103 protein-coding genes (1 of these 103 only partly in view) are annotated in these 113355 nt (G+C 62.8%); 52 read left to right on the plus strand and 51 right to left on the minus strand.

Annotated elements, in window-relative coordinates; all coding sequences use genetic code 11:
* Positions 1 to 254: 254 nt before the first annotated feature.
* From HAQ05_RS08705 to cysK, 3 genes are all read right to left on the minus strand, one after another.
* The gene (locus HAQ05_RS08705) at positions 255 to 1592 is read right to left on the minus strand and encodes an LLM class flavin-dependent oxidoreductase (RefSeq protein ID WP_190419467.1); all 1338 of its coding nucleotides are present in this window, start codon (positions 1590 to 1592) and stop codon (positions 255 to 257) included.
* Positions 1593 to 1737: 145 nt separating this feature from the next.
* Entirely contained in the window at positions 1738 to 2871 is a 1134-nt protein-coding gene (locus HAQ05_RS08710; RefSeq protein ID WP_190419787.1) for a cysteine desulfurase family protein, read from the minus strand.
* A gap of 59 nt (positions 2872 to 2930) precedes the next feature.
* Complete coding sequence (gene cysK, locus HAQ05_RS08715) at positions 2931 to 3878, minus strand: cysteine synthase A (protein ID WP_190419469.1); 948 nt, start codon at positions 3876 to 3878, stop codon at positions 2931 to 2933.
* A gap of 369 nt (positions 3879 to 4247) precedes the next feature.
* Between cysK and HAQ05_RS08720 the strand changes: the two genes are divergently transcribed.
* Entirely contained in the window at positions 4248 to 5204 is a 957-nt protein-coding gene (locus HAQ05_RS08720; protein WP_190419471.1) for a LysR substrate-binding domain-containing protein, read from the plus strand.
* Between the two features lie 658 nt (positions 5205 to 5862).
* On the opposite strand, the gene HAQ05_RS08725 is transcribed toward HAQ05_RS08720, so the two are convergent.
* Positions 5863 to 6057, minus strand: coding sequence for a hypothetical protein (locus tag HAQ05_RS08725; RefSeq protein ID WP_190419472.1), 195 nt, complete (start codon positions 6055 to 6057; stop codon positions 5863 to 5865).
* On the opposite strand from HAQ05_RS08725, the gene HAQ05_RS08730 reads away from it, so the two are divergent.
* Positions 6056 to 6808 carry an SDR family oxidoreductase gene (locus HAQ05_RS08730; protein ID WP_190419475.1) on the plus strand — a complete coding sequence of 251 codons (753 nt, stop codon included), beginning with the start codon at positions 6056 to 6058 and terminating at the stop codon, positions 6806 to 6808. The two genes, HAQ05_RS08725 and HAQ05_RS08730, sit on opposite strands and share 2 nt — an antisense overlap.
* A 137-nt stretch (positions 6809 to 6945) precedes the next feature.
* On the opposite strand, the gene HAQ05_RS08735 is transcribed toward HAQ05_RS08730, so the two are convergent.
* The 6 genes from HAQ05_RS08735 to HAQ05_RS08760 all read right to left on the minus strand — a co-directional run bounded on the left by HAQ05_RS08735 (position 6946) and on the right by HAQ05_RS08760 (position 13814).
* The gene (locus HAQ05_RS08735) at positions 6946 to 7308 is read right to left on the minus strand and encodes a DUF5064 family protein (protein ID WP_190419477.1); all 363 of its coding nucleotides are present in this window, start codon (positions 7306 to 7308) and stop codon (positions 6946 to 6948) included.
* A 60-nt stretch (positions 7309 to 7368) separates the two neighbouring features.
* A complete protein-coding gene (gene arcC / locus HAQ05_RS08740) occupies positions 7369 to 8298 on the minus strand; it encodes a carbamate kinase (protein WP_190419479.1) in 930 nt (309 codons plus the stop codon).
* Between the two features lie 62 nt (positions 8299 to 8360).
* Complete coding sequence (locus HAQ05_RS08745) at positions 8361 to 9371, minus strand: ornithine carbamoyltransferase (RefSeq protein ID WP_190419481.1); 1011 nt, start codon at positions 9369 to 9371, stop codon at positions 8361 to 8363.
* 68 nt (positions 9372 to 9439) lie between these two features.
* Complete coding sequence (gene arcA, locus HAQ05_RS08750; RefSeq protein ID WP_190419483.1) at positions 9440 to 10696, minus strand: arginine deiminase; 1257 nt, start codon at positions 10694 to 10696, stop codon at positions 9440 to 9442.
* Between the two features lie 34 nt (positions 10697 to 10730).
* Positions 10731 to 12158: an arginine-ornithine antiporter gene (gene arcD, locus HAQ05_RS08755; RefSeq protein ID WP_190419485.1), complete on the minus strand. Its 1428-nt coding sequence runs from the start codon at positions 12156 to 12158 to the stop codon at positions 10731 to 10733.
* A 729-nt stretch (positions 12159 to 12887) separates the two neighbouring features.
* Complete coding sequence (locus tag HAQ05_RS08760; protein WP_190419487.1) at positions 12888 to 13814, minus strand: AraC family transcriptional regulator; 927 nt, start codon at positions 13812 to 13814, stop codon at positions 12888 to 12890.
* Between the two features lie 100 nt (positions 13815 to 13914).
* Between HAQ05_RS08760 and HAQ05_RS08765 the strand changes: the two genes are divergently transcribed.
* The 6 genes from HAQ05_RS08765 (at position 13915) to HAQ05_RS08790 (ending at position 19761) form a co-directional block, all read left to right on the plus strand.
* Complete coding sequence (locus HAQ05_RS08765; RefSeq protein ID WP_190419489.1) at positions 13915 to 14715, plus strand: SDR family NAD(P)-dependent oxidoreductase; 801 nt, start codon at positions 13915 to 13917, stop codon at positions 14713 to 14715.
* Between the two features lie 10 nt (positions 14716 to 14725).
* A complete protein-coding gene (locus HAQ05_RS08770) occupies positions 14726 to 15760 on the plus strand; it encodes an LLM class flavin-dependent oxidoreductase (protein WP_190419491.1) in 1035 nt (344 codons plus the stop codon).
* Complete coding sequence (locus HAQ05_RS08775) at positions 15757 to 16797, plus strand: alcohol dehydrogenase catalytic domain-containing protein (protein ID WP_190419493.1); 1041 nt, start codon at positions 15757 to 15759, stop codon at positions 16795 to 16797. Before HAQ05_RS08770 ends, HAQ05_RS08775 begins: the two co-directional genes overlap by 4 nt.
* A gap of 409 nt (positions 16798 to 17206) precedes the next feature.
* On the plus strand, positions 17207 to 17635 hold the full coding sequence (locus HAQ05_RS08780; protein ID WP_190419495.1) for an organic hydroperoxide resistance protein: 429 nt from the start codon (positions 17207 to 17209) through the stop codon (positions 17633 to 17635).
* Positions 17636 to 17876: 241 nt separating this feature from the next.
* A complete protein-coding gene (locus tag HAQ05_RS08785) occupies positions 17877 to 19022 on the plus strand; it encodes a VIT1/CCC1 transporter family protein (protein WP_202988052.1) in 1146 nt (381 codons plus the stop codon).
* 268 nt (positions 19023 to 19290) lie between these two features.
* Positions 19291 to 19761 carry a MarR family winged helix-turn-helix transcriptional regulator gene (locus HAQ05_RS08790; protein ID WP_190419497.1) on the plus strand — a complete coding sequence of 157 codons (471 nt, stop codon included), beginning with the start codon at positions 19291 to 19293 and terminating at the stop codon, positions 19759 to 19761.
* A 52-nt stretch (positions 19762 to 19813) separates the two neighbouring features.
* Here the strand turns inward: HAQ05_RS08790 and HAQ05_RS08795 are convergent, their stop codons facing one another.
* The 3 genes from HAQ05_RS08795 to HAQ05_RS08805 form a co-directional block, all read right to left on the minus strand.
* Entirely contained in the window at positions 19814 to 20665 is an 852-nt protein-coding gene (locus tag HAQ05_RS08795) for a pirin family protein (protein WP_190419499.1), read from the minus strand.
* A gap of 118 nt (positions 20666 to 20783) precedes the next feature.
* The gene (locus HAQ05_RS08800) at positions 20784 to 21563 is read right to left on the minus strand and encodes an MlaA family lipoprotein (protein ID WP_190419501.1); all 780 of its coding nucleotides are present in this window, start codon (positions 21561 to 21563) and stop codon (positions 20784 to 20786) included.
* Positions 21556 to 22866, minus strand: a complete 1311-nt coding sequence (locus HAQ05_RS08805; RefSeq protein WP_190419503.1) for a type 1 periplasmic-binding domain-containing protein — start codon at positions 22864 to 22866, stop codon at positions 21556 to 21558. The genes HAQ05_RS08800 and HAQ05_RS08805 overlap by 8 nt, the downstream gene beginning before the upstream one ends.
* Before the next feature lie 436 nt (positions 22867 to 23302).
* Between HAQ05_RS08805 and HAQ05_RS08810 the strand changes: the two genes are divergently transcribed.
* The gene (locus tag HAQ05_RS08810; RefSeq protein WP_190419505.1) at positions 23303 to 24175 is read left to right on the plus strand and encodes a glycine betaine ABC transporter substrate-binding protein; all 873 of its coding nucleotides are present in this window, start codon (positions 23303 to 23305) and stop codon (positions 24173 to 24175) included.
* Positions 24176 to 24220: 45 nt separating this feature from the next.
* On the opposite strand, the gene HAQ05_RS08815 is transcribed toward HAQ05_RS08810, so the two are convergent.
* Positions 24221 to 26539, minus strand: a complete 2319-nt coding sequence (locus HAQ05_RS08815; RefSeq protein WP_190419507.1) for a DEAD/DEAH box helicase — start codon at positions 26537 to 26539, stop codon at positions 24221 to 24223.
* 9 nt (positions 26540 to 26548) lie between these two features.
* Positions 26549 to 30004: a transcription-repair coupling factor gene (mfd, locus tag HAQ05_RS08820; RefSeq protein WP_190419509.1), complete on the minus strand. Its 3456-nt coding sequence runs from the start codon at positions 30002 to 30004 to the stop codon at positions 26549 to 26551.
* A 219-nt stretch (positions 30005 to 30223) separates the two neighbouring features.
* Between mfd and HAQ05_RS08825 the strand changes: the two genes are divergently transcribed.
* The 3 genes from HAQ05_RS08825 (at position 30224) to HAQ05_RS08835 (ending at position 33952) form a co-directional block, all read left to right on the plus strand.
* Positions 30224 to 31678: a glyceraldehyde-3-phosphate dehydrogenase gene (locus tag HAQ05_RS08825; protein ID WP_190419511.1), complete on the plus strand. Its 1455-nt coding sequence runs from the start codon at positions 30224 to 30226 to the stop codon at positions 31676 to 31678.
* A 307-nt stretch (positions 31679 to 31985) separates the two neighbouring features.
* Positions 31986 to 32297, plus strand: a complete 312-nt coding sequence (locus HAQ05_RS08830) for a DUF485 domain-containing protein (protein ID WP_190419513.1) — start codon at positions 31986 to 31988, stop codon at positions 32295 to 32297.
* Complete coding sequence (locus tag HAQ05_RS08835) at positions 32294 to 33952, plus strand: cation acetate symporter (protein WP_190419515.1); 1659 nt, start codon at positions 32294 to 32296, stop codon at positions 33950 to 33952. Before HAQ05_RS08830 ends, HAQ05_RS08835 begins: the two co-directional genes overlap by 4 nt.
* Positions 33953 to 34008: 56 nt before the next feature.
* Here the strand turns inward: HAQ05_RS08835 and HAQ05_RS08840 are convergent, their stop codons facing one another.
* A complete protein-coding gene (locus HAQ05_RS08840) occupies positions 34009 to 34161 on the minus strand; it encodes a DUF3309 family protein (RefSeq protein ID WP_190419517.1) in 153 nt (50 codons plus the stop codon).
* 157 nt (positions 34162 to 34318) lie between these two features.
* Between HAQ05_RS08840 and HAQ05_RS08845 the strand changes: the two genes are divergently transcribed.
* Both HAQ05_RS08845 and HAQ05_RS28605 read left to right on the plus strand, forming a co-directional pair.
* Positions 34319 to 34651 (plus strand): YnfA family protein, encoded by a 333-nt coding sequence (locus HAQ05_RS08845; protein ID WP_190419519.1) that lies wholly within the window; start codon positions 34319 to 34321, stop codon positions 34649 to 34651.
* Positions 34652 to 34805: 154 nt separating this feature from the next.
* Positions 34806 to 35060: a carbon storage regulator gene (locus HAQ05_RS28605; RefSeq protein WP_190419521.1), complete on the plus strand. Its 255-nt coding sequence runs from the start codon at positions 34806 to 34808 to the stop codon at positions 35058 to 35060.
* On the opposite strand, the gene HAQ05_RS08855 is transcribed toward HAQ05_RS28605, so the two are convergent.
* The 4 genes from HAQ05_RS08855 to HAQ05_RS08870 are packed head-to-tail and all read right to left on the minus strand — an operon-like array spanning position 34978 to position 39989.
* Positions 34978 to 35211, minus strand: a complete 234-nt coding sequence (locus HAQ05_RS08855; protein ID WP_190419523.1) for a YheU family protein — start codon at positions 35209 to 35211, stop codon at positions 34978 to 34980. The two genes, HAQ05_RS28605 and HAQ05_RS08855, sit on opposite strands and share 83 nt — an antisense overlap.
* Positions 35212 to 35257: 46 nt before the next feature.
* A complete protein-coding gene (locus HAQ05_RS08860; protein WP_190419525.1) occupies positions 35258 to 36436 on the minus strand; it encodes an osmoprotectant NAGGN system M42 family peptidase in 1179 nt (392 codons plus the stop codon).
* Positions 36437 to 36463: 27 nt separating this feature from the next.
* The gene (gene ngg, locus HAQ05_RS08865) at positions 36464 to 38212 is read right to left on the minus strand and encodes an N-acetylglutaminylglutamine synthetase (protein ID WP_190419526.1); all 1749 of its coding nucleotides are present in this window, start codon (positions 38210 to 38212) and stop codon (positions 36464 to 36466) included.
* 4 nt (positions 38213 to 38216) lie between these two features.
* Entirely contained in the window at positions 38217 to 39989 is a 1773-nt protein-coding gene (locus HAQ05_RS08870; RefSeq protein WP_190419528.1) for an N-acetylglutaminylglutamine amidotransferase, read from the minus strand.
* Between the two features lie 307 nt (positions 39990 to 40296).
* On the opposite strand from HAQ05_RS08870, the gene HAQ05_RS08875 reads away from it, so the two are divergent.
* A complete protein-coding gene (locus HAQ05_RS08875; RefSeq protein WP_190419530.1) occupies positions 40297 to 40992 on the plus strand; it encodes a helix-turn-helix transcriptional regulator in 696 nt (231 codons plus the stop codon).
* On the opposite strand, the gene mnmC is transcribed toward HAQ05_RS08875, so the two are convergent.
* The gene (mnmC, locus tag HAQ05_RS08880) at positions 40987 to 42912 is read right to left on the minus strand and encodes a bifunctional tRNA (5-methylaminomethyl-2-thiouridine)(34)-methyltransferase MnmC2/FAD-dependent 5-carboxymethylaminomethyl-2-thiouridine(34) oxidoreductase MnmC1 (protein ID WP_190419532.1); all 1926 of its coding nucleotides are present in this window, start codon (positions 42910 to 42912) and stop codon (positions 40987 to 40989) included. The genes HAQ05_RS08875 and mnmC overlap by 6 nt on opposite strands.
* Positions 42913 to 42997: 85 nt before the next feature.
* On the opposite strand from mnmC, the gene pap reads away from it, so the two are divergent.
* Positions 42998 to 44488, plus strand: coding sequence for a polyphosphate:AMP phosphotransferase (gene pap, locus HAQ05_RS08885; RefSeq protein ID WP_190419534.1), 1491 nt, complete (start codon positions 42998 to 43000; stop codon positions 44486 to 44488).
* A gap of 32 nt (positions 44489 to 44520) precedes the next feature.
* Positions 44521 to 45492, plus strand: a complete 972-nt coding sequence (locus HAQ05_RS08890) for an MBL fold metallo-hydrolase (protein ID WP_190419536.1) — start codon at positions 44521 to 44523, stop codon at positions 45490 to 45492.
* 170 nt (positions 45493 to 45662) lie between these two features.
* Here the strand turns inward: HAQ05_RS08890 and HAQ05_RS08895 are convergent, their stop codons facing one another.
* Positions 45663 to 45863 (minus strand): DUF6316 family protein, encoded by a 201-nt coding sequence (locus tag HAQ05_RS08895; protein ID WP_190419538.1) that lies wholly within the window; start codon positions 45861 to 45863, stop codon positions 45663 to 45665.
* 222 nt (positions 45864 to 46085) lie between these two features.
* The gene (locus HAQ05_RS08900; protein ID WP_190419540.1) at positions 46086 to 47480 is read right to left on the minus strand and encodes a class II fumarate hydratase; all 1395 of its coding nucleotides are present in this window, start codon (positions 47478 to 47480) and stop codon (positions 46086 to 46088) included.
* A 178-nt stretch (positions 47481 to 47658) separates the two neighbouring features.
* Between HAQ05_RS08900 and HAQ05_RS08905 the strand changes: the two genes are divergently transcribed.
* Together HAQ05_RS08905 and HAQ05_RS08910 are read left to right on the plus strand one after the other, a co-directional pair.
* Positions 47659 to 48189 carry a DUF2059 domain-containing protein gene (locus HAQ05_RS08905; RefSeq protein ID WP_190419542.1) on the plus strand — a complete coding sequence of 177 codons (531 nt, stop codon included), beginning with the start codon at positions 47659 to 47661 and terminating at the stop codon, positions 48187 to 48189.
* Positions 48190 to 48201: 12 nt separating this feature from the next.
* Entirely contained in the window at positions 48202 to 48498 is a 297-nt protein-coding gene (locus HAQ05_RS08910; RefSeq protein WP_190419544.1) for a BolA family protein, read from the plus strand.
* 9 nt (positions 48499 to 48507) lie between these two features.
* Here the strand turns inward: HAQ05_RS08910 and HAQ05_RS08915 are convergent, their stop codons facing one another.
* Complete coding sequence (locus HAQ05_RS08915) at positions 48508 to 48714, minus strand: hypothetical protein (protein WP_190419546.1); 207 nt, start codon at positions 48712 to 48714, stop codon at positions 48508 to 48510.
* Between HAQ05_RS08915 and trhO the strand changes: the two genes are divergently transcribed.
* The 4 genes from trhO to HAQ05_RS08935 all read left to right on the plus strand — a co-directional run bounded on the left by trhO (position 48713) and on the right by HAQ05_RS08935 (position 53963).
* On the plus strand, positions 48713 to 49648 hold the full coding sequence (trhO, locus tag HAQ05_RS08920) for an oxygen-dependent tRNA uridine(34) hydroxylase TrhO (protein WP_190419548.1): 936 nt from the start codon (positions 48713 to 48715) through the stop codon (positions 49646 to 49648). The two genes, HAQ05_RS08915 and trhO, sit on opposite strands and share 2 nt — an antisense overlap.
* A 33-nt stretch (positions 49649 to 49681) precedes the next feature.
* Positions 49682 to 50284: a DsbA family protein gene (locus HAQ05_RS08925; protein WP_420825761.1), complete on the plus strand. Its 603-nt coding sequence runs from the start codon at positions 49682 to 49684 to the stop codon at positions 50282 to 50284.
* A gap of 148 nt (positions 50285 to 50432) precedes the next feature.
* Complete coding sequence (locus HAQ05_RS08930; protein WP_190419550.1) at positions 50433 to 52910, plus strand: EAL domain-containing protein; 2478 nt, start codon at positions 50433 to 50435, stop codon at positions 52908 to 52910.
* Between the two features lie 249 nt (positions 52911 to 53159).
* Positions 53160 to 53963 carry an iron-containing redox enzyme family protein gene (locus HAQ05_RS08935; protein WP_190419552.1) on the plus strand — a complete coding sequence of 268 codons (804 nt, stop codon included), beginning with the start codon at positions 53160 to 53162 and terminating at the stop codon, positions 53961 to 53963.
* A 2-nt stretch (positions 53964 to 53965) separates the two neighbouring features.
* Here HAQ05_RS08935 and HAQ05_RS08940 read toward each other — a convergent pair whose 3' ends face one another.
* The 4 genes from HAQ05_RS08940 to HAQ05_RS08955 are packed head-to-tail and all read right to left on the minus strand — an operon-like array spanning position 53966 to position 57459.
* Positions 53966 to 54697: a YciK family oxidoreductase gene (locus tag HAQ05_RS08940; protein WP_190419554.1), complete on the minus strand. Its 732-nt coding sequence runs from the start codon at positions 54695 to 54697 to the stop codon at positions 53966 to 53968.
* A gap of 2 nt (positions 54698 to 54699) precedes the next feature.
* Positions 54700 to 55371, minus strand: a complete 672-nt coding sequence (mupP, locus tag HAQ05_RS08945) for an N-acetylmuramic acid 6-phosphate phosphatase MupP (RefSeq protein ID WP_190419556.1) — start codon at positions 55369 to 55371, stop codon at positions 54700 to 54702.
* A 2-nt stretch (positions 55372 to 55373) separates the two neighbouring features.
* Entirely contained in the window at positions 55374 to 56072 is a 699-nt protein-coding gene (ubiG, locus tag HAQ05_RS08950) for a bifunctional 2-polyprenyl-6-hydroxyphenol methylase/3-demethylubiquinol 3-O-methyltransferase UbiG (protein ID WP_190419558.1), read from the minus strand.
* A gap of 58 nt (positions 56073 to 56130) precedes the next feature.
* Complete coding sequence (locus tag HAQ05_RS08955; RefSeq protein WP_190419560.1) at positions 56131 to 57459, minus strand: TRZ/ATZ family hydrolase; 1329 nt, start codon at positions 57457 to 57459, stop codon at positions 56131 to 56133.
* Positions 57460 to 57569: 110 nt separating this feature from the next.
* Between HAQ05_RS08955 and mtnA the strand changes: the two genes are divergently transcribed.
* The gene (gene mtnA / locus HAQ05_RS08960; RefSeq protein ID WP_190419562.1) at positions 57570 to 58646 is read left to right on the plus strand and encodes an S-methyl-5-thioribose-1-phosphate isomerase; all 1077 of its coding nucleotides are present in this window, start codon (positions 57570 to 57572) and stop codon (positions 58644 to 58646) included.
* 12 nt (positions 58647 to 58658) lie between these two features.
* Here the strand turns inward: mtnA and HAQ05_RS08965 are convergent, their stop codons facing one another.
* From HAQ05_RS08965 to HAQ05_RS08985, 5 genes are all read right to left on the minus strand, one after another.
* The gene (locus HAQ05_RS08965) at positions 58659 to 59360 is read right to left on the minus strand and encodes an ABC transporter ATP-binding protein (protein WP_190419564.1); all 702 of its coding nucleotides are present in this window, start codon (positions 59358 to 59360) and stop codon (positions 58659 to 58661) included.
* Complete coding sequence (gene livG, locus HAQ05_RS08970; protein WP_190419566.1) at positions 59360 to 60130, minus strand: high-affinity branched-chain amino acid ABC transporter ATP-binding protein LivG; 771 nt, start codon at positions 60128 to 60130, stop codon at positions 59360 to 59362. The genes HAQ05_RS08965 and livG overlap by 1 nt, the downstream gene beginning before the upstream one ends.
* Complete coding sequence (locus HAQ05_RS08975) at positions 60127 to 61380, minus strand: high-affinity branched-chain amino acid ABC transporter permease LivM (protein ID WP_190419568.1); 1254 nt, start codon at positions 61378 to 61380, stop codon at positions 60127 to 60129. The genes livG and HAQ05_RS08975 overlap by 4 nt, the downstream gene beginning before the upstream one ends.
* Entirely contained in the window at positions 61377 to 62300 is a 924-nt protein-coding gene (gene livH / locus HAQ05_RS08980) for a high-affinity branched-chain amino acid ABC transporter permease LivH (protein ID WP_190419570.1), read from the minus strand. The genes HAQ05_RS08975 and livH overlap by 4 nt, the downstream gene beginning before the upstream one ends.
* A 184-nt stretch (positions 62301 to 62484) precedes the next feature.
* On the minus strand, positions 62485 to 63603 hold the full coding sequence (locus tag HAQ05_RS08985) for a branched-chain amino acid ABC transporter substrate-binding protein (RefSeq protein ID WP_190419572.1): 1119 nt from the start codon (positions 63601 to 63603) through the stop codon (positions 62485 to 62487).
* Positions 63604 to 63943: 340 nt separating this feature from the next.
* On the opposite strand from HAQ05_RS08985, the gene HAQ05_RS08990 reads away from it, so the two are divergent.
* Positions 63944 to 64243: a DUF2288 domain-containing protein gene (locus tag HAQ05_RS08990; RefSeq protein ID WP_190419574.1), complete on the plus strand. Its 300-nt coding sequence runs from the start codon at positions 63944 to 63946 to the stop codon at positions 64241 to 64243.
* Here the strand turns inward: HAQ05_RS08990 and HAQ05_RS08995 are convergent.
* The 3 genes from HAQ05_RS08995 to HAQ05_RS09005 form a co-directional block, all read right to left on the minus strand.
* Positions 64171 to 65673, minus strand: coding sequence for a GGDEF domain-containing protein (locus tag HAQ05_RS08995; RefSeq protein WP_190419582.1), 1503 nt, complete (start codon positions 65671 to 65673; stop codon positions 64171 to 64173). The genes HAQ05_RS08990 and HAQ05_RS08995 overlap by 73 nt on opposite strands.
* A 113-nt stretch (positions 65674 to 65786) precedes the next feature.
* Entirely contained in the window at positions 65787 to 66512 is a 726-nt protein-coding gene (pcsA, locus tag HAQ05_RS09000; RefSeq protein ID WP_190419584.1) for a phosphatidylcholine synthase, read from the minus strand.
* A gap of 149 nt (positions 66513 to 66661) precedes the next feature.
* On the minus strand, positions 66662 to 67393 hold the full coding sequence (locus HAQ05_RS09005; protein WP_190419586.1) for an aspartate/glutamate racemase family protein: 732 nt from the start codon (positions 67391 to 67393) through the stop codon (positions 66662 to 66664).
* 106 nt (positions 67394 to 67499) lie between these two features.
* On the opposite strand from HAQ05_RS09005, the gene HAQ05_RS09010 reads away from it, so the two are divergent.
* Positions 67500 to 68435: a LysR substrate-binding domain-containing protein gene (locus tag HAQ05_RS09010; protein ID WP_190419588.1), complete on the plus strand. Its 936-nt coding sequence runs from the start codon at positions 67500 to 67502 to the stop codon at positions 68433 to 68435.
* Between the two features lie 4 nt (positions 68436 to 68439).
* Here the strand turns inward: HAQ05_RS09010 and HAQ05_RS09015 are convergent, their stop codons facing one another.
* From HAQ05_RS09015 to HAQ05_RS09035, 5 genes are all read right to left on the minus strand, one after another.
* A complete protein-coding gene (locus HAQ05_RS09015) occupies positions 68440 to 69675 on the minus strand; it encodes an aspartate aminotransferase family protein (protein WP_190419590.1) in 1236 nt (411 codons plus the stop codon).
* A 25-nt stretch (positions 69676 to 69700) separates the two neighbouring features.
* The gene (locus tag HAQ05_RS09020) at positions 69701 to 70987 is read right to left on the minus strand and encodes a TRAP transporter large permease (RefSeq protein WP_190419592.1); all 1287 of its coding nucleotides are present in this window, start codon (positions 70985 to 70987) and stop codon (positions 69701 to 69703) included.
* Complete coding sequence (locus HAQ05_RS09025; protein ID WP_190419594.1) at positions 70984 to 71481, minus strand: TRAP transporter small permease; 498 nt, start codon at positions 71479 to 71481, stop codon at positions 70984 to 70986. Before HAQ05_RS09025 ends, HAQ05_RS09020 begins: the two co-directional genes overlap by 4 nt.
* A 3-nt stretch (positions 71482 to 71484) precedes the next feature.
* Positions 71485 to 72486, minus strand: a complete 1002-nt coding sequence (locus HAQ05_RS09030) for a TRAP transporter substrate-binding protein (protein WP_190419595.1) — start codon at positions 72484 to 72486, stop codon at positions 71485 to 71487.
* Positions 72487 to 72612: 126 nt separating this feature from the next.
* Entirely contained in the window at positions 72613 to 73512 is a 900-nt protein-coding gene (locus HAQ05_RS09035) for an AEC family transporter (RefSeq protein WP_190419793.1), read from the minus strand.
* A 312-nt stretch (positions 73513 to 73824) separates the two neighbouring features.
* Between HAQ05_RS09035 and HAQ05_RS09040 the strand changes: the two genes are divergently transcribed.
* The 10 genes from HAQ05_RS09040 to HAQ05_RS09085 all read left to right on the plus strand — a co-directional run bounded on the left by HAQ05_RS09040 (position 73825) and on the right by HAQ05_RS09085 (position 85075).
* Positions 73825 to 74571 (plus strand): class II aldolase/adducin family protein, encoded by a 747-nt coding sequence (locus HAQ05_RS09040; protein ID WP_190419597.1) that lies wholly within the window; start codon positions 73825 to 73827, stop codon positions 74569 to 74571.
* A gap of 291 nt (positions 74572 to 74862) precedes the next feature.
* Positions 74863 to 75534: a polysaccharide lyase family 7 protein gene (locus HAQ05_RS09045; RefSeq protein WP_190419604.1), complete on the plus strand. Its 672-nt coding sequence runs from the start codon at positions 74863 to 74865 to the stop codon at positions 75532 to 75534.
* Between the two features lie 58 nt (positions 75535 to 75592).
* Positions 75593 to 76522, plus strand: a complete 930-nt coding sequence (locus HAQ05_RS09050) for a LysR family transcriptional regulator (protein ID WP_190419606.1) — start codon at positions 75593 to 75595, stop codon at positions 76520 to 76522.
* A 135-nt stretch (positions 76523 to 76657) separates the two neighbouring features.
* Positions 76658 to 77578 carry an N-carbamoyl-D-amino-acid hydrolase gene (locus HAQ05_RS09055; RefSeq protein ID WP_190419608.1) on the plus strand — a complete coding sequence of 307 codons (921 nt, stop codon included), beginning with the start codon at positions 76658 to 76660 and terminating at the stop codon, positions 77576 to 77578.
* Between the two features lie 28 nt (positions 77579 to 77606).
* Positions 77607 to 78461, plus strand: coding sequence for a D-amino-acid transaminase (locus HAQ05_RS09060; RefSeq protein ID WP_190419610.1), 855 nt, complete (start codon positions 77607 to 77609; stop codon positions 78459 to 78461).
* Between the two features lie 113 nt (positions 78462 to 78574).
* Positions 78575 to 80167, plus strand: coding sequence for an ABC transporter substrate-binding protein (locus HAQ05_RS09065; RefSeq protein ID WP_190419612.1), 1593 nt, complete (start codon positions 78575 to 78577; stop codon positions 80165 to 80167).
* Between the two features lie 9 nt (positions 80168 to 80176).
* Positions 80177 to 81118, plus strand: a complete 942-nt coding sequence (locus HAQ05_RS09070; RefSeq protein WP_190419614.1) for an ABC transporter permease — start codon at positions 80177 to 80179, stop codon at positions 81116 to 81118.
* A 9-nt stretch (positions 81119 to 81127) separates the two neighbouring features.
* A complete protein-coding gene (locus tag HAQ05_RS09075) occupies positions 81128 to 81994 on the plus strand; it encodes an ABC transporter permease (RefSeq protein WP_190419616.1) in 867 nt (288 codons plus the stop codon).
* 3 nt (positions 81995 to 81997) lie between these two features.
* Positions 81998 to 83626 carry an ABC transporter ATP-binding protein gene (locus HAQ05_RS09080; protein WP_190419618.1) on the plus strand — a complete coding sequence of 543 codons (1629 nt, stop codon included), beginning with the start codon at positions 81998 to 82000 and terminating at the stop codon, positions 83624 to 83626.
* 3 nt (positions 83627 to 83629) lie between these two features.
* Positions 83630 to 85075 (plus strand): N-acyl-D-amino-acid deacylase family protein, encoded by a 1446-nt coding sequence (locus HAQ05_RS09085; RefSeq protein WP_190419620.1) that lies wholly within the window; start codon positions 83630 to 83632, stop codon positions 85073 to 85075.
* On the opposite strand, the gene HAQ05_RS09090 is transcribed toward HAQ05_RS09085, so the two are convergent.
* Positions 85072 to 85422 (minus strand): RidA family protein, encoded by a 351-nt coding sequence (locus HAQ05_RS09090; RefSeq protein ID WP_190419622.1) that lies wholly within the window; start codon positions 85420 to 85422, stop codon positions 85072 to 85074. The genes HAQ05_RS09085 and HAQ05_RS09090 overlap by 4 nt on opposite strands.
* Before the next feature lie 120 nt (positions 85423 to 85542).
* Here HAQ05_RS09090 and HAQ05_RS09095 point away from each other — a divergent pair, with 120 nt between their 5' ends.
* Positions 85543 to 86793: a D-amino acid dehydrogenase gene (locus HAQ05_RS09095; protein WP_190419623.1), complete on the plus strand. Its 1251-nt coding sequence runs from the start codon at positions 85543 to 85545 to the stop codon at positions 86791 to 86793.
* Here the strand turns inward: HAQ05_RS09095 and HAQ05_RS09100 are convergent.
* Positions 86790 to 87446, minus strand: coding sequence for an HAD family hydrolase (locus tag HAQ05_RS09100; protein ID WP_190419795.1), 657 nt, complete (start codon positions 87444 to 87446; stop codon positions 86790 to 86792). The two genes, HAQ05_RS09095 and HAQ05_RS09100, sit on opposite strands and share 4 nt — an antisense overlap.
* A gap of 133 nt (positions 87447 to 87579) precedes the next feature.
* Between HAQ05_RS09100 and HAQ05_RS09105 the strand changes: the two genes are divergently transcribed.
* From HAQ05_RS09105 to HAQ05_RS09135, 7 genes are all read left to right on the plus strand, one after another.
* Positions 87580 to 89217: a VRR-NUC domain-containing protein gene (locus HAQ05_RS09105; RefSeq protein ID WP_338050161.1), complete on the plus strand. Its 1638-nt coding sequence runs from the start codon at positions 87580 to 87582 to the stop codon at positions 89215 to 89217.
* Positions 89214 to 91538: an ATP-dependent DNA helicase gene (locus tag HAQ05_RS09110; protein WP_190419627.1), complete on the plus strand. Its 2325-nt coding sequence runs from the start codon at positions 89214 to 89216 to the stop codon at positions 91536 to 91538. Before HAQ05_RS09105 ends, HAQ05_RS09110 begins: the two co-directional genes overlap by 4 nt.
* 78 nt (positions 91539 to 91616) lie before the next feature.
* Complete coding sequence (gene pgm, locus HAQ05_RS09115) at positions 91617 to 93257, plus strand: phosphoglucomutase (alpha-D-glucose-1,6-bisphosphate-dependent) (RefSeq protein WP_190419629.1); 1641 nt, start codon at positions 91617 to 91619, stop codon at positions 93255 to 93257.
* Positions 93258 to 93328: 71 nt separating this feature from the next.
* The gene (locus HAQ05_RS09120; RefSeq protein ID WP_190419631.1) at positions 93329 to 95668 is read left to right on the plus strand and encodes a UvrD-helicase domain-containing protein; all 2340 of its coding nucleotides are present in this window, start codon (positions 93329 to 93331) and stop codon (positions 95666 to 95668) included.
* Between the two features lie 229 nt (positions 95669 to 95897).
* Positions 95898 to 96587: an alpha/beta hydrolase gene (locus tag HAQ05_RS09125; protein WP_338050174.1), complete on the plus strand. Its 690-nt coding sequence runs from the start codon at positions 95898 to 95900 to the stop codon at positions 96585 to 96587.
* Positions 96588 to 96672: 85 nt separating this feature from the next.
* Positions 96673 to 97347 carry a heavy metal response regulator transcription factor gene (locus tag HAQ05_RS09130; RefSeq protein WP_190419635.1) on the plus strand — a complete coding sequence of 225 codons (675 nt, stop codon included), beginning with the start codon at positions 96673 to 96675 and terminating at the stop codon, positions 97345 to 97347.
* Entirely contained in the window at positions 97344 to 98741 is a 1398-nt protein-coding gene (locus HAQ05_RS09135) for a heavy metal sensor histidine kinase (RefSeq protein ID WP_190419637.1), read from the plus strand. Before HAQ05_RS09130 ends, HAQ05_RS09135 begins: the two co-directional genes overlap by 4 nt.
* A 12-nt stretch (positions 98742 to 98753) precedes the next feature.
* Here HAQ05_RS09135 and HAQ05_RS09140 read toward each other — a convergent pair whose 3' ends face one another.
* From HAQ05_RS09140 to HAQ05_RS09150, 3 genes are all read right to left on the minus strand, one after another.
* A complete protein-coding gene (locus HAQ05_RS09140) occupies positions 98754 to 99056 on the minus strand; it encodes a DUF1652 domain-containing protein (protein WP_190419639.1) in 303 nt (100 codons plus the stop codon).
* 280 nt (positions 99057 to 99336) lie between these two features.
* Positions 99337 to 99501, minus strand: a complete 165-nt coding sequence (locus HAQ05_RS09145; protein WP_190419805.1) for a hypothetical protein — start codon at positions 99499 to 99501, stop codon at positions 99337 to 99339.
* 20 nt (positions 99502 to 99521) lie between these two features.
* Complete coding sequence (locus HAQ05_RS09150) at positions 99522 to 99827, minus strand: DUF1883 domain-containing protein (RefSeq protein WP_190419640.1); 306 nt, start codon at positions 99825 to 99827, stop codon at positions 99522 to 99524.
* 124 nt (positions 99828 to 99951) lie between these two features.
* Between HAQ05_RS09150 and HAQ05_RS09155 the strand changes: the two genes are divergently transcribed.
* The 3 genes from HAQ05_RS09155 to gorA all read left to right on the plus strand — a co-directional run bounded on the left by HAQ05_RS09155 (position 99952) and on the right by gorA (position 102735).
* Positions 99952 to 100305, plus strand: coding sequence for a hypothetical protein (locus HAQ05_RS09155; RefSeq protein ID WP_190419642.1), 354 nt, complete (start codon positions 99952 to 99954; stop codon positions 100303 to 100305).
* 163 nt (positions 100306 to 100468) lie between these two features.
* Positions 100469 to 101305, plus strand: a complete 837-nt coding sequence (gene galU / locus HAQ05_RS09160; protein WP_190419644.1) for a UTP--glucose-1-phosphate uridylyltransferase GalU — start codon at positions 100469 to 100471, stop codon at positions 101303 to 101305.
* A 71-nt stretch (positions 101306 to 101376) separates the two neighbouring features.
* Positions 101377 to 102735 (plus strand): glutathione-disulfide reductase, encoded by a 1359-nt coding sequence (gene gorA / locus HAQ05_RS09165; RefSeq protein ID WP_190419646.1) that lies wholly within the window; start codon positions 101377 to 101379, stop codon positions 102733 to 102735.
* Here the strand turns inward: gorA and HAQ05_RS09170 are convergent.
* Positions 102722 to 103378: a response regulator gene (locus HAQ05_RS09170; protein WP_190419647.1), complete on the minus strand. Its 657-nt coding sequence runs from the start codon at positions 103376 to 103378 to the stop codon at positions 102722 to 102724. The two genes, gorA and HAQ05_RS09170, sit on opposite strands and share 14 nt — an antisense overlap.
* Positions 103308 to 103658, minus strand: coding sequence for a helix-turn-helix domain-containing protein (locus HAQ05_RS09175; protein ID WP_190419649.1), 351 nt, complete (start codon positions 103656 to 103658; stop codon positions 103308 to 103310). The genes HAQ05_RS09170 and HAQ05_RS09175 overlap by 71 nt, the downstream gene beginning before the upstream one ends.
* 374 nt (positions 103659 to 104032) lie before the next feature.
* Here HAQ05_RS09175 and ahpC point away from each other — a divergent pair, with 374 nt between their 5' ends.
* The 3 genes from ahpC to cptA all read left to right on the plus strand — a co-directional run bounded on the left by ahpC (position 104033) and on the right by cptA (position 108566).
* Positions 104033 to 104596, plus strand: a complete 564-nt coding sequence (ahpC, locus tag HAQ05_RS09180) for an alkyl hydroperoxide reductase subunit C (protein WP_190419651.1) — start codon at positions 104033 to 104035, stop codon at positions 104594 to 104596.
* A 113-nt stretch (positions 104597 to 104709) separates the two neighbouring features.
* Positions 104710 to 106272, plus strand: a complete 1563-nt coding sequence (gene ahpF, locus HAQ05_RS09185) for an alkyl hydroperoxide reductase subunit F (protein WP_190419653.1) — start codon at positions 104710 to 104712, stop codon at positions 106270 to 106272.
* 569 nt (positions 106273 to 106841) lie between these two features.
* Positions 106842 to 108566, plus strand: a complete 1725-nt coding sequence (gene cptA, locus HAQ05_RS09190) for a phosphoethanolamine transferase CptA (protein ID WP_190419655.1) — start codon at positions 106842 to 106844, stop codon at positions 108564 to 108566.
* A 174-nt stretch (positions 108567 to 108740) separates the two neighbouring features.
* Here cptA and acnB read toward each other — a convergent pair whose 3' ends face one another.
* Complete coding sequence (gene acnB / locus HAQ05_RS09195; RefSeq protein ID WP_190419656.1) at positions 108741 to 111341, minus strand: bifunctional aconitate hydratase 2/2-methylisocitrate dehydratase; 2601 nt, start codon at positions 111339 to 111341, stop codon at positions 108741 to 108743.
* 409 nt (positions 111342 to 111750) lie between these two features.
* Between acnB and HAQ05_RS09200 the strand changes: the two genes are divergently transcribed.
* The gene (locus HAQ05_RS09200) at positions 111751 to 112218 is read left to right on the plus strand and encodes a DUF1289 domain-containing protein (RefSeq protein ID WP_190419658.1); all 468 of its coding nucleotides are present in this window, start codon (positions 111751 to 111753) and stop codon (positions 112216 to 112218) included.
* A gap of 1 nt (position 112219) precedes the next feature.
* On the opposite strand, the gene HAQ05_RS09205 is transcribed toward HAQ05_RS09200, so the two are convergent.
* Complete coding sequence (locus HAQ05_RS09205; protein WP_190419660.1) at positions 112220 to 112573, minus strand: hypothetical protein; 354 nt, start codon at positions 112571 to 112573, stop codon at positions 112220 to 112222.
* 55 nt (positions 112574 to 112628) lie between these two features.
* On the minus strand, positions 112629 to 112805 hold the full coding sequence (locus HAQ05_RS09210) for a hypothetical protein (RefSeq protein WP_338050166.1): 177 nt from the start codon (positions 112803 to 112805) through the stop codon (positions 112629 to 112631).
* A gap of 202 nt (positions 112806 to 113007) precedes the next feature.
* On the opposite strand from HAQ05_RS09210, the gene HAQ05_RS09215 reads away from it, so the two are divergent.
* A protein-coding gene (locus HAQ05_RS09215) for a glutathione-independent formaldehyde dehydrogenase (RefSeq protein ID WP_190419662.1) crosses the window boundary here: on the plus strand, positions 113008 to 113355 show its start. It continues 792 nt past the right edge of the window; the window shows 348 of its 1140 coding nt (coding positions 1-348); its start codon is at positions 113008 to 113010; its stop codon lies beyond the right edge, outside the window.

Below are 113355 nucleotides of genomic sequence, written 5' to 3' on the forward strand. Positions count from 1 at the left end.
GGCGGGTGGGTGGCGCACGCATACTGCTGTTACTCCTGAATTGTTATAGGCTGGCCTCCATCTCGTGATAGTCGGGTGGCGCGTCGTTGAGTGACGCGGCCATGAATATAAGGCAGCGCGGTGCGCCTACGAACTGAGATTAACTGCAATACAAAGCCGCCAAGCGTCTAAGCGATGGCATTGCAATCGGGTGTGTTTTCGGCGCGCAGGTGGGCGTGGTTGGCGGGCTTCTGCAGCGCCCGAGCCTGAGCACATCAATGGTGTTCGGAACTGCAGTGGCAATTCACCGGGAAGCCCAAGCCTAGGTTGCCGCGTAACGTGTCGGCCTCGTATTCGCGGCGTACCAGCCCGCGGTCCTGAAGAATCGGCACCACCTGATCGACGAATTCGCGCAGCCCTAAGGGCTGCAGGTAGCTGTGCAAGATGTAGCCATCGACGACCTGGTCCTCGAACAATGCTTGCAAACGATCAGCCACCTGCTCGGCGGTGCCCACGAACTGCAACCCCGGGCTGGCGGCACGCAGCGCCAGTTGGCGCAAGGTCAACTGCTGTTCGCGGGCGATGCGCAAGTAGTGCTCGGCAGTGGATTTGAAGCTGTCTTTGCCTATATCGCCCAGTTCGGGCAACGGTTCGTCCAGGGCAAACTGGGAGAAGTCAAAGAAGCTGAAATAGCGACTCAGGTACTTCACGGCAATATCGATATCCAGTAATTCACTGACTTCCCGGTGCTTGCGCAGTGCGTCTTCTTCGGTGGCACCGACCACCGGCGTGATCGACGGGAAAATCAGGATATCGCCCGCCGAGCGGCCATGGGCGACGGCGCGGCGTTTGATGTCCTGGTAGTACGCTTTGGCCTGTACCGGGTCCTCGACGCTGCCAGAGAACACCGCATCGGCTTGGCGCGCGGCCAGTTCACGGCCTGCTTCCGAGGCGCCAGCCTGGAATAGAACGGGGCGCCCCTGAGGGGAGCGCTCGATGTTCAATGGGCCTTGCACCGAGAAAAACTCGCCCTTGTGGTTCAGCGTGTGCATTTTATTCAGGTCGGCGTAGTGGCCGCTTTGCTTGTCGCGTACGAATGCATCGTCCTCCCACGAGTCCCACAGCCCTTTGACTACCTGTATGTATTCGTCAGCGATGCGGTAGCGCAAAGCGTGGTCGTACAGTTTTTCACCGCCATGGTTGCGCGCGTGGCCCTCCAACGCACCGGTTACAGCATTCCAGGCGGCGCGGCCGCCACTGATCAGATCGAGCGATGCTAGCTGGCGGGCGGTGGTGAAAGGCTCGCTGAAGGAGGTCGTCATCGTCGCCGCCAGGCCCAGTCGCGAGGTAGCCGCTGCCACTGCGGCCAACGCAGTGATGGGCTCTAGCCGGCTAAGAAAGTAAGGCGTGGAGTCCTTAGTGATAAAGGTCGAATCGGCGATGAAGCCGAAGTCGAACTTGCCGGCTTCGGCGATCTGCGCAGCTTCGATAAACGTGGCAATGCTCGAGGCACTGTTGGGGGCGCTGGCAGGGTGGCGCCAGGCCTGGACATGCGCCCCCAGGCCGGAAAGAAAAGCCGCCAGGCGCATCTGGCGTTTGTCGGAACGTGCCATGTCGGTTACCTCATGCGTAACGCCGTTCAGAACAAGCCCCCGCGAACGGTGAACAGGCACTGGCGTTCGCGGTCGTGGTTTTTACAGGTGCATTCAGGCGCATTCAGGTGTAGCAGGCCATAGCCATCCAGCGGCCGCCGGTGATTCAGGGTACTGGCGCCCGCAGCGCCTGCTCGATCAACTGTGCCGCCCGGTCCACTTCATCTTCGGTGGTGAAGCGGCCCAAGCTCAGGCGAACGGTGCGCAGCGCTTCAGTCCGCCGCAAACCAAGCGCCAATAGCACGTGGGAGGGTTCGTTGCTGGCCGAATTGCACGCCGAAGTCGAAGACAGCGCGAGCTCATCGCTGAGGGAGAAATTCCGGCCGGCCGTGAGGCTCAGGGTGTGCGGCACATGCTCGGCTCGCTCACCATTGACCCGAATCGGCAGGCCTTCGAGGTTTTGCAATAGCCTCGTGCGCAGGGCCAGGATGCGCGCGTGCTCTTCGACCCGCAGTTGGCCGGCAAGGGAAAAAGCATGGCCCATGCCGACGATTTGGTGGGTTGCTAGGGTGCCGGAGCGCCAGCCTTGTTCATGGCCGCCGCCGTGGATTTGCGCGCGCAAACGGGGCTGCGCACGTGGGCCCACATACAGCGCGCCAATGCCTTTAGGGCCGTATGTTTTATGGGCGCTGAAGGACATCAGATCAACCGCTAACCGGGCCAGATCGATACTCACCTTTCCCGTCGCTTGTGCGGCATCTACATGAAACAGTGCGCCATGTTCCTGGACGATCTGGCCGATGGCGGCGATATCGGTCAGCGTACCCAGCTCGTTATTCGCTAGCATCAGTGACACCAGGAAGGTGCCCGGGCGCAATGAATCCTGTACCGCTTGCGCGGTGATCACGCCGTCACGGTCGGGCGCCAGATAGGTCACGGCAATACCTTGTTCTTGCAACTGCGCCAATGTATCGAGCACCGCCTTATGTTCCAGCGTGCTGCTGACGATATGGCCTTTCCCCAATTGGCACGCCTGGGCGGCCCCCTTCAAGGCGAGGTTGTTCGACTCGGTGGCGCCGGACGTCCAGATGATCTGCGTAGGTTGTGCGTTGACGAGGTCGGCAACCTGGCGCCGTGCTTGCTCGACACGGTTGCGCGCAGCTTGGCCAAATAGGTGGGAGCTGGAGGCTGGGTTACCGAACGTACCCTCGACCCCCAGGCACTCGACCATGGTGGCTATCACCCGGACGTCGACAGGGGTCGTGGCGGCGTAATCGAAATACAACGGCCGTTTTCCCAGGGCATCGGGCGCGCCTACCGGGGTAGGTGGGCACCAGGGAAGCGTAGACATAGCCAACCCTACACCTCGTCGAACAAAGCGGTGGAAAGGTAACGCTCGGCGAAACTGGGGATAACGACCACGATCATCTTGCCGCGGTTTTCCGGCCGTTTCGCGAGGGCCAGCGCAGCCGCCAGGGCCGCCCCGGAACTGATGCCAACCGGCACGCCTTCGACCCTTGCCACCTTTCGCGCCGTATCAAGGGCGTCGTCATCACTGATCGTGAGTATTTCGTCAATCACGTTCAGGTTGAGAATTTTTGACAGAAAGCCCGAGCCTATACCTTGGATCTTGTGCGGCCCGGCTTGGCCGCCCGACAACACGGCGCTGCCAGCGGGCTCCACGCCAACGATCTGTACGGATGGCTTATAGCTTTTGAGCACTTCGCCAACCCCGGTAATGGTGCCACCGGTGCCAATACCGGATACCACGATATCGACCTTGCCGGCGGTGTCCTGCCAGATTTCCTCGGCAGTGGTGGTTCGATGGATCTGTGGGTTGGCAGCATTCTCAAATTGTTGCAGCACGATCGAACCCGGAATGTCCCGGTTCAGCGCTTCAGCCCGTGCGATGGCACCGCCCATGCCTTTTTCAGGGGGCGTCAATTCCAGTGTGGCGCCCAGGAAGCGAAGCATCTTGCGCCGTTCTTCGGACATGCTGGCGGGCATGCACAAAATCAGTTGATAGCCCTTGGCGGCGGCAATGAACGCCAGTGCGATACCGGTGTTGCCAGAGGTCGGCTCTATGATCACCGAGCCAGGAATCAGCCGCCCGGCACGCTCGGCGTCTTCGATCAGGGCAATGCCCAAACGGTCCTTCACCGACGCCAGCGGGTTGAAGAACTCCAGTTTCCCCAGCAGTTGTGCTTCGGCGCCTGCGTGGGCTGCAAGTTTATTCAAGCGTACAAGCGGCGTGGCCCCGATGGTGTCGATGATGCTGTCGTAAATCCTGCCCCTAGGCACCGGCATACAAATCTCGCAAGTCAAGTAATGGATCCGCGTGCGGTGGCGCACGACGAGCTGCAGAAATTACCGTGGGCAGGCGCGGGAGGAGAAACGAAAAAATCAGCTTAGCTAAGACGCCGCGCGAGATTGCCCGGGTTTAAACGCCCGGGATAAATGCGTCAAAAGAAACTCGCTATAGGGGCGTCTCAGCTGAATCGCTCAGGGTGAGCGCTGTTTACAAGTCGTTGGGGCGGCGGCGAAGACAGCCAACATATTTATGCTATTAGGTAATAGCAAAATAACTATTTATAGCTTCCAGTGTGGTTGACGGAACTCTACTATTCGGGCGCGTTAGGCACTCCACCGCCAGGCACTCACCGAAGGTCTCCAGGAATGAATTTTCAACAGCTGAGAACCGTACGCGAAGCTATCCGCAAGGGATTCAACCTCACGGATGCGGCTAATGTGCTGTGTACGTCTCAGTCTGGGGTTTCACGGCAGATCCGGGAGCTGGAGGAAGAGCTCGGCGTTGAAATTTTCGAGCGGTATGGCAAGCGGTTGATCGGCCTGACCCCTCCGGGGCGTGACATCGCACAGATCATCGACAGGCTGTTGGTCGAACAGGAAAACCTGCGTGGCGCGGCGAGCGATCACTTTGGCTTGATTACCGGGCAGCTGGATATCGCCACCACCCATGCGGTAGCCCGGTATTTACTTCCACCGGTGCTGGCGGCGTTCAGTGCGCAGTATCCGCAGGTCAAGTTAGGCTTGCATCAGGCATCGCCGGCGCAGGTCGCGCAGATGGTGCGTGACGGCGTGGCCGACCTGGGGTTTGTCAACGAGCACCTGTATAGGCAATCGCCTTCAGACCTGGTCTTGTTTAAAGCCTTCTCCTGGTCACATTGCCTCATCGTGCCGGTAGGGCACCCGCTGTTGAAAGAACCGCAGTTAACGCTCGCACAAGTCGCCGCTTATCCCATCATCACCTACGACGAGTGCATGACGGGGCGGGCCCAGATTAACCAGGCGTTCTATGAGCATGGCCTTACGCCCAATGTGGTATTGACTGCATTGGATTCCGACATCATAAAGGCCTACGTTGAAGTAGGGCTGGGTATCGGCATTATCGCAGAAATGGCTTACAGCCCCGATCGTGATCAGGCCATCGCCTGTTTGAATCAAACGCGTCTGACGCTGCCCAACACCGCTTACCTGGCGTTGCGGCGCGGGGCCTTTATGCGGGGTTATGCGCTGTCGCTGATTCACAGCATTCTGCCTGATATTCCTGTGGCCAAACTCAAAAGAGCCATAGAGGTAGGGAACCACCACGCCGACCTGCAAGCGGTGTAATCACGCTGAACGTGAGGGTGAGCAATTCCATAAGCCTTCGTGATAAGAAGTCAGTATATGGATAGAAAATCCGCGGCGTAGGGGTGGATGCCTCTCTACGCCGCGCTTCCATGGTCGTGAATGTGCCGGCATACCCTCATGTCCAAACCGCCGAGGCGTCGTAACCGGCTGTGCTCTGCTCGGGCCTGGGCATTGTAAGTGACTGGTTGCTGTAAAGGCCGGCCACTCGCCAACTAACGACACTGCACCAGGTTCCCACCATGCAAGTAGCCATTTTCCTGTTCGACGGCGTGACCGCCCTGGATGCCGTCGGCTCCTATGAAGCACTCTTCCGGCTGCCACAGGTGCAGGTCAGTTTTTGTGCACTTACCATTTGGCGGAACCTATTCTGCAGAGCGGGTAACACGCAACGGTAAGTTGATCACGTCCGCAGGGGTGTCCGCGGGTACCGAGTTGGGGCTCAAACTCTGCGGGCTCATTGCCGGCGAGGCGCTTGGCGCTGCTGTCGAGTTGAGCATGGAATATGCGCCCTCGCCCCCCTTCGGTGGTGTCGGCCCCGACGCCGCCTCCACCGAAATTAAACGATTGATCGAGACGAATTTACGGTAACAGAGGCCTTTAAAGCGCTTCATTGAAAAACGATAACCCTGCCTGATGTTTACCACGCGGTTGAAGACTCAAAAACCTTTGCTTTGCGCCGAGGCAAGTCGAGGACGAGTTTGCGGCCGCCGCGCTTGGGGATATAGTGAATAACATCCACCAGTCGAAACTCGCGGCCGTAAATGAGCACCGCCACGTCGCGCCCGGTGCTGGGGTTGAGGGTTGAAATCGCATACCAGGAGGTCGCTGCCATGGCTGTAAGCAAGGCCATTCTTATCACGGGGGGTAGCCGGGGCATCGGCCGAGCAGCCGCGCGCTTGTGTGGCGCAAAAGGTTGGGCGGTGGTTATCAACTATGTTGGCAACGATGACGCGGCCGAATCGACCGCCGCCGATGTCAGGGCGCTTGGCGGTCAAGCCCTGTGTGTCAAAGGCGATGTGGCCAACGAAACGGACGTATTGCATCTGTTCGACGAGGCAGAATCACACTTCGGCAGGCTGGATGGCGTTGTTGTCAACGCCGGCGTGGTAGCGCCATCGATGACGTTGGCCGAGATGAGCGCCGAGCGGCTCAAGCGTCTGTTCGACGTTAATGTGTTCGGCGCCTACCTGTGTGCACGCGAAGGTGCCCGCCGGCTCGCTCGGCCGGGCACCGGGGCAGGCGGGTCGATCGTGCTCTTGTCGTCGGCCGCGGCACGCTTAGGCTCACCGTTCGAATATGTGGATTATGCCGGTTCCAAAGGTGCCCTCGATACGCTGGCCATTGGGCTATCCAAAGAGCTCGGGCCACGGGGCATCCGTGTCAACGCGGTCAGGCCTGGCCTGATCGACACCGATATACATGGCAGTGGCGGCCAGCCTGACCGTGCGGCCCGCCTTGGCTCCGCCACCCCGCTGGGGCGTGCCGGGCGCCCGGAAGAGGTGGCTGAAATGATCGTGTGGCTGCTCAGCGACGCGGCGTCTTACACCACGGGCGCCCTTATTGATGTAGCTGGCGGCCGTTGATTTGTTCCGCTGCCTGCCAATCAGCTCCATCCTGAAAACGCCGCGCCCGGCAGGCGCGCGCCGGAAGCACCACTGGCAAACCCCGCAAAGCTTCCAGCGACCGCCTGGGGCAGCCCGGCGTCGCTGAGTAGAATCGCTTATTGCAAATGCTCAGGTTTTACCGGGTCTCCCGGCTTCACATTCAACTGGTGGCGCACGTCCTCGAACATTTCGTCGTAATGTTTGTGCACGGAGGCGTCCAACACCGCCGTCTTCGGCATACCGTATTTCTGAGCGATGGCCATGGCGTATCGGGCGAAGTCGAACGCTTGGTCCTTGGGCAGAAAGAATGCCTCCTTGAGCACCTTGCCCTGTACCGAGCCGTGCAGCGTGAACAACATGCCACGCCCTTCGGTGGGGTCTTGGCTGACCTCATAATCGATCCACAGGTCGTAACTGAAATCGGCCGCGTTCAGTGCGTGGCGTTCGATATGCAAGTGGCCGGGTTCAAACGTGGCCATAGGGGTTACTCCTTCCAAGGCATTGGAGAAGGGTGGGCGCAAGGCCCGCCCCCGGTGCATTTATAAGTAGGTGATGCCGGGCTTTGCCGTGCTGATGCGAGTACCGGCAGTGCCTTGGACAATCGCTTGGATGTCTGACAGCGAACCGATCACCGCGGTTTTGCCGGTGTGCCGGGCAAACTCGCAAGCGGCTTCGACCTTGGGGCCCATGGACCCGATAGCAAAGCCGAGATTTTCCATTTCGTCCGGGTGGGCCTGGCGGATGGCTTGTTGTGTCGGTGTACCGAAGCCGATAAACGCTGCAGGCACGTCGGTGGCGATCACCAGCAAATCGGCGGCCAGTTGCTCGGCCAGCAAGGCGGAGCATAGGTCCTTGTCGATCACCGCCTCCACACCCCTGAGCGTGCCATCCTCGCCATATATTGTCGGGATCCCACCACCACCGGCGCAGATCACAATGCAATTTTTTTCCAGCAGCCACTGGATCGGGCGAATTTCAAAGATACGCTTGGGTTTGGGGCTGGCGACGACCCGGCGGAACCGATCGCCATCGGGGGCAATGGCCCAGCCCTTTTCTGCGGCGAGTTTTTCCGCGTCGGCCTTGGCGTACACCGGGCCGATGGGCTTGGTGGGGTTCAAAAAGGCCGGGTCGTTGGCATCGACTTCGACCTGGGTCAGCAGGGTGGCGAGCGGCACGTCGGCGGGCAGCAGGTTGCCCAGTTCTTGTTCGATGATGTAGCCGATCATGCCTTCGGTTTCGGCACCGAGCACGTCCAGCGGGTAGGGGCTGACAGCGCTGTAGGCCGCCGCTTGCAGCGACAGCAAGCCAACTTGCGGACCATTACCATGGGCCACCACCAGTTCATTGCCCGGTGCGATGCGGGCGATTTGTTCGGCGGCGGTGCGGATATTGGCCCGTTGGTTGTCTGCGCTCATGGGTTGGCCACGGCGCAGCAGAGCGTTGCCGCCCAATGCAACGACGATACGCATAAAGGCGTCCTTTTGCGTTCACAGTGGCCTTCCCACCGATGGGTGGGATCGGCCTGTAGGGTTTAGATATCCGCCAACGTCGACACCAGAATGGCCTTGATAGTGTGCATGCGGTTTTCCGCCTGCTCAAAGGCAATGTTGGCCGGCGATTCGAACACCTCTTCGGTCACTTCCACACCATTGGCCAAGTTCGGGTAGCGGGTGGCGATGTCCTTACCGACCTTGGTTTCGCTGTTATGGAAGGCCGGCAAACAGTGCATGAACTTCACCCGCGGGTTGCCCGCGGCTTTCAGCATCTCGGTATTGACCTGGTACGGCAGCAGCAACTCGATGCGTTCGTCCCACGCGTCCATCGGCTCACCCATCGACACCCACACGTCGGTGTGGATGAAGTCCACGCCCTTGACGGCTTCCTGCGGGTTATCGGTGAGGGTGATGCGCGCGCCGCTTTCTTCGGCAAAGCCCTGGCATTGCTTGACGAAGTCTTCGTGGGGCCACAGAGCCTTCGGCGCGCCGATACGCACATCCATGCCCAGCTTGGCGCCGATCATCAGCAGCGAATTGCCCATGTTGTAGCGCGCGTCACCCAGGTAGGCGTAGCTGATCTCATGCAGCGGCTTGTCGCTGTGTTCGCGCATGGTCAGGGTGTCGGCGATCATTTGCGTCGGGTGGAATTCAGCGGTGAGGCCGTTGAACACCGGCACACCGGCGAACTTGGCCAATTCTTCGACGATCTCCTGTTCGAAACCCCGGTATTCGATGGCATCGAACATCCGCCCCAGCACGCGGGCAGTGTCTTTCATGCTTTCCTTGTGGCCGATCTGCGAAGACACCGGGTCGATATAGGTCACGTGGGCGCCTTGGTCATGGGCCGCCACCTCGAACGCACAACGGGTGCGGGTCGAGGTTTTTTCGAAGATCAACGCGATATTCTTGCCCTTCAGGTGGGCCCGCTCTGTGCCCGTGTATTTGGCGCGTTTGAGGTCGCGCGACAGGTCCAGCAGGTAGTGCAATTCGCGGGTGGTGTGGTGCATCAGCGAAAGCAAGCTGCGGTTGCGCATGTTGAACGCCATGGTGGGTCTCCTTCCGTATAGGTAGGCCCTTGGCCGAGCCTGTGTAGCACCCGGCCAAGGCCTGAATGTCAGTAGTCGATGGGGTCGCGAATGATCGGGCAGGTCATGCAGTGGCCGCCGCCACGGCCACGGCCCAACTCGCCGGAACTGATGGTGATCACTTCCACGCCGGCCTTGCGCAGCAGGGTGTTGGTGTAGGTGTTGCGGTCGTAACCGATCACCACGCCAGGCTCTACCGCCACCACGTTGTTGCCGTCATCCCACTGCTCACGTTCGGCGGCGAAGCTGTTGCCACCGGTTTCCACCACGCGCAGGGCTTTAAGGTTCAGCGCGGCGGCCACGGTGTCGAGGAAACTGGTTTTTTCCCTTTGGATATCGATGCCCCCCAGCTTGCTTTCATCAGGGCGCAGGCTGAAGGGCACGATCTGGCTGACCACTTCCGGGAAGATGGTCACCAGGTCGCGATCGCAGAAGCTGAACACGGTGTCCAAGTGCATCGACGCGCGGGATTTGGGTAGGCCGGCGACGATCACCCGCTCCACGGCGTTGTGCTTGAACAGGTTCAGCGCCAGTTGGCCGATGGCCTGATGGGATGAGCGCTCGCCCATGCCGATCAGCACCACGCCGTTGCCGATGGGCATCACGTCGCCGCCTTCGAGGGTGGCGCTGCCGTGCTCCTGGTCCGGGTCGCCGTACCACACTTGGAAGTCGGCATGGCTGAACTCGGGGTGGTACTTATAGATAGCGCTGGCCAACAAGGTTTCCTGGCGCCGCGCCGGCCAATACATCGGGTTGAGCGTCACGCCGCCGTAGATCCAGCAGGTGGTGTCGCGGGTGAACTGCGTGTTGGGCAGCGGTGGCAGGATAAAGCTCGAGTGGCCGAGGAAGCCGCGGTACATTTCGAGGGTTTTGCCACCGAAGCTGGTGGGCAGGTCGTCGGCCGACACCCCACCGATCAGAAACTCAGCCACCTTGCGCGGTTCCAGGCTGCGCAGCCATGCGCCGACTTCATTGACCAAGCCGACACCGACACTGTTGGCGGTGATCTTGCGCTCCAGGATCCAGTCCAGCGCGTCGGGGATGGCGACGATATCGGTCAGCAGGTTGTGCATTTCCAGCACATCGATATCCCGCTCGCGCATCTTGTTCACGAAGTCGAAATGGTCGCGCTTGGCTTGGTCGACCCAGAGCACGTCGTCGAACAGCAGTTCGTCGCAGTTGTTGGGGGTCAGCCGCTGGTGGGCCAAACCCGGGGAGCAGACCAACACTTTGCGCAGTTTGCCGGCTTCGGAATGTACACCGTACTTTACTTTTTCCGTGGTCATTACTGTTCCTCCGTAAGCAATAACAGTGAGGGCGTTATAGGGTCAGAAAACCATCGTAGAGCCCATACGCCGCCACTAAGGCGCCAATGACCACCACGGCGAAAACCAGCTTCTCGACAGCGGTGAAGATCGGCTTGCCCAGCTCTTGCTTAGCCTTGGCGAACAGGATCGCGCCAGGGGCGTAGAGCAGGGCGGATAACAGCAGGTATTTGGTGCCGCCGGCGTACAGCAGCCAGACCGCATAGACCAGCGCGACCGCGCCGATAAACAGGTCTTTCTTGCGTTCGGCCAGGGCGTTTTCGTAGGTTTCGCCGCGCACGGCCAACAGCACCGCATACGCCGCCGACCATAGGTACGGCACCAGGATCATCGAGGTGGCGAGGTAGATCAGCGACAGGTATGTGCTGGCGGAAAACAACGTGATGACCAGGAACACCTGGACCATGGCGTTGGTCAGCCACAGGGCGTTGGCCGGTACATGGTTGGCGTTTTCCTTGCGCAAGAATGCCGGCATGGTGTGGTCCTTGGCCGCGGCGAACAGGATTTCGGCACACAGCAGCACCCATGACAACAACGCCCCCAACAGCGAGATGATCAAGCCGACGCTGATCAGCACCGCGCCCCAATGCCCAACCACATGCTCCAGAACGGCGGCCATGGATGGATTCTGCAGCTTGGCCAATTCCGGCTGGGTCATGATTCCGAGAGACAGCACATTGACCAGCATCAAAAACAGCAGCACGGTGATAAAACCGATCACGGTGGCCTTGCCAACGTCTGTGCGTTTTTCTGCCCGTGCCGAAAAAATGCTGGCGCCTTCGATGCCGATGAAGACCCAGACGGTGACCAGCATCATGTTGCGCACCTGGTTCATGACACTGCCGAGGCTCGGGTTCTGCGTGCCCCAGATATCGGTGGTGAAAATGTCCAGTTTGAACGCAAAGAGCGCGATCAGCACGAACAGCACCAGCGGCACCACTTTGGCGACGGTGGTCACCAGGTTGATGAACGCCGCTTCTTTGATCCCCCGCAGCACCAGCCAATGCACCGCCCACAGCAGCACCGAGGCACCGATCACCGCCGCCAGGGTGTTCCCTTCACCGAAGATCGGAAAGAAGTAACCGAGGGTGCTGAACAACAGCACGAAGTATCCGACATTGCCCAGCCAGGCACTGATCCAGTAACCCCAGGCGGACGAAAAGCCCATGTAGTCGCCGAAACCAGCCCGGGCGTAAACGTAGACGCCGCCGTCCAAGTTCGGCTTGCGATTGGCCAGGGTTTGAAAAACGAAGGCTAAGGTCAACATGCCCACGGCGGTAATCACCCAACCGATCAGCACAGCGCCCACATCGGCACTCGCGGCCATGTTCTGCGGAATGGAGAAGATCCCGCCACCGATCATCGAGCCCACGACAAGGGCAACTAAAGCACCCAATCGAAGTTTAACGGGGGATTCAGGCATTGCGGGGCTCCATCCAGGAGAAGAGACGCCGAAGCCTACAGTTGTGTGCGAAACAAACTGTTGACCGGGATCACTTCGTTGGCACATTTAATTTTAATTAACGGCCTGTAACCATAGGTCGGCCCCCGATAAAATGCCAACATAAAAGCACGCCTAAATTAATATGTCGTTGTAAAACAATAAGCTACGATAGCTAATTGCCCCCTCGGAGTTAGGTGCCGACATCCTGTGCTCACGCTTGGGTATACGCTGGAATAGTGGCAACGGGGTGCGAGGTAGTAGGGGGTACTGCCGAGCAGGCTATGTGCGTGTTATGGCGTTCTGTGCTGAAATATGAACAGGTTTAGAAGTTATAATAACCGCTGTCTCCGTCATTCGTAGTATTCCGCACGGGGTGCCCGGAATGCTATTATCGCGCGCATCCCCCTGCGCGTGAATTAAGTCGTGCGTTAAGCCTTGTAAAAGTATGGGTGCAGAAGGCATGTGTTAAGGCATTCGCCTTGCGATATAGGCTGCGCGCCCTATTGCCAGGCCTTGTATGTCGCCGTCTGTTTGCTATTTGAAAGCCCCGCTGAGCACCTCGCGCCCCTCAGCGGGTTATCGGGCTTTTGCCGTCTCCGTACTTGCCCGCTGGGCATTCGCTGTCCCTTACCCAGGAGGCCACGATGAGTAAGGGGCAGCGCTGGTCGAAGACGGGCGGCGGCGCTCGCCGCGGCATTCAGCGCCCTTTCATTGCCAGGCCGATTCCCTGAATTGCCGGGGAGAGCACCCCACGGTTCGACGGAATGCGGTACTGAAGGCGCTGTCGGAGAGGTAACCGACCCACTGCGCGATATCGGCGATAGAGCGTTTGCTGTTGATCAGGGTGTCCTTGGCCAGGGCGATGCGCCAATTGACCAGATACGTGCCCGGCGCCACGCCCACCCGTTCGCAAAACCGTTGCACGAACGCCGAGCGAGACATGCCCACATGCCTGGCGAGGGTGGCGAGGGTCCAGTGCCTGGCCACATCGGCGTGCATGGCCTGTAGCGCCGCGGCGACCTTCGGGTCCGACAGGCCGCTTAGCCAGCCGGTTTGCTGCCGGTCCAGCGCCTGCAGTGGCCGGCGCAATACCTCTACCAGCATGATCTGCAGCAGCCGGCTCATAACCAGTTCGTGGCCGGGGAGCGACGAACCGGCTTCCTCGGCGATGAGGCTGAGCAGGCGGCTCAGGCGCCCAGCTTCTTCGTCGCTGCAGCGGATGTGAACCTGTGGCGGCAACAGCGTTTCGGTCAGGCCGGTGTGTTCGGGGGCCACTTGAAAATAGCCACCGACCATCCGCGTCGTCTCGCCGTCGTCGGCCCCTTGCCAGCGTACATAGCCTTCGCCGTCGGTCAGCGCCGAACGCGTGGCCGGTTTAAGCAATTGCAGGGCAACCTCGGGGCTGCTGGCCAGTAGGTAATTCGGCATCCGGGTCAGCAGCAGGTAGTCCCCGGGCCGCATCAGCAGCGGCTCTCCGGTTTCGGGAACGTACCAGCACTTGCCCGCGGCGACCAGGCTGAAGCGCGGCGCTGCCCGTTGGGGAACGACCATGCCCCAATGGCCCCGGGCTTCGAAAGTCTTCCATATCAACGCCTGGGGGCGCATCAGCCGGACGATGTCGGTGAGCAAGTCCATTGGACGATCCGTAAAGTAATATGGGTTATTGATTATGGATCATACCGAACCCGGCGCGTACCCTGGACCTCTGTTCGATTCGGCAACGGAGCGGTAGGCAATGAGCAGCCTTGAAGACAGGATCGTGATCGTGACCGGCGCCGCCCAAGGCTTGGGCCAAGCTATCGCGGTCGAAGCGGCGAAGCAGGGCGCGGCGTGGGTGACGCTGGCCGACCTACAGGCCGACAAAGGCGAGGCCGCAGCGGAGCAGGTCCGCCGCGCCGGGGCGCGCGCCCAGTTCATCCAAACCGACCTGCGCAGCGCCGACGCGATCCGCCACATGGTCGAAGCAACCGCGCAGCAGGCCGGCGGTATCGACGTATTGGTCAACAACGCCGGTGTTACTGACGACGGTGTTAGCCAGGGGGCGCCGTCGGTAGAGGAGCTGACCGAAGAGGCCTGGGATGCGGTCATGGACATCAACCTGAAGGCGGTCTGGCGCGCGACCAAGTTCGCCGCGCCCTACCTGCGCCAATCCAAACGCAGCCCGGCCATCGTCAATGGCGCCTCGGTCGCCAGCTTCGTCGGCTATCCTGGGCTGCCAGCCTATGCCGCGAGCAAGGGCGGCGTAGCGCAACTGACCAAGGCTATCGCCATCGACCTGGGGCCGGCCGGCATCCGTTGTAACGCCTATGCTCCCGGCGCGATCGAGACGCCGATGCTCCAGCACAGCGTGGCGTCGGCCAGCGACCGCGCGGCGGCAGAGAAACGCCTGTGGGGACCGCATTTGATCCAGCGCCTGGGGCAACCTGAAGAGGTTGCCAAGCTGGTCTGTTTTCTCGCCTCGGACGCGGCGTCGTTTTCCACCGGCGCGGTGTTCCTGGTCGACGGTGGTACCCTGGCCTGGCGCGGCGTGCAATGAGGTAACCACAATGGCATTGACAACTCCCATCAGCGTTCTGGATTTGGTGCACGTCACCGAAGGCGCGACGCTGGACGATGCACTGAAGGCCTCCATGGAATTGGCGCAGTTGGCCGATAGCCTCGGGTTTCACCGGCTGTGGTACGCCGAGCATCACAACACGCCAGAACTGGGGTCCAGCGCCACGGCGATCCTGATCGCCCGCGCGGCAGAGCTGACCCAGCGTATCCGCGTCGGCGCCGGTGGCATCATGCTGCCCAACCACGCCCCGCTGCACGTGGCCGAGGCGTTCGGTACGCTTGCGCGGTTCTTCCCCGGGCGGGTCGACCTCGGCCTGGGGCGGGCGCCGGGGACCGACTCGGTGACCGCGCGCGTACTCGGCCGCTCCGGTGATGACCCCGGCAGCTTCAGCCGCAATGTGCGCGACCTGGCAGGCTGGTTCAGTGACTCCGGCGTGGCCGACAGCCAGCCGATTCGCGGTGGTATCGCGACGGCCACCCATGTGCCCATGTGGATACTCGGGTCCAGTGTTGAAGGTGCGCGGGTGGCGGCACAACTGGGCCTGCCGTTCGTGGTCGCGTCACATTTCGCGCCGGACGACCTGCCGCGGGTGCTGCAGGTGTATCGGGGCCAGTTCGATGCCTCGGCACCGACGGCCCAGGTGTCGCGGCCGTACGTGATGGCTGGGATCAACGTGATGATCGCGCCTACCGATGCCGAGGCCGAACGGTTGTGGACCACCGCGCAACAAATGATTTATGACGTGAGGTCTGGCCATCGGCGCAAGCTGCAACCGCCCGTGGCCCCCGAACTGATGCCGGCCCATGTGCGCGCTTTCGCCGACGCGACCTTTCGGGTCAGAGCTGTCGGCAGCCCCGCCACGGCCTGCCAGGCGTTGCGGGAGTTCGTGCAGTTCACCGGCGCCGACGAATTGATCGCGATGACCTACGCTTACGACCCAGCCGACCGCCAGCGTTCGTTGCGCCTATTGGCCGAGGCCTGGTTTTCCCACCCCCTTGACTGCTCGCAAAAGGTTCCTACATGAAAGCCATTCAATTGGTGCGGCCCACGGTCGTCGAACTGCGTGACCTGCCACAACCCAAGCCGGCGGCTGGGGAAGTGCTGCTCAAGGTGACCGCGGCTGGGCTGTGCCATACCGACATCAGCATCCAGCATGAAGAAACCTCGCTGTTCCCGGCGGGTTTGGTGCTTGGCCATGAGATTGCCGGCATCGTCGACAGCGTGGGCGAGGGGGTGACCGGCTGGGCGCCGGGCGATGCCGCCATTGTCCACCCCTGCTGGTCGTGCGGGGCCTGTCCCGAATGCGTCGCCGGCCGGCAAAATGCCTGCCGCCGTACTACCGGGCGGCTGGCCTCGCCCCCCACACCGGGCGTTAGCGTGAACGGCGGGATGGCCGAATACGTTGCGGTGCCGGCGCGCACCTTGATTGCGGCCGACGGGCTAGACCCTGCCGTGGCCGCGGTCCTGCCGGACGCGGCGTTGGTGCCTTACCACTCGATCCATGCCACCCGCGACCTGCTGGTGCCCGGCAGTACCCTAGTGATCATCGGCCTCGGTGGGCTCGGCAACTTGGGCGTGCAGATCGCCCGGGCCCTGACCGCCGCGCGTATCGTCGCCATCGACGGCAAGCCGGCGGCGCTGCAGGCGGTGGAGGGCTCGGTGGACCTGGCGCTGCCGGCCGACGCCGCGGACCTTGAACAACGCATTCTCGATTTCACCGGCGGCCAGGGCGCCCAGGTGGTGCTGGACTTCGTCGGCATCGATGCCACGCTGCGCCTGGCGGCTGGGGTGGTCGCGCGCTACGGGGCGATCAGGGTGCCTGGCCTGGGCGAGGGTACGTTGCCGTTCGAGGCGCGCCACGCCGCGCAGTATCTGCCTTGGGGTGCTTCGATCACCCGGCCCTACAGCGGCACCTACCAAGACCTGGTAGAGCTGGTGGCATTGGCCCGGCAGCAGCGGATCAAGCCGATCGTGCGCCGCTACCCGTTCGAGGACGCCATGCAGGCGTTCGAAGACCTCGCCGCCGGCAAGATCGTTGGCCGCGCGGTGCTGCAGATGTAGGCCGCATTCGGCAGGTGTCGGTGGCGCCTCAGATATTAGCCGCACCGTTTTGAGGCTGGCTTGCGTTTGCCTGGCTGCGTTGCCCCTGCCCTCCATAATCCTGCTGGGAGGAGCCACTGCGCCTTTCCCGACAATAAAATGCAGGCGCCAATGCTTGTGCGAACCTCTCAGGCACTACACTAGGCGCCACCGATCGCGGCGTCGGCCACCTTATGCCCCACCAGCGGTGGCCCGTATCGCCGCCTTTCTCGGAGTACCTCGGCTCGAGCACACTGGGCAACATTCGCTGAATTAAATTGCAAACAATATAATTGTGTAAAATAATAATCCCAAACTATCACACAGCCCTGCCTTGCGCCGGCTTCGGGCCGCCATTTGGGCGGGCACCTCCACCCTGGGAGCAATCACCATGAGTAAGCCTCTTTACACCACCAAAGTCACCGCCATCGGCGGCCGTGCCGGCCATGTGCGCAGCGATGATGACCTGCTCGACCTTTCACTGGCGCTGCCCGCGGGCCTGGGCGGCAAGGGCGGCGCGACGAACCCGGAACAGTTGTTTGCCGCCGGCTACGCTGCCTGCTTTGAGAACGCGGTGCTGCATGTCGCCCGCGGCAAGAAGGTCGAAATCGCCGACAATGACGTTGAAGTGGTTGCAACGGTGTCCTTGTTGCCCGACGGCAACGGGGGCTTCAAGCTCGCGGTAGGGCTGGACGTGGCGGTCGCCAACCTGGACTCAGCGACCGCCGAGGCGATCGTTGAGGCCGCGCACGCAGTGTGCCCGTATTCGAACGCGGTGCGAGGGAATGTCGAGGTTGCGATCGCAGTCAGTACTCGCTAACACCCCACTGGGCCGCTTCGGGCCCCCGCGCCTGTAGCCCGGTCTATCAGCCGGTGTTCGAGGGTGTGCCGGGCAGTGAAGTACTGTGTGGCCATCCACATGGCCACACGCTCGGCCGAAGGCCATGGCATGATGGTTGCTCCGTTCTCGGCCACCCGTGCGGCGCTTGATAAGAAGCCCCGTGCAGAGCCTCGCACCCGCCGGGGAGGGTGGATGGAAAAGCAGTTTCCAGGAGCGACTCATGACCCAGATACAAGGCGACCCGCCGGCCGCCAGCAATGACATCCCCAGTATGCGCGCCTATCTACGTGGTGAGGTTGATGCAGCCTGCATTTACCGCGCGTTGGCGCATTCCGAGGGCGATCGCAACGTCAGCGAGGTGTTCCGTCGGCTCGCTACGGTAGAGGCCCGCCACGCCGAATTCTGGCGCGCGCGCCTGGAGCGGGCGGGCGCCCCGCTCAAGGTCAGGCCTGGCCTACGCGCCCGGTTTCTGGCCTGGGTGGCACGGCGTTTTGGCGCGGCTGCGGTGCTGCCTTACCTGGCACGAATCGAGGTCGCCGAGAGCCACGGCTACGATGGTGAGCCGGATGCCGTCGCTGCAGGCATGCCAAAAGACGAATATGGCCATGCGCGCATCGTCCAGGCGGCAGCCATGGAGGCTGGCGGGTTGCCCGGCGGTACGCTCAGCATGATCGAGGGCCGCCGCCGGCACGGCGGCGGTAACGCCCTGCGCGCCGCCGTGTTGGGCGCCAACGATGGCCTCGTCTCCAACCTGAGCCTGGTGCTGGGTATAGTGGGGGCGGCAGCGGGCGAGCGCACCATTGTGTTGACCGGCCTCGCCGGGCTGATCGCCGGTGCCTGTTCAATGGCCATGGGCGAGTGGCTGTCGGTCAGCAGCGCACGGGAGATGGCGCTGCGCCAGATCGAAACCGTCGCCACCGCCATTGAACAAGTGCCGGATATCGAGCGGCAGGACCTGATGGTGATCTGCCGCTGGAAGGGCCTGGACGATGCGGCCTCGCAGCGTTTCGTCAACAAGCTGTTCACCGTACCTGAGGATGCGCTGGAGTCGGTCGCCCGTGAGGAACTCGGCATCGACCCCAGTGAACCGGGCGGGTCGCCATGGGTCGCGGCGGCGGCTTCCTTTGGGCTGTTCGCCTTCGGTGCGCTGTTCCCAGTGGTGCCTTTCCTGTTCTTGGGTGGGCCCGCTGCGTTCGCCACCAGCGTGGTGCTGAGCGGCTTGGCGTTGCTCGGCATCGGCGCGGCCACCAGCCTGTTCACCGGCCGCCCGGTCGCCCTATCGGCGCTGCGCCAGCTCGGTATTGGCGCGGCTGCCGCCGCACTCACCTACGGCCTGGGGCACGTGGTAGGGGCGAGCCTTGGCTGAGGCGCCGGCGCTGGATATGGCCCGGTGTGTCGCTTTTCGGGTGCGCCTCAAGTGCCCGTGAGTGATAAAACGCAAGAGCCCGCGGGCGATAAAACAAATTGGCAAAAATAAAATTCACCGCGGTATCATTCGCCCACACTGCTTTGCGTGGCCGAAAACGCCTGTGCCGCAGCAATTGTTCACCATTGGCGCCAGCCTTCTAAAGGGCCCGGGCTGCGCCGGAGGGTTCTGCCCCGTGGCCGAGTGTCCGCAATGCCAACCGCACTAAATGAGTAAAGGCAAGCCAGCCCGGGGGCGCGTGCCGGAAGACCCGCTGCGCCTCGACCGGCAAGTGTGTTTCCCGCTTTATGCCGCCTCGAACCTGCTGAACCGGATGTACCGGCCGGTGCTGGACGCGATCGGGCTGACCTATCCACAGTACCTGGTGATGCTGGCGCTTTGGGAGGACTCCCCGCAGAGCGTCGGTGTATTGGGCGGCAAGTTGTATCTGGACAGCGGCACCCTCACACCACTGCTCAAACGCATGGAAAGCGCTGGGCTGATCAGCCGCCAGCGCGATGCCCAAGACGAACGCCGTGTGCTGGTCGAGCTCACGGCCGCCGGCCGGGCGCTGCGCGAGGCGGCGCAGCGCGTGCCGGAAACCCTCGCCGCCGGTTTGGACCTTAGCCCCGACGCCATCGACCTGCTCAGAGGCACGGTGCAGGACCTGGTCCGGCTGTTGGCGGCACGCAACGCCTGACCTTTTTCAGCCCCAGAACCCTCGTAGCGAAGCGCCCAGCGCAGCGGGGCGGCTACCTCACCAGTTGGCCACGGCGTAAATCGCTCAGGGCCTGCTCGATCTCTTCGTGGCTGTTCATCACGAAGGGCCCATATTGCACGATGGGCTCGTTCAACGGCCGGCCCGCGATCAACAATAGTTTGCCGCCGCTGGCGCTGCTTAAATTCACCTCACCGTGCTCACCCAGGCGCAACAGGCGCCCCGCGCCCACTGGCTGCGGGTGGCCGTCGAGGGTTACGCTGCCGTCGTACACGTACAGCAGCACCCGGTGCCCGTCGGGTATCTTCGGCGCCACGGCGGTACCCGCCGGCAGGTGCAGGTCGAAGTAGTGCGGCTCGGTCCCCGGGCGTTGCACGGCGCCAAGCTGGTCCACACCGCCCGCCTGAAACCGACCGGCGATCACGATCACCTCGATGCCGTTTTCCAAGCGCACGCGCGGTAGCTGCGCCGGCGGGATATCGCGGTAGCTTGCCGGCCCCAACTTGGCGCTGGCCGGCAAGTTCAGCCATAGCTGAAAACCGCGCATGGTGCCTTCTTCTTGTTCCGGCATTTCGCTGTGCACCACCCCGCCTGCCGCGGTCATCCATTGCACACCACCGCTGGCCAGCAGGCCCACGTTACCCATGTGGTCCTCATGGCGCATGCGCCCTTCGAGCATGTAGGTCACGGTTTCGAACCCACGGTGGGGGTGGGGCGGGAAGCCCGCGATGTAGTCGTCGGGGTTTTCCGAGCCGAACTCGTCCAGCATCAGGAATGGGTCGAAACGCTCCGGGCCCGGGCCGCCGAACACTCGGGTCAGGCGCACGCCAGCGCCGTCGGAAGCCGCTTGGCCAAGGTGTTCGTCAAGAACAATTCGCAACGTCATGAAACAGGCTCCGATCAGGTCACGGTATCGGCGCCATGCTAAGCCGGAATGAGGCAGGGATGGGTCAGTTTTTTGCCCGGGACCGATCAAGGCATTGGATAGGTCCCGGGCATGCAGGTTATTCCGCGATCTGCAGTTTGCGCGACTCGGTGTACACGTAGCGTACTTTTTCGTATTCGAACGGCGAGTTGAGCTGGCCATAGCGGAAGCTTGTGGTATAGCGCTTATCGATGCCGCGCAACACAATGATTTCCGGGTGCCGGCCGCTTTCTTGCGACACATTGAGGAAGTTGATTTGTGCTTCGCCGCCATAGTCGGTCAACAGGCCGGTGGTATCGCGCAAGTTCGATGGGCCGAAGATCGGCAGCACGATGTAGGGGCCGTTGGGTACGCCGTAATAGCCCAGGGTTTGGCCGAAGTCTTCGTTCTGCTTGGGCAAGCCGAGCTTGGTGGCCGGGTCCCACAGCCCGGCAATCCCCAATGTGGTGTTAACCACCAAGCGCCCACCGACTTGCAGCGAACGCTTGCCCTTGAGCTGTAAGGCCGCGTTCAGCAAATTGGTCACATCGCCCAGGTTGCTGAAGAAGTTACTCACACCGCTGCGCACGAAGCGCGGGGTGATGAACTGGTACCCTTGCACCACCGGCAGAAACACCCATTCGTCGAAGCGATAATTGAAGTGGTATACGCGCCGGTTCCACGACTCCAGCGGGTCGTACACTTCGAGGGCGCTTAGGGTAGAGCGCTCGAACTCGCGTTGGTCCAGCCCAGGGTTGAAGTTCAACTGCTTAAGCGGTTCCTTGAACCCATCTGGGTCCGTGGCCGTGCTGGGCGGCTGTGCTGCATGGGCTACGCCTGTGAACGACAAGGCGGCCAGGAGAAGGTATTTCTTAGCCACGGAACCACTCCAGCATGGCGTCGGCGTTGACGCGGTAATTGAGGTTGCCGCAATGGCCGCCGAAGGGGTAGACGGTCAGGCGGTCGCCGAAGGTCTTGCGTAGAAAATTCAGGTCGCCGGGGCCCAGGATCACATCATCGGCGTTGTGCATCACGGCGATCTTGCTGTTGCTGTGCAAGTAATCCTTCAGCGCATAAAGGCTGACCTGGTCGATCAATTGCAGCACGCTGCCGCCGTCGGTGCGGGCGCGCCACATGGGTATCACTTGCTCGGTCATGTAGCAGTCGAAGTCGCATTGCAGCGCCCGGCGCATGAACGGCGTGAGGCTGGTACCTTCGCGGATCGGGTATTTCACCGGGGTGATCAGGCCGCGGCGGTTGATCAGGTCGGAGGTGAACGCAATGTCGGCGGCCGAAAAGCGGAACGATACACCGATCAGCATGGCCAACTGCTCGTTCGACAGATGTTGCTTGGACTCTTGAAAGTCATACAACAAGGCGTCGTTGAGGTCGATGTAGCCCTTTTGCTGGAAGTAGCGCGTCAACTTGCTCAATACCAGCTCATAAAACGTGGTGGAGCTGTCGATGCCCTTGACGCGGGTTTGCACCAGCTTGTCGAGGTTGTTGATGGAGGTATAGAGGTTTACCGGTGGGTTGAGCAGCAGCACCTTCTTGAAGTTGAAACTGCGGCGGGTTTCATCGAGCTTGCTGACGAAGGCCGCATCCAGCGCACCGAGGCTGTAACCGGAAAGGTAGAAATCGGTGATCGGCAGCTTGGGATGCTGTGCGCGCACCGCCTGCATAACCCGGTACAGGTCTTCGGCGTCGTCGCTGGTGATGCCAGGGGTGGCAAAGCGCGAAGCGGCGCTGATGAAATCGAAGCTGGTGGGCGAAGACAACTGCACCACGTGGTAGCCGGCTTGCCAGAACAGTTTTTTCAGGAATTCATTGATAGCGCTGTTATAGGCCGCGCCGGTACCGGCAATGAGAAAGATCAGCGGGGCAGCGTGGTCCTGTTTGGCCAAGCGATAACGCAGCTTTTTCACCGCCCAAAAGTTGTCTGGCAGGATGAGCTCACGTTCCGGGCGGATATTGAGTGTGTAGTCGGCCTGGTCGATATCTTCGTCCAGTGGCAGTTTTGGCCGCAGGTCTGGCGGGGTCGTGGCGATGGTTGCCTCGAACGGGTTGGTCAGGGGGAAACCGTAACCGGCCGCGTCGATGTCCCTGGCCTGCGCCGGGCTGAGCGTAAGCGCACTCATCAATAGCCCGCCGAGCAGGGCGGCCAAGCGCAAAGGTCGAAGCATGATGAAGATATTCCTGAGGCTAATGCAGCTGACTAGACAACACCCCTGGTGGCGAGTTGCCAACCCGCGCCATTTAATATTTTTGCGGGTGGGTTTACTGCACAAACGATACACCGAATAGCCAAGCGGCATGTAGAGGCAGGTGCGGCTTTTATTGTCGTGGCGCCGCCCTGGTGCTTGGGCCGAAACGGTGCGCCGCGCATTGCGATGGCGTTTTTCGGCCCCGACGTTGTGCAGGCCGGCGCCCCGCCTTGCGGCGCGCTCAACAGCTACGGTACGGGTGTCGTTAGCGGCTGCCTAGAGGTCGCAAAGGGATCAGGCCGCCGCTGGCGCCCAGCCGATGATCGCAACGGCAGTATCACTGGCAACCACACAACCAATAAAACATCACTTCACGCTCGACCTGGTCGAGCCCAGCCTTTTCGGGGAGTCATGCATGAAATACGGACGTATTCTAGGCGCGGGCGCCGCCCTGGTGGTGGCCATGAGCGCCACCTTCGCCCAGGCCAAGGAACAGTTGCAGATCGGCTATGTAGACGGCTGGTCGGACAGCGTGGCCACCACCTTCGTCGCGGCTGAAATCATCAAGCAAAAGCTTGGCTATGACGTCAAGCCCACCGCGCTGGCCGCCGGCATCATGTGGCAGGCGGTCGCCGCCCGCAAGCTCGACGCCATGCTCTCGGCGTGGCTGCCAAACACCCACGGAAAGTACTGGGAAGAGTACGGTAACGATGTGGTGGACTATGGCGCCAATTTCAACGATGCCAAGATCGGCTTGATCGTGCCTGATTACGTCAAGGCCAAGAGCATCGAAGACCTCAAGGATGACAAAAGCTTCGACGGCAAGATCTTCGGCATCGACGCCGGTGCTGGTGTGATGCTCAAAACCGACCAGGCGATCAAGGACTACGGCCTGAGCGGCTACACGCTGGTCGCCAGCTCTGGCGCCGGCATGACCGTCGCATTGGCCCATGCTATCAAGGCCAATAAATCTATCGCGGTGACCGGCTGGGTACCGCATTGGATATTCGGCACTTATAACGGCGAAGACAAAAAGCCGAGCTTGCGCTTTCTGGACGACCCCAAGGGCGTGTACGGCGGTGCCGAGCACGTCGACAGCATCGGCAGCAAAGACTTGGAAGGCAAGGCCCCCGAGGTGGTGGCGTTCCTGAAGAAGTTTCAGTGGAAAGACAAAGCCGAGATCGGCGGCGTAATGGTTGCCATCCAACAGGGCAAGACGCCTGAAGCCGCCGCCAAGGATTGGGTGGCCGCGAACCCCGCCCGTGTGGCGGAGTGGACCGGCCAATAAGACCTTGCCCCGCGCTGCAAGCCCAGTGGCTTTGAGCTTGCAGCTTTAGCTCAGCGGGCTAACCCCTGGTAACGGTTCGAACAACGCTTCGATGTCTTCCGGCTGCCAGCGCCAATCTCCGGCGCGGCCGCCACCCAGCACACCGGCGGCGAGCGCGGATTTTTCCTTTTGCAATTGGGCTATTTTTTCTTCCACCGTGCCACGGGTGATCAGCTTGTACACGAACACCGGTTTGTTCTGGCCAATGCGGTAGGCGCGGTCGGTGGCTTGCTGTTCGGCGGCCGGGTTCCACCACGGGTCATAGTGGATCACCGTGTCGGCGGCGGTCAGGTTCAGCCCCACGCCGCCGGCCTTCAGGCTGATTAAAAAAATCCGCTTGCGGCCTTCCTGGAAGGCCGTGACCGGTGCACGGCGGTCGCGGGTCGCGCCGGTGAGCAGGGCGTAATCGATGCCGCGCGCGGTCAGTTCGGCTTCGATCAACGACAGCATTGAGGTGAACTGTGAAAACAATAGAATTCGCCGGTCCTCGCTGGCCAGGCGCTCGATCATCTCCATGAGGCTGTCGAGCTTGCCCGAGGAGCTGCCCCGCGCCGGTGTTTCGCCGGCCAGGCGTAGGTCGCAGCACACCTGGCGCAGCTTGAGCAGCGCTTCGAGGATGATGATCTGGCTGCGCGCAATGCCGCTGCGCTGGATCTGTTCCCGCACTTTGCGGTCCATGGCCAGGCGCACCGTTTCATAGAGGTCGCGTTGGGCATTATTGAGTTCTACCCATTGGATGATCTCGGTCTTGGCCGGGAGCTCGGTGGCGACCTGCTCCTTGGTGCGCCGCAGCAAAAACGGCTTGATACGCCGGTTCAAGTGGGCCAGGCGCTGTTCATCGTCGTGGCGTTCGATCGGAACCCGGTACTGGGCGGCGAAGGTTTTGGCATCGCCCAGCCAGCCAGGCATCAGGAAGTGAAACAGCGACCACAGCTCGCCCAGGTGGTTTTCCAGGGGTGTGCCCGTCAGGCACAGCCGTTGCCGCGCCTTGAACCGGCGTGCCGCCTGCGCGGCCTTGCTGCCAGGGCTCTTGATATATTGCGCCTCGTCGAGGATCAGTACATGCAGCTTGAGCCCGGCGATTTGCTCGATGTCTTTGGGCAACAGGGCGTAGGTGGTCAGCAGCAGGTCGTAATGGCCCAGGCGATCGAAGTACTTCTTCCGGCCACTGCCTTGCAGCGCCAACACCCGCAGCGACGGTGCGAAACGCGCGGCTTCGTCGAGCCAGTTAGGTACCAGGCTGGTAGGCATCACCACCATCGCGGGGTGGTCGAGGCGCCCGGCCTGTTGTTCGCACAGCACATGTGCCAGGGCCTGCAGGGTTTTGCCCAGGCCCATGTCGTCGGCCAGCACGCCACCGACTTCCAGCTCGCGCAGGGTCTGCATCCAGTTCAGCCCCTCCAACTGGTAGCCACGCAGCGTGGCGCGCAGCGCACCCGGTTGTGCTACTTCGTGGCGCGGGCAGCCACGTAGGCGCTCGGCGAAACGGCGCAGGCGTTCGCCCCCTTGCCACTGCAGCGGCAGGCCGCCGAGCGCTTGCAACTGGCTGGCATCCGGCGTGGCCAGGCGCACCCGCTGTTCGCTGCCCTTGAGGGTGTACACATCGCCCAGCGCCGCCAGCACCGGCTTGAGCCGGCCATAGGGCAGGGCCACCTGCTTGGCCCGGCCATTCGCGTTGGCCGGCAGCGGCACCAGCAGCTGCTCGTCGTCGCGGCGCCGCGCCAGGTGCTGGGGGCGAAGCCATTCGGGGTGCTGGCGCAGTACGTTAAGCAATATCGGCAGCAGGCTCAGGCGCTGGCCGCCCACCACGATGCCCACTTCCAAGTCGAACCAATCGCGCGCCGGGCTTTCGTCCACCACGGCGTACCAGTCTTGCACCGGCTCCAGGTCAAAGGCGAAGTTCTCGGCGTATTCGATCTGCCAGCCCTGCGCCCGCAGCGCCGGGGCGTCGCTTTGCATGAAGCGCAGCCAGGCGCTTTCGCCGGCCAGTTCGAACAGTTCGCCGGCGCTTTCTGGCAGGGCCTTGCTTTGCCGGGTGGCCACCTTGAAGCCCAGGCCCAGCAGTTGCTCGCGCAACTGCCGTTCGCGGCTGGCCTGGCGTGCCACACGTTGGCGCTGGCCATGCTCGTCCTGCACCATCGGCCCCGGCTGGGTGGCGTGCACGAAATGCCCGCCGTAGCCGAACGCCAGGGCCGCGCGGTGCTGCACCTGGCGCTGCATGCGCCCATTACGCGGTTCGAAGGCGCTGAACTCGACGCTGCCCAGCCACAACCGTGGCTGCGGCACATTGGGTGGGGCGAGGGCCAGCAGGCTGTCATTCACCATGGCGCGGCCTCAAGCGGCTTTCGCTTCCAGGCGCTCGAGCAGCGCCTCGAGCGTATTGAAGCGCTCTTCGGCGCGCTCCATCGGCACGCTGAACTTGAACAGGGTAGCCCCTTCGAATTTATAGCGGTTCGGCTGGCCTTGGATCAGCTTGATCAGCACCAGTGGGTCCACCGGCGTTTGCGAGCCGAATTCCAAGCGCCCGCCCTGGGGGCCGGCATCGATCTTGACGATGCCCAGTTGTTCAGCCTTCAGCTTGAGCAAGGTCAGGCGGATCAGGTGCTTGGTCGGCTCTGGCAACAGGCCAAAGCGGTCGATCATTTCTACTTGCAGGTCTTTTAGCGCCTCTTCGTCGCGGGCCGAGGCGATGCGCTTGTAGAGAATCAGCCGGGCATGCACGTCGGGCAGGTAATCGTCGGGAATCAGTGCCGGCACCCGCAGGTTGATGTCCGGGCCACCGCCCAGCGGCTGTTCCAGGTTAGGCTGCTCGCCTTTTTGGATGGCCTTGACCGCCTGTTCGAGCATTTCCATGTAGAGGGTGAACCCTACCGCCTGAATCTGCCCGCTCTGGCCCTCACCCAACAGTTCGCCGGCACCGCGGATCTCCAAATCGTTGGTGGCCAGCACGAAACCCGCCCCCAGGTCTTGGGTATTGGCGATGGCTTCCAGGCGTTTTTCCGCATCCGCGGTAATGGCCTGGCGTGGCGGGGTGAGCAGGTACGCATAGGCCTGGTGGTGGCTGCGCCCTACGCGGCCGCGCAGTTGGTGCAATTGTGCCAGGCCGAATTTGTCGGCGCGCTCGATGATGATGGTGTTGGCGCTGGGCACGTCGATGCCGGTTTCGATAATGGTCGAGGCCACCAACACGTTGAAGCGCTTGTGGTAGAAATCGCTCATCACCTGTTCCAGGTCGCGTTCGCGCATCTGCCCGTGGCCGATGCCGATGCGTGCCTCCGGCACCAGCTGCGCAAGGTCTGCGGCGCATTTATCGATGGTTTTCACATCGTTGTGTAAAAAGTACACCTGCCCGCCGCGCAGCAGCTCGCGCAGCAGGGCTTCCTTGATGGTGCTGTTGTTCTGCTCCATCACGAAGGTGCGCACCGACAGCCGCCGGGCGGGCGGCGTGGCGATGATGGACAGGTCGCGCATGCCGGCCATCGCCATGTTCAGTGTGCGCGGGATGGGCGTGGCGGTCAGGGTGAGGATATCCACCTCGCTGCGCAGGGCCTTGAGCTGTTCTTTCTGGCGCACGCCGAAGCGGTGTTCTTCGTCGATGATGGCCAAGCCCAGGTCGTTGAACTTCACATCGCCCGACAGCAGTTTGTGGGTGCCGATCACGATGTCGATCTTGCCTTCGGCCAACTCCGCTACCGCCGCGTCGACCTCTTTGGCCGATTTGAAGCGGCTCATCACTTCTACCCGCACCGGCCAGTCGGCGAACCGGTCGCGAAAGCTGTTGTAATGCTGCTGGGCGAGCAGGGTGGTGGGCACCAGCACGGCCACTTGGCGGCCGCTGTGTACGGCGATGAAGGCGGCACGCATCGCCACCTCGGTTTTGCCGAAGCCCACATCACCGCATATCAACCGGTCCATCGGCTTGGGCGCGAGCATGTCGGCGCGTACCGCTTCGATAGCCGTTTGCTGGTCGGGGGTTTCCTCGAAGGCAAAGCCTGCGCTGAACGTTGCATAGTCCAGCGCCGGGTCGGTGAACGCATGGCCCTTGCGCGCCCCGCGGCGGGCATAGATGTCGAGCAACTCGGCGGCCACATCGCGCACCTGTTCGGCGGCTTTGCGTTTGGCCTTCTGCCAGGCTTCGGAGCCGAGCCGGTGCAGCGGCGCCAGGGCGTCGTCGGCACCGGTGTAACGGGCAATCAGATGCAGGTTGGCCACCGGCACATAGAGCTTGGCGTGCTCGGCGTACTCCAAGGTCAGGAACTCGGCCACTTGATGGTCGATTTCCAGGGTGGCCAGGCCCAGGTAGCGGCCCACGCCATGGTCGATGTGTACCACCGGGGCGCCTTCGCGCAATTCGGTAAGGTTCTTGATCACCGCGTCGTTGGCGCCGTCGTTGCGCTTGTCGCGGCGGCGGCGCTGCATGACCCGCTGGCCGAACAACGGGCTCTCGGCCACCAGCGCCAATGCAGGCTCGGTCAGGCACAAGCCTTCTTCGAGGGGGGCTATGGTGATGGCCAGGCGCGCGTCGCTCGCGACGAACGCCTCCCAACCCTCGACCACTTGGGGGCGCAGTTTCAAGCGTTCGAGCAGTTCGAGCAGTACCTCGCGGCGCCCGGCGGTTTCGGCGGTAAATAGCACCCGGCCGGGGAACTGGTCGAGGAAGCCGGCCAATGCCCCCAGCGGCTGTGCGGCCTTGGCCTCGATGGCCAGGTTCGGCAGCGGTTCGCTGGGGAAGCTCACTTGGGCCGGGCCCGGCTCACGGCTGACCACCACCCGTGGCCAAGCCTTGAGCCGGGCAAAGCAGTCTTCGACCGGCAAAAACAGCTCGGCCGGCGGCAGCAATGGGCGCAATGGGTCGATACGGCGTTCTTCGAAACGCCCGCGCACATCGCTCCAGAATTGCTCCGCGGCCGCCTCGATACCGGGCAGGGAGAACACCTGGGTATTGGCCGGCAGGTAATCGAACAGCGTGGCGGTGGCGTCGAAGAACAGCGGTAGGTAGTACTCGATGCCGGCAGGGGTGATGCCGCTGTTGAGGTCCTGAAAGATCGGGCTACGGCGGAAATCGACATCGAAACGTTCGCGAAAGCGGGCCTTGAAACGCGTCACTGCGTCTTTTTGCAGCGGGAATTCACGGGCCGGCAACAAGCGCACCGAGTCAACCTTGTCGATAGAGCGTTGGGTTTCCGGGTCGAAGGTGCGCAGGGTTTCGATTTCGTCGTCGAACAGGTCGATGCGGTACGGCAGTCGGCTACCCATGGGGAACAGGTCGATCAGCGCGCCGCGCACGGTGAATTCGCCGTGCTCGTAAACCGTGTCGACATACCGGTAGCCTGCCGCCTCCAGCCGGGTTCTCATAGCGTCTACATCAAGTTTTTGCCCAGCGTCCAACACCAGGCTGCTGCCCAGTAGAAACTGAGTCGGCGCCAGCCGATGTAGGGCAGTGGTGATCGGGACTACCAAAATGCCGTGGGCCAGTTCGGGCAGGCGATAAAGGCTGGCGATGCGTTGTGAGACGATGTCCTGGTGTGGCGAGAACAGGTCGTAGGGCAACGTTTCCCAATCGGGAAAATGCAGCACCGGAAGGTTCGGCGCGAAAAAGCGCAGCTCCTGCTCCAGGCGGTCGGCGCTCTGGCTGTCGGCGGTCAGCAACAGGGTGAAGCGCCCCGCGCCGCTCGCGGCTTCGGCCACGGCCAGCGGCAAGGCCGCGCCATGCAGGCCGGCCCAAGTCTGTTTGCCGTTAGCGGCGGCCGCGGCAGCGGTGGGTAGGGCGGGAAGGTGCAATACGGGCACGGTCGGATAACACTCCTGGCAAGCAAACGGGCGGGAATGAACAATCGACAATCATAACGGCGGGGAGTGCCAGCTGTCAGGCCCCGCATCGCTGCGCTGAACTTGCACCCCGGCGCCGTGGTCTATGGCGCCGTGGTGGCAGCGGTGCGTTGCTATTCAAGGATGGGCGAAGTCATAATGTAGCCCTGTTTTTCATCCCCTACATGTGGAAGGTTCCCCGTGACTCAGAAGCCCGACCAGTGCCTTGGTGAATGGATTGACCGTGAAGCGCTCGCCGAAGCAATGATTCCGATCATTGGTCAGCTCTACCGCAACAATAACGTGGTGAGCTCGATTTATGGCCGTAGCCTGATCAACCGTTCCGTGATTCAAATCCTCAAGGCTCACCGTTATGCTCGCCACCGCCAGGCTGACGAAAACGAGCTCTCGGTGCACGAGACGTTTGCGCTGCTCAAGGCCATGAGCGAACTCAAGCTCGGTGCGGCTTCCGTCGACTTGGGCAAGCTGGTGGAAAAATTCAAGGCCGAAGGCAACGGCCGCAACGCCGAACAATTCGTGCGTGATGAATTGGCCGACGTGGTGGGCAAGCAGACCACCACGGTGGGCGTGCGCAAGGGCCAAGACGTGGTGCTCTATGGTTTCGGCCGCATCGGCCGGTTGCTGGCGCGTATCCTGATCGAGAAAACCGGGGGCGGCGACGGCCTGCGCCTGCGCGCGATCGTCGTGCGCCAAGGCTCGAAGGACGACCTGTCCAAGCGCGCCAGCCTGCTGCGCCGCGACTCGGTGCACGGTACCTTCGAAGGCACTATCCTGGCCAATGAAGAAGACAACACACTCAACGTCAACGGTAACCTGATTCAGGTGATCTACGCCAAGAGCCCGGCCGACGTCGATTACACCCAGTACGGCATCGAAAACGCCCTGGTGGTCGACAACACCGGCGTGTGGCGCGACGCCGAGGGCCTGGGCCAGCACCTGGCCTGCCCGGGCGTGGGCCGCGTGGTGCTGACCGCACCGGGCAAGGGCAAGCTCAAGAATATCGTGCACGGCATCAACCACGGCATCATCAATGATGATGACCGCATCATCTCGGCCGCCTCTTGCACCACCAACGCCATCGTGCCGGTACTCAAGGCCGTCAACGACAAGTTCGGCATCACCAACGGCCACGTTGAAACCGTTCACTCGTACACCAACGACCAGAACCTGATCGACAACTTCCACAAGGGCTCACGCCGGGGCCGTAGTGCCGCGCTGAACATGGTGCTGACCGAAACGGGCGCCGCTACCGCCGCGGCCAAGGCCCTTCCGGAACTGGAGGGCAAGCTGACCGGCAACGCCATTCGCGTGCCCACGCCGAACGTGTCGATGGCTATCCTGAACCTCAACCTGGACAAGCCCACCACCCGCGAAGAACTCAACGAGTACCTGCGCGACACCGCCTTGCATTCGGAGCTGTCCAAGCAGATCGACTACGTTGACTCGACCGAAGTGGTGTCCACCGACTTCGTAGGTTCCCGTTATGCCGGCGTGGTCGATGCCCAGGCGACCATCGTCAACGACAACCGTGTGGTGTTGTACGTGTGGTACGACAACGAGTTCGGCTACAGCTGCCAGGTGGTGCGTGTGATGGAAGACATCGCCAAGGTCAACCCGCCAGCCTTCCCACGCTAGGGTGGTGCCCCCAGAAGCTGGCTGCACAGTGTTGACCATTGCTGCCGGGCCGTGTTGCCTTAGCGCGGTGTAACCTTGCTATGGCGCATCACGGCGCCTGGCTCGACAGCAACGTTCACAGATCAACTCTCGGGCTAACGTCTGGAACATCACACTCGCTTTTTGCACATGAACCCGGCCTTGGCGCCGGGTTTTTTGCCTCGTAGTACCGCAAGGTACCTATTCGACTAAGGTCGTCTGTTTTTGCCCACGGGCACGCCTAAAGTGGAGCATGTTCCACCCAAACCGTGCTGCGGAGACAAAAACAATGAACGACAGCATTTACCTGGCCATCCAGGAAAACCCCCGTTTCAAAGAGCTGGTGGCCAAGCGAGAGCGATTCGCCTGGGTCCTATCGGCAATCATGCTCGCCCTCTACTCGGCCTTTATTCTGCTTATCGCCTATGCGCCGCAGGTGCTCGGGGCCAAGCTCAGCCCTGGCACTTCGATCACCTGGGGTATCCCTATAGGCGTGGGGCTGATCCTCAGCGCCTTCGTGCTCACGGCCATCTATGTGCGCCGCGCCAATGGCGAGTTCGACGACCTGAACCAAGCCATCCTCAACGAGGTGCAGCCATGATTCGCCGCCTCGCTGCCGCCACCGCACTGGCGCTGGCTTCAACCTTGGCCCTGGCCGCCGACGCCCTGGCCGGCACCGTGCAGAAGCAACCGTTGAACGTAGCGGCGATCGCTATGTTCGTGGGCTTCGTTTGCTTGACGCTGGCCATTACCTATTGGGCTTCCAAGCGCAACCGCTCCGCCGCCGACTACTACGCCGCTGGCGGGCGTATCACCGGCTTTCAGAACGGCCTGGCGATCGCCGGCGATTACATGTCGGCCGCCTCGTTTCTGGGCATCTCTGCCCTGGTGTTTTCTTCCGGCTACGATGGGCTGATCTACTCCATAGGCTTTTTGGTAGGGTGGCCGATCATTCTGTTCCTGATCGCCGAGCGCTTGCGCAACCTGGGCAAGTATACGTTCGCCGACGTTGCTTCCTATCGCCTCAAGCAAACTGAAATCCGCACATTGTCGGCGTGCGGTTCGCTGGTGGTCGTAGCGTTCTACCTCATTGCCCAAATGGTCGGTGCCGGCAAACTGATCCAGCTATTGTTCGGCCTGGATTACACCGTGGCGATCGTGCTGGTGGGCATTCTGATGTGCTTGTACGTGCTGTTTGGCGGCATGTTGGCCACCACTTGGGTGCAGATCATCAAGGCGGTGTTGCTGCTGGCAGGCGCGACGTTCATGGCGCTGATGGTCATGAAATCGGTGAATTTCGATTTCAACACGCTGTTCGCCGAGGCCATCAAGGTTCACCCCAAAGGTGAAGCGATCATGAGCCCGGGCGGGCTGGTCAACGACCCGATCTCCGCGTTCTCGCTCGGGTTGGCCTTGATGTTCGGCACCGCGGGGCTGCCGCACATCCTGATGCGCTTCTTTACGGTCAGCGACGCCAAGCAGGCGCGCAAGAGCGTGCTCTATGCCACCGGCTTCATCGGCTATTTCTACATCCTCACGTTTATCATCGGCTTTGGCGCCATCTTGCTGGTGAGCACCAACCCGGCGTTCAAGGATGCCACCGGCGCGTTGCTGGGTGGTAACAACATGGCCGCGGTGCATTTGGCCAATGCGGTAGGCGGTAGTGTGTTCCTGGGCTTTATCTCGGCGGTGGCCTTTGCCACCATCCTGGCGGTGGTCGCCGGGCTTACCTTGGCAGGCGCCTCGGCGGTGAGCCATGACCTCTATGCCAGCGTGATTAAAAAAGGCAAGGCCGCCGAGAAAGACGAAATCCGGGTATCGAAGGTGACCACCGTCGCCTTGGGCGTGGTCGCCATCGTGCTTGGCATTCTCTTCGAGAAGCAAAACATCGCGTTCATGGTGGGCCTGGCATTCTCCATCGCGGCCAGTTGTAACTTCCCGGTGCTGCTGCTTTCGATGTACTGGAAGCGCCTGACTACCCGGGGGGCAATGGTCGGTGGTTGGATGGGGCTGGTCACCGCGGTGGTGCTGATGGTGCTCGGCCCGACGATCTGGGTGCAAATCCTCGGGCATGAAAAACCGATCTACCCGTACGAGTACCCGGCATTGTTCTCGATGATCGTGGCGTTCGCTGGTATCTGGTTCTTCTCGATCACCGACAACTCCACCGCCGCCGAAGGTGAGCGGGCATTGTTCTACCCGCAGTTCGTGCGCTCGCAAACCGGCCTGGGCGCCAGCGGCGCGGTTTCGCACTAGGCCTGGCCATGAAAAAACCCGCCTAAGCGGGTTTTTTCATGGCAGAACACGGGCGGCTATATGCGGCCAAGTAGCAACAGTACCAGTAGCACCACCAATACCACGCCGACGATACCTGATGGCCCGTAGCCCCAGCTTCTAGAGTGAGGGAAAACCGGCAAACCACCGATCAGGAGGAGAATCAGAATGATGACCAGGATTGTGACCATGATGGTTTCCTTGCGTGAGCTTGTTGTCGCACGGTGATGCATCGTGCTTATACCAATGGACTTCGCAGCCTCTGAAAAAGTTTGAAATCATTTAACCACGACGCTGGTTTTTCGCTCCCCTCGGTTATGCTGGGTGTTTTCGAAAAGGGCGTAGATCGTGCTCAACTACTTATGGTTCTTTTTCGCGGCTGTTTTCGAAATCGCAGGCTGCTATGGCGTGTACTTATGGCTACGCATGGGCAAGAGCGCCTGGTGGCTGGTGCCGGCACTGATCAGCCTGAGCGCCTTCGCGCTACTGCTCACCCGTGTCGAAGCTGCCTACGCTGGCCGTGCCTACGCCGCCTACGGCGGGCTTTACACCGTGACGGCGCTGGCGTGGTTGGCGCTCGTTGAAAACGTCCGCCCTACGGCCACGGACGCCTGGGGCGCGCTGCTGTGTGTGGTCGGCGCCAGCGTGATTTTATGGGGGCCACGGTTCAATGTGGGTTAAGAGCGTTCAAAAACAGTCGGCTTGTGGGAAAGCTCTGTAAGAAAAAATGTAACTTATTGTAGGCAAAGGAGATTTCTCTTATTGGCCTCTTGCCAGGCTATCCGGGTTCTTTCAGTCTGGTCGCTCTTAGGGAAGCCTTACAGGGAGAAACGCCATGCTGGTTTTGAGCAGGGACGTCGGCGAAGACATCGTGATAGGCGAGGGCGTGATTCGCATCCGCGTGCTGAGCATCGAGGGGGGCCAGGTGCGTTTAGGCATCAGTGCACCGAAAGAGGTGGGTATTCACCGCGACGAAGTCCACCGCCGCATACATGCCGGCCTCGAGCCTACTGATCCGGCAGCCACTCTCGCGGTACGTCATGCCGCGCCATCAACTGGCACTGCTGGCTCTCGGGGTCGAACAGGATAAGCGCCTGGCCCTTGGCCAACGCCTGGCGCACCCGCAGCACCCGCGTTTGCAAGGGTGTTTCGTCACCGTTGTCGGTGCCGTCGCGGGTGACGAAGTCCTCGATCAAGCGGGTGAGGGTGTCGGGTTCGAGTTGGTCATAGGGAATGATCATAGGCGAGCAGTGTACGTGGCCCCTGGCGTATCGGGAATATCGCAGGTTACTTGCCCAGCAGGCTGTCCACCGCCGGCACCCGCGTTTCGCTTTCCATCTGGGTGCCGTGCTCAAGCTGCTTGCTGAAGTTTTTCAGTGAAGCGTTGGCCGGTTGTGCGTCGCTGGCGAACACCGGTGGGCTCAGCAAGTAGGCGCACAGCATTTTCGCCAATGCGGAGAGGCTGTCGATGTGGGTGCGTTCGTAGCCATGGGTCGCATCGCAACCGAAGGCCACCAGCGCGGTACGGATGTCGTGGCCGGCGGTAACGGCCGAATGGGCGTCGCTGAAGTAGTAACGGAACAGGTCGCGGCGCACCGGCAGGTCATGGCTTTGCCCCAACTTCAACAGGTGCCGTGACAAGTGGTAGTCATAAGGGCCGCTGGAGTCTTGCATGGCCACGCTGACGGCATGTTCGCTGGAGTGTTGGCCAGGCGCGACCGGGGCAATGTCGATGCCAACGAATTCGCTGACATCCCAGGGCAGGGCAGACGCTGCGCCGGAGCCGGTTTCTTCCGTGATGGTAAACAGCGGGTGGCAGTCGATCACTGGCTCCTGGCCGCTGGCTACCACCGCCTTGAGCGCTGCCAGCAAGGCGGCCACGCCGGCTTTGTCGTCAAGGTGCCGCGCGCTGATATGGCCGCTCTCGGTGAATTCGGGCAAGGGGTCGAATGCCACGAAGTCGCCTACATTCACCCCCAAGCTTTCGCAATCGGCGCGGGTAGCGCAATAAGCGTCCAGGCGCAATTCCACGTGGTCCCAACTGACCGGCAATTGGTCGACGGCGGTGTTGAACGCGTGCCCGGACGCCATCAGCGGTAATACGCTGCCACGGATCACGCCATTGTCGGTAAACACGCTAACCCGGCTACCCTCGGCAAAGCGGCTGGACCAGCAGCCCACCGGCGTCAGTGTCAGCCGGCCGTTGTCCTGGATACTACGCACCGCGGCGCCGATGGTGTCCAGGTGCACGGCTACCGCGCGGTCAGGGGAGCTCTTGCGCCCCTTGAGGGTGGCGCGCAGTGTGCCGCGGCGCGTCAGCTCGAAGGGTATGCCCAGTTCCTCCAGGCGTTCGGCCACGTAGCGCACGATGGTGTCGGTGAAACCGGTGGGGCTGGGTATGGCCAGCATCTCCAGCAGTACCCTTTGCAGGTAGTGGATATCGGGTTGGGGAAGGGGCTCGCTCATCAAGGCCTCCTGAAACAGCGCCCGCGACTAGCGCGCAGGCTGAATGTGCGGGAACAGCAAATCGATGAATTTCTCCGCCGTCGGCTGTGGTTCGTGATTGGCCAGGCCCACGCGTTCGTTGGCTTCGATGAACACATAGTCGGGCTGGTCGGCTGCTGGCACCAACAGGTCCAGGCCCACCACCGGGATGTCCAGCGCGCGGGCGGCGCGCACGGCGGCGTCGGCCAGTACCGGGTGCAGAATGCCGGTGACGTCTTCGAGGTGGCCACCGGTGTGCAGGTTGGCGGTTTTGCGCACCGCCAGCACTTGGCCGCTTGGCAAGATGCTGTCGTAGTCGTAACCCGCCGCTTGCACCGTGCGCTCGGTTTCCCGGTCCAGTGGGATACGGCTTTCTCCACCGGTGGCGGCCTGGCGCCGGCGGCTGTGCGCTTCGATCAGCTCGGCCACCGTACGTTGGCCGTCACCGATGACCTGGGCCGGGCGGCGGATGGCCGCGGCCACCACTTCGAAGCCGATGACCACGATGCGCAGGTCATCCCCCTCATGGAAACTTTCCAACAGCACCCGGCTGTCGAAATGGCGCGCTTGTTCGATGGCATGCTGTACATCTTCGAGGGTACGCAGGTCGACTGCCACACCTTTGCCTTGCTCACCGTCCAGCGGCTTGACTACCAAGCGTTGATGCTCGTCGAGAAAGTCTTGGTTGTCATCGGCGCTGGCAGCCAACTGCTGCGCGGGCAGGTGCAGGCCCTCGGCGGCCAGCACTTTGTGCGTCAGGCTTTTATCTTGACACAGCATCACGCTGATGGCGCTGGTCAAGTCGCTGAGCGATTCCCGGCAGCGCACCCGCCGGCCGCCATGGCTGAGGCTGAACAGCCCTGCCTCGGCGTCGAGTTCTTGCACGTCGATACCGCGCCGATAGGCTTCGTCGATGATGATGCGTGCATAGGGGTTGAAATCGCCGGTGGGGCCAGGGCCCATGAACAGCTTTTGATTGATGGCGTTCTTGCACTTCACCGCGAAGGTGGGCAGGGTGCGAAAGCCCAGCTTGGCATAGAGGTTTTTCGCCAAGCGATTGTCGTGCATCACCGACAGGTCCATAAAGGCCAGGCCGCGGCTCATGAAGTGCTCGACCAAATGGCGCACCAACACCTCACCCACGCCGGGGCGCGTGCAACGCGGGTCTACAGCCAAGCACCACAAGCTACTGCCATGGTCCGGGTCATCGAAGGCTTTGCGATGGTTCAGCCCCATCACGCTGCCGATGACCGCCCCGGTGTCTTCATCCTGGGCCAGCCAATACACCGGCCCGCCTTGATGGCGGGGCGTAAGCAGGGCAGGGGCGACCGGCAACATGCGCCGCTTGAGGTATAAGCGGTTGATGGCTTCCCAGTCGCCGGCGGTGTGCGCTCGGCGAATGCGAAAACCGCGGAATACCCGCTGCGCTGGGCGGTAATCGGAAAACCAAAGGCGCAGCGTATCGGAAGGGTCGAGGAACAATTGTTGCGGGGCCTGTGCCAGCACCTGCTGCGGCGCCGCGACATACAAAGCGATATCGCGCTCGCCTGGCCGTTCGGCCAACAGCGCTTCGGCCATGGCCTCTGGCGAGGCGTAGGTATGGCCAATCAGCAGCCGGCCCCAGCCGCAGTGAAGCGCCCGTGGGCCGCCAGCACGTGGGTCGCTGCCGTCTTCGGCCCGGCGCGCTTGTAGGCGTTCATATGAGGGCGCTTGGCCGCGCAGCAGGCGTTGGTTCAAGGCATTGGCTTGGGCTTTCATCGGGTCACAGTCCTTGTTCGCTGAGCCACAGGTTCAAGGCTGCCAGTTGCCACAGTTTCGAGCCGCGCAAAGGCGTAAGTTGGCCTTGCGGGTTGCTGAGCAGGCGGTCGAGCATGGCGGCATCGAACAGGCCGCGGTCCTGGCTGCGGTCAAGCAGCAGGTCACGCACCCAGCCCAGCGTGGCACCTTCAAGGTGCTTCAGGCCTGGCACCGGAAAGTAGCCTTTTTTGCGGTCGATGACCTCGCTTGGGATCACCTTGCGCGCCGCTTCTTTAAGCACCTGTTTGCCGCCGTCGGGCAATTTGAAGCGTGCCGGCACCCGTGCCGAGAGTTCCGCCAGCCGATAGTCCAAAAACGGTGTACGCGCCTCCAGGCCCCATGCCATGGTCATGTTGTCGACCCGCTTGACTGGGTCGTCGACCAACATCACCGTGCTGTCCAGGCGCAGGGCTTTGTCTACGGCGGCGTCGGCGCCGGGTTGGGCGAAATGCTGGTGAACGAAGTCGCCGGCGGCATCGTGGTCTACCCGCCATTTGGCCTGCACGGTGGCGGCATAATCGGCATAATCACGGTCGAAAAAGGCGCTGCGGTAGGCGGCGAAGGCATCTTCGGCACCGTCCACTTGCGGGTACCAGTGGTAACCCGCGAACAATTCGTCCGCGCCCTGGCCACTTTGCACCACTTTGCAGTGCTTGCTCACTTCCCGCGACAACAAATAGAACGCGATGCAATCATGGCTGACCATCGGTTCGCTCATCGCGCGAAACGCAGCAGGAAGTTGCTCGATGATCTCGTGCTCCGCCACGCGCAATTGGTGGTGGCGGGTGCCGTAATGGCGTGCGATCAGGTCGGAATATTGAAATTCATCGCCGCGCTCGCCGCCGGCGTCCTGGAAGCCGATGGAAAAGGTCGAGAGGTCCTGCACGCCAGCCTCTCGCAGCAGCCCGACCAATAGGCTGGAGTCCACCCCACCCGACAGCAGCACGCCGACGTCCACGGCCGCGCGCTGGCGGATCGCTACCGCCTCGCGTGTGCTTTGCAGCACCCGTTCTACCCAATCTTGCAGGGTCAAACCGTGTTCATCGGCATGCGGGCCGTAGGGCAGGGTCCACCACGTATGCTGCTCCGTGGTGCCATCGGCATCGATACGCATCCAGGTCGCCGGTGCCAACTTTTGCACGTTGGCCAACAGGGTACGTGGGGCGGGAACTACGGCATGGAAGTTCAGGTAGTGATTAAGGGCGATGGGGTCAAGCACCGGGTCGATATCGCCACCCTTGAGCAGCGCGGGCAAGCTTGAGGCAAAACGCAGATGTTGTGCGTTGCGGCTGAAGTACAACGGCTTCACACCCAGGCGGTCGCGCGCCAGGAACAGGCGCCGGCGGTCGCGTTCCCAGATGGCGAAAGCGAACATGCCATTGAGCTTGGGCAGCAGATGCTCGCCCCAGGCATGGTACCCCTTGAGCAGCACCTCGGTATCGCCAGCGGAATAAAATGAATACCCCAACGCTTCGAGTTCCGCACGCAGTTCGGGATAGTTGTAGATCGCACCATTGAATGCCAGCGTAAGGCCGAGCTGGCCATCGACCATCGGCTGCGCCGAGCTGTCGGAGAGGTCCATGATTTTTAGCCGGCGGTGCCCCAATGCGACGGGGCCTTGGCTATGAAAGCCCCAGGCATCCGGCCCACGCGGGGCCATGTGATGGGTAATACGTTCCACGGCCGCCAAGTTGGCCGGCTGTTGGTTGAAACTGATTTCGCCACTGATTCCGCACATATTTCCTTACCGGTGTTTCCGTTGGGGATGTAAGAAACAGACAGGGTGACGCAGTGATGGTTTTAGACCATTGGGTTATAAAAGATCCGCATCAAAGGGTTGCCCTACAAGCAAAAACCGGCCAGGCCTTTCCGTGACTGCAGAATTGTGGCTACTTGCCATTGCTGCGCTGAATACATAATATAACTCATTGAAATATTGGCTATTTTTCAGAGATCGATAAATGAAAATTTAATTCCGGGCGTCCGATGATCGGGCATTTGCGTTAAGCTCGAACGCGCTTACATTCACACGTGCTGGAGAAAGCATGTCCGCGTCCAAGCAGGCCAGCAGCGCATCATCGAGCCAGCCCAGTGATGAGCCGGCAGCATTTCCCGAACTCGATGCTTTTTGTAATGATATTGGTTTTTCGTACTGGTCTCTTTACCTGAATCATTATAACCCCCCGGGTAATGCCGTATTCCGTAGCAACTTACCGGCACCTTGGCAAGCGTGGACGCAAGCGCACCTTGCGGCCATTTTCGACTCCCTTCGCGCCCCGCGTTTCGAGGTCAATGCGCCTTTCCGCTGGGGTCGCACGTTGTTGGAGCAGGCCTCGCCGATGCCACGCGGGTTGAATGTACCTGCCGGCTTCGAGGGGGTGAGCATCATTTTGCAAGACGCTGGCCGACATCACAGCGTGTTCACGGTAAGGCGCGATAACAGCCCCCTGGACGACCCTGAATTCGCCGCGATGGGGGGCCAGTTGGCATGGATGGCGGGTTTGTTGCACCGGGCTGCGCGCCTGGGGCCAGTCGGCGGCACGCCAAAGCCGAAACTAACTCCACGCCAGGTGGAAGTGATGCGGTTGGTGGTCGTGGGCAAAACGGCGCAAGAAATTTCCAACCTGCTCAACGTTAGCCGGCGCACCGTGCGTTTTCACCAAGAACGGGTGATGATCACCCTCGATACCACGAACATTACCGCCGCCGCCTTCCAGGCGGGTCTGTTGGGGCTGCTATGAGTGCACGCGGCGCTTTTTCAATTGGCGCATCAAGAAGCGGTCTGGATGGCAGGCGTGGGCGACGTCCCTCGGTAAGGGTAGGGGTTCGCCTTCCAGCCAGGCGGCCAGCAGTTCACCGGCCAACGGCGCAGTAACCAGCCCGCGTGAGCCGTGGCCGCTGTTCACATACAGGCCCTCCCGCCAGCGCGGGGCCGCCGAGCCGCCGGGCTGCTCATTCCCATGGGCTTCAGACAGCGGGCCGATCACCGGCAGGTAGTCTGGTGTGGTGCAGCGCAGCGAGGCCCGCCCCGACAATTCAGCCGGCTGCAGGGCCCAGGCTCCGGCCAGTTCGGGGCTGATTTGCGCCAGGCGTGCCAGGTTGCCCGCATGTTCCGCGTTGGTGGGTTGCAGGCCTGTGGCGGTGAAATCGAAACTGGCGCCCAACGTGTGTTCGCCCAGCCTGGGTGGGGCGATATAGCCCTCTGCACAGAGGACCGTGCGCAACGCCCCACTGGGCCGATTGGCCGGCAGATAGGTCACCTGTCCGCGGATGGGCTTGAGCGGCAGGCCGGTGAGGCGCGCGGCATCCTCGGCATTGGCCACTATCACCACCGGTGCCTGCTCCAGGCACCGCTCGCCGTCGAACAACCGCCAAGCGCCTGCATCGCGTTCGAGCGCCGACACTTGGCAGTAAGGGCGAAACTCGATGGCCGGGTGGTCCATCCACCACCGGCATAGCGCGGCGGGGTGAACCCAACCTGCGTCAGGAAAATACAGCCCGCCGCTGGGCACGCCAACACCCGCTTGGATACTGGCCGCATCCTGCGCCAAGGCTTGCACCAAGTCGCTGTCGAACGCCTGGGCCAATGCTGCCTGGCGGTTGCGTTCTTTTTCGTCAAAGGCCAGCTGTAGCACACCGCATGCATCCCACGCCTGGCCCTGGGGTAAATGCTCCAACTGCCGCCGGATGTACCCGAAGCCACTGACGATCAGCCGCGACAGGGCGGTGCCGTGGGCGGATAACTTGAGGTAAAGCACCCCTTGCGGGTTGCCGGAAGCGCCTTGGGCCAGGCCGCCGGCGCGGTCCAGCACGGTGACCCGCCAGCCGCGCGCCGCCAGGCTAGCGGCGCTGGCGCAACCGGCGAGGCCGGCGCCGATCACTACGGCTCGCCGCTCGCCATGTGGGGTGGGTGGGCGGTTAAACCATGGGCCTGACACAGGTTGTGGCGCACCGGTGTACACCCCCCGCATCACCTCGCGTTTGCGCCCGAAGCCGGGCACCCGGAACATGTCGAAACCTTCGGCCATCAGGCCGCGGCGCACCACCCCGGCGGCAGTGAAGGTACCGAGGGTGGCGCCAGGGGCAGACAGCCTGGCCAACTGCGCGAACAAACCGGGGGTCCACATCTCAGGGTTCTTGGCCGGGGCAAAACCGTCCAGAAACCAGGCATCGACCATGGCATCCAGCGCCGCGAGTTGCTCGATTACATCGCCCACCAGCAGCGTGAGGGTTACCCTGCCGGCGGCGAACACCACGCGCTGGAACCCCGGTTGCAGCACAAGGTACTGCCCCAGCAGTTGCTGGCCATATAGCGCCAACTGCGGCCACAGTGCCACAGCCCGGGCCAGGTCGGCCCGGCTCAAGGGGTACTTCTCCACGCTCACGAAGTGCAGCCGCGCATCGGCCGGGGCATGTTGCTCGAACAACTGCCAGGCGCAAAAAAAGTTAAGGCCCGTACCGAAGCCGGTTTCGCCGACCACGAAGCAGGCGCCTGCCGGTAGCGCTCGCCAGCGCTCGCACAAGCGATTTTGGTCGATGAAGTTGTGCAGGGTTTCGGCCAGCCCCGATTCCTTGGAAAAGTACACATCATCGAAGGCCGTGGACACGGGCAAGCCGTGTTCATCCCAATGGATCCGGGCGTGGCGTGGAGTATCGTTCATGTCGCTCTCTGGGGTAGACACGGCAAACGCAACATTTTGCCAGATGTCGGGGTCCAGATGAGCAATGCCTGACAGGGAGCGCCCAATGTTTGAGTCCGCCGAAATCGGTCACGCCGTCGACGATGCCACTTACCGCAAGCAAGTGCCCGCGCTTCGCCAAGCGCTGCTCGATGCCCAGTACGACCTGAGGGAAAAAGCAGCGTTTCCGGTCATCATTTTGATCAACGGCATCGAAGGGGCGGGCAAGGGTGAAACCGTCAAGCTGCTGAACGAATGGATGGACCCGCGGCTGATTGAGGTGCGCACCTTCGACCGCCCCAGCGATGAAGAGTTGGCCCACCCTACCCCCTGGCGCTATTGGCGCAAATTGCCGGCCAAGGGGCGCATGGGGGTGTTCTTTGGCAACTGGTACAGCCAGATGATCCAGAACCGTGTGCACGGCCGTATCAAGGACGCGGTGCTCGACCAGGCCATCAATGACGCCGAGCGCCTGGAACAGATGCTGTGTGACGAAGGCGCGCTGATTTTCAAGTTCTGGTTTCACCTCTCGAAAAAACAAATGAAAAAGCGCCTCAAGGCGCTGAAAGACGACCCCCTGCACCGTTGGCGCCTCAGCCCGCTGGACTGGCAGCAATCCAAAACCTATGACCGTTTCGTGCGCTTCGGTGAGCGCGTGCTGCGCCGTACCAGCCGTGACTATGCGCCCTGGCATGTTATTGAGGGGGTAGATGCCAATTACCGCAGCTTGGCGGTGGGGCGCATTTTGCTCGATGGCCTGCGTGCGGCGCTGGAGCACCCGGCCCATCCGGTGCATCAGGCCATGGCACCGTTGGGTGACAGTATCGACAAGCTCAACCTGCTCGATTCGCTCGACCTGTCGCGCAGCTTGGGCAAGGACGAATACCCGCAACGCCTGATAGAAGAGCAAGCCCGCCTGGCGACGCTGCTGCGCGATAAGCGTATGCGCCGCCATGCGTTGGTGGCGGCGTTCGAAGGCAACGACGCGGCGGGCAAGGGCGGCGCCATTCGCCGCGTAGCCGCGGCGCTGGACCCACGCCAGTACCACATCGTGCCGATTGCTGCGCCCAGCGAAGATGAACGTGCCCAGCCGTATCTATGGCGCTTTTGGCGGCGGATCCCGGCGCGTGGGCAGTTCACGGTATTCGACCGTTCCTGGTACGGCAGGGTGCTGGTGGAGCGGGTCGAGGGCTTATGCAGCCAAAGCGACTGGATGCGTGCCTACGGTGAAATCAACGATTTCGAAGAGCAACTGGTTGATGCCGGAGTGATCGTGGTCAAGTTTTGGTTGGCGATCGACGCCAAGACCCAATTGCAACGGTTCAAAGCACGGGAGAATACCCCGTTCAAACGCTATAAAATCACCGACGATGATTGGCGCAACCGCGAGAAATGGCCGTTGTACCGCGAAGCGGTGGGCGACATGGTCGACCGCACCAGCACCGAAATCGCGCCGTGGACGTTGGTGGAGGCCAACGACAAGCATTGGGCCCGGGTCAAAGTGCTGCGCACCCTAAATGATGCGCTCGAGGCGGCGCTCAAGCGCGACAAGGGGTAGTGTGGTGCAGCGTTGTTTTTTAGGAGTTTGCAGTGGAGCTGCTTTTTCTCGGTACGTCGGCGGGTGTGCCTACGCGGGGGCGCAACGTCTCGGCCACGGCGTTGTTGCCGGCCAACCGCAAGGGTTGGTGCCTGGTGGATTGCGGCGAGGGCACCCAGCATCAAGTGCTGCGCACGCCGCTGTCGTTGCATGACCTGGACGCGGTGTTCATCACCCATGTGCACGGCGACCATTGCTTCGGCCTGCCGGGGCTGTTCAGCAGCGCCGGCATGAGCGGGCGCACCCGGCCGCTGAAGCTGGTCGCGCCGGCTGCGCTGGAACCCTGGTTGGCAATGACCCTGGAGGTCAGCCACAGCACGCTGCCGTTCGAGGTCGAATTCCAGGCGGTGGAAAGCTTTGGCGGCGTGGCGGTTGCCGAGTGGTCGGTGACGACCTTGGCGCTGTCGCACCGTGTGCCGTGCTGGGCCTATGTGTTCACCGAGGCCAAACCCGAGCCGCGCCTGGACGTACAGCGTTTGGCCGCCGAGGGCATACCCCGCGGGGCGTTGTGGGGCCAGCTTGCCCAAGGCCAGACGGTGGTATGGCAAGGCCGCCTGTTACAAGGCAACGACTACCGCCTGGCGGGCCGTATGGCGCAGCGGGTGGTTATCTGTGGCGACAACGACACCCCGGCGTTATTGCGCGAGGCCTGTGGGCAGGCCCAGGTGCTGGTGCATGAGGCAACCTACACTCAATCGGTGTTGGAAGCGGGCAAACAGGGGTATGGCCACAGTAGCGCGCAAGCAGTCGCGCGCATGGCTGAGCAAGCCGGGCTGGCGAACCTGGTACTGACGCACTTCAGCCCCCGTTACCAAGCCGCCGGTGGCTCTGGCGCGTCGATCGACGACATCCGCCAAGAGGCGGCCGCGGCGTACCGCGGGCGCCTTTGGCTGGCCCGTGACTTGGCGCACTACCGGTTGGCCCGCAATGGCCTGCTGGAGGCGGTGGCGCCTCCGCCAGGCTGAGCCCGGTGTGGCGGCGCAGGCGTTCGCATAAGCATTGTTGGGTGCATTTTGCGATTGGGCAAGGCGCCGTGACCCGCCATGGCCAGGCTATAGCGATGGGCTGCAGCGCCGCCCGTGAGCAAAAGCATCGTCGAAAGGGTGCAGCCAGCCCCAGCCTCTGCGGCACCCCATTAGTGGCTATTTAACGGTGCCTGGCGCCTGGCGCGCTGGATGTACACCCGGCTTTCTCGTTCAGCTTCCTCGCGTGAGCCATAGGGCCCTTCGAGGGTGCGCTCTCGAGTGCTGAAAAAGAATTGCCCATTGACGAGCGAGATGCGGTCTGCCCGGAAGTGACTGGCCGATAAGGGGTCGTGTTCACGTTTGCCGAACATAATGCCTCCTGATGAACGGGTTAACAAACGCTAGCGTGGTGCCTCTGAAGTTAGCTGCACCACCTGGACGGTGCCTTTGCCGCCGGGCGGTGGCGCATTTGCGTTTCTCGCCATGGCTGTACTGCGTCGGTCATGGCGCCTGGCCCGGCCTGCAAAATCACACGCCAATGCGTGCACGAACTTCTGCGGCACACACTGGTTTTACGGGGCTGCCCGGTACCTTTAGCCTTGACCACCGGCCTCGAGCATGTTTTCCGGGCGTACCCATTGGTCGAATTCTTCACTAGACAGGTAGCCGAGCGCCAGCGCCGCCTCGCGCAGGGTGCTGCCCTCGGCATAGGCTTTCTTGGCGATTTGCGCAGCTTTGTCGTAACCGATGTGTGGGTTCAGCGCGGTCACCAGCATCAGCCCACGCTCGAGGTGCTCTGCCATGCGTTCGGCATCGGGCTCAAGGCCCGCGATGCAGTGTGCTTGGAAGTTGCGGCAACCATCGGTGAGCAGGCCGATGGACTCGAGCACATTGTGGATGATCACCGGTTTGTACACGTTAAGCTGTAAGTGGCCCTGGCTCGCAGCCAGGCCGATGGTGACGTCATTACCCATTACCTGGCATGCCAGCATCGACAACGCTTCGCATTGGGTCGGGTTGACCTTGCCGGGCATGATCGAGCTGCCTGGCTCGTTAGCGGGCAACTTCACCTCGGCCAGCCCTGCCCGCGGGCCAGAACCTAACAGGCGCAAGTCGTTGGCCAACTTCATCAATGCGACCGCCAGGGTCTTGAGTGCCCCGGCCAGGGTCGTCAGCGGCTCGTGGCCGGCCAATGCCGCAAATTTATTAGGGGCGGTCACGAAGGGTAGGCCGCTCAAGGCCGCCAATTCCGCGGCGATGGCCTCTGCAAAGCCGTGCGGCGCGTTAAGCCCGGTGCCGACGGCCGTGCCACCCTGGGCTAACTCGCACACCGCCGGCAGGGCGGCGCGGATAGCGCGCTGGGCGTAGTCCAACTGGGCCACGTAGGCCGAGAGCTCCTGGCCGAAGGTCACCGGCGTGGCGTCCATCATATGGGTGCGGCCCGTTTTGACCAGCTTGGTGTGGCGCGCGGCAAGCTCGGCAAGGCCTGCGGACAACTCGGCGATGGCCGGCAACAACCGGCCTTGCACGGCCTGGACCGCGGCGATGTGCATGGCGGTCGGGAAACAGTCGTTAGAGCTTTGCGAGCGGTTCACGTGGTCGTTGGGGTGTACCGGGCTTTTGCCCCCGCGGCCCTGGCCCGCCAGTTCGTTGGCCCGCCCAGCGATGACCTCGTTGACGTTCATGTTGCTTTGGGTACCGCTGCCGGTTTGCCACACCACCAGCGGGAACTGGTCGTCATGCTGGCCAGCCAATACTTCATCAGCGGCTTGCTCGATCAGCCGGGCAAGGTCTGCCGGCAGGTCGCCGTTACGGTCGTTGACCCGCGCGGCAGCTTTTTTGATCAGCGCCAGTGCATGCACCACTGGCAGCGGCATGCGCTGTTCGCCGATGGCAAAGTTCACTCGCGAGCGCTGGGTCTGCGCGCCCCAGTAGGCGTCGTCTGGAACTTCGACCTGGCCGAGGCTGTCAGTTTCGATGCGGCTCATGCGGCGTTTACTCCCTGTGAGGCGTTGAACGTATCAGCCTGTATAGGCCCCGCGACACCCGGCTTGGTTCAACCGCGAACATGACAAACACCTTCGCAGGGTTGAGCCGGCCGCGCCATCAGGTGCAGAATGCCCCTCCCTGGGGCCTGCGCTCCCACCTGCTATTTAAGGAAACACGATGACCCGTCTTCGCGCCCTCTGCACCGCAGCCGTTTTGGTATGCGCCAGCGGTTCCGTCTTTGCTGACCAGGCCAGCCACAACGCCAGTGCCGAGGCATTCCTGACGACCGTCCATGCCGATAAGTTGGGCACACCTATCTATATGCAGGTGCAGCAGATGTTTTCCCAGCGCTTCGAACAGGCCAAGGCGCCAGAGTCAAAAAAGGCGACGCTCGAAGGCTATGAGGCCAAGGCCAATGCAGCGCTCGACTCGGCCATCGGTTGGAGCAAGGTCAAGCCAGACCTGATCAAACTCTACACGGACAACTTCACCGAAACTGAGCTCAACGATTTGGTCAAGTTCTACACATCGCCGCTGGGCCAGAAAGTGCTGCAGCAAATGCCGCAAGTCACCCAGCAGTCGGCCATGCTCATGCAGCAAAAGCTCGACCCGGCAGTACCGGTGGTCAACAAGCTGCTCGAAGACATGACCAAAGAAGTGGCCCCAGCGCCTGCCCCGGGTACCAAGCCCGCCCCGGCGAAAAAATAAGAGGCAACCGCCATGACGATGCAGACCCGCCTCGAGCACACGCTGGCGCTGCTGCAGCCGGTACACCTGCAAGTGCTCGACGAGAGCCATATGCATAGCCGCGGCCAGCAGACGCACTACAAGGCGGTGGTGGTCAGTGCGCGTTTCGATGGGCTCTCCAGCGTCAAGCGCCACCAATTGGTGTACGGCACCCTTGGCGAACTGATGGGCGAGTTCCATGCCCTGGCGTTGCATACCTATACCCCAGAGGAGTGGGCACAACTAGGGAACGTACCGGCGTCCCCGGTGTGCGCCGGCGGGCATTCCTGAAGCCACACTTCAGCCGTTCGCTGCCGTGCCGATATAGCCATTGACCTGGCGCAACAAAGCCCACCAGGGTTTTGTTAGAATCGGCGGCGCACTACGCCATGAAGTGGCAAGCCGAACACCGGCTTGCCCTGCGTTAAGCACCCTGGCGCATGCGTTTTTACCTGTACCTTCAAACCGGTCCGCCTTTTGCGAAGGCAACCACTGGAGCATTTGCATGTCTGCATCCATTGTTGTGGCAGCGCTATACAAGTTCGTCACACTCGAAGATTTCATCGCCCTGCGCCAGCCCTTGCTCGACGTAATGGTAGCCAATGGCGTCAAGGGCACCCTGTTGCTGGCTGACGAAGGCATCAACGGTACCGTATCCGGTACCCGCGAGGGCATCGACGCGCTGCTCGCCTGGTTGCGCCGCGACCCGCGCCTGGCCGACGTCGATCACAAGGAAAGCTACTGCGACGAGCAGCCGTTCTACCGCACCAAGGTTAAACTCAAGAAAGAAATCGTGACCCTCGGCGTACCCGGGGTAAACCCTAACCATAAGGTCGGCACCTACGTCGACCCGGTGGATTGGAACGCGTTGATCGATGACCCGGAGGTACTGCTAGTCGACACACGGAACGACTATGAAGTGGCGATCGGCACCTTCGAAGGCGCGGTAGACCCGAAAACCACCACCTTTCGCGAGTTCCCCGACTATGTGAAGGCCAACTTCGACCCCGCCCGGCACAAAAAGGTAGCGATGTTCTGCACCGGTGGCATCCGCTGCGAAAAGGCCTCCAGCTACATGCTGGGAGAAGGTTTTGAAGAGGTGTATCACCTCAAGGGCGGCATTCTCAAGTACCTGGAGCAAGTGCCGCAGGCGCAGTCGAAATGGCGTGGGGACTGCTTCGTCTTCGATAACCGCGTCACCGTGCGCCATGACCTGTCCGAAGGCGAGTATGACCAGTGCCACGCATGCCGCTCGCCGATCAGCGCCGATGATCGCGCCAGCGAGCATTACACCCCGGGAATAAGTTGCCCGCACTGCGCCGGCAAATTGGCCGATAAAACCCGCCAGGCGGCCGTCGAGCGGCAAAAGCAAATCGAACTGGCCAAGGCGCGCAACCGGCCCCATCCTATTGGCTACAACTATCGCAAAGCCGAGGTTTGAGCCGTGCGCCGCCTGCTCTACGTGATGGACCCAATGTGCTCCTGGTGCTGGGGGTTCGCACCGGTGGCGGCGGCGCTGTTCGAGCAGGCGGCCACCGCCGGTGTCGCCGCGCATCTGGTGATGGGCGGCCTGCGCAGCGGTGGTGCGGCATTGGATACCACCACCCGGCAGTACATCCTTGAGCATTGGCGCGCTGTGCAGCAAACCACTGGGCAGCCGTTTCATTTCGAGGGCGCATTGGCCGACGGGTTCGTTTACGACACCGAACCTGCCTGCCGGGCGGTAGTCACTGCCCGTCGGCTCGCGGAAGACCTCGCCTGGCCATTGGCAAGGGGCATCCAGCAGGCGTTCTACGCCCAAGGCCGTGACACCAGCGAAGTCGCCACCCTGGTAGCACTGGCCGAGCAAGTGGGCATCCCCCGTATCGAATTCGCCGAAGCCTTCGACCTGGCTGAACAGGCGCGGGCTACCCAGGCGGACATCACGTGGGCCCGAGACCTGGGGATCGCCGGCTTCCCGACACTATTAGCGCAAAATGGCAGCCAATTGGCCTTGCTCACCAACGGTTATCAACCGCTGGAAGCCTTGGCCCCGTTGCTCGGCGCCTGGCTGCGACATAACACCGAGGCCCGTTGAAAATATTGCTACCGAACTGATTGCGCTCTGCTAGTCTCGACAAAGACTTGCCGGGTTCGGTCGGGCGCGTTGCGCATGTCGCTCATCGCCGGCCGCCCTCCCAGAGTGCGCGGCGTCAGTCGTTCAGCCGCAATGTGCAAGGGACCTCATGAAGCAGCAGACTCGGATGCTCGAAAGCCCAAGGCTCATCGCCATTGCTTGGCCATTTATCGCCGTGGTCCTTCTGTTGGCGTCGCTGGGTACTTTCAGCCTTTACGCGATGTCGGCGATGCGGGGTTACGTTGCCGGTGAAAGCCTTTGGTCCAAGGGCCAGAAAGACGCAATCTACTACCTGAACCTGTACGCAAGCAGCCCCGATGAGCGAATTTTCCAGAAGTATCGGCAAGCCATTGCCGTTCCTCAGGGCGGCCACGACTTGCGCATGGCGCTGGATCAACCCGTCGCGGACACGGCCAAGGCGCGGATAGGGCTGCAGCAGGGCGGTAACCATGCCGACGACTTCAGCGGCATCATCTGGTTTTTCCTGAATTTCCGCCATTTTTCCTATTTTGCCCGCGCGATCGACCTCTGGACCATTGGCGATGGGTACCTGTTCAAGCTCGACGAAGTTGCCCAGGCCATGCACAGCAGCATCCAGGCTGGGCAGGCGGGCCCGGACGATGTAAGGCGCTGGAAGGCGCAGATCCTGGACATCAACGAGCAGGTGACGCCTGCGGCGAAGGCGTTCAGTGATGCGTTGGGCGAGGGCTCGCGTTTCTTGCAGCGCCTGCTGATAGGCATCAACTTGTTTACCGCTTTCGCGCTGATCGCGATTGCGCTGTGGATCACCCGCAAGCTGCTCGCCCAGCGCCACGCCTTCGCCGAAGCGTTGCAGGAAGAAAAAGACCGTGCGCAAGTGACCCTGGCCTCGATTGGCGACGGTGTGATCGCCACCGACGTGGACGGCGCCATTGTTTACATGAACCCGGCCGCCGAACAGTTGACCCATCTGAAAGCTGAGCAGGCGGCGGGCCTACCGCTGGCGGCGCTGTTCAACCTGCTCGACGAGAACGCCGAGCGTGACGCTTCGACGTTGATCGAGCGTATCCGTACCGGCCAGCTCAATGGCGGCCGCGAACACCCGCGGATGATCCAGCGGCTTGATGGCAGCATGGTGTCGGTGGCTTTGGGGGGGGCGCCGATCGTTCACGACAGCCGCATCAGCGGTACGGTGCTGGTGCTGCACGACATGACCCAGGAACGGCAATACATCGCCAACCTCGCCTGGCAAGCCACCCACGATGCGTTGACGGGCCTGGCTAACCGCCGGGAGTTCGAGTTCCGCCTTGAGCAGGCACTCAACGGGCTGAACGACAGCGGTACGCGCCACGCACTGCTGTTTCTCGATCTGGACCAGTTCAAGCTGGTCAACGACACCTGCGGCCATGCCGCCGGTGATGAGCTGCTTCGGCACATCTGCGCCTTGTTGCAGTCGGGCCTTGGTGGTGGCGACACCTTGGCGCGGCTGGGTGGCGATGAGTTTGGCGTATTGCTCGAGCACTGTGCGCCGCAGGTGGCCGAGAGGACCGCCGAGCAGTTGCGCGAAGCGGTGCAGAACTTGCATTTCGTGTGGAAGGGCCGGCCCTTCATGACTACCCTGAGCGTGGGCTTGGTACACCTGCATCAGCCACCCACTACCTTGGAAGAGGCGCTGCGGGTCGCCGACCTGGCTTGCTATATGGCCAAGGAAAAAGGCCGTAACCGCGTGCAGGTGTATCACGAAGACGATACCGAGCTGACCGTGCGCTTCGGTGAAATGGCCTGGGTGCAGCGCTTGCGCCTGGCTCTGGAAGAAGACCGCTTCTGCCTGTACGCCCAGGAAATCGCCAGCATCGGCGGCCTACCCACAGCCAGCGGCCACGCCAGCCATGTGGAGGTCTTGGTGCGGCTACAGGATGAAAGTGGCCGGATCATTCTGCCCAACAGCTTTATCCCCGCGGCCGAGCGCTATGGGCTGATGCCTTCGCTGGATCGCTGGGTTGTACAAAATGTGTTCAAGGTGTTGCGCCAGTGCCTGGACGAAGGCGGTGACCAACCCCTGGCTATGTGTGCGATCAACCTGTCGGGCGCCAGCATTGGCGACGACGAATTTCTTGATTTTATCCGTGAGCAACTGTACCGGTACGACATTCCAGCACAGTTGATTTGTTTCGAAATTACCGAAACCAGCGCCATCGCCAACCTCGCCAGCGCTATTGGCTTCATCAATGAACTCAAAGACCTTGGCTGCCTGTTTTCCCTAGACGATTTCTGCGCGGGAATGTCGTCGTTTGCCTATTTGAAGCATTTGCCAGTGGACTTTCTCAAGATCGACGGCAGTTTCGTCAAAGACATGCTCGACGACCCGATCAACCGCGCGATGGTCGAGGTGATCAACCATATCGGCCACGTGATGGGCAAGCGAACGATCGCTGAGTTCGTAGAATCCCCGTTGATTGAGCAGGCCCTGGTAGAAATCGGCGTCGATTACGCGCAGGGTTATCTGATCGAGCGCCCCTTGCCGTTTACCTGCCAGAGCCTGCGCCGGGCGGACGCACAAGGCAGGGGCGCACGGGTTTCACCTACCTCGCCGCATGTATGCGACTAGAGCGGTAGGTAAGGCGCACTCGCGTGGGGCTTGAGGCGCTGGTACCCCGATTGCCGGGTAAATTATGGCTGGGCAAGGCGCCGTGATGATACGTAGCAGGGCTATGGTGAGCAATGACAACCCAGCTTGGCCGTAAAAAGCACCGTCAACATTGTGCAGCTAACTTCTGAGATACCACACTAGGTTCGGCTGCCGTTCGCGTGGCCTTGACGCGATCGGCTTTACCCACGACGCAAAAGGAAGTTGTTCATGACCGAATTAACCGAAGCTGTGTTCACCCGTACTGGCCCACTGATGGAGGCCACCAGCTACCCCGTGTGGGCCCAGCAGTTGCTACGAGATTGCAGCATCGCCAAACAGCGAGTGGTCAACCATGAGTTCTACCAAAAGTTGCGTGACAACACGTTAACCGCCACGACCATGCGCCAATACCTGGTCGGTGGCTGGCCAGTGGTGGAGCAGTTTGCGTTGTACATGGCCCAGAACCTTACCAAAACCCGTTACGGGCGTAGCCCCGGCGAAGACATGGCGCGGCGCTGGCTGATGCGCAACATCCGCGTCGAACTCAACCATGCCGACTATTGGGTGCATTGGGCCCAGGCCCATGGCGTGACAGTGGAAGACCTGCACGCGCAGAAAGTCCCGCCAGAGCTCACGGCGCTAAGCCATTGGTGTTGGCACAGCAGCGCGTCCGATACCTTGGTGATCGGCATGGCCGCTACCAACTACGCCATCGAAGGTGCCACCGGAGAGTGGGCGCACGTCGTGTGCTCCAGTGACACCTACGCCAATGCCTTCCCCGAGGCGGGGCGCAAACGCGCCATGCGCTGGCTTGCGCTGCATGCCGAGTACGACGATGCGCACCCCTGGGAAGCGTTGGAAATCATCTGCACCCTGGCCGGCCCCAACCCGTCGCGCTCACTGCAGGCCGAGCTGCGCAAGGCTATCTGCAAGAGCTACGACTACATGTACCTGTTCCTGGAGCGCTGCATGGAGCTTGAACGCATGACCCTCGCCGCCCATGCCGATGCTGGCGAAGCGATGCCCGCCTAGGCTTACTGCGCGTTCAACGCCTGGCCGTTTACCGCGGCGCTGTCAGGCCCCATCAAGTAAAGGTACACCGGCATGATATCGGTTGGCGTGGGCACACGCTGGGGGTCTTCGTGCGGGTAGGCCTGGGCACGCATGTCGGTCCGGGTGCCTCCTGGGTTGACACTGTTGGCGCGCAGTCGGGTGCCGGCCAGTTCATCGGCCAGGGTTTGCATCAGGCCTTCGGTGGCGAATTTCGACACCGCATAGGCCCCCCATTGGGCCCGGCCCTTGCGCCCGACGCTGCTGGAGGTGAACACCAGCGAAGCATCGTTGGGCGCCCTACGCAGCAGGGGCAACAGGGCCGCCGTCAGGGCGAAGGTGGCGTTCACGTTCACTTGCATCACCCGCGCGAACTCGGCGGGGGTAATGTGCTCAAGCTCTACCCGCGGGCCGAGTAACGATGCATTGTGCAGCACGCCATCCAAATGCGTGCCTAATTGGCCGGCCAAGGCCTGGTAATCAGCCTCGTGGGCGTGCTCGAGGTCCAGCAGCACGGCCTGTGCCTGGCCATGGCCGGCCGCAGCGATGGCGTCGGCTGTGCGTTGCAGTGCCGCCCCATGGCGCCCCAGCAGCACCACCTGCGCGCCATGGGCAGCGAAGGTTTCCGCCGCCGCCGCGCCAATCCCGCGGCCGGCGCCGGTAACCAGGATGCGCCGGCCGGCGAGCAGTTGCGGGGGGGCTTGGTAGGTGAACATGCTCAGCACCCGCACAGGGCTTGGTCGAGCACCCGGCGCAGTTGCTGCGGTGTGTCGACCACCACGTCGGCACCCCAATGGCCAGGGTTGTCGTAGGGGTGAATGTAGCCGAAGCGCACTGCCGCGGTACGTGTGCCGGCGGCGCGGCCGGCTTCGATGTCACGCAGGTCATCGCCAATGAACAGCACGCTCTGCGGCGGCAGGCCCAACTGTTGGCAGGCCAGCAGAAGCATTTCTGGGTCTGGCTTGCTACGGGTGACATGATCCGGGCACACCAGCACCTTCGACCGCTGTGCCAGGCCTAATTGCTGCATGATCGGCTCGGCAAAGCGCACCGGCTTGTTGGTCACCACCCCCCAGGGCAAATGCGCGTGCTCGATATCAGCCAGCAGTTGCTCCATGCCGTCGAATGGCCGGGTGTGTACGGCGCAGCCGGCCTGGTAGCGCTCCAGGAACTCCAGGCGCAGGGCCTCGAACTCCGCGGCGTCGGGCAACAGCGCAAAGGTGGCGCTGACCATCGCCCGTGCACCGCCGGAGATGACCTCGCGCACCCGCTGTTCATCGACCGGCGGCAGGCCGCGGGCCTCGCGCATGGCCTGGCAAATGGCGATAAAGTCCGGGGCTGTGTCGAGCAGTGTTCCGTCCATGTCGAACAGTACGGCGCGAAGCTTCATGGTCAGGCCTCGCGAACGGTTTGGATCATGTAGTTCACGTCTACATCGCTGGCTAATTTATAGTGCTTGGTCAGCGGATTGTAGGTCAGCCCGATCATATCCTTGACCGCCAGCCCGGCGGCGCGGCTCCAGGCGCCCAGTTCCGAGGGCCGGATGAACTTCTTGAAGTCGTGGGTACCGCGCGGCAGCATTTTAAGCACGTATTCGGCGCCGACGATGGCCAACAGGTAGGCCTTGGGGTTGCGGTTGATGGTCGAGAAGAATACCTGCCCGCCAGGCTTGACTAGCGTGCAGCAGGCGCGGATCACCGAAGACGGGTCTGGCACATGCTCGAGCATTTCCAGGCAGGTGACTACGTCGAACTGGGCGGGCGCTTCCTCGGCCAGGGCCTCGGCGGTAATCTGCCGGTAGTTCACGTCTACCCCGGACTCGAGCCGGTGCAGTTGCGCCACCGCCAGGGGTGCCTCGCCCATGTCGATGCCGGTCACCCTTGCGCCGCGCTGGGCCATCGCCTCGCTGAGAATGCCGCCGCCGCAGCCTACGTCGAGCACGGCTTTTGCAGCCAGGCTCGCGCGCTCGTCGATCCAATTGACCCGCAGCGGGTTGATCTCATGCAGTGGCTTGAATTCGCTTTCGCGGTCCCACCAGCGGTGGGCAAGGGCCTCGAATTTGGCGATTTCCGCCTGGTCGACGTTACTCATGGATCATCCTCAACAATTTGAAAAACGTTTGCGCCCGCGTGTCGCCGCCTCGGCGGCCTCAGGCGACATCGGCAGCGGCGATGCGCTGGCCCCAAGCGCGCGTGCGGGCGATCAAGGCGGTTTCATCCAGGGTGCACAGGCGCCGGTCATCGAGCAATGCGCGGCCCTCGACCCAGACGTGCCGCACGCAGTCGCGGCCGGTGGCGTAGATCAGTTGCGACAGCGGGTCGTACAATGGCTGCTGGGCCAGGCCAGATAAGTCGAAGGCGACCAGGTCGGCGGCCTTGCCCACTTCCAGCGACCCGATGCGGGCCGCCAGCCCCAGCGCGCGGGCGCCATTGAGGGTGGCCATGCGCAGCGCCCGATGGGCGTCCAATGCCGTCGCCGAATGGGCCACCGCTTTGGCCAATAGCGCCGCGGTGCGCGTTTCACCGAGCAGGTCAAGGTCGTTGTTACTGGCCGCGCCGTCGGTGCCGACCGCCACGTTCACACCGGCTTGCCACAAGCGCTCTACCGGGCAAAAGCCGCTGGCGAGCTTCAAATTCGATTCGGGGCAATGCACCACGCTTACGTTGTATTCGACCAGCAAAGCGAGGTCGGCATCGCTGACCTGGGTCATGTGCACGGCCTGGAAGCGTGGGCCAAGCAGGCCTAGCCGGGCCAGGCGCGCCAGCGGCCGCTCCTGGTGTTGGTCGAGTGCCTGTTGCACCTCGAAGGCGGTTTCGTGAACATGCATCTGTACCGGCGCATCGAGCTGGTTGGCCAGTACTTGTACGTTTTGCAGGTTTTCGTCACTGACCGTATAGGGCGCATGCGGGCCGAAGGCGATGCTCAGCCGTGGGTGATGGCGGTAGGCATCGAACAGCTCCACCGCCTGGCTCAGTGCCTGGTCGGGGCCGCTGGCGCCCGGAATCGGGAAGTCGAGAATCGGTGCCGCGACCTGGGCGCGGGCGCCGCTGGCGTGGATACGCTCGCAGGCGGCTGCGGGGTAGAAGTACATGTCGGCGAAACAGGTGATGCCGCCCTTGAGCTGCTCGGCGATGGCCAAGTCCGTGCCATCGGCTACGAAGGCTTCATCGACCCAGCGCTGCTCCGCCGGCCAGATGTGTTGCTCCAGCCAGGTCATCAGTGGCAAGTCGTCTGCCAGCCCGCGCAGCAGTGTCATCGCGGCGTGCCCGTGGGCATTGACCAGCCCGGGGGTGAGCAGGCAATCGGGCAGTTCGCGGGTTTCCCGGGCCGGCGGCGCCTGGTCGCGAGGGCCCAGGTAGGCGATGTGGCCGTCGCGTACCCCCAGTGCGTGGTCCTGCAGCACCACCCCGGCCGGTTCCACTGGCACCAGCCAAGTGGGCAGCAGCAGCAGGTCCAGGGCGGCAGGGGCTACAGGCATAGTGGTGTTCCGTCTACAGTCAATAGGGCAAAGGCGCAGTATACCCGAGCGCTAGACGGGGCGGGGGGGTATAATCGGGCGCTTTTGAAGTACATTTGCGGGAGTGTGGCATGCGCGATCGTTTGTTGGCTGCGGAAAAAGTTAAAGCCATCGATTGGCGCGACAGCGCCCTGTTCCTTCTCGACCAGCGGGTTCTACCCTTCGACGAAACCTGGTTGCGTTATGACAGTGCCCGCGGTGTGGCCGACGCCATTCGTACCATGGTCGTGCGTGGCGCGCCGGCCATCGGCATCGCCGCTGCCTACGCTGTGGTGCTCGGCGCCCGTCAGCGCCTGGCCGCCGGCGGCGATTGGCGCGCGGCGTTGGCCGCGGATATTACCCTGCTGGCCGCGTCCAGGCCCACCGCGGTGAACTTGTTCTGGGCGCTGAACCGCATGCGTGAGCGCCTTGCCCGGGTGGCTGGCGATGACCAGGCGCTGGCGGTGCTCGAGGCCGAAGCGGTGTCGATCCACGAAAGCGACCGCGAGGCCAACCTGACCATGGCGCAACTGGGCGTGGAGCTGATCCGCAAACGCCAAGGCAACCCCCAGGTATTGCTGACCCACTGCAACACCGGTGCGCTGGCCACTGGTGGTTTCGGCACCGCCCTGGGTGTGATCCGCGCGGCTTACCTCGAGGGCTTGGTCGAACAGGTTTATGCCGATGAAACCCGGCCCTGGCTACAGGGCTCACGGCTAACCGCCTGGGAGCTCGCCAACGAGGGCATCCCGGTATCGCTCAACGCCGATTCGGCGGCGGCGCATATCATGCGCACCAAGGGTGTGACCTGGGTGATCGTCGGTGCGGACCGCATTACCGCCAACGGCGATGTCGCCAACAAGATCGGTACGTACCAATTGGCGGTCAACGCCATGCACCACGATGTGCGCTTCATGGTAGTGGCACCCAGCTCGACGATAGACATGAGCTTGGAGAACGGCGAGCAAATACCCATCGAGGAGCGCGCCGGTAGCGAGTTGCTGGAGGTTGCAGGCAAGCGGGTGGGGGCTGATGTGCGGGCGTTCAACCCGGTGTTCGATGTCACGCCGGCCGACCTGATAGACGCCATCGTGACCGAAAAGGGTGTAGTGGAGCGGCCCAATGCGGCCAAGATGGAGCAATTGATGTGCAGGAAGCGGCTTCATTAGCCGCGCCCCCGATTACGCCCCCAAATAGGCCTCCCTTACCTTCGGGTCCGTCAGCAGCGCATGGCCCGTGCCCTGCATCACCACCCGGCCGTTTTCCAGCACATAGGCGCGGTCGGCGATCTTCAGCGCCTGGTTCGCATTTTGCTCTACCAGGAACACTGTGACGCCGTCGCGGCGCAGTTGCTCGATGATGTCGAAGATCTGCTGGATGATGATCGGTGCCAGGCCCAACGAGGGCTCGTCGAGCAGCAACAGCTTGGGTTTGCTCATCAGCGCACGGCCGATGGCAAGCATCTGTTGTTCGCCACCCGACATCGTGCCGCCACGCTGGGTGAAGCGCTCCTTCAACCGGGGAAACAGACCGAGCACCTTGTCCAGTTGCGCTTGGTAGTCGGCCTTGGCGGTGAAGAACCCACCCATGGCAAGGTTCTCCTCCACGGTAAGGCGGGCGAATACGCGCCGGCCTTCGGGGACCACGGCGATGCTTTTGCGCATGATCTGCGAAGGTTGCTGGCCCACCAAGTCTTCACCCAGATAGCGGATACTGCCCGACTGCGCACGCGGCGAGCCGCACAGGGTCATCAACAGGGTAGACTTGCCCGCACCGTTGGCCCCGATCAGGGTCACGATCTCGCCCTGGTTGACCTGCACATTCACCTCATGCAGTGCTTGGATCTTGCCGTAAAACGTACACACGTTTTCAAACTCAAGCATCAGGCTTCCCCCAGGTAGGCTTTGATCACGGCGGGGTTGCCCCGCACCTGTTCCGGGGTGCCATCGGCCAGCGGGGAACCCTGGTTGATCACCACGATATGGTCCGAGATGCTCATGACCAGCTTCATGTCGTGTTCGATCAACAACACGGTGGTGCCGTACTCTTCGCGCAGTACACCGATCAGCGCCTTGAGGTCGTCGGTTTCACGGGGGTTCAGCCCGGCAGCCGGCTCGTCGAGCATCAGGATGCGCGGCCGGGTCATCATGCAACGGGCGATTTCCAGGCGCCGTTGCTGGCCGTAGGCCAGGGTGCCGGCGGGGCGGTTGGCGAAGGCCTTGAGGTCTACCCGTTCCAGCCAATGCTCGGCGTACGCCATGGCCTCACGCTCGCTGCGGCGAAAGCTTGGGGTCTTGAACAAGCCGGCGAAGAAGCCGGTATTCAAGTGCTGGTGCTGGGCGATCAGCAGGTTCTCCACCGCGGTCATGTCCTTGAACAACCGCACGTTCTGGAACGTGCGCACCACACCCTTGCGGGCGATGGTATGGCCTGGCAGGCCCTGGATCGGCTCGCCGGCCAGTAGGATGGTGCCGCCGGTAGGGCGGTAAAAACCGGTCAGGCAGTTGAATACCGTGGTTTTGCCAGCACCGTTGGGGCCGATCATCGACACCACCTGTTTTTCTTTCACGGCCATGCCTACCCCGTTCACCGCCAGCAGGCCGCCAAAGCGCATCGACAGGCCAGAGACTTCTAGCAGGTTATTCTGGCTCATTGGCGCAGCTCCAGGTGGGGCCGCTGCATCGGCAGCAAGCCTTGCGGGCGCCAAACCATCATCAGCACCATCAGGGCGCCGAACATCAACATGCGGTAGTCGCTGAATTCGCGCATCAGCTCGGGTAGCAGAATCATCACGATCGCGGCCAGTACCACGCCTAGCTGCGAGCCCATGCCGCCGAGCACCACGATGGCAAGGATGATCGCCGACTCGATGAAGGTGAACGATTCCGGGGTAATCAGCCCTTGCCGGGCGGCGAAGAAACTGCCGGCGAAACCGGCGAAAGCCGCGCCCAGGGTAAAGGCCGAGAGCTTGATTACGGTGGGGTTCAGCCCCAGCGCGCGGCAGGCGATCTCGTCTTCGCGCAGTGCTTCCCAGGCCCGGCCGATGGGCATGCGCAACAGCCGGTTGATCACGAACAGGGCCACCAATGCCAGCAGCAATGCGATCAGGTACAGGTACACCACCTTGTGGGCCGGGTTGTAGTCCAGGCCGAAGAACTGGTGGAACGTTTGTGCGCCATCGGCGGCACGTCGCTCCAGGCTCAAGCCGAAGAACGTAGGCTTTTCGATGTTGCTGATGCCGTTCGGGCCACCGGTGATGCTGGTCAGGTTACGCAGGAAAATCCGGATGATCTCGCCGAAACCCAGGGTCACGATGGCCAGGTAGTCCCCGCGCAGGCGTAACACCGGAAAGCCCAGCAGCAAGCCAAACAGCGCCGCGAGCAGGCCGGCGATGGGCAGGCATTCCCAGAAGCCCAAGCCCAGGTAGTGCGAGAGCAACGCGTAGCTGTAGGCGCCCACGGCATAGAAGCCGACGTAACCCAGGTCGAGCAGGCCTGCCAGGCCCACCACGATGTTCAGGCCCAGGCCCAGCATCACGTAGATCAGAATCAACGTGGCGGTGTCCACCGCACCGCGGGAGCCGAAGAACGGCCACACGAACGCCAGGGCGACCAGCGCTACCAGCCCCCAACGCTGGGTGCTGGGCAAGGTCAGGTAGTTGCTGACCCGCGGGGGTACCCATGGTTTACCGGAACCCTTGCGCAGCCGCCCGAGCGGCTCGGCGAACAGTACCCGTAGAAACAGCAGTACCGAAGCACCGGCGATCAAGCCCAGGGTGCTGGCACTTGCGCCGTGCACTTGCAGGGTTACGCCGGCGAATGCCAGTTTCAGGCCGAAGATCGGGTAGGCCACCGCCCACACCAGCAGCGCACTGAACAGTGCCTGCCTCACTGGCTTGTTCATACTTTCTCGATCTCCGGGCGGCCTAGAATGCCGGTAGGGCGGAACAACAGCACCAGCACCAACAGGCCGAAGGCGACAACGTCTTTGTACTGGTCACCGAACACATCGGCGCCGAACGCCTCGGCGACGCCGAGCACCAGCCCACCGAGCATAGCCCCGGGGATGCTGCCGATGCCGCCGAGCACGGCGGACGTAAAGGCTTTAAGGCCCACCAAAAAACCCGCATAGGGGTTGATCACCCCGTATTGCATCGACAGCAGTACCGCCGCCACGGCCGCCAGGGCCGCACCGATCACGAAGGTCAGGGCGATCACGCTGTTGGTATCGATACCCAGCAGATTGGCCATTTTCATGTCTTCGGCACAGGCGCGGCACGCGCGGCCCATGCGCGAGCGGGAAATGAACAGCGTAAGCCCAGCCATGGCCAACAAGGTGACCACGAACACCACCACCTGCATGTACGAAACCATCACCTCCTGGTTGCCGCCGGGGCCGAAGCTGAAGTTACCCGGCAACAGGTTGGGGATGGCCCAGTTCCCCGAGCCCTGGGATAACTGAACGGCGTTTTGCAGGAAGATCGACATGCCAATCGCCGAAATCAGCGGGATCAGGCGGTTGCTACCGCGTAATGGCCGGTAGGCCACCCGCTCGATGCTGTAGCCGTAGGCGCTGGTGACGACGATGGCGCAGGCGAAACTGGCGACCATCAACAGCGGCAAACTGTGGATGCCCAACATGGCAAGCCCCGCCAGGACGATGAAGGCGACATAGGAGCCGACCATGTACACCTCGCCGTGGGCGAAGTTGATCATGCCAATGATGCCGTAGACCATCGTGTAGCCGATGGCGATCAGCGCATAGGTGCTGCCAACGGTCAACCCGTTAACCAACTGCTGAAGGTAATGAAAGGTGTCGGGCATTTGCCGTGCTCCTAAAAACCTGAAATGGCCGGCTCACCAGGGCCTGCCCGGTACGATGCCGCAGGTAGCCGCCGCCGGCGAACCGCGGATAACGGATTCTTGATTTTCAGGTGTGAAATCAAACCGCCGTGGGGCATGGCGGTAGGAGCGCTGCGCGCCCGCGATGCCCCCACAGCAGGGCGAATTACTTCGCCTCAGTCTTGGGCTTACCGTAGTGCCATTGGTAGACGACGAATTGGAAGCCTTTCAGGTCGCCCTTGTCATCGTAGGCCAGCTTGCCGATGGGGCTGTCGAAGGTGCCTTGGCGAATCGCCTCGGCGACCTTGGCGGTGTCTTCGCTGCCTGCCGCCTGGATACCGTCGGCAATAACCTGCACAGCCGCGTAGGACGGGAATACGAATGGGCCGCTCGGGTCTTCGTTGGCATCCTTGAAGGCTTGGGTCAGCGCTTGGTTGGCCGGGTCTTGGTCGAACGACTTCGGCAAGGTGACCAGCAAGCCCTCGGCGGCCTCGCCGGCGATTTGCGAGATGGAGTCGTTGCCCACGCCTTCCGGGCCCATGAATTTGGCGTTCAGGCCCTTTTCTTTCGATTGGCGCAGCAGCAGGCCCAGCTCCGGATGGTAGCCGCCGTAGTACACGAAATCGACATTGGCTTGCTTGAGCTTGGCGATCAGCGACGAGAAGTCCTTGTCACCGGCGTTGATGCCTTCGAACACGGCAACGTTCACACCCTTGGCATCGAGGACTTTTTTGACCGAGGTGGCGATGCCTTCACCGTACTGCTGTTTGTCGTGGACCACCGCGACCACCTTCGGCTTGACGTGGTCGACGATCCAGTTACCCGCTACCGGGCCCTGGGCGCTGTCCAGGCCGATGGTGCGGAACACCAGCTTGTAGCCGCGTTGGGTGATCTCAGGGCTGGTGGCCGCCGGGGTGACCATGATGATGCCTTCGTCCTCATACACGTCGGAGGCCGGTTGGGTGGAGCTGGAGCACAGGTGGCCAACCACGAACTTGACGTCGTCCTTGACCACGTTGTTCGCCACGGCCACCGCCTGCTTCGGTTCGCAGGCATCGTCGTACTCGACGGCTTCGAGCTTTTTACCGGCTACCCCGCCTTTGGCATTGAGTTGCTCGATGGCCATTCTCGCGCCGTTGAATTGCATTTCGCCGTACTGGGCGACAGGGCCGGTTTTGGGCCCGGCGATGCCGATCTTGATGGTATCGGCCGCGACCGAATAGCTGGCGGCGCCAACCAAGGCCATGGCGGCGAACAGCTGGGTCATTTTGCTTACATTGTGCATACAGCGCTCCGTTCTTGTGTTGTCTTTTTCATGGCCGTGCGGCGGTAGCCGCGGGGCCGAATACAGGGCCTCACCCACCCTGGTGGGGGTAGCCACCCCACGAAATTACCGCGCAGTGTAGAGTGCGCGTAGCCGCCGTGAAAGCGGGGTGGCGGGGGCCGACCACGGCTGTGTCGCCTAGATGAACGTTAGTTATAGATTGCGGCCAATCCGTGGCATACCCGTCGGCTTCGAGCCAGTGTTTGCAAGGTGTCCGCCCGGCCTTCAGTTTCGCTACTGGGTTTTTCCAAAGGCGGCCAAGCGCTATGATCAGCGCCTTTTAAGTGGCGGGCGAGGCCCCATGACCAGACACACAAGCACCCTCTATGCCAAATTGCTGGGCGAAACCGCGCGGGTAGAATGGCAGGCACTACAACCGTTCTTCGCCCGGGGCGCACTGCTGTGGGTCGCGCCCACGCTGGATTTGGTCGCGGTCGCCGAAGCGGTTGCTCAGGACGAGCGCGCTCAAGTCGCCGCTTGGCTGGCCTCAGGGGAGGTTCAAAGCCTTTGCGCCAGTCAGGCGCAAGGCTACGTTGAAGCCGAGCCTTCGCTATGGGCGGTGGTGGTTTCGCCCTGGGTGTTGGCCCAGGAACGGCCATAGGTCAAAGGGTGCGCTTCATCAAGGGGCAAGGTCGCACAACGCGTGCCGACCACTTGCAGGGTGCTGGGCAACTGGCTGTCGTAGCACACCACACCATTGCGCCCCCGCGCTTTGCACCGATACAGGGCGATATCGGCCCTTTTCAGCAGCTCGCCGGCATTGCTGGCTTGGCCGGGGCTTACGCAAACACCGATGCTGGTGGTCAGGTGTAACACTTCGCCGGCCACCTCGATGGGGTGCGCCACCAGGCGGCGGATGCGTTCGGCCAACGCCAGCGCTTCGGCCTGGGTGTACAGCTCCAACACCACGCAAAACTCATCGCCACCCAGCCGCGCGGCTATATCGCCCGGGTTGCGCGCAGCCACGCCTATGGCGGCGGCCAGTGCTTGCAGCGAAGCATCGCCAGCATCATGGCCATGTTGATCATTGACGGCTTTGAAATGGTCGATGTCCAGGCACATCAATGCCAATTTGCGCTCGGGCGGGCAATGGGCGAGCTTCAGCGCGAGCGCCTGGTTGAAACCGCGGCGGTTGAGCAGGTTGGTTAGCGTGTCGTGGGTGGCGGCGTGTTCGAGCGAGGCGCGCATGGCGTGCAACTCGGCCAATAGGGCATTGACCCGTTGCAGGTCGCGGTCTTTTTGTTGCAGTTTTTTGTCCGACAACGCGGCAATAAGGCTGCACACCAATAGCAGGAGCGTGATGCTCGCCACCGCCGCCGCAAGCTGCCAACTGTTGTTGCTGGCTACGGAGCGCGCGCCACCATCAACCGGGGCAACCAACTGCAGGGCCCACATTCCGGTAAAGTGGGCGGCGATCACCCCGGCGCCTATTACCAAGCTCGCGGCAACCTTGAGCAGGCGATGGTAGGGTCCGCTTTCTTCGCGCAGGCGCCGGCCCAACAGCAGGGCTACGCCGCTGGCGCCGATGGCCAAGGCCACCGACACCGCCATCAGCCCGGTGTGATAGTGCTGCTGGGCATGGGCGTGCATCGCCGCCATGCCGACATAGTGCATGCTGGCAATCGCGCAGCCGATGCCGCTGGCGCACAGCAGGTAACCGCGCAGGCTCAGCTGTGGGCGTGCCAGCGCCAAGACCAATGCTACCCCCGCCGCCGCAGCGATCCCCAACGAGGCCAGGGTGATGCCCAGGTCGTAGTGGGTGCCATGGGCCGGCTGGAACGCCAGCATGCTGATGAAGTGCATGGCCCAGATGGTGCCGGCCAAGCAGGCTGCGCACAGCGCGCTCCATTGCCAGCGCACGCGGCGCAGGCCCGCCTGGTAAATGCGTTCGTTGATGTCGAGCGTCGCAAAGCTGCCGGCGCACGCCACCAGGTAGGCCACCGCCACCAGTGCCGGTTGATGATAGGCGTAGAGTACCTGGTAGCCAGGGGGGGGCACCACCGTGCCGAGATGCAGGCCAAGCCACTCCATAGCGCCCTCACGGCTTTGCCTGAAGAAAGGCTGACTATACAACCAATGCTGGCTTTTTGAATCCAATCCTGACTGACGGCAGAATGCCGCCATTCAGGCTTCTGGAAAACGCTTTACATCCGCCGCGAGCTCACGGCCCGGTGGCGCCACTCCAAGGCGGTGCGCCACACACAGATACCGGCGAAATAGGCCGAGCACGCCAACCACAGCAGCAGCGGCGCCGGTTCCAGGGCGGGGCGGATTACGATCAACCACAAGCTGCACAACAGCCAGCCAAAGGTTACCCCAATGTTGAACGGCATGAAGCGCTTGACCCGGAACGGGTGCAGGAACTTCATCGGGCTCACGGTCAAGATGGCAAGGCCAATCACCGTGACGAAGGTCAGCCATGGGGCTGGGGTAAGGATATACAGGCACAGCGCGACAACGTTCCAAGCCGCGGGGAAGCCCACAAAGTAGTTATCGCTGCTTTTCATGTTCACGTTACAGAAGCAGAACAGCGACGACACCAGGATGACCGTGGTGGTCAGCAGCAGTGTGTGCTCCGGCAGCGGGATGTACTTATAGATGAACAGCGCGGGGATGAACACGTAGGTGAGGTAATCGATAACCAAATCCAGCACGCTGCCATCGAAATGCGGCAATACCTCGCGCACGTTGATGCGCCGGGCCAAGGTACCGTCGACGCCGTCGACGATCAATGCCACGCCCAACCACAGCAGGCACGCTTGAGGTTTGTCTTCGAACAGGGCCAAGGTGGCCAGCAGCGCGGTGAAAACGCCGGTGGCCGTGAAGGCATGGGCGCTCCAAGCGGCGAGGGTGAGACTGTGTCGGTTCAAGGTGGTTCTCCCGCCAAGCTTACGGTGGTGTGCTATCGACCGGGTATTTGAACACAGGGTTCACCGCCCCGTCATCGAAACGGTGACCTTCTTTAACCATAGTGCAAGGTGGTGCACCCCGTGCCTGAATGGTGGTTCCATGCCAGCGCTCAGCCCCGGCCATGCTCGAATGGCCAGCCCTTGATCTGTTTCGCCCGGGGCTTGGCATAGGTGCGAACCTTCGAGGTGCTCAAGCCCAGGCGCACCAGCGATTCGGCCAAGGTGACCGCCGCTGTTACGCCGTCGACCACCGGTACGCCGGCCCGTTCGCGGATCAATGCGTCGAGGCCGGCCATGCCACCGCAGCCCAGGCAGATGACCTCGGCCTTGTCCTCGTGCACGGCAGCTTCGGCCTGCGCCACGATGGCCTCAAGCGCCCGTGAAGGAGAGGCTTCCAGCTCCAGTACCGCCAGCCCGCTGGCCCGCACCGAGGCGCAACGCTGATACAACCCGGCCAAGCGCAGGCGATCTTGGATCAGCGGCACAGTGCGCTCCAGGGTGGTCACCACCGAATAGCTGTGGCCGAGCAGCATGGCCAGGCTGGCCGCGGCATCGGTGATATCCACCACCGGTACATCGAGCAGTTCTTGCAGGCCTTCGCGGCCATGTTCACCGTAGCCGGCCTGGATCACCGCATCGAACGGCTGGTCATAAGCCATCACGCAATCCATCACGCCGATGGCCGCCAGGTAGCTTTCGAAGTTGCCCTCTACCGATTCGGCGCCCAGGCGCGGGGTGAGGCCAACGATCTCGGTACCTGGCGCGGCCACGCTGCGCGCTTGCTCGGCGATGGTATGGGTGATCGATTCGGTGGTGTTGACGTTGACAACCAGAATGCGCATGGAAGGTGCCCTGTTCGTGGGTGGGTCGGTGGCGTCAGCGGCGGCGGATGCGTGGAACGAACCTTGCAACGGCCTTGGCTGTTTTGCGCCTAAGGTAACATCCGCCATGCGCCACCTCGATACCGACGCACTGGCCGCTTTCGTCGCGGTCATCGACCATGGAGGCTTCACTGCCGCCGGCCAGCGGATCGGCAAAACCCAGGCCGCGGTGTCGCTGATGCTGGCACGGCTGGAGGCCCGCCTCGGTTGCAAATTGGTTGACCGCTCACGCCGTGGCGTGGCATTGACGGCGCAGGGTGAGCGGCTGATCGGCTATGCGCGGCGCATCCAGATGCTCGAAGACGAAGCGCTGATGGCCTTGCAATGTACGCAAGAGGCCACTCGCCTGCGCATCGGCATGCCCGACGATTACCTCGAAACCGTCGGCTGCCCGTTGATGCAAGGCTTCGGCGCGCGCTACCCACACTTGCAGTTGGAGGTGATCTGCGACTTTTCGAGCCGGCTCGAACCGGCGCTGGCCGAAGGGGCAATCGACCTTGCGATCATTACCCGTGCCGAGGCCCAGGAAAACGGCGAATACCTGCGTAGCGAAGCACAGTTCTGGTGCGCCGCACCGGGCGCTGCGCCAGAGGCGAACGCCGTGCTGCCCCTGTCGTTATTCGCCGACGTCTGCCGGGCACGCCCACGGATTCTCGAGGCCCTGGACCGCGCCGGCACGCCGTGGCGGGTAGTCAGCGCCTCGTCGCACCTGCCTGGGGTGCTGCACGCGGTGCGCACCGGCGCGGCCATCACCGCCTTGCCGGCCTCGGTGGTCCCGCCGGGTTGGCGCTTGCTGGACAACGACCCGCGCCTGCCGGCATTGCCTACCCTGGACTTGGCCTTGATTCTGCCGGCGGATGCCCGCTTGAACACACGGCGCCTGGCACATTACATTCGCGAGCAGTTCAGTACACTCACCGGTGGGGTGGTGGCCGCGCGGCAATGCCCGGGTACGACACAGGCCGCTCAGCCCCCCGGGGGGACCGAGGGGCGAACGGCATAGTTGGTTAACCTGGCTGTGCCAACGCCGCCGCTGCCTGCCAGTACGCTTGCACCAGGGTATCCAACTCCGCTTGGCCGTGGGCGAAGGTCAGGTAGCTGCGGCCATAGACGAACGGCATGCTCATGACCTTTTGCGCGCGCAGTGCGGCATGTAGGCGCCCGGCCCAGTGCGGGTCGGCCAGTGCCGTGGCCTGGGCATAGTTGGCCGGTGCCTGGCTGCCGGGCCAGAGGCTGAACACCGTGCCATAGCCGCTGCTGCACACCGCCTGGCCGTGATCGGCAAACGCCTGCACGATACGTTCGCGGGTGGTCTCACCGGTGGCGAGCAGGGCGGGGTAATCCTGTTGTTGCAGTTGCGCCAAGGTGGCGATCACCGCCGCGCAGGCCGGCGGCGCGCCGTTGTAAGTGCCGGCGCGGGTGGCCCGGCCGTCGGTGAACACGGCCATCACCTCGGGCTTGCCCAACACCGCCGCCACCGGCATGCCGCTGCCGATGGCTTTGCCCACGGTGGCGATATCCGCCTCGGCACCGAGCATCGTGCCGGCGAGGCCAGCTTGCAGGCGAAAGCCCATCAGCACTTCGTCGAGAATGATCAAGGCGCCGTGGCGGTGGGCCACATCGCTCAAATGCTTAAGGTATCCCGGTGCCGGTGGTACGCAGCCGGCGTTGGCCAGCACGGGTTCCACGATCACCGCGGCCAAGTCCGGGCAATCGCGAAACAGCCGCTCGGCATCGTCGAAGTCGTTGTACCGCAGCAACCACAGGTCGCCCTGCCGCGGTCGTGGGCCGGCCATGGTGGCATCGCCACCGCCGGCGTTGCCAAAAGCCACGGCGTCGAACCAGCCGTCGTAGCCGGCGGCGAACTTGGCCAATTGGCGCCGGCCCGTGGCGGCGCGGGCCACACGGCTGGCCAAGTGCACCGCTTCGCTGCCGGTGTTGACGAACACCACCTGGGAGAGCGGCCCGGTGAAGCGGGCCAACGCGGCGGCAGCTTGTTCTTCCTGGGCATGGGCGAACGACGGCATCGGCCCATTGCCCACCGCCTGGCACACCGCCTCGACCACCTGCGGGTGGGCATGGCCGAGCATCGTTGCGCCAAAGCCCATGGCAGTGTCGAGGTAACGTTCGCCCAGGCTGTCCCACAGCCATGGGCCCTGCGAACGCAACACGCTGAAGCCTTGGCCAGCCACGTCAGGCAAAGCGCGGCCGGCGCTGGAAATGCCACCGATCAAATGTTTCATGGTTATTCCCGATCTTGGAAGTCGCTCAGTAGCCCATCGCCCGTGGCAGCCACTGGGTCAGCGCTGGGCAGAAAATCAGCAGGGCAATGGCCGCCGCAGTGGCGACCCAAAACGGCACCAGGTGCCGCGACACCGAGCCGATGTCGACCCGCCCCACGTTACACACTACGAAGATGTTGGTACCGATGGGCGGGGTGAACAGCCCCCAACCCAGGGTCATGGTGAAGATCAGGCCAATTTGGTAGGGCTCGAAGCCCGCCGCCTTGGCCACCGGTACCAGGATCGGTGCGAGGATGATCATCGCCGGGCCGAGGTCGAGCCAGAAACCCACCACCTTGAGTACCAGGATCACCAGCAAAATGGTCACCAGTGGGCCTGTGTGCAGTTGGGTAATCCAGGACGCGACGGTGTGCGGTACCCGCTCGAAGGTGAGAATCCAGCCGAATGGCATGGCCACGGCCATGATGATCATCACCGAACCGGTAATGGTTACGGCCTCGACGGTCGCTGGCAGCAGGTCACGCCAGCCCAGTTGGCGGTACACCAGGGCGCCCACCGCCAGCGCATACAGCACCGATAACGACGCGGCCTCGGTGGCCGTGGCGATACCGCTGGTGATCGAGCCCAGCACCATCACCGGCATGATCAGTGCTGGCAGCGCCCCGCGCAGGTCGCCCAGCAGCGCGGCCCAGTCCAGCCGGCCTTCGGCCTTTGGGTAGCCGGCGCGGCGGCCCACGATATATGCCGTGAGCATGAACGCTGCGGCCAGCAGCACACCGGGTAGCACGCCGGCCATGAACAACCCGCCGATGGACGTATTGGTCAGCACCCCATACATGATCAAGATCACGCTGGGCGGCACGATAATGCCCAATGTGCCGGCCGCGGCGGTGACCGCCGCGGCGAATGGGCGTGGGTAGCCGCGCGCGTCCATCACCGGGATCATCACCTTGGCCACGGTGCCGGTGTCGGCGGTGGCCGAGCCGGTCAAGCCGCCGTAGACGAACGCGGTGGCCACGTTTACCAAGCCAAGCCCGCCCTGTATCCGGCCGAAGATATGCTCCGCCACGCGCATGATGCGGTGGGTCAAACCGCCACGGTTCATCAACTCGCCAGCCAGCAAGAACAACGGGATCGCCGCCAGGGTGGACGAGTCGGCGCCGCGTAAGGTTTGCTGCGCAAGCCACGCCCAGGGCAAGTGGAGGTCGCCCAGCACCAGTGCGGCTACGGTGCCGCCGGCCATTGCCCATACCACCGGCAGGCCCGCTAACAACAACAGCACAAAGGCCAGGAACAAGATGGCGACGGTCATGCCTGGTCCCCGTGGCCCCGGTAATCGCGCACCAGGCGCACCAGTGCAATGATCGCCAGCATGGCCGCGGCGCTGATCAGCGCCAAGGTCGACAGGCCCGTTGGCCAACGCAGCACCGGCGTCGGTAGCCAGGCCGAACGTGCGAAAAAGCTGCCGCTGCTGTACAGCAGCCAGCTTGCGACCACCAACAGCCCCGCGTTGGCCAAGCTATCGAACCAGCGCCGCGCGCGCGCCGGCAGCCACCGCACCAGCCCTTGAAAACGCACGTTTTCATGGCGCAGTTCGGCGATCACGGCACCGATGAAGGTGACCCAGATGAACGACAACGTGGCAATTTCGAACGACCACTCAAAGCCGTGCAAGTGAAAATAACGCGACAACACTCCCGCCAAGGTAGCCAGCAAGGTGATGCAGAACATCAGGACCCCCATGCCGCCCAGCACCCGCTCAGGCCATGAGCGGGGCGGCGCATCGGGGTGCAGGGTCAATGGCATGGCTTACTGCCCCTGGGCGTTTTTGCGCAGGGTGGCGACGAAATCCGCCCCCCACACCTCGCCGAATTGCGTGTACACCGGGCCGACCATGGCTTGGAACGCAGCGCTGTCGACATCGTTGAACTGCACGCCGTGGGCTTTCATCTGGGTTTGGACCTTGGCGTACACGCTGTCGAGTTGCTCGCGATACCAGGTAGTGGTGTCCGCTGCGGCCTGGTCCAGTACCTTTTGCTCGGCGGCGGGTAGGGCGTCGTATTTGTCTTTGTTGATGAACCAAAAATTTGCCGACCAAATGTAGTTGGCCATCGACACGTACTTGGCCACCTCGTACCACTTCTGGTCGTTGAAGTCGCGCAGCTCCGGTTCCACACCATCCACCACGCCCGACTGCAACGAGGTGTACACCTCGCCGAACGGAATCGACTGGCCCAATGCGCCCAACTGCTTGATGGTGGCAAGGATCACCGGGTTGGGCGGTGTACGGATCTTCAGCCCGGCCAGGTCTGCGGGCTGGGTGATCGGGTGTTTACTGTTGGCGAATTGGCGAAAGCCCGAGTCCAGCGCACCAAGCATCTTGAAACCGTGGGCTTCGCCCGCGCTCAGCAACGTGTGCCCGGCAGGGCTATCGAGGTAGGCGTGCACGGCCTGGGCGTCCTTGAACAAAAAGGGCAACGACAAAGCATTGAGTTTGGGTTCGATGCCATCTACCGCACCGCCCAGGCCGATGTCGATGGCGCCTGCGCCTACCGAATCGACGATGGGTGCTTCGTCGCCCAGTTGCCCGTCGGGATATACCTGCACTTGCAGTTCGCCATGAGTTTGTTTCTCCACCTGTTCGGCGAAGCGGGTCATGGCTTGGTTGACCAGGCTGTCGCTACTGGACGCATGGGCCAAGCGCAAGGTTTCAGCGGCCAGTGCCTGGCTGGCGATGCCGGCGAGGGCGAGGCTGCCCAGGGCGACGCGCAGGTGGCGAGCCAGGCGGGAAAGCACGGGGTGGTGCGGCATGAAGAGGCTCCTGGGCGATCATGGTGGGGCCAGACTATCCTGGGCGGCACGTAACAGCGTCAAGCCAACTGCGCTCAAACAGGATTAACGTTTTTTATACGGCTATGCGGATATTGATGGCGCTCATCAAACCCGTGTGGCCAACCACATCCACAACGGCAGCGTCAGTGCGGCCAGCACCGTCGACAGGCAGATCGCTGAACTGGCTTTCTGGCTGTCTTGCAGGGTGCGCGAGAAGCCCAGGGTGTTTACCCCGCACGGGTTGGCCGCCATCAACACCAGCACATTGGTAGGCAGTGGCCCCAGGGCCAGCCATTTGCACGCCAGCAGCACGATCAGCGGCATGGCAAACAGCTTGGCAAAGGTGATGCCCAGCGCCGTGCGGCTGGGCTTCAGGGCGAAGCCGGCCAGGTTTGCCCCCAGCACGATCAAGGCGCACGGCAGCGCCGCCTGTGCCAACCAGTGGGCCAGGTGGTCCAGCGGCCCCGGCAAGCTCAGTTGCGCCAGGTTGAGCAGTAGCCCACACAGCAGGCCAACGATCGTCGGGTTGGCCAGGCTCTTGACCAGCGTTCGCGGCCGGAACGGCTCGCTGCCCGCCACGGTGCTGTACAGGCTCTGAAAAGTGAACAACAGCAAGCTGTGCACCGCCAGCACGGTGAACAGCAACACCAGCCCATGGGGGCCGAACAGCGTGGCCACCAGTGGCAGGCCGATCAATACGTTGTTACCGAAACACGCGGTAAGGCCGAACGGCGTGGGGTGGCCCACCACCCGGTGGGCGATGACGTTGACACCGGCAAAAATCATCAGCGCCGGAATGAAAAACGCGCCTAGCACCTTCAGGTCAAGGCCACCGCGTAGCGGGGCGTTGGCCATGCCGGTGAACAACACCATGGGCATGAAAATGTTGAAGGCCAAGAACGCCAGGGCTTGGTTGGCCCGTGGGTCGAGTACTTGCCGCCGGCCCAGCACATAGCCCAGGATAATTAGCAGGAAAATCGGCAAGATGGCTACCGGTACGGCCACGGCGAACGGCTCCTGGAAGGTCGAAAAAAGGCCGGCCATTATGGGCCGGGTGGTGGCACTTTGCATGGGTTGCCACTGCGATCTTTTTTCGCCGCCCGCCGCCCCGGCTATCAGCCCATAACCTGGGGTTAAGGCGTGCGCGTGGCCGCCGCCACGCCATAGGCCGTCGCGACACCTCAGCAAGCACGGTTGGGTACAAAGAATTGACTAACCCTGCCGGGGTGGCGAACACTTTGCCCACGCGCCGCCAGAGCGCCTGCCCGGCTTTTCGTTTCTGCTGCCCCATTACACCCCCACCTCAGGAGCCCACGCATGTTCAACATCCCGCCCGCCGAGTGGCAAGCACGTTGTGATTTGGCGGCGCTGTACCGGTTGGTAGCCTATTACCGCATGACCGATCTGATCGACACGCACATTACCCTGCGCGTGCCAGGCAGTGGCCAGCACTTTTTGATCAACCGCTACGGCGTGCCTTTCGAGCACATGCGCGCCAGCGACTTGGTGCTGATCGACTTCGAAGGTAACCCGGTGCCTGGGCCGTTCGGGGTGCAGCGGGTGAATACCGCAGGCTTCGTGATTCATTCGGCCATTCATGCCACGCGGGCCGACATGCACTGCGTGATCCACACTCACACCGCTGCCGGCATGGCCGTGGCCGCGCAGCGCGATGGTTTGCTGCCGCTGACTCAGCACGCGCTGAAGTTCTATGGCCACTTGGCATACCACACCTATGAGGGCATTGCCTTGTCGTTGGATGAGCGTGAACGCTTGGTGGCGGACCTCGGCCCGCACAAGGCGATGATCTTACGCAACCACGGCCTACTCGCCGGCGGCGCCAGCGTGGCCGAAGCCTTCCATGAGATCTACTTTCTCGAGCGCGCCTGCCAAGCCCAAGTGCAGGCCATGGCCGGCGCTGCGGCCTTGGTACAGCCCAGCGAAGCGGTATGCCGGCACACCGCTGAACAATTCCGCGACGACGAGGCCGCGGGCATCATCGACTTGGCCTGGGAGGCCGCGTTGAGCTTGATCGAACCCCAGCGGGCGCAATGGTGTGCATGACCGCTGGTCGGTTAAAGCACCGCCACGGTGAACTTTTTATACCTCCGGCCGGGGTGGTTAGCCAGAAAAACGGCGCCGGGTGCCCATGGCGCTGCCCTATGTGGCGGGGCTTGGGCCAGAGCGCTCGGCTAAAAGGGTCACTGGCAACGTAGTGGCATAAGTGTAGCCCTTGGGGATTTCGACGTTTTTATGGCGCCATTAAATAGTTAAGGTTAAGCTGGCGCATCCGATAACCAGGTTGAACCCGCCGCGAGCACCCCTCGCGCCAACCTTTTTGCCGGAGCCGCCGCCATGATCGCACTCGACACTTGGAACCTGAGCATCCCCGTTGGTACACCTGCTGCTACCGTTTCGACCCAGGCCCTGATGAGCGGCTATGCCGATACCTACTTCAAGTCGGGCAATACGCTGTTTTTCTGGGCCCCGGTCACCGGTGGCAAAACCGCCAATGCCAAATATGCCCGCAGCGAGCTGCGAGAAACCCATGCCGACGGCAGCGTTTACAACTGGCAATATCGCGATGCCGATAACATGTTGCGCGCGGCTGTGGCGGTTAACCAAGTGCCCTCCGCTGGCAAAATCGTGATCGGCCAGATCCACTGCTATGGCAGCACCGAGCCGATGCTCAAGCTTGAGTACCAATACAAGGACGCCAAGCGCCTGGGCAACATCGTGGTGAAGTTTCGCACCACGCCGGATGCCGAGCCCACGGTTATCACCGTGGCGCAGCTAGTGCCGATGAACACGCGCTTCACCTACACCATTCACCTCACGCCCGCTGGCAACCTCACGGTGAACGCTTTCAACTACCAATGGAACGTGAAGGTAGACCCCAGTTGGGCAGCCAAGTCGCTGTACTTCAAGGCTGGCGTCTACACCCAGGACGACACCGGTTACGCCACCGAAGGCGGTGCGGCGACCTTTTACAAGTTGGCAATCGACCACACCGTGAAGGGCGCCTGAGTCACCTGCGCAGGCTTATCGTATAGTGGGCAGCTTTCAGGCCTTGCCGTGAGCGCCCATGCAAACCCTCAACCTGCGCCAGATCGAAGTGTTCCGCGCGGTGATGATCACCGGTTCCATCAATGGGGCGGCGCAGTTGCTGCTGGTGTCGCAACCGGCGGTCAGCCGCATGCTCTCGCACACCGAGTCGCGCATCGGCTTCCAGCTGTTCGAGCGGATCAAAGGCCGCTTGTACCCCTCGCCCGAGGCGCGGCGGCTGTTCCACGACGTGGAGGCGGTGTACCGCAACATCCAACGGGTCAACACCACCTTGCTCGACCTGCAGCAGCAGCGCCGTGGGATATTGCGTCTGGTCAGCAGCCCGAGCCTGGGCCACCAATTAGTGCCCGACGCGCTGGCGGCGTTTCGCCAGGGCCACGAGGGTTTGCGCATCAGCCTTGAATGCCTGCGCCATACGCTGCTACGTGACCGGTTACTCGATCATCAAGCGGACCTCGGCATCTCGCTGTTCCCGGTGGACCACCCGAATTTGCGCGCGGTACCGCTGAGCGACATCCGCGTGCTGCTGGTTTGCCCGGCCGGGCATCCGCTGCTGGGACTGGAGCCGGCTGCGCTGGCCGCGGCCCTGGTTGGCTACCCTGTGGTCGGCTACCCGCCAGGCACGCCCTTCTACGGCATCATGCAACCGGCATTCGAGCGCGCGGGCTTGCCCTATGCGCCGCACCTGGAGGTTGACTCGCCGCACCACGCCTGCGCGCTGGTGCGCAATGGGGTGGGGGTGGCGATGGTCGACGAGATTTCCTACCGCGCCGCCGACACCACCCGCATGGCGGTGCTGCCATTCATGGGTGAGGCGCGCCTGACCGTAAGCCTGGTGCATGTGCGCCACGAGCCGTTGGCGCAGTTGGCGCTGGCGTTCGTAAAGCAACTGCGGCGCACATTACAGGACAATGGCCTGGCGCTGACCGGTGCTGCCCAACCTGTGTGAGCGTTCGCTGTGGTCAAGGGCAGAACGCCCATCCCTTAACCAAAGGTTAACCCCACCCGCTACATTGGCATATGACTTCGCCACGCCGGCTTCCCACAATGGCCCTAGCCCCCCAGCCATTCGCAGGAGCCCGCCATGCGCAACCTTCACGTCGGCGCTGCCCAATTGGGCGCCATCCAAAAAAACGACAGCAGGGCCAGTGTGGTCGCGCGTATGTTGGCCTTGCTTGAGCAGGCCCGCACCCGCGGCTGTGAACTGGTGGTGTTCCCGGAACTGGCGCTGACCACGTTCTTTCCCCGTTGGTACATGCCCGACCCCGCCGAGGTCGACACCTGGTTCGAGCGCGACATGCCCAACGCCGCCACCCAGCCACTGTTCGATTTCAGCCGCGAGCAGGGTATCGCCCTCTCGTTCGGTTACGCGGAGCTGACCCCGGAAGGCCGGCATTTCAATACGTCTATCCTCACCGACCGCCAGGGCAACATCGTGGGCAAATACCGCAAGGTGCACCTGCCCGGCCACGTCGAATACGACACCGAGCGCGACTTCCAACACCTGGAAAAACGCTATTTCGAGCCAGGCGACCTGGGCTTTCCCACCTTCGCCAACGAAGGGGCGATCATGGGCATGTGCATTTGCAACGACCGCCGCTGGCCGGAAACCTATCGGGTGATGGGCTTGCGAGGGGTGGAACTGATCACCCTGGGTTACAACACGCCGTCGATCAATTCCCAGCGCCGCACCGAAGGGCAACAGCAGCGCCTGTTCCATTCGCAGTTGGTGATGCAGGCCGGCGCCTACCAGAACGCCACCTGGGTGGTGGGCGTGGCCAAGGCCGGGGTAGAGGATGGCTTCCCATTGATGGGCGGCAGCGTGATCATCGACCCGAACGGGTTCATATGTGCCCAGGCGGCCGGCGAGGGTGACGAGTTGATCGACCATGTATGCGACATGGACGAATGCAACTTTGGCAAAACCACGATTTTCGACTTCGCCCGGCACCGGCGTATCGAGCATTATGGGCCTATCACCGCGCAAACCGGCGTCGAGCGCTGAGCGGCAACCCACGATCAAGGAGCGCCCCATGCGCACTGTTTACCTGAACGGCGCATACCTGCCCGAGGACCAAGCGAACATTTCGGTGTTCGACCGCGGTTTCATGTTCGCCGACAGCATCTACGAAGTCACCGCCGTGCTCGACGGCAAGCTGGTGGATTACCAACGCCACCGTGGGCGCTTGCGCCGCTCGCTGGCGGCGTTGGGGCTGCCGTTCGGGCTGGACGACGCACAACTGCTACAGGTGCACCGCGACTTGATCCAGCGTAACCAACTGGGCGAGGGCTTGGTATACCTGCAGGTCAGCCGTGGCGCTGCGGACCGCAACTTTTTGTTCCCCGCTGCCGGCACGCCACCGACGGTGGTGCTGTACACCCAGGCCAAAGCGATCATCGACAGCCCCCTGGCCCAGCGTGGCCTGGTGCTGATCAGCCTACCCGACCTGCGCTGGGGGCGCTCTGACATCAAGACCACCCAGTTGCTGTACGCCTGCATGGCCAAGGAGCAGGCCCGCGCCCAAGGCGCCGACGATGCCTGGTTGGTCCGTGATGGCTGCGTGACAGAAGGCAGTTCGAACAACGCCTTTATCGTGACTGCCAACGGCAGTGTGGTCACCCGCCCACTGTCCACTGCCTTGTTGCCCGGCACCACCCGTGATGCGCTGCTGGCGCTGGTGCAGGCCGAGGGCCTGCGCCTGGAAGAGCGTGCGTTCACGGTCGAAGAAGCCTTGGCCGCGAGCGAGGCGTTCATCAGCTCGAGCAGCTCGTTCATCTACCCGGTGGTGCGCCTGGACGGTCAGCCGATCGGCCACGGCACCCCCGGGCCGCTGGCTCAGCGCCTGCGCGCGCTGTACATCGAACACGCCTACGCCAGCCTCGGCTGAGGCCGATACACCCCGGCGCCCGGCCCACAAGAGGCCGGCGCTAGCCTGTCGCGTTAGCGCTTTACCCTTCTGCCGCCGAACCTTGATGAGTCTTTGCCAAAGGAACGACGACCATGAAACCTTCCCGTTCGCTGATCGCCCGCCTGTTATTGCCCTTGGGGTTCGCCGCCGCGCTGCACGCCCCACATGCCCTGGCCGCGGAGAAAACCTTGCACGCGGTGATGTCGTCTTCGTTGCGGGTGTTGGACCCTATCGCGACTACCGCGCAGATTACCCGCAACCACGGGTTCATGATCTACGACACCTTGATCGCCATGGACGAGCATTATCAGCCCGCGCCGCAAATGGCCGACTGGGCGATTTCGCCGGATGGCATGGTCTACACCTTCACCCTGCGCGACGGGCTCATGTGGCATGACGGCAAGCCGGTGACCGCCACCGATTGCGTGGCTTCGCTGCAGCGCTGGGCCCGCTATGACGTAGGCGGTCAGTTGATGATGAAGTCGGTAAAAAGCCTGGTGGCCACCGACGCCAAGACCATTACCCTCACGCTCGCCAAGCCATTCGGCTATGTGCTGCCGTTGTTGGCCAAGCCGTCGTCGGTGGCAGCGTTCATGATGCCCGAGCGGGTGGCCAACACGCCCATGGGGCAGATGATCACCGACTACACAGGCTCCGGCCCGTTCACGTTCGTGGCCGCTGAGTTCGACCCCGGCAACCGCGTGGTGTACGAAAAATTCGCAGGTTATGTGCCGCGCCCGGAACCGGCCAGCGGCACCGCCGGCGGCAAGGTGGTGAAGGTAGACCGGGTGGAGTGGATCAACATGCCCGACCGCATGACCGCGATCAATGCACTGGCCAGCGGCGACATCGACTTCATCGAGCAGTTGCCGATGGACCTGCTGCCGATGGTGCAGGCCGACGGCACCCTCACCAGCGGGGTACTCAGCGACCTGGGCAACATGACCGGCGGGCGCATGAACTTCCTCTACCCACCGTTCAACAACCCCGACATCCGCCGCGCCGCCCTGCTGGCGCTGAACCAACAAGACGTGCTGCAGGCCCTGGTGGGCAACCCCGAATATTACCGGTTGTGCGCTTCGGTGTTCGGCTGTGGCACCCCGCTGGAAAGCCAAACCGGCGGCGAAAACCTGGTCAAGGGCGACCACAGTGCCGAAGCCCGCGCGTTATTGAGCAAGGCCGGGTACGACGGCACCCCGGTGGTGATCTTGCAGGCCACCGACGTGCCCAGCCAGGCGCCACAGCCCGTGGTGGCGGCCGCGGCGCTGCGCAAGGTGGGCTTCACCGTAGACCTGCAGCCGATGGACTGGCAAACGTTGGTGACGCGCCGGGCCAACCAGGGCGAACCCACCAAGGGTGGCTGGAATCTGTTCTTCACCTACTGGAACGTGCAAACCATCTGGAACCCGGTGGTCAACCCCATGCTCGACGGCGGTGGCCAGAAGGGCGCTTGGTTCGGCTGGCCGACCGACGCGCACATGGACGCGCTGCGCAACGAGTTCGTGCAGGCCAGCGGTGATGCCGCGCAAAAGGCGGTGGCCGAGAAAATCCAGCAGTACGCCATGCAGCAAGTGAGTTACATCCCGCTGGGGCAATACCACGACGTATCGGCCTGGAACAGCCACGTCAGCCACCTGCTCAAGGGGCCGTCGACGGTGTTCTGGAACGTGCAGAAGGACGACTGAGGGCGCGCCATGTTTGCCTATTTTGTTCGCCGCGTGCTCGCGGCCATTCCCGTGATGCTGGTGGTGGCGCTGTTCGTGTTCCTGCTGCTGCGCCTCTCGCCCGGCGACCCGGCGGCGATCATCGGCGGCGACATGGCCAGCCCCGAGCAATTGGCGGCCATTCGCCAGAACCTGGGGCTCGACCGGCCTTTGCACGTACAGTTCTTCGTGTGGCTATGGCAGTTGTTGCACGGTGACTTCAGCACCTCGCTGATGGCCCATACCGGTGTGCTGAGCATGATCGGCCAACGCTTGGAGCCCACCTTGAGCCTGGCCCTGGTGGCCACGGCGTTGACCGTGTTGGTCGCCGTGCCGTTGGGGGTACTGGCCGCCTGGAGACGTGGCAGTTGGTTGGACCACACGGTGATGTCGGTGTCGGTGTTGGGTTTTTCCGTTCCGGTGTTCGTCATCGGCTACGGGCTGACCACGTTGTTCGCCCTTCAACTGCATTGGCTGCCGGTGCAAGGCTTCAAGAGCATTTTCGACGGCGTGGGCCCGTTCGCCTATCGCATCGCACTGCCGGCGTTGACCCTGGCTTCTGCGCATATCGCCCTGGTGGCGCGCATGACCCGCGCCAGCCTGCTCGACGTGCTCGGCGAGGATTACATTCGCACCGCCCGCGCCAAGGGTTTGGGCGAGTTGGCAGTGTTGTTCAGGCATGCCCTGCGCAACGCTTGGGTGCCGATCTTGACGGTGATCGGCAGCGGTTTTGCATTGATGATTTCCGGGGTGGTGGTCACCGAGAGCGTGTTCAACATTCCCGGCCTGGGGCGCTTGATCGTCGATGCAGTGCTGGCCCGCGACTACCCGGTGATCCAGGGCATGATCCTGCTCACCAGCGGCGTGTACGTACTCATTAACCTACTGATCGACATGTCGTATGCGATCAGCGACCCGCGCATTCGTTATTGAGGCCTGGCGATGAGCAAACCTGTTTCCCTTGGCCTGCCGGCACCGCGCCGGCGCTGGGCCAAACTACCGCGCCCGCCGCTGGCGGTGGCCTTGGCAGCGTTGGTGCTGCTGGCACTCATTGGCATGGCGGTGTTCGCGCCCTGGTTCACCCACCACGCCCCCCAGGCCCTGGCACCGGCACTGCGCCTGAAAGGCCCTTCGGCGGAATTCTGGCTGGGCACCGACGCCTATGGCCGTGACCTATATTCGCGCATCGTTTACGGCGCGCGGGTGTCGCTGACGGTGGGGCTAGGGGTGGCCGTGTTCAGCGTGGCGATCGGCCTGCCGCTGGGCTTGCTGGCGGGTTATTTTCGAACGCTGGACGCGCTGCTGATGCGCGTGATGGACGGCCTGATGGCGGTGCCGGGGATCCTCCTGGCCATTGCCATCGTCTCGTTGAGCAGCGCGGGCCTGGCCACGGTGATGGTGGCGATCATGCTGCCGGAGATTCCCCAGGTGGTGCGGCTGGTGCGCTCGCGGGTGCTGTCAGCGCGCGAGGAGCCTTATGTGGAAGCGGCCGTGCTGATGGGCACCTCGACCTTCAAGCTGTTGGCCCGGCACCTGATGCCCAACACCTTGGCCCCCTTGATTGTGCAGGGCACCTACATTTGCGCCTCGGCCATCCTCACCGAAGCGATCCTGTCGTTTCTCGGCGCAGGCATCGGCACCGAAACCCCTACCTGGGGCAACATCATCGCCGAGGGCCGGCTGTATTTCCAGCTCAAGCCTGGGCTGGTGCTGTGGGCGGGGCTGGCGTTGTCGCTGTGTATCGTGTCGATCAACCTGCTCGGCGATGCGGCGCGCGATGCCCTCGACCCACGCATGAAGAAGAGATAAACCATGGCCTGTGAACAAGCTCCGCTGTTGCAGGTTGAAAACCTGCGTGTGGCCACCGCCGAAGGCCGGCCAATACTGCACGGCGTGTCGTTTCATATCCAGCCCGGGGAAACCCTATGCCTGGTGGGCGAAAGCGGTTCGGGCAAGTCGGTGGCGTCGCTGGCCACCCTCGGCCTGCTGCCCAAGGGCGCGCTGCAGGTCGAAGGCGGCACCATTACCTTTGCCGGCGAGGCGTTGCTGGGCGCTAGCGCCCGGCGCCTGAAGGCGCTGCGCGGCAACCGCGTGGCGATGATTTTCCAAGAGCCGATGACCGCGCTCAACCCCGTGCTGAGTGTGGGCCGGCAGATCGATGAGGTGCTGTGCTGCCACACCCGCCTGGATGCGGCCGAGCGCCGGGCGAAAACCCTCGATGCGCTGGCCCAGGTGCATTTGCCCGACATCCAGCGCATTTATGGCGCGTACCCGCATCGGCTGTCCGGCGGCCAGCGCCAGCGCATCATGATCGCCATGGCGCTGGTGCTGGAGCCTACCTTGCTGATAGCTGACGAGCCCACCACCGCGCTGGACGTGACCACCCAACAGCAAATTCTCACGCTGATCCGCGAGCTGCAACAGCGCCATGGCACCGCTGTGTTGTTCATCACCCACGACATGGGTGTGGTCGCCGACATCGCCGACCGCGTGTGCGTGATGCACCAAGGCCAGGTGGTGGAGCAGGGCGCTGCCGCCCAGGTGCTCGGCCAGCCGCGCCAAGCCTACACCCGCCAACTGCTGGCAGCGGTGCCGGCCTTGGCGCCGCGGGCCCCGCGCGCGGCCGGCAGTGCCCAGGTGGTGTTGGACGTGGTGGAGTTGTCGATGGTCTACCCCGGCCCGCGCCGGCTGCTGCGGCGTAGCCCCGGCACCTGCGCCGCTGACCAGGTAAGTTTCAACCTCACCCGTGGGCGCACGTTGGGGATCGTCGGCGAAAGCGGCTCGGGCAAGTCGACCGTGGCGCGCTGCTTGATGCGCTTGCTGACCCCCAGCGCCGGTGCGGTGCGGGTCACCGGCAAAGACATTTCGGAGCTCTCGGCGGCGGGCCTTAAGCCCCATCGCAAGCGCATACAGATGATCTTCCAAGACCCGAACCGCTCGCTCAACCCGCGCCGCAGCATCGCCCAGAGCCTGATCGAAGGGCCCATGAACTACGGCATCGATCGGGCCGAGGCATTGACCCGGGCGCAGCGGTTACTGGAACTGGTGGGGCTGCCCGCCGATGCGCTGGGGCGTTACCCGCACCAGTTTTCCGGTGGCCAGCGCCAGCGCATCGCCATTGCCCGTGCCTTGGCCATGGAGCCGGACGTGATCGTGGCCGACGAAGCCGTGTCGGCCTTGGACGTATCGGTGCAGGCCCAAGTGCTTGAACTGCTCGATGGCCTCCAGCAGCGCCTGGGGGTCGCCATCGTGTTTATTACCCACGACCTGCGGGTGGCCGCCCAACTGTGCGACGAGGTGCTGGTGATGCGCCGCGGCCAGGTGGTCGAGTACGGCACCGCGGCCCAGGTGTTGGGCGCGCCGCAGCACACCTATACCCAGCAATTGATGGCCGCGGTGCCCGGCAAGGCCTGGGATTTCAGCGCCGCGGCGAGGAGTTGAAGCATGCTTCTGGATGTGTTGTTCAAACAGGTGCAGGTGGTCGACGGCACCGGCGCCGAACCCTACGTGGCCGACGTGGGCGTGCGCGCTGAGCGCATCGTCGCCATCGGCCAGCTCGACGCGCCGGCGCGGCGGGTGGTCGAGGGCGCCGGCCGGCAACTGATGCCGGGGTTCATCGACGTGCATACCCACGACGATACTCAGGTAATCCGCGCCCCCGAGATGCTCGCCAAAATAGCCCAAGGGGTGACCACGGTGATCGTCGGGAACTGCGGCATCAGCGCCTCGCCCGTGGTGCTGCCCGGCGACCCGCCAGACCCGATGAACTTGTTGGGCACCCGCGAAGCCTTCGCCTACCCCAGCTTCGAGGCGTATGCCGCAGCGGTAAGCCAGGCGCGCCCGGCGGTAAATGTGGCCGCGCTGGTCGGCCACACGGCGCTGCGCGCCAATGTGATGGAGCGCTTCGACCGCGCCGCCAGCGCAGAAGAAATCCAGGCCATGGCCGCGACCCTGAAAGCTGCCCTGGACGCCGGCGCCATTGGCCTGTCGACCGGGCTTGCCTACACCAACGCCAAGCAGGCGCCCACCGCCGAGGTGCAGGCCCTGGTGCAGGTGGTCGGCACCGCCGGCGCGCTGTATACCACCCATATGCGCGATGAGCACGCAGGCTTGCTCGCTTCGCTCGAGGAGTCGTTCAGCACCGCCCGCCACGCCGGGGCAGACCTGGTGATCTCCCACCTTAAATGCGCCGGCGCGGGCAATTGGGGCCGCGCGCCACTGGCCTTGAAAGCGTTGGAGCAGGCGGCGCGCCGGCAACCCTGCAATTGCGACTGCTACCCCTACGCCGCCAGCTCCACCACGCTCGATGCCTGGCGGGTGACCGAAGAAATGGACATCTTCATTACCTGGTCCGACCCGCACCCGCACATGGCGAAAAAAACCTTGCGCCAAATCGCCGACCACTGGGGCGTGGGGCTGCTCGAAGCCACCGAGCGCCTGCGCCCGGCCGGGGCGATTTACCACATGATGAGCGAGGCCGATGTGCGCCAGATCCTGGCCCACCCGCTGTCGATGGTTGGCTCCGACGGCCTGCCCAGCGACCCGAACCCGCACCCGCGGCTGTGGGGCACCTTCCCTCGGGTGTTGGCGCATTATTGCCGCGACCTCGGCTTGTTCGACCTGGCCGAAGCGGTGCGTAAGATGACAGGGCTCTCGGCCGGGCGCTTCCGCCTGCACGATAGGGGCGAAGTACGGGTGGGCGCATTTGCCGACTTGAACCTGATCGACATGGCGCGCCTGCAGGATGTGGCCACCTACCAAGACCCCTGCCAACGCGCGCCGGGCATCGACTTGGTGATGGTCAACGGGGTGGTGGCCTATGAGGGCGGGCAGGTGCAACGGCGCGCCGGGCGGCTGCTCAAGCGCGGCCGCCAGGGCGCCACCGCTTAAATGGCGGCGACCAGCATGATCTCGACGAGCACGTCTGGCGAGGCGAGCTGTGCTTGCACCGTGGCCCGTGCCGGCGCGGCGCTCTCGGGTAACCATTGGCTCCAGGCTTCGTTCATGGCGGCGAAATCCGCCTCGATGTCCTTGAGCCAGATTTGCGCGCTGAGCAGCCGGCTTTTGTTAGTACCCGCCTGTGCCAGCAGCGCGTCGATCTTGGCCAGCACTTGCTCGGTCTGGCCGCGGCAATTTTGCGTGCGGTCGTCTGGCACTTGCCCGGATAGCCAAGCCAGGCCGCCGTGGACCACGGCGCCGGCCAGGCGTGGGTTAGCAGAAATTCGCTGGATATTCATGTTGGCATCCTATCAATGGGTCGGGAAAGGCGAACCCTAACGGGCCTGCGCCGCCGGCGCCAATCATTATTTGCTGGCCGCCCATAACCAAGGGTTAAGCGGCCGCGGGAGGAAAACACAGTGCAAGTGGTTGTGATCGGTGCGGGCGTGGTTGGCCTTGCCAGTGCTTGGGCGCTGGCGCAGCGGGGGGTGCGGGTGACCCTGGTCGATCGCCACCGCGAGGTGGCCATGGAGACCAGCTTCGCCAACGGCGGGCAGCTCAGCTATAGCTACGTGGCGCCGCTGGCAGACCCGGCCGTGCTGCCAAAACTACCGCAATGGCTGTTGCGGGCCGACTCGCCGTTGCGCTTTCGCCCCCGGCTCGACCCGGCGCAATGGCGTTGGTGCCTGGCATTTCTCAAGGCCTGCAACAACGCCACGGTGCGCCGCACCATCAGCGAAATGCTGAGCTTGTCGTATCGCAGCGGCGCGTTGCTCGACGGGTTACTCAGCCGCCACCCGCTGGCGTTCGACCTGGCCCGCACCGGCAAGTTGGTGATCTACCGCGACCCAGCCAGCCTGGAGGGCGCGCGGGCGCTGGTGCAATGGCAACGGCAACTGGGCGCCGAACAACAACTGCTCGATGGCCCGGCGTGCGTGGCGCTGGAACCGGCACTGGGCGGTATCGGCGCGCACATCGCCGGCGGTATTTTCACCCCGCGCGAAGCCACCGGGGATTGCCTGAAGTTTTGCCAGGGCCTGCTCGGCTTGCTGCGCCAGCAGCCGAATGTAACCCTGGCGCTGGGCAACCCGGTGCAGGCCTTGCGGGTGCGCCAAGGGCGGGTGGCGGCGGTTGCCACCGAACAGGGCGAGCTGGCCGCCGATGCGGTGGTGCTGGCCGCGGGTATGCCGAGCGTGGCGCTGGTGGCCGAACACGGCCTGCGCTTGCCCTTGTATGCGCTGCGCGGCTACAGCCTGAGCGTACCGCTGGGCGAGGGCATGCCGCGCCCAGCGCTAAGCGTGACCGACTTCCACCGAAAGGTGGTGTACGCCCCGTTGGGTGCGCAGCTGCGTATCGCCGCCATGGTCGACATGGGGGTAGACCGCGCTGAGGTGGACCCGGCGCGCATCGCCCTGCTCAAGCAGCAGGTAGGCGAAACCTTCCCTCACCTGGACTTGGCCCACGCGCAACAATGGGCCGGCCTGCGCCCAGCCACCGCCGACAGCAAACCGCTCATCGATCGTGCACCGGGTATCGGCAACCTGTGGCTGAACGTAGGGCAGGGCGCCCTGGGCTTTACCTTGGCATTGGGCTGCGGGGATGTACTGGCCGACCTGATGACCGGGCAGGCGCCGGCCATCGACGCGGCGCCGTTTAGCTGGCGGCGTTAACGCCGGGCCTCCAACGCCTGCCACAGATGCGGGTCGTTGAAATCTTCTATCACCAGGTCTGCCCCGGCGGCCAACAGTGCCTCGGGCGCTTGGCTGGTGGCCAGGCCCACGGTGAAGATGCCCGCGCCCTTGGCGGCGCTGAGCCCTGGTACTGAATCCTCGAAAGCCATGGCGTTGGCCGGCACCGAGCCAAGCTTGAGCAAACCGGTTTGGTAGGGCAGCGGGTCGGGTTTGGCCCGTGCGAGATCTTCGGCCACCACCACATGGGCGAACGCTTCGACCAAGCCCAGGGCGCCGAGCATGTGGTCAGCATTGGCGCGTGGCGCGTTGGTCACCACCACCCGGCCAATACCGTGGCCGTTGGCCCAACCGAGCAGGCGCAGCAGGCCGGGGATCGGCTCCAGGGTGGTAGACAATGCGCGAAAGCGCGCCTCCTTGCGGTCGGCGAAGGCTTGGTGCTCGGCCACGCTGCGCTCGGGAAACAGCAACTGGCACATCTGCGCGTTGGCGCGGCCGCTGCATTTTTCCATGAACTCGGCGGCCGTGAAGGGGCGGTTGTCTTCTTCCAACAACAACTGCTGGATGGCCACCAAGTGCAAGGTATCGGTATCGGTCAAGGTGCCGTCGAGGTCGAAGAGCAGGGCGTCGAGCATTACCGTTAATCCAGCCATGGGGCGCGCCAGCGTAGCAGGCCGGCGGCGGCGGCTCAAATGCCCGCCCGTCCTTGAGGGGTTGCCTGGGGGTTTGGCTGTATGTATAAACAGCCCTGTGCCACAGGACGCCCTCGTGAACCCGCTCGATAACCCTTTCTACTACTTGGTGAATTTCCGCTATGTGCTGGCCTGGCTGGGCGAGCGCTATGCCGATGTGCTGGGCACCGATGAGCGCGCTTTCATTGAGTGTTTTACCACCTTGCCGGAGCCTTCCCAGGCGCTGCTGGTGCGCCTGGTGATGCGCAAGGGTTCGCTGTACCGCGCCAGCAAGCTGGCCTACCCGGAAATCGGCGATATCGCCCAAGCTGCTGCGCCCTTGCTGGCGCTAGGCTGGCTGTGCGACAACGGCCCGGTTTCGCTGCAAGAGCTGTTCGGCGTGCTGGGCAAAGCCGAGGTGCAGCGCTGTTTCTGTGCCAGCGGGGTGCGTGCCGGCCAACGCAAGGCCGAGCAACTGGCGCAATTGTTACCCCTGTACCCTGAGGCCCAACCGTTCAAAGCGTGGTGCCCAGGGCTGGATGTGCTGTATCGCGTTACGCTGCGGCCGCTATGCGACCGCTTGCGGCTGATGTTCTTCGGCAACCTCTACCAAGGCTGGTCGCAGTTCGTGCTGGCCGACCTCGGCCTGCAGCGCTTCGAGCAGGTGGCCTTCGAACCGCAGTCGCGGGCCTTGGCCAGCCGGGGTGACGTGGATGCCGCCATCGCCTTGCACCAAGCGCGCGAGGCATTGGAGCAGGGTGCGGCACTGGAGGATTTAACCGCCCGGTTGGCCACGGTCCGTACCGATAACCCGTGGTTGGACCAGCGCCGGGAAAAGCTGATCTACCTGGTCGGCCAGCATTGTGAGCGCCAGGGCTGGTGGGTACAGGCCGAGCAGCATTACCGAACATGCCGCTACCCCGGCGCGCGTTGGCGCTTGTTACGGGTACTGGAGCGCAGTGGCCGGGTGGCGGAGGCCTGGGCATTGTGGCAACACGCCAACGCTGCGCCGGAAAGCCCCGCCGAGGCCCAAGCGCTGCCCAGGGCGCTGCCGCGCCTGCAGCGCGCGCTGGGCCTGCCGCCGCAACGGGCGCGGCGCGCGCCGGGCCCGCAACGGCTCGACCTGTGCCTGCCCCGTGGCGGCAGCGTCGAGGCGGCGGTGTGCCAGGCCCTGGCTGAGGATGGCGCACCGGTGCTGTACCTGGAAAACGCCCTGTTCAATTCGCTGTTCGGCCTGCTGTGCTGGCCGGCGATTTTCGCGGCGCTGCCCGGGGCCTTCTTCCACCCGTTCCAGCACGCGCCGGCCGACCTGCACCAGCCGGGGTTCCACAGCCGCCGCCAGGCCCTGTTCGAGGCGTGCCTGGCCGAGTTGGACGACGGCCAGTACCGCACCAGTATCCGCGAACGCTTTGCCAGCAAATATGGGCTGGCCAGCCCGTTCGTGTTCTGGGGCGCATTGAGCGAGCCGCTGCTCGACCTGGCCTTGGCGTGTATTCCCGCCCAACACCTGAAGCTGTGCTTTGCCCGCCTGCTCGAAGACCCGAAGGCCAACCGCGCCGGGCTGCCAGACTTGGTGCAGTTCTGGCCGGCCGAGGGCCGCTACCGGATGATCGAGGTCAAAGGCCCCGGCGACCGGTTACAAGACAACCAATTGCGTTGGATGGCGTACTTCGCCGAGCACGGCCTGCCGGTGCAGGTGTGCCATGTGACCTGGCAGGCCGGGGCCCTGGCATGAGCTACCGTGTGGCCGTGCGTGCCCTGTGCGAATTCACCGCGCGCCGTGGCGACCTCGACCTGCGCTTCACCCCCTCGCCCAGCGCGCTGGAAGGCATCAACGGCCACCGGCGGGTGGCCAGCGGCCGCGGGCCGGCCTACGAGGCCGAAGTGGCCCTCGAAGGCCACTACCAGGACTTGCACGTGCGCGGGCGCGCCGACGGCTTCGATGCCGCGCGCCAGTGCTTGGAGGAAGTGAAAACCCACCGTGGCGACCTCAGCCGCCAACCGACTAACCATCGGGCGCTGCATTGGGCGCAGGCGCGGGTATACGCCTGGCTGTTGTGCCAGCAGCGCGGGCTCGAACAACTGACCGTGGCGTTGGTGTACCTCGACATAGACACCCAACGCCAAACGCGCTTCGAGGAGCGCCTGCTGGCTGGGGAACTGCACGCGTTCTTTACCGCGCAGTGCGAATGCTTCCTGGGCTGGGCACGCCAGCAGGCCGCGCATTTGCAGGTGCGGCAGGCGGCCTTGGCCGCCCTGGCGTTCCCGCCGGGGCGCTTTCGGCCGGGGCAGCGGGCATTGGCCGAAAGTGTTTACAAGGCCATGATGACCGGGCGCTGCCTGTTGGCCCAGGCGCCCACCGGTATTGGCAAAACCCTGGGCGCGGTGTTCCCCGCCCTCAAGGCCATGGCGCCGCCGGATAACAAGGCGCCGCTCGACAAACTGTTGTTTCTCACCGCCAAAACCCCAGGCCGCGCCCTGGCCTTGCACGCCCTTGGCCAGGTTCGCGCGCAGGCCCCAAGCCTGCGGGTACTGGAACTGATCGCCCGCGACAAAGCCTGTGAATACCCAGGCCAAGCGTGCCACGGTGATAGTTGCCCATTGGCGCAGGGGTTCTACGACCGCCTGCCGGCCGCGCGCCAGGCCGCCGCCGACGCGGCGTGGCTGGGCCAGGCAGCACTGCGCCAGATTGCCCGGGCGCACACGCTGTGCCCCTATTATCTGGCCCAGGAAATGGCGCGCTGGGCCGATGTCATCGTGGCGGACTACAACTATTGGTTCGACCTCGGCGGCTGGCTGTTCGGGCTGGCCCAGGCGCAGGAATGGCGCACCGGGGTGTTGGTGGATGAAGCGCACAACTTGGTGGAACGCGGCCGCGACATGTACAGCGCCGAGCTGGACCAACGCTGCCTGGCGCCGCTGCGCCAGGCACCGCTGCCGGGGCTGGCAGCACCGCTGAAGCGCCTGGGGCACCAATGGAATGCGCTCAACGCCGCGCAAGCCGGGCCCTATCAGGCCGGTGCCGAGCCGCCCGTCGCCTGGCTGGTGGCACTGCAGCGCTGCGTGGCGGCGATCGGCGAGCGCCTGAACGAAGCGCCGCACAGCGTGACCGGCCCGTGGCTGGAGTTCTACTTTCAGGCGCTGCACTGCTTGCGCATTGCCGAGCTGTTCGGTGCCGGGCATGTGTTCGACAGCCACCTGCAGGGCCAGGGGCGCCAGCGCTATTCACGGCTGTGCTTGCGCAACCTGGTGCCGGCCGCGCAGTTGGCGCCGCGTATGGCGGCGGCGCACAGCGCGGTGTTGTTTTCGGCCACACTGAGCCCGCAACGGTACTTCCTCGACCTGCTCGGCATGCCAGCGAACAGCGCGTGGCTGGATGTGCCATCACCCTTTGCCGCCGAGCAGCTCGATGTACGCCTGGCCGGCCATGTGAGCACCCGCTTTCGCCAGCGTGGCGGGTCGTTGGCCGCCTTGGCCCAGGTGCTGGCCGAGCAGTATCGCGCGCGCCCTGGCAATTACCTGGCGTTCTTCAGCAGTTTCGATTACCTGCAACAAGCCCTCGCCGCGCTGGCCGCCCAAGCGCCCGGGATACCGGTGTGGGCACAGGCCCGGCAGATGAACGAGGCCGAGCGCGAAGCGTTCGTTGCACGCTTCGAGGAAGGCGGCCAGGGTATCGGTTTCGCCGTGTTGGGTGGGGCCTTTGGCGAAGGTATCGACCTGCCCGGGGCGCGCTTGATCGGCGCTTTCGTGGCCACTTTGGGCTTGGCGCAATTGAACCCGGTCAATGAGCAGCGCCGTTTGCGCCTGCAACAGTTGTTCGCCGCTGGCTACGACTACGCTTACTTGTACCCGGGCTTGCATAAGGTGGTGCAAGCCGCTGGCCGGGTCATTCGCAGCGAAGCCGACCGCGGCGTGGTGGTGCTGATCGACGACCGTTTCGCCGAGCCACGGGTGCAGGCCCTGTTGCCGCGCTGGTGGCCGGCTGCCCAGCCATGCGCGGTGCTGCCGTTGGCGTTGCCTGGGCAAACGCTGCCGTTACTGTTGCCTGAGCACTGAACGCCGGCCGTCGCCAACCGGTCCAAGCCCCAGTAAACTCAAGGGCTTTCGATAGCCCCTCATCTTTCGAGGTTTTGCATGACGCACCATCCTTTGGCCGGCAGGCCCGCCCCTGCCGAAATGCTGGTCGACATCCCCAAGTTGGTCAGCGCGTACTACACCGGCCGCCCAGACCCTGCGGTGGCCAGCCATCGGGTGGCCTTCGGCACCTCCGGGCACCGTGGCTGCTCGTTCGATAACAGCTTCAACGAGGCGCAGGTGTTGGCCATCAGCCAGGCGATTTGCCTATACCGGCAAACCCAGGGCATCGATGGGCCGTTGTTCCTCGGCCTCGACACCCACGCGCTGTCGACCCCGGCCGGCACCACCGCGCTGGAGGTGTTCGCCGCCAACGGTGTAGAGGTGATGCTGGCCACCGATGACGAGTACACCCCCACGCCGGCGGTGTCCCATGCCATTCTTTGCTACAACCAGGGCCGCAGTGCGCACCTGGCCGATGGTGTGGTCATCACGCCGTCGCACAACCCGCCGCAAAGCGGTGGCTACAAGTACAACCCGCCCAATGGTGGCCCGGCCGACAGCGACGTGACCCAGTGGATCGAAGCCAAGGCCAACGCGCTGCTTGAGGCTGGCCTGAAGGCGGTCAAGCGCATGCCCTATGACCAGGCGCTGAAGGCCGCCACCACCCATCGGCACGATTACCTGAACCGTTACGTCGAAGACTTGGCCAATGTCATCGACCTGGCGGCCATCCGCGACTCGGGCCTGCGCCTGGGCGTGGACCCACTGGGCGGCGCGGGCGTGCGCTACTGGCCGGCCATCGCCGAGCGCTATGGGCTGAACCTGGAGGTGGTCAACCGCCACGTGGACCCTACGTTCCGCTTCATGACCGTAGACTGGGACGGGCAGATCCGCATGGACCCTTCGTCGGCCGATGCCATGCAGGGGCTGTTGGCGCTCAAAGACCGCTTCGACGTGGCTTTTGCCTGTGACCCGGACCACGACCGGCATGGCATCGTCACCCCCCAGGGGGGGCTGCTGTCGCCCAACAACTATTTGGCCGTGATGGTCGATTACCTGTACCAGAACCGCCCGCAATGGCGCGCCACCGCCGCAGTGGGCAAAACCGTGGTCAGCAGTGCCCTGATCGACCGCGTGGCCGCGCGCCTGGGCCGCAAGCTGTTCGAAGTGCCGGTGGGCTTTAAGTACTTCGCCCAGGGCTTGTTCGATGGCAGCCTCGGTTTCGGCGGCGAAGAAAGCGCCGGGGCATCGTTCTTGCGCCAGGATGGTGGCGTATGGACCACCGACAAAGACGGTTTGATCCCCTCGCTGCTAGCGGCCGAGATCACCGCCAAAACCGGCAAAAACCCGTACCTGCGCTACCGCGACCTGGCCGCCGAGTTGGGCGAGCCGTTTGCCACCCGGGTGGACGCCAAGGCGGATGCACAGCAGAAGGCCGCCTTGAGCAAGCTCTCGGCCGAGCAGGTCAGCTCCACGGAGCTGGCGGGCGAGCCGATCGAAGCCGTGCTCAGTCGCGCCCCGGGTAACGATCAGGCCATTGGCGGGCTTAAGGTGGTCACCGCCAATGGTTGGTTCGCCGCACGGCCGTCGGGCACTGAAGCTATCTACAAAATCTACGCCGAAAGCTTTATCGACCCGGCACACTTGCAGCGCCTGGTAGGCGAAGCACAGGCATTGGTAGACAAGGCCATTTCCTGAGCCTGCCTGGGCTGGACCCGGCGCGCCGTTCAGGCGAAGATGCCGGGCCATTCACCCAGGCAGGAGGTTGTGTGCCACGCCGTTCCACCGAGCCAGCCGCCAAAGGCTGGCTGCAGCGCCTGAAAGCCTACGTGGGCGAGCTGCGTGAAATCACCGCCGTGTATAACGGCAAACCGCGGCCGCCGGCAGCGGCGCCCCCGCCGACCAAGCGCCGCAGCAAGGCAAAAAACAACCCCGAACGCGAAGCCGACCGCACCCCCGCGCCCGCCCGCGAAGGGCGCTTGCCGATCAGCGCGGCGATACGCAAGCAGATGAAAGCCGATGCCGCCCGCCTGTTGCCCGCGCATCAACAGCCCAGCGCCGCGCAATGGCGCATGGTCTTCAGTGACGCCCAGGCGACCTGCGTGGCGGCGGGGGCCGGGGCCGGCAAGTCGGCGTCGTTGGTGCTGCGTGTGGTGCTGTTGGTGCAGTACCTGCAAGTGCCGCTGGAGCACATCAGCGTGGTGACCTTCACCCGTGAATCGCGCAAGGACGTGCTCGCCCGCTTGGTCAGCACTCTGGCGCTGTGGGGTCGGCACCTCTCCGAGCGGCAGGCCCGGGAGGTGGTACGCACCTTCCATTCGCGGCTGCTCGGTTGGGCCCAGGGGCTGCCGGGGCAGGGCGCCTTGAAGGCGTTCGAAACCGTCGGCCAGGGTGGCGCCGCAGACCCAGACGAGCCGCCCTTTGCATTGGCGCTGAACCTGCAGCAGCGAGAGCTGTTCAACGGTGCCTACCAAGGGTTGGCGGCGGCGGACCCTCACTTCGCCAGCCTGATCGAGGCTTTGCGCCGCCAAGCGTTACACTTGCCGCGCCTGGGCACGGACCACCCCGACGTGCGCAAGCGCGCTGCCGTAATGGCCCTGGCAGCCAAGCGCGACGAGGCGCTGTGCCAGAGCGTGGAAGCGTTATGGCGGGCCGCCGGGGCATGGCCGTTGGCCGAGGTCGAGGCTAAGCTTGAACCGCTGCCATTGCGCGGGTTGCCGTTTTACTGCCATGGCTACCACCCGCGCTTGCAGGCCTGGGTAATCCTTGGGGTAGACCCGCGCGAAGGCCAAGACGTGCGCCGCGCCCAGGCCGAACTGCCACTGGCGGCCGAAGTCGCGGTCAAGCGCACGCTGTTCCAAGCCTTTTGCGAGCAGCCGGTGATCTGGCTAGGCACTTATGCCGCGGCCAAGGCACTGGGCCAGGCTGCCGAGGCGGGCGTTAGCTGTGGCCCGGGGTTGGAATACTGCCTGCACGGTGAGCGCAAGGCATTGCCACTGCTGGACGCCTTCCACGAGGTAGGCGGGTTCATTGAAAACCTAGGCCTGCCGGTGGCTGGCGCCATCGAGCAGGCCGGGCTGGCCGCTGAGGGGCCAGATGCGCTGTTCTTCCAGGCGTTGGCGCGGTTCTGGCCGGTGCTGCAAGCTCACTTGCAGGCCCAGCAACCGCCTCTGATGACCTATAACCGCCTATTCATGTCGTTCAGCGAGCAGGGGGGGCAGCGCTTGCGGGAGCTTGACACCGCGCAACTTGAGCGCTTTAGCCATGTGCTGGTCGATGAGTTCCAAGACGTGTCGCCGCTGATCGTCAATTGGTTAAAAGCGCTACAGGCCGAGCGCACCCGGCGCACCCTGGCGCCGGGGTCGTTGCTGTGCGTAGGCGACGACTGGCAATCGATCTACGGGTGGCGCGGCAGTAGCCCGCGGTTTTTCCTCGAATTCGAACACGTGTTCAGTGCCGCGGCCCATGCCCGGGTGACCCTGCGTGACAACTATCGCAGCCAGCAGGGGGTTATCGACGCCGCCGAGCACGTGATCAAGGGTACGCGCAGCCTCAAGGGTAAAAAGGGCCGTGCCGTGGGCGGGCGCCCGGTACAACCGGTTCATGTGTTGGAACGCGACGATGCCAGGTTGCTCGAACGGGTGCAGGCGCACCAAGCGCAGGGCCAGAGTATCTTGGTGCTGTACCGCAAGGGCGCCGAACGCGCCGGCTTGGCCAAACTACTCCAAGCGCCATTGGCCGCGGCCAAGCAGGCGGGGCAGGGCGCTGCGATTCGCTTGATGACGTACCACAGCGCCAAGGGCCTTGAAGCCGATGCGGTGTTCCTGCTAGGTGACTGCCAATACCTGGGCAGTTGCGCCTATCGCAATACGCTGTACCGCTTGGCAGGCCTCGCCGAACCCGAAGCGCTGGCACCCTATGACGACGCTCAGGGCGAAGAAGCCCTGCGCCTGGCCTATGTCGCCATCACCCGGGCGCGGCAGCATTGTTATTGGTTCGTCGAGCCCCCAAGCGATGGCACGGCCTTGCGGGCGTCGGCGAAGGTAGCCGGTAGCAAGGGGGTGTTCCTCGACCAGCGCGGCCAGATTTACCGGGAAACGCCGAACTAGTGGGGGGCAGAGGTTGATGGCGCCATTGGCCGCTGTCAGTTTTTCGTAATGCTCGCGTCACCTCCTTGAGGGCGCGCTTTCTTTACCGTGGCCACTCCCAGACTTGTTGGAGTGGTAAACCATGAAGATTCACACAACCCTTGCCATTGCACTTTCGGCCGCCGCCTTGTCTCTTCTCAGCATCCCAGCGGTGCAGGCTCAGGATGCGGCAACGGCCAGTGCCGGGCCAATCAAGAACGTCGTGCTGGTGCACGGCCTCTACGCCGATGCCTCCAGTTGGGCGAAGGTCATCCCGCTGTTGCAAGCCAAGGGCCTGCACGTGACGGCCGTGCAAAACCCGACCACGTCGCTGGATGCCGATGTCGACGCGGTCAAGCGGGCGCTAGCGATGCAGGATGGGCCAACCGTTTTGGTAGCGCACTCCTACGCCGGCATGGTCATCAGCCAGGCAGGTGATGACCCTAAGGTGAAAGGATTGGTGTATGTCGCCGCTCGCGCCCCGGATGCGGGCGAGGATTACCCGGCCCTGACCAAGAAGTTCGCCCCGGCGCCTGCCTCCGGGGGCTTACAATGGTCGGCTGACGGCTATGGCATGCTGTCGGAGCAGGCGTTCCTGCACGACTTTGCGGGGGACCTTCCTCAGCAGGAGGCTGAAGTCTACTTTGCCGTTCAGCAACCCGTCGGCAAGCCCGTCACCACGGCGAAGACCTCGGTAGCGGCGTGGCACGACAAACCGACCTGGTACGCCGTATCGACCGAAGACCGCACTATCAACCCGGACCTCGAACGGTTCATGGCCCAGCGAATGAAGGCGCACACCGTCGAAATCGCCGCCAGCCATGTGTCGCTGCTTTCCCAACCCGAGAAAATCGCCAACCTGATTCTACAAGCTACCCACGCGACGGAGCCGCAGCAATAGCTAACATAGGCGTAACGGTCGAATGGGGTGCCTGGCGTTACGCCCCTATTTTTTGCTGGATTACCGAGGTTTGGGCCTTGCCGCCATGAGAATCCTGATCATAGAAGACGAAGTAAAAAGTGCCGCGTATCTTAGCGCCGGCTTGACCGAAGCGGGATACGTGGTCGACCACGCGGGCAATGGCATCGATGGCTTGCACATGGCCCGGGAATCGCACTACGACCTTATACTGCTCGATGTGATGTTGCCGGAAATGGACGGCTGGACGGTCATGGAAAAACTGGCCAGCCACCCGCGGCCGCCGGTACTGTTCCTCAGCGCCCGCAGCACCTTGGAAGACCGCCTCAAAGGCCTTGGCCTGGGCGCGGACGAATACCTGGTAAAGCCCTTTTCGTTCGCCGAGCTATTGGCGAGGGTGCGCATCATCCTGCGCCGCGGCCATTTGCAGCGCCCCGTCGAAAGGCTGGAAATAGGCGACATGCAGGTGGACGTGCCGAAACGCCGTGTGGTGCGGGCGGGGCAGCGCCTTACGCTGACCAACAAGGAGTTCACGCTGCTGATGTGTTTCATGCAGCGCCGCGACGAAGTGCTGTCGCGCAGCCTGCTGGCCTCGTTGGTCTGGGACATGAATTTCGACAGTGACACCAATGTCGTCGACGTGGCCGTACGGCGATTACGCCAGAAAATAGACGACCCCTTCACGGCCAAACTGATTCATACCGTCCATGGCGTGGGCTATCGGTTCGAGTATGAAGCATGAGCCGCCTATCCCTGACGCTGCGTTTGGCGATACTGCTCGCCTGTTTCGCCTTCGGTGCCATGGCGACGTTAGGCGCCGCGTTATACTTCGGGCTCAAGGCCCAGCTTTCGTTGCGCGATGACGCCGCGCTGGTCACCCGTGTCGACCAGATACGCACGCTGCTTCAAGACAGCGACGCTCGCGAGCTGATCCGTGATAAACCACGCCTGTTCGAAAACATGCTGGGCAATTCCGAGTCCCTGCTGGTGGTGCGGGCGGGCAGCGGTGCGGCGCTGATCACCGTCAACCCCGGCCAGCGCAGTATTCCCGAGGTCCAGCCCATAAGCGCCGATGCAGCGCTGAAATTGGACGATGTCCGGCACGGGCAGGCGGCAGACGGCACACCCTTTATCTACATGGGCGCCAACGTTCGCATAGCGGGTGGCCAGCCGCCCCTACAGGTGATTTCTGGGCGCCTGCTCTCCGAGCGTACACGCATACTTACCGATTACCGAAACAGCATCCTCGCCTTCTGCACCGTGACCTCCGCCCTGATCGCCTTGCTCGCTTTCTTCCTGGCACAACGAAGCATGGCCCCTTTGCGCAGGCTCACGGAGCAAACCGCGGCCATCAGCGTCGGCACGTTGTCCAGCCGCATCGATCAGCACAGGGCACCGGCCGAGCTGAATGCGGCCATCATCCAGTTCAATGCCATGCTGGACCGACTCGAACGCGGGTTCACCCACCTCAAACAGGTCAGCGCGGATATGGCCCACGAGCTGCGCACCCCGATAGGCAATATGTTGGGCCAAATAGAAGTCGGGCTGGGAAAACCCAGAAACATGGACTATTACCAGCACCTCGCCGGGTCCAACTACGAAGAACTTCAGCGCCTGTCGAATATGATCGACAATATGCTGTTCCTGGCACGTACAGAACATGCCGAGGAGGCTATCGAGCGCACCGATGTGGATATTGCCGATGAATTTCGTAGGGTTGGTAGTTATTTCGAGGATGTAACGCAGGAGCGCGGCGTCAGCTTGGCGTGGTCCGGCAGCGGCACGCTGTGCGCCGATGTAACGCTGTTTCGGCGGGCCCTGGCGAACCTTGTTGCCAATGCGGTACGGCATGCGCAGCCAGGCAGCGAAATCCTGATGCTGGCCAGCGATGAGGATGTGCACACTGCCGTGCAAGTGCGTAATGTGGGCGAAACCATCGACCCGTCTCAGATCGGCAAGCTGTTCGATCGCTTTTATCGCGTGGACACCTCCCGGCAACGGTCGTCCGAGAGAAGCGGGTTGGGGCTGTCGATCGTGGCGTCGATCATGCAGATACACGGCGGCCGTTGCCACGTCGCCAGCGCCGAGGGCGTCACCGTGTTCAGTTTGTTGTTCCCACGCCGTCAGGCCGCTTGACCCCAGCCGGTATTACCCGCAAGCGGCCAAGCGCTGGGGGGGCACGAAGGCGTCCAGCTCTGCCTCTACCGCCTCGATGATCAACTCCACGTCGCTGGCATTCATGACTGTGGCGCACGGAATACCGGCGATGGCGATCAGGGTTTGCCCGCTGTCGCGGTCGAACAACCGCGCAACCATACTGCCAGGGGCATCCATGGTCGCTTCCAGGCCGATAGGGTGAAAGTGCCAGCGCATGACTTGGCACGCATTGGGGAAGGTCATCTTGTGCACGCTGCCCTCCTCGCGAAACCGTTGTGGGTAGAGTTTCAACATAGCACCGGGGGCGCGCCCAAGCGGCAGATTTTTCCGATATCTGAGCTAAATGTTAGATCCGTTTGATCTTGATCAGTACGCCTTTGTTGGCCGGCTAGGGCATTGGCGTCATCTGCCGTGGCGTCTCAGGCGTCAGCTGCACACTGTCGGCTGTGCCTTTTGCCGGCGGGCTGGGTTGCAGCGTCTCGCCACGGGCCTGCTATGCCCGCTCATGGTGCCTTGCACGGCGGCAACATTCACGCGTCAATGCTCGTGCGAACCTCCGAAACACCACACTGCACTAGAGGGCCCGGCTGACGCGGATATGCTCGATGGCATCAGCCTCGCTTTCGCCGTGTAATGCCAGCAAGGCGGCCAGGGCTTCTGCTGGGGTGCCGTTTTGCAGTTGTGCGTAATCCCAGCGGCGCTGGCCATTGAGGGTGTAATGGATCACATACTTGGTCACGGCCATAGTCTCGGGCAGGGTCAACTGAACGAAGAAGTGGAACGGCGAACGATCTTGATACTGTGCTTGAAGGCGGTCTTCTTCAACGCTTGGTCACGTGGGCGCGGGCCGGCGGTGTCGACGGTGATGTTCCAGTAGCCAGTACTGGGTACACTGATGCGCGCCGGGAAACGATCGAACGCCCCGCCGTGGTAGGTGTGCCGGCCGCCATTGCGAAAGGCGCGAAAGTTGGCGTCGTTCATCAGGCGGATGTTGCAGCGCTGGGAGCATTCGATCACAACGACGTCATCTTCGCTCAAGTGCTCGCGCTGGTGTACGAATTTCATGGGGGCTCCGTAAAACATGGGGTCTGCCGGCGGGTACCATATCACAGCGGCCATGCGTGCGCCCGCTGAACAAACGGCCAGTGATAGGGTCATAGTGCTTTTATCTTTTGGAGGACCGCTCTCAATGAAGGTTGTATGGCTCGCGTTGTTAGCGCTGACCCTGGGAGGCTGTGCCAGTGTGTCGGACATCGAGCAATCCCACGAAACCATGGACGTGATATCTGGCAAGACGCCCAAGGAGTACTCCGCTTGCTTGGCCCAGCGCCTGGAAGGCAGCCGCGCCCCGCTGATGATCGAGGAATACAAAAGCGGCTATCGGGTGATCGTGCCGCAAAAGCTGTCGTCCAAACCGGACGCGGTGATACTGGTCAGCGACCGCTCCGGGGGTAGCGCGATCAAGGTCCACGAAAGCATGAACAACCTGCCATTGCGCTCGCACACGGTGCGCAATGCTGCCACGGCGTGCATTTCCGGGTGACGGCCCGGTGATGGAACTTAACCACTGCGCGCTACCTCTACTGCAACAGTTCGGCGCTGCTGTGCCCTTTGCACACCGCCACTGTCGCCCCCATTGTAACGGCGGGCTGGCCTGATTAGACTTCGCCGATACGTAGGCCCGCCCTTGAATTAAAGGACACTTCATGATCAAGAAATGCTTGTTCCCGGCAGCCGGTTACGGCACGCGCTTCCTGCCGGCCACCAAAGCCATGCCCAAGGAAATGCTGCCGGTGGTTAACAAGCCGCTGATTCAATACGGCGTCGAAGAGGCGCTGGAAGCCGGTTTGAATGGCATCGCCATCGTCACCGGCCGCGGCAAACGCGCGTTGGAAGACCACTTCGACATCAGCTACGAGTTGGAAACCCAGATCCGCAACACCGACAAGGAAAAATACCTGGTCGGCATTCGCAAGCTGCTCGATAATTGCACCTTTTCCTACACTCGCCAGATCGAAATGAAAGGCCTGGGCCACGCCATTCTCAGTGGTCGCCCGCTGATCGGCGACGAGCCATTTGCCGTGGTATTGGCCGATGACCTGTGTGTGAACCTCGACGGGGACGGTGTGCTGCAGCAAATGGTCAAGCTGTACAACCAGTTTCGCTGTTCGATCGTTGCGATCCAGGAAGTCGACCCGCAAGAAACCAACAAGTACGGCGTGATTGCCGGCGAGATGATCCGCGACGACATCTACCGGGTGAACACCATGGTCGAAAAGCCCAAGCCTGAAGATGCCCCGTCGAACCTGGCCATTATCGGGCGCTACATCCTCACGCCAGACATTTTCAAGTTGATCGAAGACACCGAGCCGGGCAAGGGTGGTGAAATCCAGATCACCGATGCGTTGATGAAACAAGCCAAGGATGGTTGCGTGTTGGCCTACAAATTCAAAGGCCAACGCTTCGATTGTGGTAGCGCTGAAGGCTACATCGACGCCACCAACTTCTGTTTCGAGAATTTCTACCAGAAGGGCCAGCACTGAGCCATCGGCGCAGGCCTTGACGAACGCCGCTATCCTCACCCGATAGCGGCGTTTTCGTATGTGGAGGGTACATGCAATACGATTTTGATCTGTTCGTCATCGGCGCAGGCTCCGGTGGCGTGCGGGCTGCACGCTTCGCGGCGGGCTTCGGTGCGCGCGTGGGCATCGCCGAAAGCCGTTATTTGGGGGGCACTTGCGTAAACGTTGGGTGCGTGCCGAAAAAACTGCTGGTTTACGGCGCCCATTACCGCGAAGACTTCGCGCACGCGGCCAGTTTCGGTTGGCACCTGGACAAGCCGCGTTTCGATTGGCAAGCCCTGATCGCCAATAAGAATGCCGAGATCGAGCGGCTCAATGGTATTTACCGTACGCTGCTGACCAATGCTGGCGTGCGATTGCTCGAAGGCCATGCGAAGATCCTTGGCCCGCACCGGCTGGAAGTGGCCGGGCAAACCTTCAGTGCCGAGCGACTGCTCATTGCCACCGGCGGCTGGCCGCAAATGCCCGACATCCCTGGCAAGGAACACGCGATCAGTTCCAACGAGGCGTTTTTCCTTGAGCAATTGCCCAAGCGGGTCATCGTCGTGGGGGGCGGCTACATCGCCGTCGAATTCGCCGGTATCTTCCATGGCTTGGGCGCACAAACGTCGTTGGTGTACCGGCGCGATCTGTTCCTGCGCGGTTTCGATGGCAGCGTGCGCACCCACCTGCGCGATGAGTTGAGCAAAAAGGGTATGGACCTTCAGTTCAACACCAACATCGCGCGTATCGACCGCCAGGCTGATGGCACCCTTAATGTCACCTTCGAGGGCGGCCGCACCCAGGCCACCGATTGCGTGTTCTATGCCACCGGCCGGCGGCCGTACCTGGACAACCTGGGCCTGGAAAACACCGCCGTCACCCTGGACGAGCGCGGCTTTATCGAAGTGGACGACCAATACCAAACCCGTGAGCCGTCGATCCTGGCCCTGGGGGACGTGATCGGCAAGGTGCAACTCACCCCCGTGGCCACCGCGCAGGGCATGGCCGTGGCGCGCCGCCTGTTCAAGCCTGAAGAATACCGCCCGGTGGATTACGCACACATTCCTACGGCCGTGTTCAGCCAGCCGTCCATTGGCACCGTGGGCCTTACCGAAGAGCAGGCGCGGGAGCAGGGCCATGCCATCAACGTATTCGAAACCACGTTCCGGCCCATGAAGCTTACCCTCACCAGCGATCAGGAGCGCGTCCTGATGAAGCTGGTGGTAGACCGTACTACCGACCGGGTGCTAGGTTGCCATATGGTCGGCCCGGAAGCTGGCGAGATCGTGCAAGGGCTGGCGGTCGCGCTCAAGGCCGGGGCCACCAAGCATGTGTTCGATGAAACCATCGGCGTGCACCCCACGTCCGCCGAAGAGTTCGTGACGTTGCGCAGCGTCACCCGGCAATGAGTTCGCGCGGCGGGTGGTGGTAAATCAGTGCGTCTGGGCGCAACCCAAGCTTCTCGAAGGCGTTGCGCCGTTGCACGATCACCGATTTTTCGCTGCGGCCCAGGCGCTGGGCGATCTGCCGTACCGGCAGGCCGTGGCGGGCGAGGTCCATCACCTGTTTTTCACGCTCAGTTAACACAGTGGTGCCTTCCTGCGCCCACGCCGCTTTATGCAGGTAACGCTGTGCCAGTACGTTTTGCACATCCGAGCATAGGTAGCGGCGCCCAGCAGCCACGCGCAGGGCGGCCAAGCGCAGGGCTTCGGGCGTTGCCTGCTTACTGATCACCCCAGCGACGCCGGTGGCCAACACCGCCCCAAGGGTGCATGCCTCGCGCAGCGCTGTGAGGACCAAGATGGGCAATTGGCTGAACTGCTGGCGTAACCGGGCCAGCATGGGCACACCGTCGGGTTGTTGCCCTCCCGGCATGGAAAAATCCGTGATCAGCAGGTCGAAGCGCTGCCGGCCCAACGTGTGGAACAGGGCGTCTGTGCCGTTCACACAGGCCCTGACACGTAGCCGCTCGCGGCTTGCCTCATTCAAAGCTTGAGTTATTCCGGCCAACGTCACCCGGTGGTCGTCGGCCAGTAAAATGTAAATCGTCATGGTCGATGTGCTCGTGGTCCTTGGCCAGGTGGAAAGGTGGCTCGATCAGCACCAGGCCCTCGCTGGCCATGATGGCGACAATGTAAGTGGTCGAGGCAATGCCGAACTTCGCATGCAGGTTGTTGATGTGAAAATTCACGGTAGAGGTCGCGCAGTGAAGCAGCATCGCGATTTCACTGGCGGTTTTGCCGTGGCAGCACCAGAACAATACCTGGCGTTCGCGTGTAGTCAGATCCTCGAAAATTGCACAAGCATGGAACGACTCGCCGTGCTGTCCCATTTCATACCTCCTTGTTGTTGTGAGCGTATGTCATGGTTATAAAGCCTCGCCTTGCCTGCGTAACCTGTAAGATATGACAGGCGTGCCGAGCTTAACCCGCCACGCCGCGCTGACGTATCGGAATCAGCTGCGATAAACGTCAGAAAAATCAACTGGTCATGGCGCAGGGGCGGCGAGCCTTGCGGGGTTGGCGGCGGTGAAAATGTTCATTCGTCGCCGAATGGTTGCCTCGCTTTGACATTGACCGGGTGTGGATGATAGGCAAAAGCAATAGCGCGCATACGCATTGCCAATGAGCGTTAAGCGGCGCCAGTAGTTAGCATACTTTCCATCGCGACACAGTTCGCACCTCAAACCACCAAGGAGCCTTACCGATGCCTCTGATCAATAGCCAAGTCAAGCCGTTCAAAGCAACCGCTTTCCATAATGGCAAGTTCATTGACGTGACCGAAGCAGACCTGAAGGGCAAATGGTCTGTGGTGTTTTTCTACCCCGCCGACTTCACCTTCGTGTGCCCCACCGAGCTGGGCGACCTGGCCGACCGTTACGAAGAGTTCCAGGCCCTGGGCGTGGAGATCTATGGTGTGTCCACCGACACCCACTTCACCCATAAAGCCTGGCACGACACCTCCGACACCATCAGCAAAATCCAGTACCCGCTGATCGGCGACCCGACCCAGGTTCTTTCGCGCAACTTCGACGTGCTGATCGAAGAGGCCGGCCTGGCTGACCGCGGTACCTTCGTGATCAACCCTGAAGGCCAGATCAAGATCGTTGAAATCAACGACGGCGGTGTGGGCCGCGACGCTTCCGAGCTGCTGCGCAAGGTCAAGGCTGCCCAGTACGTGGCCAGCCACCCGGGTGAAGTATGCCCAGCCAAATGGAAAGAAGGCGATGCCACCCTGGCGCCGTCGCTGGACCTGGTCGGTAAGATCTAATAATGCCCGGCCTGGCGGCGTCTGACCGCTAGCTATTACGCCGCCCACCTGAACGCCCGGGCGCTATCGCCTGGGCGTTTTTGTTTTCGAATACCTGAAATGGAACCACCGTCATGCTCGACGCCAATCTTAAATCCCAGTTGAAAGCCTACCTGGAGCGGGTCACCCAACCGATCGAGATCGTCGCCAGCCTCGACGATGGTGCCAAGTCCCAGGAACTGCTCGGCCTGCTGCGCGATATCCAGGGCCTGTCGTCGCTGATCACCTTGCGCGATGACGGCACCGACGCACGCAAGCCGTCCTTCTCGTTAAACCGCCCCGGCGCCGATATCAGCCTGCGTTTTGCCGGTATCCCGTTGGGCCATGAATTCACCTCCTTGGTGTTGGCATTGCTGCAAGTGGGCGGCCACCCCTCCAAGGAGAGCCCAGACACCCTGGCGCAAATCGCTGCGCTGCAGGGTAACTTCGTGTTCGAAACCTACTTCTCGTTGTCATGCCAAAACTGCCCGGACGTGGTACAGGCGTTGAACCTGATGGCTGTGCTCAACCCCAACGTGAAACACGTGGCCATCGACGGCGCACTGTTTCAGGAAGAGGTCGATGCTCGCCAAGTGATGGCCGTGCCCAGTGTGTACCTGAACGGTGAACCCTTCGGCCAAGGCCGCATGGGCGTCGAAGAAATCCTCGCCAAGGTCGACGCCAGCGCCAGCACGCGGCAGGCCGAAAAACTCAATGCCCAGGCCCCGTTCGATGTGCTGGTGATCGGCGGTGGCCCCGCCGGTGCCGCGGCAGCCATTTATGCTGCACGCAAGGGGATCCGTACCGGCGTGGCGGCTGAACGCTTTGGCGGCCAGGTGCTCGACACCTTGGCCATCGAAAACTTCATCTCGGTCAAGGAAACCGAAGGGCCGAAGCTAGCCAGCGCGCTGGAAGAGCACGTTAAGCAGTACGACGTCGACATCATGAACCTGCAGCGCGCCGAACAGTTGATTCCCGGGCGCGACGGTGCGTTGCACGAAGTGCGTTTTGCGGGTGGTGCCTCGCTCAAGGCCAAGGCGCTGATCATTGCCACGGGTGCTCGCTGGCGCGAAATGAACGTGCCGGGCGAACAAAAATACCGCAACCACGGCGTGGCGTATTGCCCACACTGCGACGGCCCACTGTTCAAGGGCAAACGTGTCGCAGTGATCGGTGGCGGTAACTCTGGGGTCGAGGCGGCCATCGACTTGGCGGGTATCGTCAGCCACGTGACCCTGCTGGAATTCGACAGCAAGCTGCGCGCCGACGCTGTGCTGCAGCGCAAGCTGGGCAGCCTGCCGAACGTCACCGTGATCACTGAAGCACTGACCACCGAAGTGACAGGTGACGGCCGCAAAGTCAACGGGCTGAGCTACAAGGACCGCCAGAGCGGCGATACTCGGCATATCGAACTCGAAGGCATCTTCGTGCAGATTGGCTTGCTGCCCAACAGCGATTGGCTCAAGGGCGCCATCGAACTCTCGCCACGGGGCGAGGTGATGGTCGATGCGCGCGGTGAAACCGACCTGCCGGGAATCTTCGCGGCCGGTGACGTGACCACCACGCCGTACAAACAGATCATCATCGCCATGGGCGAAGGCGCCAAGGCGTCGCTGGCCGCGTTCGACCACCTGATCCGCACGTCTGCGCCAGAATAGCCGGTGGCCTGTGTTTTCCCACGCGCGCTATAGCCAATATCCTACAAAACGGCGCAGCGATATCGACTGTTGCGGCCCAGGGCATAGCCGTAATCTACACCCATCCAACGGCGCCAAGGAACAGGCGCCGCCGGTCACGGAAGACCGACCATTGGCCTGGAAGGCCGCCAACAGGATGTTGAATGGTTTGGAACAGAACCCGCTTCGGCGGGTTTTTTTACGTCCTCTGGGGGACGCGCCCTCCAGGCGCCCCGGGCCTGAACCTGCTCGCGCCGAACAGTGTCGTCGGTAGGCAGCAGAAAACGTGTGCAAGGGCCAACCCTATGGGGCTTGCTGGCTGGCGCCCACTTGCCAGCACATTGGCAAAGCGCCGCGCCACCCTGTGCGGCGCTTGGATGCCTCCCTACAGCCGCCGATGCCCTACACCGCGGGCCGAGCGGTTAAACAGAATCTCCTCGAAATTTTGACAAAAAAAACACGTCCGCGAGATTACGGTGCCTCACCGTTTTTACTCCAGGCATCGCGCCGAGCCCCCTGGGTGGCCGACGCAGGCCGCTTTTGGACGCCCAATGACCACGTTTACCCCTAAAGCCCCCCCTCACCGCCCTTTCGACTGGAAGGGTTTAGCTTGGCTGTTCCTGTTTTTCTGGTACTTCTCCGGCGTGACCCAAACGCTGATACAGCTTACCGGTACCACCGGGTTCGCTGGGTTTCGCGATGCGTTGCTGCTCAGCGCCCTGTGGCTGATACCGGTGCTGTTGTTTCCTGCACGCACGCGGTCGATTGCCGGCGTGCTGGGCGCCATTTTGTTTCTCTGCTCGCTGCTGAGCTTGGGTTACTTTTTGATTTACCAGCAAGAGTTCTCCCAGAGCGTAATCTTCGTTCTTTTCGAATCGAACGATGCCGAAGCGGGCGAGTACCTTAGCCAGTATTTCGCTTGGTGGATGGTCCCGGCGTTCCTGTTCTACGCCGCCGGCGCGGCGCTGTTGTGGACCCGGGTACGCCCCGTTTACTTGTCTGCGACCAAGGCCACGGTGGTGAGCCTGGCGCTGCTGTTGGGGCTAGTGGCCCTGCCCCTGTACAAGAAGGTGCAACGCACTGGCAATTTCGATGCGGGCCTGGAAAGTTTCCAAGACCGCATCGAGCCCGCCGTGCCATGGCAACTGCTGATCGGCTACCAAAACTACCGCGAGCAATTGAACGGCATGCAGGCCATGCTGGCGGCGAACGCCAAGGTGCCGCCGCTCAGCCACCTCACCGACAGCATCGCCGGGCTGCCGGCCACGTTGGTGTTGGTCATTGGCGAGTCGACCAACCGTGGGCATATGAGCCTGTACGGTTACCCCCGTAACACCACGCCGAACCTGGACCAGATGCGCGACCAGCTCAGCGTGTTCAATAACGTTGTCAGCCCGCGCCCCTACACCATCGAATCGCTGCAACAGGTGTTGACCTTCGCCGATGAGCAACACCCGGACTTATTCCTGACAACCCCGACGATCGTCGACGTTATGAAGCAGGCGGGCTACAAGACCTGGTGGATCACCAACCAGCAAACCCTGACCAAGCGCAATACCATGCTCACCACCTTCTCGCAGCAGGCCGACGAGCAGATCTACCTCAACAACAACCGCAATCAAAACGCCGCACAGTACGACGGCGACGTGCTGAAACCGTTCGACAAGGTGTTGGCCGATAGCGCGCCGCGCAAACTGATCGTGATTCACCTGCTGGGTACCCACGTCAATTACAACTACCGCTACCCGCAGGAGTTCGCTAAGTTCAGCGGCCGTGACGGCACCCCGCCCGGCCTGAGCGACGAGCAATTGGCGACCTACAACAGCTACGACAATGCGGTGCTCTACAACGATTTCGTGGTGTCGAGCATCATCAAGCAGTTTGCCGCGACCGACCCCAACGGTTTTTTACTGTACCTGTCGGACCATGGCGAGGACGTATACGACTCCGGTGCCCACAACAATCTGGGGCGTAACGAAGGGCGGCCGACGGCGCCGATGTACACCATCCCCTTCATGGCGTGGGCTTCGCCGAAATGGCGCGCTACCCACCCCTGGAACTTCACCGCGGCCCTCGACCGCCCCTACAGCAGTTCGAGCCTGATCCACACCTGGGCGGATATGGCCGGGCTGGCTTTCGATGAGCACGATGCATCCAAAAGCCTGGTCAGCTCGGCATTCGTCCCGCGTACACGTTGGATCGGTGATCCGTATCAGCCCAAGACGCTGAGCGATTTCGACCAGTTGGGGAAAAATAGGGCCCGGAGAGGGCAGTGAGGCTAATGGTCTTATAGCGAGCAGGCGTTTGTGCCTATTGATACCGATATAGCTAGGCGAGCTTCGCGCGAGGCAGCAGGGTCTGCGTTGAAGGAAAATAGGCGCCCGCACACAAAAAACCCGCCAGCAGTCCCTTGGCCTGCAGGCGGGTTTTTTGCTACCGCGCAATAAAGCTTACGCTTCTACCACCGGGATCTTCGCGTTAGCCGCCGCATTGCGGAAGTCGGCTATCTGGTCGAAGCTCAGGTAGCGATAAACATCGGCAGCCATGCTATCGATATTCTTCGCGTACTCCATGTACTCCCCGACCGTGGGCAGCCTGCCGATGATCGACGCGACGGCGGCCAATTCGGCGGAGGCGAGGTATACGTTGGCACCGTCGCCCAGGCGGTTGGGGAAGTTACGGGTTGAGGTAGACACCACGGTGGCGTTGGGCGCTACTCGTGCCTGGTTACCCATGCACAACGAGCAGCCCGGCATTTCCATGCGTGCGCCGGCCTTGCCGTAGATGCCGTAATAGCCTTCCTCGGTGAGCTGATGCTGGTCCATCTTGGTGGGCGGTGACAGCCACAGGCGGGTCGGGATGGCGCCCTTGACCTTATCGAGTAGCTTGCCCGCGGCGCGGAAGTGGCCGATGTTGGTCATGCACGAGCCAATGAACACTTCGTCGATCTTGTCGCCGGCCACGGTGGACAGCAGGCGCGCGTCGTCCGGGTCGTTCGGTGCGCACAGCACCGGTTCAGTGACGGTGGCCAGGTCGATTTCGATGATTTCGGCGTATTCGGCGTCGGCATCGGCGCTTAGCAGTTGCGGGTTGGCCAGCCAGGCTTCCATCGCTTGGGCGCGGCGCTCCAGGGTGCGGGCATCGCCGTAGCCTTCGCTGATCATCCAGCGCAGCAGGGTAACGTTCGAGCGCAAGTACTCGGCAATGGCTTTTTCCGGCAGCTTGATGGTGCAACCGGCGGCCGAGCGCTCAGCCGAAGCATCGGACAGCTCGAAGGCTTGCTCGACGGTCAACGCGTCGAGGCCTTCGATTTCGAGGATGCGGCCGGAGAAGATGTTCTTCTTGCCTTTTTTCTCGACGGTCAGCAGGCCCTTCTGGATGGCGAAGTAAGGGATCGCATGGACCAGGTCACGCAGGGTGATGCCCGGTTGCAATTTGCCCTTGAAGCGCACCAGTACCGATTCGGGCATGTCCAGTGGCATCACCCCGGTGGCGGCGGCAAAGGCCACCAGGCCGGAGCCTGCCGGGAACGAGATACCGATCGGGAAGCGGGTGTGGGAGTCGCCGCCGGTGCCCACGGTGTCGGGCAGCAGCATGCGGTTCAGCCAGCTGTGGATGATGCCATCGCCCGGGCGCAACGACACGCCGCCACGGGTGCGGATGAAGTCTGGCAGGGTGTGGTGGGTGGTCACGTCGATCGGCTTGGGATACGCCGCGGTGTGGCAGAACGATTGCATTACCAGGTCTGCCGAGAAGCCCAAGCAGGCGAGGTCTTTGAGCTCGTCGCGGGTCATCGGGCCGGTGGTGTCCTGGGAACCGACGGTGGTCATCTTCGGCTCGCAGTAGGTGCCGGGGCGCACGCCATCGACGCCGCAGGCCTTGCCCACCATTTTCTGCGCCAGCGTATAGCCCTTGCCGGTGTCGACCGGGGCCTCGGGCAGCTTGAACAGGTTGGCTGGGCCCAGGCCCAATTCGGCACGGGCCTTGTCGGTCAGGCCACGGCCGACGATCAGCGGGATACGGCCGCCGGCGCGCACTTCGTCGAGCAACACGGGGGTTTTCAGCTCGAAGGTGGTGATCACTTCATCGGTGCCGTGCTTGCACACCTTGCCGGCCAGCGGGTAAACGTCGATCACATCGCCCATTTCGAGGTTCGACACGTCGAACTCGATCGGCAGGGCGCCGGCGTCTTCCATGGTGTTGTAGAAAATCGGTGCGATCTTGGTGCCGAAGCAGAAGCCGCCGGCGCGTTTGTTCGGCACGTAGGGGATGTCGTCGCCGAAGAACCACAGCACCGAGTTAGTGGCCGATTTACGCGACGAGCCGGTACCGACTACGTCGCCAACATAGGCCACCGGGAAGCCCTTGGCCTTGACCGCTTCGATTTGCTTGAGTGGGCCAACGCTGCCGGGCTGATCGGGGTCGATGCCATCGCGCGCCATCTTCAACATGGCCAGGGCGTGCAGCGGAATGTCCGGCCGCGACCAGGCATCGGGGGCAGGCGAGAGGTCGTCGGTGTTGGTTTCGCCCGGCACCTTGAAGACGGTCAGGCTGTATTTCTCGGCAATCGCCGGGCGCTTGGTGAACCACTCGCCGGCAGCCCAGGATTCCAGCACCGCCTTGGCTGCGGCGTTGCCGGCCTTGGCTTTTTCGGCCACATCGTGGAAGGCATCGAACATCAGCAGGGTGTGCTTGAGTTGTTCGGCGGCGACGCCGGCGAGTTCCGCGTCATCGAGCAATTCGACCAGGGTGGCGATGTTGTAGCCGCCCTGCATGGTGCCCAGCAGTTCGGTGGCGCGCTTGCGGTCGATCAGGGGAGAGCTCGCCTCGCCCTTGGCCAGGGCGGACAGGAACCCGGCCTTGACGTAGGCGGCTTCGTCGACGCCTGGCGGAACCCGATCGGTGATCAGTTCCAGAAGAAAGGCTTCTTCGCCGGCGGGCGGGGTTTTCAGCAGTTCGACCAGGCCAGCGGTTTGTTCGGCGTTTAATGGCTGGGGAACGATTCCCAGCGCGGCCCGCTCTTCGACGTGTTTACGGTAGGCTTCAAGCACAGTTTTACCCTCATCAGTGGTCCCGGGGGACGCTCATCCAGTGAAATACCACCCTCTGCACACCACGGCGTCATGGGCCGGTCGGCCAGGGGGATGGCACTCCATACGGAAGCTGCTTTCAAAGTTTTACGCCGCAGAACGTTGCGCTGATGAGGGCGGGTACGCGGCTAAGGCTAAAAGCCGCGTACCAGAGCCGTTCTGTGGATCGACTGTGCTCGTGACGCTTTGAAAACAGCTTCCAACGGATATGGTTGCCAGCAGGTGTGGCGTTGTGTCGCACACTCGGGGCGCTAGGATTCTACGTTACTTTTGCGAGAAAGGTAAGTTAAGCCCTACAACTCCAGGGGTGAAACCCATTAGACATAGGGCTAACATGCACCCCTTCTGCAGGCTTCAAAGTGTTCACGCAATGCCCAACCAGTCGATCAAGACGCCTTGCGTCGGCCTCTGTTCCACCGTCTACGGCGACTTGGTGTGCCGCGGCTGCAAGCGCTTCCATCATGAGGTGGTGAACTGGAATGGTTACGACGAGGAGCAAAAGCGCCTGGTGTGGTTGCGCCTGGAATGCTTGTTGGTGCAGGTGGTGCAGGCCAAGCTCGATGTGTTCGATGCCGGGTTGCTGCGCCAGCAATTGCAGCAGCGGCAGATTCGTTTCGTCGCGCACCAGTCGCCCTACACCTGGGCGTATCAATTGATTGCCCGCGGGGCCCGGCTGATCAATCAGCTGGACGCCTATGGCATCGTGCTGTTGCCGGAGTTTCGCGAGTGGGACTTGCCAGCGCTGCGCGATGCCATCGACCGGGAATTCTTCCTGCTCTCCGAGGCGCATTACGAGCGTTACATCGCCCCGGCGTTCATCAAGGAGGCCATTGGCTGATTCAGCCGCGAACCAGGGTACCCGTGCCGTCGAGGATCACCCGCAACGCGGCCTCCAGGTCGGCCAAGTCGCTGGCATCGCTCTGGTGGGTGATGTGCAACAGCATGTCACCGCCGAACAGGTCGGCATCGGCCGCGGCGACCGCCACCTCCAGGGTGCCGGCGGCCAGCATAACCTTGATATCGCGCACGCCCACCGGCTCGTCTTCATCGAAAGCCATGTCGATTTCAGCCTCCCCAGGGTAGCGCGACATCAAAAACATCCGGCCGTCCGTGCCTTGGCAGGCGAGCAGGGCCAGGTTGTCTTCTTCTTCGTCGCACGGGTTGCCCATCAGCAGGGCGGCGGTCATGTGCATGGTAGCGCTCGGTCAGTTCGGTCAGGCGGCCATTGTGGCAGACGGCGCCTGGGCGTCATAGTTTGCGTTCAACAGTTTCGTCGCGCCGCTCCAGTGTTTCGGCATCTTGTTCTTTACGCTTGATCGACGTGGGGGGGATCACTTCATCGACCTGTTCGGTACGGGGGTTGCGGCGGTTCACGTCCACCGGTTTACCGGTGCTGTCGCGGGCGGGGGCTTCAGGTTTGGCCACGGCGGATCTCCTGGGGGTAGGGTGCAGGTTCGAGGCCGGCGCTGGGCCGATCGTTCAAGTTAAATAGCCGTGCCGCCGATGGGCGTCACCAGTATGACCACCCGTCAACGGCTCGGCCGATTCCAGTGAACGGGTCGGCAACAGGCACGCTCCACTTTTTCAGTGCGCCCTGTTTTGAAGGCGCCCCACTGGGAGAACGTGCATGAAAGCTATCGTCTACAACGGCCCACGTGACGTAAGTGTGCAAAACGTGCCGGATGCCAAGATCGAAAAACCCACCGATGCGCTGGTGCGCATCACCACCACCAATATTTGCGGTTCAGACCTCCATATGTACGAGGGCCGCACCAGTTTCGAGACCGGCCGGGTGTTCGGCCACGAAAACCTCGGCGAGGTGATCGCTGTCGGTGCCGGCGTGGAACGGGTGAAAGTCGGCGACCAGGTGTGCCTGCCGTTCAACATCGGCTGCGGGTTTTGTGAAAACTGCGAAAAAGGCCTCACCGGCTTTTGCTTAACCGCTAACCCAGGTTCGGCGGGTGCCGCTTACGGC

The organism is Pseudomonas typographi, assembly GCF_014694385.1.
Lineage (GTDB): Bacteria > Pseudomonadota > Gammaproteobacteria > Pseudomonadales > Pseudomonadaceae > Aquipseudomonas > Aquipseudomonas typographi.

Bases quoted from the DNA above. Each gene is read 5' to 3' on its own strand.
- HAQ05_RS08705 (WP_190419467.1), bottom strand. From the start codon at position 1,592: ATGGCACGTTCCGACAAACGCCAGATGCGCCTGGCGGCTTTTCTTTCC.
- cysK (WP_190419469.1), bottom strand. From the start codon at position 3,878: ATGCCGGTGCCTAGGGGCAGGATTTACGACAGCATCATCGACACCATC.
- HAQ05_RS08720 (WP_190419471.1), top strand. From the start codon at position 4,248: ATGAATTTTCAACAGCTGAGAACCGTACGCGAAGCTATCCGCAAGGGA.
- HAQ05_RS08730 (WP_190419475.1), top strand. From the start codon at position 6,056: ATGGCTGTAAGCAAGGCCATTCTTATCACGGGGGGTAGCCGGGGCATC.
- HAQ05_RS08725 (WP_190419472.1), bottom strand. From the start codon at position 6,057: ATGGCAGCGACCTCCTGGTATGCGATTTCAACCCTCAACCCCAGCACC.
- HAQ05_RS08735 (WP_190419477.1), bottom strand. From the start codon at position 7,308: ATGGCCACGTTTGAACCCGGCCACTTGCATATCGAACGCCACGCACTG.
- arcC (WP_190419479.1), bottom strand. From the start codon at position 8,298: ATGCGTATCGTCGTTGCATTGGGCGGCAACGCTCTGCTGCGCCGTGGC.
- HAQ05_RS08745 (WP_190419481.1), bottom strand. From the start codon at position 9,371: ATGGCGTTCAACATGCGCAACCGCAGCTTGCTTTCGCTGATGCACCAC.
- arcA (WP_190419483.1), bottom strand. From the start codon at position 10,696: ATGACCACGGAAAAAGTAAAGTACGGTGTACATTCCGAAGCCGGCAAA.
- arcD (WP_190419485.1), bottom strand. From the start codon at position 12,158: ATGCCTGAATCCCCCGTTAAACTTCGATTGGGTGCTTTAGTTGCCCTT.
- HAQ05_RS08760 (WP_190419487.1), bottom strand. From the start codon at position 13,814: ATGGACTTGCTCACCGACATCGTCCGGCTGATGCGCCCCCAGGCGTTG.
- HAQ05_RS08765 (WP_190419489.1), top strand. From the start codon at position 13,915: ATGAGCAGCCTTGAAGACAGGATCGTGATCGTGACCGGCGCCGCCCAA.
- HAQ05_RS08770 (WP_190419491.1), top strand. From the start codon at position 14,726: ATGGCATTGACAACTCCCATCAGCGTTCTGGATTTGGTGCACGTCACC.
- HAQ05_RS08775 (WP_190419493.1), top strand. From the start codon at position 15,757: ATGAAAGCCATTCAATTGGTGCGGCCCACGGTCGTCGAACTGCGTGAC.
- HAQ05_RS08780 (WP_190419495.1), top strand. From the start codon at position 17,207: ATGAGTAAGCCTCTTTACACCACCAAAGTCACCGCCATCGGCGGCCGT.
- HAQ05_RS08785 (WP_202988052.1), top strand. From the start codon at position 17,877: ATGACCCAGATACAAGGCGACCCGCCGGCCGCCAGCAATGACATCCCC.
- HAQ05_RS08790 (WP_190419497.1), top strand. From the start codon at position 19,291: ATGAGTAAAGGCAAGCCAGCCCGGGGGCGCGTGCCGGAAGACCCGCTG.
- HAQ05_RS08795 (WP_190419499.1), bottom strand. From the start codon at position 20,665: ATGACGTTGCGAATTGTTCTTGACGAACACCTTGGCCAAGCGGCTTCC.
- HAQ05_RS08805 (WP_190419503.1), bottom strand. From the start codon at position 22,866: ATGCTTCGACCTTTGCGCTTGGCCGCCCTGCTCGGCGGGCTATTGATG.
- HAQ05_RS08810 (WP_190419505.1), top strand. From the start codon at position 23,303: ATGAAATACGGACGTATTCTAGGCGCGGGCGCCGCCCTGGTGGTGGCC.
- HAQ05_RS08815 (WP_190419507.1), bottom strand. From the start codon at position 26,539: ATGGTGAATGACAGCCTGCTGGCCCTCGCCCCACCCAATGTGCCGCAG.
- HAQ05_RS08830 (WP_190419513.1), top strand. From the start codon at position 31,986: ATGAACGACAGCATTTACCTGGCCATCCAGGAAAACCCCCGTTTCAAA.
- HAQ05_RS08835 (WP_190419515.1), top strand. From the start codon at position 32,294: ATGATTCGCCGCCTCGCTGCCGCCACCGCACTGGCGCTGGCTTCAACC.
- HAQ05_RS08840 (WP_190419517.1), bottom strand. From the start codon at position 34,161: ATGGTCACAATCCTGGTCATCATTCTGATTCTCCTCCTGATCGGTGGT.
- HAQ05_RS28605 (WP_190419521.1), top strand. From the start codon at position 34,806: ATGCTGGTTTTGAGCAGGGACGTCGGCGAAGACATCGTGATAGGCGAG.
- HAQ05_RS08855 (WP_190419523.1), bottom strand. From the start codon at position 35,211: ATGATCATTCCCTATGACCAACTCGAACCCGACACCCTCACCCGCTTG.
- HAQ05_RS08860 (WP_190419525.1), bottom strand. From the start codon at position 36,436: ATGAGCGAGCCCCTTCCCCAACCCGATATCCACTACCTGCAAAGGGTA.
- ngg (WP_190419526.1), bottom strand. From the start codon at position 38,212: ATGAAAGCCCAAGCCAATGCCTTGAACCAACGCCTGCTGCGCGGCCAA.
- HAQ05_RS08870 (WP_190419528.1), bottom strand. From the start codon at position 39,989: ATGTGCGGAATCAGTGGCGAAATCAGTTTCAACCAACAGCCGGCCAAC.
- HAQ05_RS08875 (WP_190419530.1), top strand. From the start codon at position 40,297: ATGTCCGCGTCCAAGCAGGCCAGCAGCGCATCATCGAGCCAGCCCAGT.
- mnmC (WP_190419532.1), bottom strand. From the start codon at position 42,912: ATGAACGATACTCCACGCCACGCCCGGATCCATTGGGATGAACACGGC.
- pap (WP_190419534.1), top strand. From the start codon at position 42,998: ATGTTTGAGTCCGCCGAAATCGGTCACGCCGTCGACGATGCCACTTAC.
- HAQ05_RS08895 (WP_190419538.1), bottom strand. From the start codon at position 45,863: ATGTTCGGCAAACGTGAACACGACCCCTTATCGGCCAGTCACTTCCGG.
- HAQ05_RS08900 (WP_190419540.1), bottom strand. From the start codon at position 47,480: ATGAGCCGCATCGAAACTGACAGCCTCGGCCAGGTCGAAGTTCCAGAC.
- HAQ05_RS08905 (WP_190419542.1), top strand. From the start codon at position 47,659: ATGACCCGTCTTCGCGCCCTCTGCACCGCAGCCGTTTTGGTATGCGCC.
- HAQ05_RS08910 (WP_190419544.1), top strand. From the start codon at position 48,202: ATGACGATGCAGACCCGCCTCGAGCACACGCTGGCGCTGCTGCAGCCG.
- trhO (WP_190419548.1), top strand. From the start codon at position 48,713: ATGTCTGCATCCATTGTTGTGGCAGCGCTATACAAGTTCGTCACACTC.
- HAQ05_RS08915 (WP_190419546.1), bottom strand. From the start codon at position 48,714: ATGCAAATGCTCCAGTGGTTGCCTTCGCAAAAGGCGGACCGGTTTGAA.
- HAQ05_RS08925 (WP_420825761.1), top strand. From the start codon at position 49,682: ATGTGCTCCTGGTGCTGGGGGTTCGCACCGGTGGCGGCGGCGCTGTTC.
- HAQ05_RS08930 (WP_190419550.1), top strand. From the start codon at position 50,433: ATGAAGCAGCAGACTCGGATGCTCGAAAGCCCAAGGCTCATCGCCATT.
- HAQ05_RS08935 (WP_190419552.1), top strand. From the start codon at position 53,160: ATGACCGAATTAACCGAAGCTGTGTTCACCCGTACTGGCCCACTGATG.
- HAQ05_RS08940 (WP_190419554.1), bottom strand. From the start codon at position 54,697: ATGTTCACCTACCAAGCCCCCCCGCAACTGCTCGCCGGCCGGCGCATC.
- mupP (WP_190419556.1), bottom strand. From the start codon at position 55,371: ATGAAGCTTCGCGCCGTACTGTTCGACATGGACGGAACACTGCTCGAC.
- ubiG (WP_190419558.1), bottom strand. From the start codon at position 56,072: ATGAGTAACGTCGACCAGGCGGAAATCGCCAAATTCGAGGCCCTTGCC.
- HAQ05_RS08955 (WP_190419560.1), bottom strand. From the start codon at position 57,459: ATGCCTGTAGCCCCTGCCGCCCTGGACCTGCTGCTGCTGCCCACTTGG.
- mtnA (WP_190419562.1), top strand. From the start codon at position 57,570: ATGCGCGATCGTTTGTTGGCTGCGGAAAAAGTTAAAGCCATCGATTGG.
- HAQ05_RS08965 (WP_190419564.1), bottom strand. From the start codon at position 59,360: ATGCTTGAGTTTGAAAACGTGTGTACGTTTTACGGCAAGATCCAAGCA.
- livG (WP_190419566.1), bottom strand. From the start codon at position 60,130: ATGAGCCAGAATAACCTGCTAGAAGTCTCTGGCCTGTCGATGCGCTTT.
- HAQ05_RS08975 (WP_190419568.1), bottom strand. From the start codon at position 61,380: ATGAACAAGCCAGTGAGGCAGGCACTGTTCAGTGCGCTGCTGGTGTGG.
- livH (WP_190419570.1), bottom strand. From the start codon at position 62,300: ATGCCCGACACCTTTCATTACCTTCAGCAGTTGGTTAACGGGTTGACC.
- HAQ05_RS08985 (WP_190419572.1), bottom strand. From the start codon at position 63,603: ATGCACAATGTAAGCAAAATGACCCAGCTGTTCGCCGCCATGGCCTTG.
- HAQ05_RS08990 (WP_190419574.1), top strand. From the start codon at position 63,944: ATGACCAGACACACAAGCACCCTCTATGCCAAATTGCTGGGCGAAACC.
- HAQ05_RS08995 (WP_190419582.1), bottom strand. From the start codon at position 65,673: ATGGAGTGGCTTGGCCTGCATCTCGGCACGGTGGTGCCCCCCCCTGGC.
- HAQ05_RS09005 (WP_190419586.1), bottom strand. From the start codon at position 67,393: ATGCGCATTCTGGTTGTCAACGTCAACACCACCGAATCGATCACCCAT.
- HAQ05_RS09010 (WP_190419588.1), top strand. From the start codon at position 67,500: ATGCGCCACCTCGATACCGACGCACTGGCCGCTTTCGTCGCGGTCATC.
- HAQ05_RS09015 (WP_190419590.1), bottom strand. From the start codon at position 69,675: ATGAAACATTTGATCGGTGGCATTTCCAGCGCCGGCCGCGCTTTGCCT.
- HAQ05_RS09020 (WP_190419592.1), bottom strand. From the start codon at position 70,987: ATGACCGTCGCCATCTTGTTCCTGGCCTTTGTGCTGTTGTTGTTAGCG.
- HAQ05_RS09025 (WP_190419594.1), bottom strand. From the start codon at position 71,481: ATGCCATTGACCCTGCACCCCGATGCGCCGCCCCGCTCATGGCCTGAG.
- HAQ05_RS09030 (WP_190419595.1), bottom strand. From the start codon at position 72,486: ATGCCGCACCACCCCGTGCTTTCCCGCCTGGCTCGCCACCTGCGCGTC.
- HAQ05_RS09040 (WP_190419597.1), top strand. From the start codon at position 73,825: ATGTTCAACATCCCGCCCGCCGAGTGGCAAGCACGTTGTGATTTGGCG.
- HAQ05_RS09045 (WP_190419604.1), top strand. From the start codon at position 74,863: ATGATCGCACTCGACACTTGGAACCTGAGCATCCCCGTTGGTACACCT.
- HAQ05_RS09050 (WP_190419606.1), top strand. From the start codon at position 75,593: ATGCAAACCCTCAACCTGCGCCAGATCGAAGTGTTCCGCGCGGTGATG.
- HAQ05_RS09055 (WP_190419608.1), top strand. From the start codon at position 76,658: ATGCGCAACCTTCACGTCGGCGCTGCCCAATTGGGCGCCATCCAAAAA.
- HAQ05_RS09060 (WP_190419610.1), top strand. From the start codon at position 77,607: ATGCGCACTGTTTACCTGAACGGCGCATACCTGCCCGAGGACCAAGCG.
- HAQ05_RS09065 (WP_190419612.1), top strand. From the start codon at position 78,575: ATGAAACCTTCCCGTTCGCTGATCGCCCGCCTGTTATTGCCCTTGGGG.
- HAQ05_RS09070 (WP_190419614.1), top strand. From the start codon at position 80,177: ATGTTTGCCTATTTTGTTCGCCGCGTGCTCGCGGCCATTCCCGTGATG.
- HAQ05_RS09075 (WP_190419616.1), top strand. From the start codon at position 81,128: ATGAGCAAACCTGTTTCCCTTGGCCTGCCGGCACCGCGCCGGCGCTGG.
- HAQ05_RS09080 (WP_190419618.1), top strand. From the start codon at position 81,998: ATGGCCTGTGAACAAGCTCCGCTGTTGCAGGTTGAAAACCTGCGTGTG.
- HAQ05_RS09085 (WP_190419620.1), top strand. From the start codon at position 83,630: ATGCTTCTGGATGTGTTGTTCAAACAGGTGCAGGTGGTCGACGGCACC.
- HAQ05_RS09090 (WP_190419622.1), bottom strand. From the start codon at position 85,422: ATGAATATCCAGCGAATTTCTGCTAACCCACGCCTGGCCGGCGCCGTG.
- HAQ05_RS09100 (WP_190419795.1), bottom strand. From the start codon at position 87,446: ATGCTCGACGCCCTGCTCTTCGACCTCGACGGCACCTTGACCGATACC.
- HAQ05_RS09110 (WP_190419627.1), top strand. From the start codon at position 89,214: ATGAGCTACCGTGTGGCCGTGCGTGCCCTGTGCGAATTCACCGCGCGC.
- pgm (WP_190419629.1), top strand. From the start codon at position 91,617: ATGACGCACCATCCTTTGGCCGGCAGGCCCGCCCCTGCCGAAATGCTG.
- HAQ05_RS09130 (WP_190419635.1), top strand. From the start codon at position 96,673: ATGAGAATCCTGATCATAGAAGACGAAGTAAAAAGTGCCGCGTATCTT.
- HAQ05_RS09135 (WP_190419637.1), top strand. From the start codon at position 97,344: ATGAGCCGCCTATCCCTGACGCTGCGTTTGGCGATACTGCTCGCCTGT.
- HAQ05_RS09140 (WP_190419639.1), bottom strand. From the start codon at position 99,056: ATGTTGAAACTCTACCCACAACGGTTTCGCGAGGAGGGCAGCGTGCAC.
- HAQ05_RS09150 (WP_190419640.1), bottom strand. From the start codon at position 99,827: ATGAAATTCGTACACCAGCGCGAGCACTTGAGCGAAGATGACGTCGTT.
- HAQ05_RS09155 (WP_190419642.1), top strand. From the start codon at position 99,952: ATGAAGGTTGTATGGCTCGCGTTGTTAGCGCTGACCCTGGGAGGCTGT.
- galU (WP_190419644.1), top strand. From the start codon at position 100,469: ATGATCAAGAAATGCTTGTTCCCGGCAGCCGGTTACGGCACGCGCTTC.
- gorA (WP_190419646.1), top strand. From the start codon at position 101,377: ATGCAATACGATTTTGATCTGTTCGTCATCGGCGCAGGCTCCGGTGGC.
- HAQ05_RS09170 (WP_190419647.1), bottom strand. From the start codon at position 103,378: ATGACGATTTACATTTTACTGGCCGACGACCACCGGGTGACGTTGGCC.
- HAQ05_RS09175 (WP_190419649.1), bottom strand. From the start codon at position 103,658: ATGGGACAGCACGGCGAGTCGTTCCATGCTTGTGCAATTTTCGAGGAT.
- ahpC (WP_190419651.1), top strand. From the start codon at position 104,033: ATGCCTCTGATCAATAGCCAAGTCAAGCCGTTCAAAGCAACCGCTTTC.
- ahpF (WP_190419653.1), top strand. From the start codon at position 104,710: ATGCTCGACGCCAATCTTAAATCCCAGTTGAAAGCCTACCTGGAGCGG.
- cptA (WP_190419655.1), top strand. From the start codon at position 106,842: ATGACCACGTTTACCCCTAAAGCCCCCCCTCACCGCCCTTTCGACTGG.
- HAQ05_RS09200 (WP_190419658.1), top strand. From the start codon at position 111,751: ATGCCCAACCAGTCGATCAAGACGCCTTGCGTCGGCCTCTGTTCCACC.
- HAQ05_RS09205 (WP_190419660.1), bottom strand. From the start codon at position 112,573: ATGCACATGACCGCCGCCCTGCTGATGGGCAACCCGTGCGACGAAGAA.